Source organism: Ligilactobacillus hohenheimensis, assembly GCF_947381805.1.
GTDB classification, from domain to species: domain Bacteria; phylum Bacillota; class Bacilli; order Lactobacillales; family Lactobacillaceae; genus Ligilactobacillus; species Ligilactobacillus hohenheimensis.
Map to the genome: position 1 here is coordinate 1 of NZ_CANCXC010000002.1, position 115,343 is coordinate 115,343.

General features: G+C 52.0%; 126 protein-coding genes and 1 other annotated feature (1 of these 127 running past the window's edge). Of the genes, 109 read left to right on the top strand and 17 right to left on the bottom strand.

Annotated features, from left to right (window positions below):
- The 3 genes from QOR60_RS03705 to QOR60_RS03715 form a co-directional block, all read left to right on the top strand.
- On the top strand, positions 1–3,404 hold a 3,404-nt coding region (locus QOR60_RS03705; protein WP_408612550.1), incomplete at its 5' end, for a mucin-binding protein.
- Positions 3,405–3,716: 312 nt separating this feature from the next.
- Positions 3,717–5,369, top strand: coding sequence for an LPXTG cell wall anchor domain-containing protein (locus tag QOR60_RS03710; RefSeq protein ID WP_283582017.1), 1,653 nt, complete (start codon positions 3,717–3,719; stop codon positions 5,367–5,369).
- A gap of 200 nt (positions 5,370–5,569) precedes the next feature.
- Positions 5,570–7,531 (top strand): LPXTG cell wall anchor domain-containing protein, encoded by a 1,962-nt coding sequence (locus tag QOR60_RS03715; RefSeq protein WP_283582018.1) that lies wholly within the window; start codon positions 5,570–5,572, stop codon positions 7,529–7,531.
- Positions 7,532–7,612: 81 nt separating this feature from the next.
- Here QOR60_RS03715 and QOR60_RS03720 read toward each other — a convergent pair whose 3' ends face one another.
- The gene (locus QOR60_RS03720; RefSeq protein ID WP_283582019.1) at positions 7,613–8,305 is read right to left on the bottom strand and encodes a prepilin peptidase; all 693 of its coding nucleotides are present in this window, start codon (positions 8,303–8,305) and stop codon (positions 7,613–7,615) included.
- Between the two features lie 274 nt (positions 8,306–8,579).
- Between QOR60_RS03720 and rpsL the strand changes: the two genes are divergently transcribed.
- The 48 genes from rpsL (at position 8,580) to QOR60_RS03960 (ending at position 38,686) form a co-directional block, all read left to right on the top strand.
- Positions 8,580–8,993, top strand: coding sequence for a 30S ribosomal protein S12 (gene rpsL / locus QOR60_RS03725; protein ID WP_283582020.1), 414 nt, complete (start codon positions 8,580–8,582; stop codon positions 8,991–8,993).
- A 35-nt stretch (positions 8,994–9,028) separates the two neighbouring features.
- Positions 9,029–9,499, top strand: coding sequence for a 30S ribosomal protein S7 (gene rpsG, locus QOR60_RS03730; RefSeq protein ID WP_283582021.1), 471 nt, complete (start codon positions 9,029–9,031; stop codon positions 9,497–9,499).
- A 96-nt stretch (positions 9,500–9,595) separates the two neighbouring features.
- The gene (gene fusA, locus QOR60_RS03735; protein ID WP_283582022.1) at positions 9,596–11,689 is read left to right on the top strand and encodes an elongation factor G; all 2,094 of its coding nucleotides are present in this window, start codon (positions 9,596–9,598) and stop codon (positions 11,687–11,689) included.
- 222 nt (positions 11,690–11,911) lie between these two features.
- Positions 11,912–13,189, top strand: coding sequence for a UDP-N-acetylglucosamine 1-carboxyvinyltransferase (locus QOR60_RS03740; RefSeq protein ID WP_283582023.1), 1,278 nt, complete (start codon positions 11,912–11,914; stop codon positions 13,187–13,189).
- Positions 13,190–13,191: 2 nt separating this feature from the next.
- The gene (gene rho, locus QOR60_RS03745) at positions 13,192–14,481 is read left to right on the top strand and encodes a transcription termination factor Rho (protein ID WP_283582024.1); all 1,290 of its coding nucleotides are present in this window, start codon (positions 13,192–13,194) and stop codon (positions 14,479–14,481) included.
- Between the two features lie 100 nt (positions 14,482–14,581).
- Positions 14,582–14,830 carry a type B 50S ribosomal protein L31 gene (locus tag QOR60_RS03750; protein WP_283582025.1) on the top strand — a complete coding sequence of 83 codons (249 nt, stop codon included), beginning with the start codon at positions 14,582–14,584 and terminating at the stop codon, positions 14,828–14,830.
- 308 nt (positions 14,831–15,138) lie between these two features.
- Positions 15,139–15,447: a 30S ribosomal protein S10 gene (gene rpsJ / locus QOR60_RS03755; protein ID WP_283582026.1), complete on the top strand. Its 309-nt coding sequence runs from the start codon at positions 15,139–15,141 to the stop codon at positions 15,445–15,447.
- 31 nt (positions 15,448–15,478) lie between these two features.
- Entirely contained in the window at positions 15,479–16,102 is a 624-nt protein-coding gene (rplC, locus tag QOR60_RS03760; RefSeq protein ID WP_283582027.1) for a 50S ribosomal protein L3, read from the top strand.
- A gap of 23 nt (positions 16,103–16,125) precedes the next feature.
- Positions 16,126–16,749 (top strand): 50S ribosomal protein L4, encoded by a 624-nt coding sequence (gene rplD, locus QOR60_RS03765; RefSeq protein ID WP_283582028.1) that lies wholly within the window; start codon positions 16,126–16,128, stop codon positions 16,747–16,749.
- The gene (gene rplW, locus QOR60_RS03770) at positions 16,749–17,036 is read left to right on the top strand and encodes a 50S ribosomal protein L23 (RefSeq protein ID WP_283582029.1); all 288 of its coding nucleotides are present in this window, start codon (positions 16,749–16,751) and stop codon (positions 17,034–17,036) included. Before rplD ends, rplW begins: the two co-directional genes overlap by 1 nt.
- A 23-nt stretch (positions 17,037–17,059) precedes the next feature.
- Complete coding sequence (rplB, locus tag QOR60_RS03775; protein ID WP_283582030.1) at positions 17,060–17,893, top strand: 50S ribosomal protein L2; 834 nt, start codon at positions 17,060–17,062, stop codon at positions 17,891–17,893.
- Between the two features lie 35 nt (positions 17,894–17,928).
- Positions 17,929–18,210, top strand: a complete 282-nt coding sequence (gene rpsS / locus QOR60_RS03780) for a 30S ribosomal protein S19 (protein ID WP_283582031.1) — start codon at positions 17,929–17,931, stop codon at positions 18,208–18,210.
- 18 nt (positions 18,211–18,228) lie between these two features.
- Complete coding sequence (rplV, locus tag QOR60_RS03785) at positions 18,229–18,576, top strand: 50S ribosomal protein L22 (RefSeq protein WP_283582032.1); 348 nt, start codon at positions 18,229–18,231, stop codon at positions 18,574–18,576.
- 12 nt (positions 18,577–18,588) lie between these two features.
- Complete coding sequence (rpsC, locus tag QOR60_RS03790; protein ID WP_283582033.1) at positions 18,589–19,236, top strand: 30S ribosomal protein S3; 648 nt, start codon at positions 18,589–18,591, stop codon at positions 19,234–19,236.
- 15 nt (positions 19,237–19,251) lie between these two features.
- On the top strand, positions 19,252–19,686 hold the full coding sequence (rplP, locus tag QOR60_RS03795; RefSeq protein WP_283582034.1) for a 50S ribosomal protein L16: 435 nt from the start codon (positions 19,252–19,254) through the stop codon (positions 19,684–19,686).
- Positions 19,676–19,870, top strand: coding sequence for a 50S ribosomal protein L29 (gene rpmC, locus QOR60_RS03800; protein ID WP_283582035.1), 195 nt, complete (start codon positions 19,676–19,678; stop codon positions 19,868–19,870). The genes rplP and rpmC overlap by 11 nt, the downstream gene beginning before the upstream one ends.
- A gap of 26 nt (positions 19,871–19,896) precedes the next feature.
- The gene (gene rpsQ, locus QOR60_RS03805) at positions 19,897–20,163 is read left to right on the top strand and encodes a 30S ribosomal protein S17 (protein ID WP_283582036.1); all 267 of its coding nucleotides are present in this window, start codon (positions 19,897–19,899) and stop codon (positions 20,161–20,163) included.
- Positions 20,164–20,219: 56 nt separating this feature from the next.
- A complete protein-coding gene (gene rplN / locus QOR60_RS03810; RefSeq protein WP_283582037.1) occupies positions 20,220–20,588 on the top strand; it encodes a 50S ribosomal protein L14 in 369 nt (122 codons plus the stop codon).
- A 32-nt stretch (positions 20,589–20,620) separates the two neighbouring features.
- Positions 20,621–20,929, top strand: a complete 309-nt coding sequence (gene rplX, locus QOR60_RS03815) for a 50S ribosomal protein L24 (RefSeq protein WP_283582038.1) — start codon at positions 20,621–20,623, stop codon at positions 20,927–20,929.
- A gap of 28 nt (positions 20,930–20,957) precedes the next feature.
- Positions 20,958–21,500: a 50S ribosomal protein L5 gene (rplE, locus tag QOR60_RS03820; protein WP_283582039.1), complete on the top strand. Its 543-nt coding sequence runs from the start codon at positions 20,958–20,960 to the stop codon at positions 21,498–21,500.
- Positions 21,501–21,515: 15 nt separating this feature from the next.
- On the top strand, positions 21,516–21,701 hold the full coding sequence (locus QOR60_RS03825; protein ID WP_283582040.1) for a type Z 30S ribosomal protein S14: 186 nt from the start codon (positions 21,516–21,518) through the stop codon (positions 21,699–21,701).
- A 36-nt stretch (positions 21,702–21,737) separates the two neighbouring features.
- Complete coding sequence (gene rpsH / locus QOR60_RS03830; RefSeq protein WP_283582041.1) at positions 21,738–22,136, top strand: 30S ribosomal protein S8; 399 nt, start codon at positions 21,738–21,740, stop codon at positions 22,134–22,136.
- A gap of 30 nt (positions 22,137–22,166) precedes the next feature.
- Complete coding sequence (gene rplF / locus QOR60_RS03835; RefSeq protein WP_283582042.1) at positions 22,167–22,703, top strand: 50S ribosomal protein L6; 537 nt, start codon at positions 22,167–22,169, stop codon at positions 22,701–22,703.
- 37 nt (positions 22,704–22,740) lie between these two features.
- The gene (gene rplR / locus QOR60_RS03840; protein ID WP_283582043.1) at positions 22,741–23,106 is read left to right on the top strand and encodes a 50S ribosomal protein L18; all 366 of its coding nucleotides are present in this window, start codon (positions 22,741–22,743) and stop codon (positions 23,104–23,106) included.
- A gap of 20 nt (positions 23,107–23,126) precedes the next feature.
- A complete protein-coding gene (rpsE, locus tag QOR60_RS03845) occupies positions 23,127–23,627 on the top strand; it encodes a 30S ribosomal protein S5 (protein WP_283582044.1) in 501 nt (166 codons plus the stop codon).
- 16 nt (positions 23,628–23,643) lie between these two features.
- Complete coding sequence (rpmD, locus tag QOR60_RS03850; protein WP_283582045.1) at positions 23,644–23,826, top strand: 50S ribosomal protein L30; 183 nt, start codon at positions 23,644–23,646, stop codon at positions 23,824–23,826.
- Positions 23,827–23,858: 32 nt separating this feature from the next.
- The gene (gene rplO / locus QOR60_RS03855; RefSeq protein WP_283582046.1) at positions 23,859–24,296 is read left to right on the top strand and encodes a 50S ribosomal protein L15; all 438 of its coding nucleotides are present in this window, start codon (positions 23,859–23,861) and stop codon (positions 24,294–24,296) included.
- Positions 24,296–25,591 (top strand): preprotein translocase subunit SecY, encoded by a 1,296-nt coding sequence (gene secY / locus QOR60_RS03860; RefSeq protein WP_283582047.1) that lies wholly within the window; start codon positions 24,296–24,298, stop codon positions 25,589–25,591. Before rplO ends, secY begins: the two co-directional genes overlap by 1 nt.
- Before the next feature lie 177 nt (positions 25,592–25,768).
- A complete protein-coding gene (locus tag QOR60_RS03865; RefSeq protein WP_283582048.1) occupies positions 25,769–26,020 on the top strand; it encodes a TIGR04197 family type VII secretion effector in 252 nt (83 codons plus the stop codon).
- A 7-nt stretch (positions 26,021–26,027) separates the two neighbouring features.
- On the top strand, positions 26,028–26,384 hold the full coding sequence (locus QOR60_RS03870) for a hypothetical protein (RefSeq protein WP_283582049.1): 357 nt from the start codon (positions 26,028–26,030) through the stop codon (positions 26,382–26,384).
- Positions 26,384–27,898, top strand: a complete 1,515-nt coding sequence (locus QOR60_RS03875; protein ID WP_283582050.1) for a T7SS effector LXG polymorphic toxin — start codon at positions 26,384–26,386, stop codon at positions 27,896–27,898. The genes QOR60_RS03870 and QOR60_RS03875 overlap by 1 nt, the downstream gene beginning before the upstream one ends.
- On the top strand, positions 27,898–28,410 hold the full coding sequence (locus QOR60_RS03880; protein ID WP_283582051.1) for a hypothetical protein: 513 nt from the start codon (positions 27,898–27,900) through the stop codon (positions 28,408–28,410). The genes QOR60_RS03875 and QOR60_RS03880 overlap by 1 nt, the downstream gene beginning before the upstream one ends.
- A gap of 15 nt (positions 28,411–28,425) precedes the next feature.
- On the top strand, positions 28,426–28,953 hold the full coding sequence (locus QOR60_RS03885; RefSeq protein WP_283582052.1) for a hypothetical protein: 528 nt from the start codon (positions 28,426–28,428) through the stop codon (positions 28,951–28,953).
- 11 nt (positions 28,954–28,964) lie between these two features.
- Positions 28,965–29,108, top strand: a complete 144-nt coding sequence (locus QOR60_RS03890) for a hypothetical protein (protein WP_283582053.1) — start codon at positions 28,965–28,967, stop codon at positions 29,106–29,108.
- Positions 29,109–29,178: 70 nt separating this feature from the next.
- The gene (locus tag QOR60_RS03895) at positions 29,179–29,838 is read left to right on the top strand and encodes an adenylate kinase (protein ID WP_283582054.1); all 660 of its coding nucleotides are present in this window, start codon (positions 29,179–29,181) and stop codon (positions 29,836–29,838) included.
- Positions 29,839–30,070: 232 nt separating this feature from the next.
- Complete coding sequence (gene infA, locus QOR60_RS03900; protein ID WP_283582055.1) at positions 30,071–30,289, top strand: translation initiation factor IF-1; 219 nt, start codon at positions 30,071–30,073, stop codon at positions 30,287–30,289.
- A 38-nt stretch (positions 30,290–30,327) separates the two neighbouring features.
- Positions 30,328–30,444: a 50S ribosomal protein L36 gene (gene rpmJ, locus QOR60_RS03905; protein ID WP_283582056.1), complete on the top strand. Its 117-nt coding sequence runs from the start codon at positions 30,328–30,330 to the stop codon at positions 30,442–30,444.
- Between the two features lie 20 nt (positions 30,445–30,464).
- Complete coding sequence (gene rpsM, locus QOR60_RS03910) at positions 30,465–30,830, top strand: 30S ribosomal protein S13 (RefSeq protein ID WP_283582057.1); 366 nt, start codon at positions 30,465–30,467, stop codon at positions 30,828–30,830.
- A gap of 31 nt (positions 30,831–30,861) precedes the next feature.
- Positions 30,862–31,248, top strand: coding sequence for a 30S ribosomal protein S11 (gene rpsK / locus QOR60_RS03915; protein WP_283582058.1), 387 nt, complete (start codon positions 30,862–30,864; stop codon positions 31,246–31,248).
- An 81-nt stretch (positions 31,249–31,329) separates the two neighbouring features.
- The gene (locus QOR60_RS03920) at positions 31,330–32,274 is read left to right on the top strand and encodes a DNA-directed RNA polymerase subunit alpha (RefSeq protein ID WP_283582059.1); all 945 of its coding nucleotides are present in this window, start codon (positions 31,330–31,332) and stop codon (positions 32,272–32,274) included.
- A gap of 25 nt (positions 32,275–32,299) precedes the next feature.
- On the top strand, positions 32,300–32,677 hold the full coding sequence (gene rplQ, locus QOR60_RS03925; protein WP_283582060.1) for a 50S ribosomal protein L17: 378 nt from the start codon (positions 32,300–32,302) through the stop codon (positions 32,675–32,677).
- Positions 32,678–32,912: 235 nt separating this feature from the next.
- A complete protein-coding gene (locus QOR60_RS03930) occupies positions 32,913–33,743 on the top strand; it encodes an energy-coupling factor transporter ATPase (RefSeq protein WP_283582061.1) in 831 nt (276 codons plus the stop codon).
- A complete protein-coding gene (locus QOR60_RS03935; protein WP_283582209.1) occupies positions 33,719–34,588 on the top strand; it encodes an energy-coupling factor ABC transporter ATP-binding protein in 870 nt (289 codons plus the stop codon). The genes QOR60_RS03930 and QOR60_RS03935 overlap by 25 nt, the downstream gene beginning before the upstream one ends.
- A complete protein-coding gene (locus tag QOR60_RS03940) occupies positions 34,581–35,375 on the top strand; it encodes an energy-coupling factor transporter transmembrane component T family protein (protein ID WP_283582062.1) in 795 nt (264 codons plus the stop codon). The genes QOR60_RS03935 and QOR60_RS03940 overlap by 8 nt, the downstream gene beginning before the upstream one ends.
- 31 nt (positions 35,376–35,406) lie before the next feature.
- Positions 35,407–36,198 (top strand): tRNA pseudouridine(38-40) synthase TruA, encoded by a 792-nt coding sequence (truA, locus tag QOR60_RS03945; protein ID WP_283582063.1) that lies wholly within the window; start codon positions 35,407–35,409, stop codon positions 36,196–36,198.
- A 106-nt stretch (positions 36,199–36,304) separates the two neighbouring features.
- Positions 36,305–36,748 carry a 50S ribosomal protein L13 gene (rplM, locus tag QOR60_RS03950; RefSeq protein WP_283582064.1) on the top strand — a complete coding sequence of 148 codons (444 nt, stop codon included), beginning with the start codon at positions 36,305–36,307 and terminating at the stop codon, positions 36,746–36,748.
- 18 nt (positions 36,749–36,766) lie between these two features.
- Positions 36,767–37,159, top strand: coding sequence for a 30S ribosomal protein S9 (gene rpsI / locus QOR60_RS03955; RefSeq protein WP_283582065.1), 393 nt, complete (start codon positions 36,767–36,769; stop codon positions 37,157–37,159).
- A 153-nt stretch (positions 37,160–37,312) separates the two neighbouring features.
- Positions 37,313–38,686, top strand: a complete 1,374-nt coding sequence (locus QOR60_RS03960; RefSeq protein WP_283582066.1) for an MFS transporter — start codon at positions 37,313–37,315, stop codon at positions 38,684–38,686.
- An 87-nt stretch (positions 38,687–38,773) separates the two neighbouring features.
- On the opposite strand, the gene QOR60_RS03965 is transcribed toward QOR60_RS03960, so the two are convergent.
- Genes QOR60_RS03965 through QOR60_RS03975 form a run of 3 tightly spaced genes read right to left on the bottom strand, consistent with a single transcriptional unit; the run spans position 38,774 to position 41,017 of the window.
- On the bottom strand, positions 38,774–39,457 hold the full coding sequence (locus QOR60_RS03965) for an ABC transporter ATP-binding protein (protein WP_283582067.1): 684 nt from the start codon (positions 39,455–39,457) through the stop codon (positions 38,774–38,776).
- A gap of 4 nt (positions 39,458–39,461) precedes the next feature.
- On the bottom strand, positions 39,462–40,523 hold the full coding sequence (locus tag QOR60_RS03970) for an ABC transporter permease (protein ID WP_283582068.1): 1,062 nt from the start codon (positions 40,521–40,523) through the stop codon (positions 39,462–39,464).
- 2 nt (positions 40,524–40,525) lie between these two features.
- Positions 40,526–41,017 carry a TetR/AcrR family transcriptional regulator gene (locus QOR60_RS03975; protein WP_283582069.1) on the bottom strand — a complete coding sequence of 164 codons (492 nt, stop codon included), beginning with the start codon at positions 41,015–41,017 and terminating at the stop codon, positions 40,526–40,528.
- Between the two features lie 141 nt (positions 41,018–41,158).
- Between QOR60_RS03975 and QOR60_RS03980 the strand changes: the two genes are divergently transcribed.
- The 15 genes from QOR60_RS03980 (at position 41,159) to rlmD (ending at position 59,097) form a co-directional block, all read left to right on the top strand.
- Positions 41,159–41,593 (top strand): CopY/TcrY family copper transport repressor, encoded by a 435-nt coding sequence (locus tag QOR60_RS03980; protein ID WP_283582070.1) that lies wholly within the window; start codon positions 41,159–41,161, stop codon positions 41,591–41,593.
- Between the two features lie 82 nt (positions 41,594–41,675).
- Positions 41,676–42,155, top strand: coding sequence for a MarR family winged helix-turn-helix transcriptional regulator (locus tag QOR60_RS03985; RefSeq protein ID WP_283582071.1), 480 nt, complete (start codon positions 41,676–41,678; stop codon positions 42,153–42,155).
- 256 nt (positions 42,156–42,411) lie between these two features.
- On the top strand, positions 42,412–43,800 hold the full coding sequence (locus tag QOR60_RS03990) for a class II fumarate hydratase (protein ID WP_283582072.1): 1,389 nt from the start codon (positions 42,412–42,414) through the stop codon (positions 43,798–43,800).
- 14 nt (positions 43,801–43,814) lie between these two features.
- Positions 43,815–45,221, top strand: coding sequence for a flavocytochrome c (locus tag QOR60_RS03995; protein WP_283582073.1), 1,407 nt, complete (start codon positions 43,815–43,817; stop codon positions 45,219–45,221).
- A 137-nt stretch (positions 45,222–45,358) separates the two neighbouring features.
- Complete coding sequence (locus QOR60_RS04000) at positions 45,359–45,952, top strand: ECF transporter S component (protein WP_283582074.1); 594 nt, start codon at positions 45,359–45,361, stop codon at positions 45,950–45,952.
- A complete protein-coding gene (locus QOR60_RS04005) occupies positions 45,953–46,546 on the top strand; it encodes a glycoside hydrolase family 73 protein (RefSeq protein WP_283582075.1) in 594 nt (197 codons plus the stop codon).
- Between the two features lie 84 nt (positions 46,547–46,630).
- The gene (locus QOR60_RS04010) at positions 46,631–47,782 is read left to right on the top strand and encodes an ATP-grasp domain-containing protein (protein ID WP_283582210.1); all 1,152 of its coding nucleotides are present in this window, start codon (positions 46,631–46,633) and stop codon (positions 47,780–47,782) included.
- Between the two features lie 102 nt (positions 47,783–47,884).
- Positions 47,885–50,134 carry a DNA helicase PcrA gene (pcrA, locus tag QOR60_RS04015; protein WP_283582211.1) on the top strand — a complete coding sequence of 750 codons (2,250 nt, stop codon included), beginning with the start codon at positions 47,885–47,887 and terminating at the stop codon, positions 50,132–50,134.
- A gap of 11 nt (positions 50,135–50,145) precedes the next feature.
- Positions 50,146–52,155 (top strand): NAD-dependent DNA ligase LigA, encoded by a 2,010-nt coding sequence (ligA, locus tag QOR60_RS04020; protein WP_283582076.1) that lies wholly within the window; start codon positions 50,146–50,148, stop codon positions 52,153–52,155.
- Positions 52,152–53,282, top strand: a complete 1,131-nt coding sequence (locus tag QOR60_RS04025) for a CamS family sex pheromone protein (protein WP_283582077.1) — start codon at positions 52,152–52,154, stop codon at positions 53,280–53,282. The genes ligA and QOR60_RS04025 overlap by 4 nt, the downstream gene beginning before the upstream one ends.
- A gap of 24 nt (positions 53,283–53,306) precedes the next feature.
- On the top strand, positions 53,307–53,609 hold the full coding sequence (gene gatC / locus QOR60_RS04030) for an Asp-tRNA(Asn)/Glu-tRNA(Gln) amidotransferase subunit GatC (protein ID WP_283582078.1): 303 nt from the start codon (positions 53,307–53,309) through the stop codon (positions 53,607–53,609).
- On the top strand, positions 53,610–55,073 hold the full coding sequence (gene gatA / locus QOR60_RS04035) for an Asp-tRNA(Asn)/Glu-tRNA(Gln) amidotransferase subunit GatA (protein WP_283582079.1): 1,464 nt from the start codon (positions 53,610–53,612) through the stop codon (positions 55,071–55,073).
- Positions 55,073–56,506: an Asp-tRNA(Asn)/Glu-tRNA(Gln) amidotransferase subunit GatB gene (gene gatB, locus QOR60_RS04040; protein ID WP_283582080.1), complete on the top strand. Its 1,434-nt coding sequence runs from the start codon at positions 55,073–55,075 to the stop codon at positions 56,504–56,506. The genes gatA and gatB overlap by 1 nt, the downstream gene beginning before the upstream one ends.
- Before the next feature lie 25 nt (positions 56,507–56,531).
- Entirely contained in the window at positions 56,532–57,587 is a 1,056-nt protein-coding gene (locus tag QOR60_RS04045; RefSeq protein WP_283582081.1) for a diacylglycerol kinase, read from the top strand.
- 142 nt (positions 57,588–57,729) lie between these two features.
- Positions 57,730–59,097 (top strand): 23S rRNA (uracil(1939)-C(5))-methyltransferase RlmD, encoded by a 1,368-nt coding sequence (gene rlmD, locus QOR60_RS04050; RefSeq protein WP_283582082.1) that lies wholly within the window; start codon positions 57,730–57,732, stop codon positions 59,095–59,097.
- 74 nt (positions 59,098–59,171) lie between these two features.
- On the opposite strand, the gene QOR60_RS04055 is transcribed toward rlmD, so the two are convergent.
- From QOR60_RS04055 to QOR60_RS04065, 3 genes are all read right to left on the bottom strand, one after another.
- Positions 59,172–59,483, bottom strand: a complete 312-nt coding sequence (locus QOR60_RS04055) for a type II toxin-antitoxin system YafQ family toxin (protein ID WP_283582083.1) — start codon at positions 59,481–59,483, stop codon at positions 59,172–59,174.
- A 2-nt stretch (positions 59,484–59,485) separates the two neighbouring features.
- Complete coding sequence (locus QOR60_RS04060; RefSeq protein ID WP_283582084.1) at positions 59,486–59,812, bottom strand: type II toxin-antitoxin system RelB/DinJ family antitoxin; 327 nt, start codon at positions 59,810–59,812, stop codon at positions 59,486–59,488.
- An 87-nt stretch (positions 59,813–59,899) separates the two neighbouring features.
- The gene (locus tag QOR60_RS04065; RefSeq protein ID WP_283582085.1) at positions 59,900–60,871 is read right to left on the bottom strand and encodes a LacI family DNA-binding transcriptional regulator; all 972 of its coding nucleotides are present in this window, start codon (positions 60,869–60,871) and stop codon (positions 59,900–59,902) included.
- Positions 60,872–61,040: 169 nt separating this feature from the next.
- On the opposite strand from QOR60_RS04065, the gene QOR60_RS04070 reads away from it, so the two are divergent.
- The 4 genes from QOR60_RS04070 to QOR60_RS04085 all read left to right on the top strand — a co-directional run bounded on the left by QOR60_RS04070 (position 61,041) and on the right by QOR60_RS04085 (position 67,469).
- Positions 61,041–63,344 (top strand): glycoside hydrolase family 31 protein, encoded by a 2,304-nt coding sequence (locus tag QOR60_RS04070; RefSeq protein ID WP_283582086.1) that lies wholly within the window; start codon positions 61,041–61,043, stop codon positions 63,342–63,344.
- Positions 63,334–65,010, top strand: a complete 1,677-nt coding sequence (locus tag QOR60_RS04075; RefSeq protein WP_283582087.1) for an alpha-glucosidase — start codon at positions 63,334–63,336, stop codon at positions 65,008–65,010. Before QOR60_RS04070 ends, QOR60_RS04075 begins: the two co-directional genes overlap by 11 nt.
- A gap of 19 nt (positions 65,011–65,029) precedes the next feature.
- Positions 65,030–66,418 carry an SLC45 family MFS transporter gene (locus QOR60_RS04080; RefSeq protein ID WP_283582088.1) on the top strand — a complete coding sequence of 463 codons (1,389 nt, stop codon included), beginning with the start codon at positions 65,030–65,032 and terminating at the stop codon, positions 66,416–66,418.
- Between the two features lie 493 nt (positions 66,419–66,911).
- Positions 66,912–67,469: a cysteine hydrolase family protein gene (locus tag QOR60_RS04085; RefSeq protein WP_283582089.1), complete on the top strand. Its 558-nt coding sequence runs from the start codon at positions 66,912–66,914 to the stop codon at positions 67,467–67,469.
- 94 nt (positions 67,470–67,563) lie between these two features.
- Here QOR60_RS04085 and QOR60_RS04090 read toward each other — a convergent pair whose 3' ends face one another.
- The 3 genes from QOR60_RS04090 to QOR60_RS04100 form a co-directional block, all read right to left on the bottom strand.
- Positions 67,564–67,833, bottom strand: a complete 270-nt coding sequence (locus tag QOR60_RS04090) for a type II toxin-antitoxin system Phd/YefM family antitoxin (RefSeq protein WP_283582090.1) — start codon at positions 67,831–67,833, stop codon at positions 67,564–67,566.
- A gap of 129 nt (positions 67,834–67,962) precedes the next feature.
- Positions 67,963–68,235: a type II toxin-antitoxin system RelE family toxin gene (locus tag QOR60_RS04095; protein WP_283582091.1), complete on the bottom strand. Its 273-nt coding sequence runs from the start codon at positions 68,233–68,235 to the stop codon at positions 67,963–67,965.
- Positions 68,236–68,237: 2 nt separating this feature from the next.
- Positions 68,238–68,465: a DUF6290 family protein gene (locus tag QOR60_RS04100; protein ID WP_283582092.1), complete on the bottom strand. Its 228-nt coding sequence runs from the start codon at positions 68,463–68,465 to the stop codon at positions 68,238–68,240.
- A 270-nt stretch (positions 68,466–68,735) separates the two neighbouring features.
- Here QOR60_RS04100 and QOR60_RS04105 point away from each other — a divergent pair, with 270 nt between their 5' ends.
- The 5 genes from QOR60_RS04105 to QOR60_RS04125 are packed head-to-tail and all read left to right on the top strand — an operon-like array spanning position 68,736 to position 71,414.
- Positions 68,736–69,140, top strand: coding sequence for a DUF1310 family protein (locus QOR60_RS04105; RefSeq protein WP_283582093.1), 405 nt, complete (start codon positions 68,736–68,738; stop codon positions 69,138–69,140).
- Between the two features lie 13 nt (positions 69,141–69,153).
- Positions 69,154–69,561: a DUF1310 family protein gene (locus QOR60_RS04110; RefSeq protein WP_283582094.1), complete on the top strand. Its 408-nt coding sequence runs from the start codon at positions 69,154–69,156 to the stop codon at positions 69,559–69,561.
- 16 nt (positions 69,562–69,577) lie between these two features.
- Positions 69,578–70,777: a hypothetical protein gene (locus QOR60_RS04115; protein WP_283582095.1), complete on the top strand. Its 1,200-nt coding sequence runs from the start codon at positions 69,578–69,580 to the stop codon at positions 70,775–70,777.
- 2 nt (positions 70,778–70,779) lie between these two features.
- Entirely contained in the window at positions 70,780–71,112 is a 333-nt protein-coding gene (locus QOR60_RS04120) for a hypothetical protein (protein ID WP_283582096.1), read from the top strand.
- Entirely contained in the window at positions 71,109–71,414 is a 306-nt protein-coding gene (locus QOR60_RS04125) for a hypothetical protein (RefSeq protein ID WP_283582097.1), read from the top strand. The genes QOR60_RS04120 and QOR60_RS04125 overlap by 4 nt, the downstream gene beginning before the upstream one ends.
- A gap of 61 nt (positions 71,415–71,475) precedes the next feature.
- Here QOR60_RS04125 and QOR60_RS04130 read toward each other — a convergent pair whose 3' ends face one another.
- From QOR60_RS04130 to QOR60_RS04140, 3 genes are read right to left on the bottom strand one after another with little or no spacing between them, the layout of a single operon-like run.
- Entirely contained in the window at positions 71,476–72,810 is a 1,335-nt protein-coding gene (locus tag QOR60_RS04130; protein WP_283582098.1) for a C1 family peptidase, read from the bottom strand.
- 44 nt (positions 72,811–72,854) lie between these two features.
- Positions 72,855–73,541: a ribose-5-phosphate isomerase RpiA gene (rpiA, locus tag QOR60_RS04135; RefSeq protein WP_283582099.1), complete on the bottom strand. Its 687-nt coding sequence runs from the start codon at positions 73,539–73,541 to the stop codon at positions 72,855–72,857.
- On the bottom strand, positions 73,542–73,904 hold the full coding sequence (locus QOR60_RS04140) for a GNAT family N-acetyltransferase (protein WP_326520559.1): 363 nt from the start codon (positions 73,902–73,904) through the stop codon (positions 73,542–73,544).
- Between the two features lie 61 nt (positions 73,905–73,965).
- Between QOR60_RS04140 and QOR60_RS04145 the strand changes: the two genes are divergently transcribed.
- The 14 genes from QOR60_RS04145 to rplA all read left to right on the top strand — a co-directional run bounded on the left by QOR60_RS04145 (position 73,966) and on the right by rplA (position 85,925).
- Positions 73,966–74,502, top strand: coding sequence for a dCTP deaminase/dUTPase family protein (locus QOR60_RS04145; protein WP_283582101.1), 537 nt, complete (start codon positions 73,966–73,968; stop codon positions 74,500–74,502).
- A 33-nt stretch (positions 74,503–74,535) separates the two neighbouring features.
- On the top strand, positions 74,536–75,912 hold the full coding sequence (gene radA, locus QOR60_RS04150) for a DNA repair protein RadA (RefSeq protein ID WP_283582102.1): 1,377 nt from the start codon (positions 74,536–74,538) through the stop codon (positions 75,910–75,912).
- A gap of 18 nt (positions 75,913–75,930) precedes the next feature.
- Positions 75,931–77,040 carry a PIN/TRAM domain-containing protein gene (locus QOR60_RS04155; protein WP_283582103.1) on the top strand — a complete coding sequence of 370 codons (1,110 nt, stop codon included), beginning with the start codon at positions 75,931–75,933 and terminating at the stop codon, positions 77,038–77,040.
- A 10-nt stretch (positions 77,041–77,050) separates the two neighbouring features.
- Positions 77,051–78,340 (top strand): DUF1002 domain-containing protein, encoded by a 1,290-nt coding sequence (locus QOR60_RS04160; RefSeq protein WP_283582104.1) that lies wholly within the window; start codon positions 77,051–77,053, stop codon positions 78,338–78,340.
- Between the two features lie 95 nt (positions 78,341–78,435).
- Complete coding sequence (gltX, locus tag QOR60_RS04165) at positions 78,436–79,935, top strand: glutamate--tRNA ligase (protein WP_283582105.1); 1,500 nt, start codon at positions 78,436–78,438, stop codon at positions 79,933–79,935.
- Between the two features lie 194 nt (positions 79,936–80,129).
- Entirely contained in the window at positions 80,130–81,545 is a 1,416-nt protein-coding gene (gene cysS / locus QOR60_RS04170) for a cysteine--tRNA ligase (protein ID WP_283582106.1), read from the top strand.
- The gene (locus QOR60_RS04175) at positions 81,542–81,943 is read left to right on the top strand and encodes a Mini-ribonuclease 3 (protein ID WP_283582107.1); all 402 of its coding nucleotides are present in this window, start codon (positions 81,542–81,544) and stop codon (positions 81,941–81,943) included. Before cysS ends, QOR60_RS04175 begins: the two co-directional genes overlap by 4 nt.
- Positions 81,943–82,674 (top strand): 23S rRNA (guanosine(2251)-2'-O)-methyltransferase RlmB, encoded by a 732-nt coding sequence (gene rlmB / locus QOR60_RS04180; protein ID WP_283582108.1) that lies wholly within the window; start codon positions 81,943–81,945, stop codon positions 82,672–82,674. The genes QOR60_RS04175 and rlmB overlap by 1 nt, the downstream gene beginning before the upstream one ends.
- Before the next feature lie 70 nt (positions 82,675–82,744).
- Positions 82,745–82,894 carry a 50S ribosomal protein L33 gene (gene rpmG / locus QOR60_RS04185; RefSeq protein WP_283582109.1) on the top strand — a complete coding sequence of 50 codons (150 nt, stop codon included), beginning with the start codon at positions 82,745–82,747 and terminating at the stop codon, positions 82,892–82,894.
- Positions 82,895–82,910: 16 nt separating this feature from the next.
- Positions 82,911–83,075 carry a preprotein translocase subunit SecE gene (gene secE / locus QOR60_RS04190; protein ID WP_283582110.1) on the top strand — a complete coding sequence of 55 codons (165 nt, stop codon included), beginning with the start codon at positions 82,911–82,913 and terminating at the stop codon, positions 83,073–83,075.
- Between the two features lie 111 nt (positions 83,076–83,186).
- Complete coding sequence (gene nusG / locus QOR60_RS04195) at positions 83,187–83,741, top strand: transcription termination/antitermination protein NusG (RefSeq protein WP_283582111.1); 555 nt, start codon at positions 83,187–83,189, stop codon at positions 83,739–83,741.
- 30 nt (positions 83,742–83,771) lie between these two features.
- Entirely contained in the window at positions 83,772–84,608 is an 837-nt protein-coding gene (locus tag QOR60_RS04200; protein ID WP_283582112.1) for an alpha/beta hydrolase, read from the top strand.
- Between the two features lie 103 nt (positions 84,609–84,711).
- Positions 84,712–85,137: a 50S ribosomal protein L11 gene (gene rplK / locus QOR60_RS04205; protein ID WP_283582113.1), complete on the top strand. Its 426-nt coding sequence runs from the start codon at positions 84,712–84,714 to the stop codon at positions 85,135–85,137.
- Between the two features lie 95 nt (positions 85,138–85,232).
- Positions 85,233–85,925: a 50S ribosomal protein L1 gene (gene rplA, locus QOR60_RS04210; protein WP_283582114.1), complete on the top strand. Its 693-nt coding sequence runs from the start codon at positions 85,233–85,235 to the stop codon at positions 85,923–85,925.
- 384 nt (positions 85,926–86,309) lie between these two features.
- On the opposite strand, the gene QOR60_RS04215 is transcribed toward rplA, so the two are convergent.
- The 3 genes from QOR60_RS04215 to QOR60_RS04225 are packed head-to-tail and all read right to left on the bottom strand — an operon-like array spanning position 86,310 to position 88,214.
- Positions 86,310–86,978: a hypothetical protein gene (locus QOR60_RS04215; protein WP_283582115.1), complete on the bottom strand. Its 669-nt coding sequence runs from the start codon at positions 86,976–86,978 to the stop codon at positions 86,310–86,312.
- Between the two features lie 2 nt (positions 86,979–86,980).
- Positions 86,981–87,850 carry an ATP-binding cassette domain-containing protein gene (locus tag QOR60_RS04220; RefSeq protein WP_283582116.1) on the bottom strand — a complete coding sequence of 290 codons (870 nt, stop codon included), beginning with the start codon at positions 87,848–87,850 and terminating at the stop codon, positions 86,981–86,983.
- On the bottom strand, positions 87,828–88,214 hold the full coding sequence (locus QOR60_RS04225) for a GntR family transcriptional regulator (protein ID WP_283582117.1): 387 nt from the start codon (positions 88,212–88,214) through the stop codon (positions 87,828–87,830). Before QOR60_RS04225 ends, QOR60_RS04220 begins: the two co-directional genes overlap by 23 nt.
- Before the next feature lie 173 nt (positions 88,215–88,387).
- Positions 88,388–88,507 (top strand) — a sequence feature (ribosomal protein L10 leader region).
- 27 nt (positions 88,508–88,534) lie between these two features.
- Between QOR60_RS04225 and rplJ the strand changes: the two genes are divergently transcribed.
- The 5 genes from rplJ to QOR60_RS04250 all read left to right on the top strand — a co-directional run bounded on the left by rplJ (position 88,535) and on the right by QOR60_RS04250 (position 94,017).
- Positions 88,535–89,038: a 50S ribosomal protein L10 gene (gene rplJ / locus QOR60_RS04230; RefSeq protein WP_283582118.1), complete on the top strand. Its 504-nt coding sequence runs from the start codon at positions 88,535–88,537 to the stop codon at positions 89,036–89,038.
- A gap of 48 nt (positions 89,039–89,086) precedes the next feature.
- Entirely contained in the window at positions 89,087–89,455 is a 369-nt protein-coding gene (gene rplL, locus QOR60_RS04235) for a 50S ribosomal protein L7/L12 (RefSeq protein ID WP_283582119.1), read from the top strand.
- Positions 89,456–89,598: 143 nt separating this feature from the next.
- Positions 89,599–89,865 carry a type II toxin-antitoxin system Phd/YefM family antitoxin gene (locus tag QOR60_RS04240; RefSeq protein ID WP_283582120.1) on the top strand — a complete coding sequence of 89 codons (267 nt, stop codon included), beginning with the start codon at positions 89,599–89,601 and terminating at the stop codon, positions 89,863–89,865.
- A gap of 632 nt (positions 89,866–90,497) precedes the next feature.
- Positions 90,498–93,104: a bifunctional lysylphosphatidylglycerol flippase/synthetase MprF gene (gene mprF, locus QOR60_RS04245; protein ID WP_283582212.1), complete on the top strand. Its 2,607-nt coding sequence runs from the start codon at positions 90,498–90,500 to the stop codon at positions 93,102–93,104.
- A 106-nt stretch (positions 93,105–93,210) separates the two neighbouring features.
- Positions 93,211–94,017 carry a Cof-type HAD-IIB family hydrolase gene (locus tag QOR60_RS04250; RefSeq protein ID WP_283582121.1) on the top strand — a complete coding sequence of 269 codons (807 nt, stop codon included), beginning with the start codon at positions 93,211–93,213 and terminating at the stop codon, positions 94,015–94,017.
- 58 nt (positions 94,018–94,075) lie between these two features.
- Here QOR60_RS04250 and QOR60_RS04255 read toward each other — a convergent pair whose 3' ends face one another.
- On the bottom strand, positions 94,076–94,957 hold the full coding sequence (locus tag QOR60_RS04255; protein WP_283582122.1) for a cation diffusion facilitator family transporter: 882 nt from the start codon (positions 94,955–94,957) through the stop codon (positions 94,076–94,078).
- 259 nt (positions 94,958–95,216) lie between these two features.
- On the opposite strand from QOR60_RS04255, the gene QOR60_RS04260 reads away from it, so the two are divergent.
- The 15 genes from QOR60_RS04260 to essC form a co-directional block, all read left to right on the top strand.
- Positions 95,217–96,854: a phosphoenolpyruvate carboxykinase (ATP) gene (locus tag QOR60_RS04260; RefSeq protein WP_283582123.1), complete on the top strand. Its 1,638-nt coding sequence runs from the start codon at positions 95,217–95,219 to the stop codon at positions 96,852–96,854.
- A 171-nt stretch (positions 96,855–97,025) separates the two neighbouring features.
- On the top strand, positions 97,026–97,424 hold the full coding sequence (spxA, locus tag QOR60_RS04265; RefSeq protein WP_283582124.1) for a transcriptional regulator SpxA: 399 nt from the start codon (positions 97,026–97,028) through the stop codon (positions 97,422–97,424).
- Between the two features lie 150 nt (positions 97,425–97,574).
- Complete coding sequence (locus QOR60_RS04270) at positions 97,575–98,267, top strand: adaptor protein MecA (protein ID WP_283582125.1); 693 nt, start codon at positions 97,575–97,577, stop codon at positions 98,265–98,267.
- Positions 98,268–98,324: 57 nt separating this feature from the next.
- Positions 98,325–99,314 carry a competence protein CoiA gene (locus tag QOR60_RS04275; RefSeq protein WP_283582126.1) on the top strand — a complete coding sequence of 330 codons (990 nt, stop codon included), beginning with the start codon at positions 98,325–98,327 and terminating at the stop codon, positions 99,312–99,314.
- A gap of 12 nt (positions 99,315–99,326) precedes the next feature.
- Positions 99,327–101,132: an oligoendopeptidase F gene (pepF, locus tag QOR60_RS04280; RefSeq protein ID WP_283582127.1), complete on the top strand. Its 1,806-nt coding sequence runs from the start codon at positions 99,327–99,329 to the stop codon at positions 101,130–101,132.
- A 90-nt stretch (positions 101,133–101,222) separates the two neighbouring features.
- Positions 101,223–102,170 carry an HPr(Ser) kinase/phosphatase gene (gene hprK, locus QOR60_RS04285; protein WP_283582128.1) on the top strand — a complete coding sequence of 316 codons (948 nt, stop codon included), beginning with the start codon at positions 101,223–101,225 and terminating at the stop codon, positions 102,168–102,170.
- A 15-nt stretch (positions 102,171–102,185) separates the two neighbouring features.
- Positions 102,186–103,022, top strand: a complete 837-nt coding sequence (gene lgt, locus QOR60_RS04290; protein WP_283582129.1) for a prolipoprotein diacylglyceryl transferase — start codon at positions 102,186–102,188, stop codon at positions 103,020–103,022.
- Between the two features lie 60 nt (positions 103,023–103,082).
- Positions 103,083–104,006, top strand: coding sequence for a thioredoxin-disulfide reductase (trxB, locus tag QOR60_RS04295; RefSeq protein WP_283582130.1), 924 nt, complete (start codon positions 103,083–103,085; stop codon positions 104,004–104,006).
- A gap of 135 nt (positions 104,007–104,141) precedes the next feature.
- Positions 104,142–105,866, top strand: a complete 1,725-nt coding sequence (locus QOR60_RS04300; protein WP_283582131.1) for a phospho-sugar mutase — start codon at positions 104,142–104,144, stop codon at positions 105,864–105,866.
- 313 nt (positions 105,867–106,179) lie between these two features.
- Positions 106,180–106,467 (top strand): WXG100 family type VII secretion target, encoded by a 288-nt coding sequence (locus QOR60_RS04305; RefSeq protein ID WP_283582132.1) that lies wholly within the window; start codon positions 106,180–106,182, stop codon positions 106,465–106,467.
- 54 nt (positions 106,468–106,521) lie between these two features.
- Positions 106,522–109,698: a type VII secretion protein EsaA gene (gene esaA, locus QOR60_RS04310; RefSeq protein ID WP_283582133.1), complete on the top strand. Its 3,177-nt coding sequence runs from the start codon at positions 106,522–106,524 to the stop codon at positions 109,696–109,698.
- Complete coding sequence (locus tag QOR60_RS04315; protein WP_283582134.1) at positions 109,682–110,155, top strand: hypothetical protein; 474 nt, start codon at positions 109,682–109,684, stop codon at positions 110,153–110,155. Before esaA ends, QOR60_RS04315 begins: the two co-directional genes overlap by 17 nt.
- Positions 110,133–110,384 (top strand): EsaB/YukD family protein, encoded by a 252-nt coding sequence (locus tag QOR60_RS04320; RefSeq protein ID WP_283582135.1) that lies wholly within the window; start codon positions 110,133–110,135, stop codon positions 110,382–110,384. The genes QOR60_RS04315 and QOR60_RS04320 overlap by 23 nt, the downstream gene beginning before the upstream one ends.
- The gene (gene essB, locus QOR60_RS04325; protein WP_283582136.1) at positions 110,371–111,534 is read left to right on the top strand and encodes a type VII secretion protein EssB; all 1,164 of its coding nucleotides are present in this window, start codon (positions 110,371–110,373) and stop codon (positions 111,532–111,534) included. Before QOR60_RS04320 ends, essB begins: the two co-directional genes overlap by 14 nt.
- Before the next feature lie 15 nt (positions 111,535–111,549).
- Positions 111,550–115,343 carry the 5' portion of a type VII secretion protein EssC gene (gene essC / locus QOR60_RS04330; protein WP_283582137.1) on the top strand. 376 nt of this gene lie beyond the right edge of the window, so 3,794 of the gene's 4,170 nt are visible here — the first part of the coding sequence; the start codon lies at positions 111,550–111,552; its stop codon lies off the right edge, out of view.

The window sequence follows — 115,343 nt, forward strand, 5'->3', positions numbered from 1 at the left end:
CGTTCAACAAGGACGGGAACGGCCCGACGTACACGTACACGATCAAGCTGGTGCACAACATTACGACGGACAGTCCGGAGAGCAACCCGGACAACGTGGCTAACCTGACGAAGACGGTCACGCAGACGATCCATTACGTTTACGGCAGCAACACGGGGAAGGCCGGCCAGACGGCCGCCAAGGATGCGACGGCATCGATTACGTTTGACCGGACGGCTACGTACGACCACGTTACCAAGCAGGTGACGTACGGCGCATGGAGTCCGGCAAGCGGGGACTTCCCGGCAGTGAAGAGTCCGGCAATTACGGGATACACGCCAAGTGCCGCAACATCAACGGAAGTTGATGACGTGACGCCGACGAGTGATAACAACGTGCAAACAATTACGTACAACGCTAACGCAGAAAGCGTTCAGGTACAGTATGTTGACCAGACCGAAGGTGGTAAGGTGATGTCCACCGCCACGGTTGACGGGACATACGGCGCCACGGTTAAGTACGACCCAAGTGCAGTGATTAAGCAGTACGAAGCGAAGGGTTACAAGCTGGTGAAGAACGGGGTTCCGGCCAACGGGATTGTGTTCAACCAGGATGGCAACTACACGCCGTACCAGGTAGTCTTTGTACACGGGACGACAACGGAAACACCGGAAAGCAACCCGGACAAGTTAACGTTGACGAAGACGGTCACGCGGACGATTACGTACACGTACGCGGGGACGGACAAGCAAGCCGCTAAGCCAGTGACCCAGACGGTCACGTTCACGCGGACGGCGACGAAGGATAACGTCACGGGTGATATTACGTACAGTGACTGGACACCAAGTGGCAGCACGACGGATGCGGCAGTACCAAGCCCGAAGATTACGGGTTACACGCCAAGTGAGGCGGAGGTACCGGCAGCCACGATTAGTGCCACGGACAGTAACAGTACGGTCAACGTGACGTACACGGCGAATAAGGAAAGTGCGATTGTCAACTACGTTGACGCCACCACGGGGAAGGTCTTACATTCTGACACCATCACGGGGACGTATGGTTCCGCCAGCGATTACAACCCGAACACGCTGATTAAGCAGTATGAAGGGGAAGGATACCAGCTGGAGAGCAACAACTACCCGACGAACGGGGAAGTGTTCAACGATGATGGGCACCAGAACGTTTACACGATCAAGCTGGTGGAAGGAACGACGCAGTACACGCCAAGTGACAACCCGAAGGGGTTAGAGCTGACGCATACGGTCACGCAGACGATCCACTACAAGTACGCTGATGGAACGCAAGCTAAGCCGGATCATACGGCATCAATCACGTTTGACCGGACGGCCACGGAAAACAACGTCACGCACGTGATTACGTACAGTCCGTGGACGAACACGGGAACAACGGACGAGTTTGAGCCGGTGACGACGCCAGCAATCACGGGGTACACGCCGAGTGCCGCCGCGAGTGCGGCGGTGGACGATGTCACGGCCACAACGCCGGACAACGTCCAGACGATCACGTACACGCCGAACCAGGAAAAGATCACGGTCACCTACGTTGACGAAACGACGGGGAAGCAGTTGCATGTTGATACGCTGAACGGCGCATACAACACGACCAGCAGCTACAGCCCGGACACGGAGATTGCGGCGTTAGAAAAGGAAGGTTACGTCTTAGATAAGAACGGCTACCCGCAAGGGGGCGCAAAGTTCGATGTTGACGGGAAGGTGTTGAACTACACCATCACGTTCAAGCACGGGACGACGACCGAGACGCCGGAAAGCAACCCGGACAAGTTAACGTTGACGAAGACGGTCACGCGGACGATTACGTACACGTATGCGGGGACGGACAAGCAGGCCGCTAAGCCAGTGACCCAGACGGTCACGTTCACGCGGACGGCGACGAAGGATAACGTCACGGGAGACATTACGTACAGTGACTGGACGCCAAGTGGTAGCACGACGGATGCGGCAGTGCCAAGCCCGAAGATTACGGGTTACACGCCAAGTGAGGCGGAGGTACCGGCAGCCACGATTAGTGCCACGGACAGTGACAGTACGGTGAATGTCACGTACACGGCGAATAAGGAAAGCGCCACGGTGACATACGTGGACGCGACAACGGGGAAGACGTTACAGACGGACGACGTCACGGGGACGTATGGTTCCACGAGTGATTACAGTCCGAATGCGACGATCCAGAAGTACGAAGACGAAGGTTACAAGCTGGAGTCGAGTGACTTCCCGAGCGGGGGCATCACGTTCAACAAGGACGGGAACGGCCCGACGTACACGTACACGATCAAGCTGGTGCACAACATTACGACGGACAGTCCGACAAGTAATGCTGATAAGGTCAAGAACCTGACCGATACGGTTATCCGGAAGATCATTTACCAGTACGCGAACGGGAAGAAGGCGGCTAACGCCGAGACCGAAACGATTAAATTCACGCGGACGGCATCCTTCGACCACGTAACGGGGAAGGTCACGTACAGTCCGTGGAAGGCGGTTGGTAAGGACGACTTCGCACCGGTTAAGTCGCCGAAGATTTCCGGGTACAACCCGAACGTCAGCGTTGTGCCGGAGGTTGATAACGTCGCCGCGGGGACGGCTGATAAAACGGTCACGGTCATCTACGGGGCTGATACCGAACGGGCAACGGTCACGTACGTTGATGACACAACCGGCAAGCCGTTGAAGACGGTCACGTTACACGGCAAGTTTGGGACGACGAGCGCTTACGACCCAGAAAAGCAGGTTAAGCAGTACGAAGCGCAGGGTTACAAGCTGGTTAACAGCAACTACCCAACTGATGGTGTGCGGTTCGACCAACCGAACACGGTTCAGCACTTCGTAGTGCACCTGAAAGAGGGGACGACAACGTACACGGCAACGGATAACCCGCAGCACCTTGACCTAACGCATACGGTTAAGCGGGTCATCACCTTCGTTGGACCAAACGGCCAACAGCTTGCTCCAACGGTGACCCAAACAGTTACGTTCCACCGGACGGCCACAAAGAACGACGTCACGGGCAAGGTTACGTACAGTCCGTGGACTGCCGACGGGAGCGCAACGTTTGCTTCGGTAACGGTGCCAACGGTTGCTGGGTACACGCCAGCCGAACTCACCGTTCCGGCAATGGCCGTAACGGCAACAACGGGTGACACGACGGTAACTGTCAAGTACAGTGCAGCGCCTGTTGCCGCTGAAACGCACCCGCAGGGACTGGCTGCTGAAGAGAATGATTCACACGCCGCAAGTCAGGGCGCTAACAAGGGCGCCACGCAGTTGCCGGATACCGGTGACAGCCAGACAAACGGGCTGTGGGGACTGATTCTCCTGGCGGTTGCGGGGGTTCTCAGTTCACTGGGAATTAAGTCCAACAAGCGAAACGACGGAAAGAACCGGTAAAACCGGGGAAACGGGGAGGCCGTGCCATTAGGGCGCAGCCTCCCTGTTGCTTTCGCGCCAAAGTAAGCGGACGGGGTGGGACCGTTCCCGCGAATCGATGACTCTCAGTTCGTTCAGGGGGCGTCCACCCCGTTCGTTTTCTGTGGTTCAGCATTTTTCCTTGTCCGAAAGAGAAGCCGGACGATTTCTGAAAAGCAACCAGTTAAAGTTAGGGAAAAACATAAGCATTCATCTATCTTTTTAGCTGTTAATGTGGTACAGTGCTCCTTGAATGGGAGTACTGGTACCCTAGTGAAAGGAGTGCACACTATAATGAAGAAAACAATGATGGCAAGTAGTATTGTTGGCTTACTGGCACCACTTCTAGTGGGACCGACCGTGTTCGCAGCTCAATCGACGTCAACGCAGGGAAGTAGCAGTGTAGCAGCTAGTCGCCAAGTAGCGGCTTCCTCGAGTTCTGTGGCGGGGCCGGTTAGTTCCTCATCCCAGGCAACGAGCAGCGCGTCCACTGATAACCAGCCAGTCCAGGCGCAGTATTTTGGGCGGAATACCGCAGTTCAACCGGGAAATTCTGAGATAATCGATGCGACAACGGGTGATACAACCCATGCCTGGGGTTTTGACCAGGATGTCGTAAACATCCTTTCGCCGGTATACGTGAACGATAACGGCGCCGGAACGAGTGCGTCCGGGCAGGTGCCACTCCCGGTCTATCAGAACGCCGGCGAACTGGTGGCTGCTTTAGAACAGCGCGGCCTTAGTCAGCAGCAGATTAGTGAAATGGTGGCGGTGATGATGTTGACGGCGCAGGGAACGTATAAGGGGGACTACACCCCGATTAAGAACGTTTCCAGCAGTGAACAGGCGGCCATCTATAACTATCAGGTGCAGTCGGTTCTGGATCTTATTGCCGGGCAGAAGGACCCGCACCAGGCGGCGTTTATTAAGAGTAACTTTACCCCGTTCCAGCAAAAGCTGTACGATGCAGCACTGGCGAACGCGAACGTGGACGTCTCGGCGATGACGACGGCGTCCCTCGTAACACCGGGGACCAACCAGCCAATCACGAAGTTGCAACTTAACCTGAAAACAAACGAAACTCCTCAGTTTGCGTTAAATTCAAGTTATCTGGGAGCACCGGTGAAGGTGAGTCAGATTCTTCCGGCGGGTTACCAGGTGATTGATGCGGCCACTAACCAACCGGTCAGCGAGTTAACCACCGGGAAGACCTATTACGTGAAGACGAATAAGGCGGTTGCCAAGGCAACGGTTGCGATGAATTACGTTCAGGACACCTTCCACCTCTTCACCTCAAACTGCAAGCCGATCATGCTTGACGAGTGGGAGATTAGCGCAACGATTACGCCGCGGGCAGCCAGCCAGATTCCGGTATACTACAACAGTAACGGCGGGTACATCGGTAGTTTGCCGACCTACAACGGCTACCCGGTGATTCGGATTACGGGAATGGAAGGATACCGGAACGTTAGTGCATCGCGGCACATGTACGACCGCAACAACTACCACGCATCGCGGCAGAAGACGTACGAAGGGTTAATGACGCAAACGTCAATGCTTGCGAACCTGACCCTGGATGTGTTTGCTGACGTGCCGACCCCAACCCCGGCGCCAGAATCATCCAGTTCATCCAGTGCGGGGAGTAGTTCCCAGCAGGCAGTTTCAAGTAGTAGTAAGCGGTCAGCAACCGGTTCAACTACGGCATCGTCCCGGACGAGCAGCGTACGGGTAGCAACTGCACAACGGAAAGAACCGTTAGCCGGTCAGTCGACAACCAGCCGGTCCCAGCAGCAAGTGGTGCCGGCCAGTGCATCATCAAAACAGCAGCGGGTTCTTCCGGAAACGGGGAACCAGCACAGCACCGTTTTAGCGGTCATTGGAGGATTGCTTGTTGCGGTGGGGGCAGTAGTCCTTGCTGGCTGGACGAAGCAGAAGAAGGTCAAGTAGTTCATTAGGTAACCGGGACGGGGCAGTTGGATGCTTCGTCCCGGTTTTATGGTGGCCTGCTGAAATAGTAATTTGATTTTTATTAAAAACTACTAAATATCCGGCAAACCGATTGTGTTCAGCCAGAAAAGGGTGCATCATTACTACGTGAAGGTCTCTACATAGACCGGGAAAAGTCTCTAAATTAAGGAGTGTTAGGAATGCGAAAGAATGTTATTAAGTTAACGTGCCTGGCAAGTGCTGCGTTGCTTGCGCAGGGGGTGACCGCCCCAATCATGGCGGACACCGTTGCCGGGTTAAACGCCGAAACGGGGGTTACCAGTCAGCACAGTAACGGGACGCGGAACGCGCGAACGCCGCTACGGTTTGCGACGAGCACCTCAGTAGCTGCGTTGAGTAGTAGTTCAAGCAGCAGTAGTTCGTCCAGTGCGGTGAACTGGTCATCAAAGGACACGTACACCGTGATGGGAACCCTTCCGTTAGCGCAGCCGAACGACGTATGGCAGGCAACGGGTCCGAACAACGCTACCGAAATTGTTTACAGTTACAACCCGGGTTACGCGACCCCGGCGGAAAACGATGACGGCATGGGGGATTCGGTGGTTGACGGTGAACCGGACGCGACGGTGAACTACCAGCGGATTTCCGCGTGGGACGCAACGTCACAGGATGGCTTTAACGGCCAGAACGTTAACGAGATTGCCGCTGTTCTGTATGCCGGCTACCCGAACTGTCTGGGGAACACGCAGAATATTTACTCTGCCCCGATTAGCAACAGCCAGGTGAACCAGTGGTACCAGGCGTACCTGCAAAAGACTGGGCAAAATTCTGCAGAGTATTCCCTTGATCAATACGAATATGATATGACACAGTACGCTATCTGGGGTGTCGAGGGGAACGTTGCCGGTGGCAGCAACGCAGGAACGGCCCAATCGCAGTACAAGAACGACCCGCTTTCCCTGGCTCTGTACAACTACGGGGTGCAGCACCCGTTGAACGCTAAGCAGGTGGCCCAAAACGGGGTGCAGTTGCTGAACGCCAACGGCCAGCCGATTGGTGCAAAGCAGGTCTACACGATTGACCGGTCCACCGGCCGTTCCAAGGACTTCCAGGTGGTTAACGGGGATATGACCGTACCATCATCAAAGGACTACTACGTGGCCGACGCTAACGGCAACAAGGTAAGTGTGCTGGTGCCGGGCGTTAAGTACCACGTTGTGTTATCGGCTAACGGAACTAATCCAAAGTCCATTAACATGCTGTGCAACTACGTGCAAACGGAGTCGGTGGACTTCTACCACTCGGATGTCCCGGCGGCCACTTCGCTGTCTGGCCAGCCGAACACGGCCAAGCTGCCGTGGGCTAACATGATTGGGATGGGCGTTACTACCGGGAACGTTACGCTGAACTTTGCGGTGGTGTCATCCTCCTCGTCAAGTTCATCAGCGGTTAGCTCCTCATCGAGTTCGTCCGCCAGTTCGTCATCAAGCTCAGTAAGTTCGTCGAGTTCCTCATCAGCTTCGTCAAGCTCGTCCTCGTCTTCTAGCTCATTGAGCTCATCGTCAAGTTCGGCCGTTGACTCGAGCTCATCAAGCTCTTCATCAAAGTCGTCTTCATCGAGCTCTTCTAAGTCAAGCTCATCAACGAAGACAGTCGCCAAGACGAGCTCATCATCAAAAGCAACGAATGCTAAGTCGAGCTCATCTTCAAAGGTAGCGGATAACAAGACCAGTTCGTCTTCAGTGGCGCCGGTCGACCAGTCAAGTTCATCCGTCGCAGCCGACCCGAACGCTAGCTCCTCATCGAGTGCGGTGCAGCCGGCAACGAACACGTCAGTGGCAAGCAGTAGCCAGAAGCCGGCCACAGCTGATAACAAGGTTCCAGCGGCTTCGGCAGGAGCACCAACAACGGCTAAGCACGCCGCAACCAGTGCGCAGCGGACAAGCACGAACCGGCACGTGGCCCCAGCGGCCAACAAGGCGGTACTGGCCCACGGAGCAACGGACAAGCAGGCGGCTGACGCCCAGTCAGTTGCAACGCAGCGGCACGACAAGCGTGCTTTACCAGACACCGGTGATGCGGTTGCTGCCGGGTTAACCCTGACGGGAATGGCTGCCCTGCTCGGTGGTGCTGCCCTGGTCTTAAAGAAGCGGAAAGACTAAGATAACTAAACGCGCTAGTCTTCTTGGCTAGTAAAGTGAACGAAAGGTTGGGACAAATGAGTCCCGGCCTTTTTGTTATGCCTATTGGAAAACCGCTAAGCCAATCAGCAGAGCGCCCGCAAGGAAGGGGATGAAGGGGAGCGAACGGCCGGAGCGGCGGAGAAGAAACGCAAGCAGGGCCGCTCCGGCCGCACCAAATAGAACCGCACAGGCAAAGCGGGGACCGTAAAGGAGGGCCACTGCTCCGGTTAAAACGACATCGGCACTTCCCAGTTGGCGCCGCCAGGCAAGCGCGAGCAACGGTCCCAAAATAAGGAGGATGAAGCCCGGGTGGAGCCTGATGGTGGTGAGAACAACCGGAAGGGTGAGTGTTCCCAGAAGAAGGGTTCCGCCCCAGAGCATTCCGGGACAGACCGTCTGGGTCGCCGCATCCTCGCCGGTCAGGATTGCCAGCCACGTAACCAGGATGATGAGGTGGACGGGCGGAAGCTTTGTGCACCACCATTCCGCAAGGATAATCCCAGTACAGGCTAGTTCACTTCCGGTGGACTGCCAGCTAATGGGCTGGCGACACCACGCGCACCGCCCCCGCTGGATTAAAACGCCAACCACGGGAATTAGTTGCCACCATGTCAGCTGGTGGTGACAGTGCTCGCAGACTGACCGGCCCCACGGTGACTGGTGGTGAACGTACCGGGTAACCATACAGGCGGCAAATGATCCGCCCGCAAGCCCGCCAACGGTAAGGATGATGAGGTTAAGAATGTTGTTCATGTCATGCGCTCCCTTCTAGTTTTTAATTAGGGCGGAATTGAGGGGATTTGGCATGCAAAATTAATTTAACCGGGGAATTGACACCCTTTCGGTTCGCATGGTATCCTAGTCGAGGTGCTGATGTGAACAGTTCTCCCGCTTTGCCGGGATCATGCTGACTGGGAGCAGGTTAGCATACATTGCTCACACGCCGTTGTTTTTTAGCCCTTAAAAAGAAACTCCTGGATGTGTGTGCTTGAATTTTGATTTAATAACAGGAAGGAGGAAGCTTTAGATGCCTACAATTAACCAATTAGTTCGGAAAGGGCGTAAGTCTAAAGGTTCAAAGTCAAAGTCCCCGGCATTAAACTACGGGTACAACAGTTACAAGAAGGTTCAGGTTGCCAACCCGTCCCCACAGAAGCGGGGCGTTGCAACGCGTGTTGGTACGATGACGCCGAAGAAGCCTAACTCAGCTTTACGGAAGTACGCACGTGTGCGGCTGTCAAACCTGATGGAAGTGACTGCCTACATTCCAGGAATCGGCCACAACCTCCAGGAACACAGTGTTGTGTTAGTTCGTGGTGGTCGTGTAAAGGACCTTCCTGGGGTTCGTTACCACATCGTTCGTGGGGCGCTCGATACTGCTGGTGTTGAAGACCGGCGTCAGGGTCGTTCCAAGTACGGTACGAAGAAGCCGAAGAAGTAAGGCGAACGAATTTAGAACTCGAGGAGGTTTTTTAAATGCCAAGAAAAGGTGGCGTACAGAAGCGTGAAGTGCTGCCAGATCCAATTTACAACTCCAAGTTGGTTACGCGGTTAATCAACCGGTTAATGTTGGACGGGAAGCGCGGTAAGGCTTCAAAGATTTTATACGAAGCATTTGACATGATTAAGGAACAGACCGGGAACGATCCGATCGAAGTGTTCGAAGAAGCCATGAAGAACGTTATGCCTGTTCTTGAAGTTAAGGCGCGGCGGATCGGTGGATCAAACTACCAGGTTCCGATTGAAGTGCGGCCAGAACGGCGGACAACGCTTGGCTTACGGTGGATTGTAAGCTACGCCCGGCTGCGTGGCGAACACACAATGTCAGAGCGGCTGGCGAAGGAAATCATCGATGCATCTAACAACACCGGTGCTTCCGTTAAGAAGCGTGAAGATACGCACCGGATGGCTGAAGCTAACCGGGCATTCGCACACTACCGCTGGTAATTATTTAAGTGGCTATTATGGCTGTGACTATAATGGCCATTTTTTTGAAACTAAGCAAACGCAACGCATACATTTTGTGGAAGGAGAAGATTCTCAATGGCTAACAAACGTGAATTCCCATTGGAAAAGACGCGGAACATCGGGATCGTTGCCCACATCGATGCTGGGAAGACGACGACGACCGAACGGATTCTGTACTACACGGGAAAGATTCATAAAATTGGTGAAACGCATGATGGTGCTTCCCAAATGGACTGGATGGAGCAGGAACAGGAACGGGGGATTACGATTACGTCTGCCGCAACGACTGCTCAGTGGAAGGATCACCGGATTAATATCATTGACACGCCAGGGCACGTGGACTTTACGGCCGAAGTTGAACGGTCACTCCGTGTTCTTGACGGGGCCATCGTTGTCCTTGATGGTCAGTCTGGGGTAGAACCGCAGACCGAAAACGTATGGCGGCAGGCAACGGAATACGGGGTTCCGCGGATCGTGTTCGTTAACAAGATGGACAAGATCGGGGCAAACTTCGACTACTCCGTTGACACGATTCGGGACCGGCTGCAGGCTAACCCAGTGCCGGTTCAGATGCCAATCGGGGCCGAAGATAACTTCCAGGGGGTTATTGACCTGATTGAAATGAAGGCCGACCTCTACGATGAAGACGAACTTGGGTCAGAATGGGACGTTGTTGACATTCCGGACGACTACAAGGAAGAAGCTCAGGCCAAGCGGGACGCCATGATTGAAGCCGTTGCTGACGTTGACGACGACATCATGGAAAAGTACCTTGAAGGGGACGAAATCAGCTCTGAGGAACTGAAGAAGGCCATCCGGAAGGCAACGTTGAACCTTGACCTTTACCCGGTCTTTGCTGGTTCTGCCTTCAAGAACAAGGGTGTTCAGATGATGCTTGATGGGGTGAATGACTACCTGCCATCACCACTGGACGTTAAGCCGTACACCGCTACGAACCCGGAGACGGATGAAGAAGTTGACCTGATTGCTGATGACACTAAGCCGTTCGCCGGGTTAGCCTTCAAGATTGCAACGGACCCATTTGTTGGGCGGTTAACGTACCTGCGGGTTTACACCGGAACACTGGAATCAGGGTCATACGTCCTGAACGCAACCAAGAACAAACGTGAACGGGTTGGGCGGCTGCTTCAGATGCACTCCAACCAGCGAAAGGAAATCCCAGAAGTCTTCTCCGGGGACATTGCTGCCGCTATCGGATTGAAGAACACGACAACTGGGGACTCCCTGACTGATCCGGATCACCCACTGCTGCTTGAATCAATGGAATTCCCGGACCCAGTTATCCAGGTTTCCGTTGAGCCAAGTTCAAAGGCTGACCAGGACAAGATGGACATTGCCCTCCAGAAGCTGGCCGAAGAAGACCCGACCTTCAAGGCTGAAACCAACCCAGAAACGGGTGAAACGCTGATCGCCGGAATGGGTGAGCTGCACCTGGACATCATCGTTGACCGGATGAAGCGTGAATTCCACGTGGAAGCTAAGATCGGTGAACCACAGGTTGCTTACCGTGAAACATTCACCAAGCAGGTTTCCGCCCAGGGTAAGTTTGTGCGGCAGTCTGGTGGTAAAGGGCAGTACGGGGATGTTTGGATTGAATTCACCCCGAACGAAGAAGGTAAGGGCTTCGAGTTCGAAGACGCCATCGTCGGTGGGGTTGTTCCGCGTGAATACATCCCGTCAGTTGAACAGGGGTTGAAGGAAGCCATGGCCAACGGTGTGCTGGCTGGATACCCACTGATCGACGTTAAGGCTAAGCTCTACGATGGTAGTTACCACGAAGTTGACTCAAGTGAAGCGGCCTTCAAGGTGGCTGCATCCCTGGCATTAAAGAATGCCGCTAAGGATGCCGGTGCCGTAATCCTTGAACCAATCATGAAGGTTGACATTGTTACGCCAGAAGACAACCTTGGGGACGTCATGGGACACGTTACTGCCCGGCGTGGTCGGGTTGACGGAATGGAAGCACGGGGGAACGCTCAGTTAGTCCACGCTTACGTTCCGTTGGCTGAAATGTTCGGTTACGCTACGACGCTGCGGTCCGCTACCCAGGGACGGGGGACGTTTACGATGTCCATGGACCACTACGAGGCTGTACCGAAGTCTATCCAAGAAGAGATTATCAAGAAGAACGGCGGCAACGCTGGCTAGTTCAGCGGAAGCCGTTAATAAAGCCCGGTTGGCAGGTTGCCAGCCGGGCTTTGTTTACGTTTTAAACCACGGGGAGTCCCAGCGTGAAGTGACCCTAGCAATTCTTTAAAAGCCCGTTAATTGTGCTTGCGTCGGGTAGGGCTGTTCGCTAGAATTATAGGAGGTACACGGGTTCAAGTTTTGAACTATTGTGAATGATACGATAGATGGAGATAACGCGGAATGAAGAAGATGATTGTCAGGGGTGGCCAGCGGTTATCCGGTGAGGTAACGATTGGCGGGGCCAAGAATAGTACCGTTGCGTTAATTCCGGCGACGGTGTTGGCAGAAACGCCCGTTAAGCTTGATAGCGTTCCGGATATTCTGGACGTGCATAACTTAATGTTGATTTTAAAGTCGATGAACGTAAAATCGCAGTTTAATCACGGTGAGCTGCTGATTGACCCCACGGCGATTGTTCAGGCGCCACTTCCGGGGGATGTTATCCGGAGTCTGCGGGCGTCCTACTACTTTATGGGGGCGCTTTTGGGGCGGTTTGGCCAGGCGACGGTGAGCTTCCCGGGAGGCGACAACATCGGCCCGCGCCCGATCGACCAGCACATTAAGGGCTTCCGGGCCCTGGGCGCAACGGTGGTTGAGCAGGGCGATACTGTCCGCATTACGACCGGGCCGGAGGGACTCCACGGGGCCCACATCTTCTTTGATTTGGTATCCGTCGGGGCCACGATTAACGTGCTCCTTGCAGCCGTTAAGGCGCACGGAACGACCATCATTGAAAACGCCGCGAAGGAACCAGAAATCATTGACCTGGCAACCTTTTTGAACAACATGGGAGCTCGGATTCGGGGCGCCGGAACGGGGGTCATCCGGATTGAAGGGGTGGCTCACCTGCGGGCGCAGAACACCCACACGATTATTCCGGACCGGATTGAAGCGGGCACCTACCTTGCGTTTGCGGCGGCGAACGGTGACGGGGTGCTGGTGCGTAACGTGATTAAGGAACATCTTGATCCGTTTATCGCTAAGCTGACCGAGATGGGGGTTAACCTTGAAATTGATGACGATAAGATTTACGTTCCGGGAAACGACCATCTCCGGCCGATTATCGTGACGACGGCGCCGTTCCCGGGGTTTGCAACCGACCTGCAGCAGCCGATTACGCCGTTGCTGATGTGTGCGCAGGGGACCTCGACGGTGATTGATACGCTCTACCCTAAGCGGATTCAGCACGTGAAGCCCATGCAAATGCTGGGCGGGAAGATTACAACCCATGACGGGATTATTCGGATTGACCACTCGGCCGAACTTCACGGGGCCACGATTACGGCCAATGATATTCGTGCCGGGGTGGCCCTGTTGGGGTTGGCGTTGATGGCGGACGGGACAACCGTGATCGAACACGCCGACAACATTCTTCGCGGGTATGACCGGATTATCACGAAGTTCCGCGGATTACACGTTCATATTGATGTGGTTAACGATACGACCGGGGAGGAGTAGTCGTGGGAAAGAGTCCGAAGAAGAACGGGGTAACGTTACGCGAGCTGGAGCAAAAAACGCTCCGGGAACTGTACGAGGATGCCAAACGGTATGAAATCCCGTATTACAGCAAAATGAATAAGAAGGAGCTGGCCCTTGCGGTTGTCCGGGCGGCGGCCCAGGAAGCCGGCTATTACTACATGCAGGGAATTCTCGACATCATTCCGAGTGAAGGGTACGGTTTTTTGCGCCCGTTAAACTACGGCCCGTCCCAGGAGGACATTTACGTCTCGATTTCCCAGATTCGGCGGTTTGGCCTTCGCAACGGGGATGAGGTTGCGGGGGTGGTCCGGCCGCCCCGGCATAACGACAAGTACCACGGATTGATGCGGGTGGATACGGTCAACGGCAAGGATCCGGAGCAGGCGAAGAACCGGCCGCATTTTCCGGGATTAACGCCCGTTTATCCGACCCAGCAAATGAAACTGGCGACCGGGAAAAGTCCGTTGGCTCCGCGGCTGGTGGATCTCTTTGCGCCGGTGGGGTTCGGTCAGCGGGGGTTGATCGTGGCTCCGCCTAAGGCCGGAAAGACCAGTCTTTTAAAGCGGATGGCTAAGGGAATCACCGCCAACTATCCGGATGCGCACGTAATTATTCTGCTAATTGATGAGCGGCCCGAGGAAGTAACGGACCTTGAACGGAGTGTGAGTGGCGAGGTCGTTTACTCGACGTTTGACCAGCGGCCGGAAAACCACGTTCGGGTGGCCGAGCTGGTTCTTGAACGGGCGATGCGCCTAGTGGAAGACAAGCAGGACGTTGTGATTTTGCTGGACTCCCTTACCCGCCTTGCCCGGGCATACAACCTGGTCGTGCCGCCAAGTGGCCGGACGCTTTCCGGGGGATTGGATCCGACAGCTCTCTTCAAGCCGAAACGGTTCTTTGGGGCGGCCCGGAATATTGAGGATGGCGGGAGTCTGACAATTCTTGCCACGGCACTGGTTGATACCGGAAGCCGGATGGACGACGTTATTTTTGAAGAGTTTAAGGGAACCGGTAACCAGGAACTGCAACTTTCGCGGGAACTGGCGGAAAGGCGGATTTTCCCGGCGGTGGACATTAAACGCTCGGGAACGCGCAAGGAGGAGTTACTGCTGGACAAAACAACCCTTGATGCGGCCTGGAAGGTCCGGAAGATGGTTGGAAATAACCCGGTTCAGGACACCAGTCGGGTATTAAGGATGATGCGGCAAACGAAGGACAATGTCGATTTTTGCCGCCAGATCGAAAAGGTCGATTTTCCGGGGAAAAGGTAATTGCGGTTCGCTAACATTCATGGTATGATGACTGGCGTACTATTAATTATTAATTTAACTCTGGCTCAGCAAATGACCCAGGGCAAAGGAGCGAAATACAATGAAGCAGGGGATTCATCCAGATTACCATCAGGTAGTATTCATGGACTCATCAACGGGTTACAAGTTCCTGTCAGGTTCAACGGCAACGTCAGACGAAACCGTTGAATGGGAAGACGGCAACACGTACCCACTGATTCGGGTTGAAATTTCATGTGACTCACACCCATTCTTCACCGGGAAGCAGAAGTCAGCTAAGGCTGATGGTGCGGTTGACCGGTTCAACAAGAAGTACGGGTTTACCAAGTAACCATCAAAGTGGTTATTACGGGGTTGCGGCACAGACCGCGGCCCCGTTTTTGCGTATTTGGAGCATGTTCCCCAAATAATGAGGAAAAGAATCCAAAAAAGAGAGTGAAACCGCATAAAATCAATGGTTACCCCTTGTATTCGCGGGTTAAAAGTAATATGATAGTAAACGTGCTTGTCATGGGACAAGTATGCACATTTGAGCGATGATGTGAAAGGTTGCGACACGCCCGGATGCTTTGCCATGAGCGTGGCGGTAATTTTCACGGAGCGAGTCTTATTTTTAAAATGGACGAAGGAGGGAACTAAATGGCTAAGCAAAAGATTCGGATCCGGCTTAAGGCTTACGAGCACCGGATTCTCGACCAGTCAGCGGACAAGATCGTTGAGACTGCTAAGCGGACGGGAGCAATGATTTCAGGCCCAATTCCGCTGCCGACAGAACGAACACTGTACACGGTTATCCGTTCACCACACAAGTACAAGTATTCACGGGAACAGTTCGAAATTCGGACGCACAAGCGGTTAATTGACATCGTGAACCCAACGCCGAAGACGGTTGATTCATTAATGAAGCTTGATCTACCGTCCGGGGTTGACATTGAAATCAAGTTATAATTAAGCATTACAAAAAATTGGAGGTGTACTCATGGCCACAAAAGGAATCTTAGGAAAGAAAGTCGGGATGACACAGGTCTTCACCGAAAAGGGTGAGCTGGTTCCGGTTACCGTTGTTGCCGTTAACCCAAACATTGTTATGCAGGTTAAGACAATGGAAAACGACGGCTACGAAGCAATCCAGCTTGGGTTTGATGACCAGAAGGCTGTTCGTGCCACAAAGCCGGCTGAAGGTCATGCAGCAAAAGCAAAAACTGCTCCTAAGCGCTTCGTTCGTGAAATCAGGGATGTTGAGCTGGGAGACTACAACGTCGGTGATGAATTAAACGCTGACGTATTCGAAGCAGGCGACATCGTTGACGTAACGGGTACGTCCAAGGGGAAAGGCTTCCAGGGTAACATCAAGCGTTGGAACCAGCACCGCGGACCAATGGCCCACGGGTCACGTTACCACCGGCGTCCAGGTTCAATGGGGGTTATCATCAACCGGGTATTTAAGGGTAAGATGCTCCCAGGCCGGATGGGTGGTAAGCAGGTTACGATCCAACACCTTGAAATCGTTAAGGCTGATACAGAAAACGGCGTACTGTTAATTAAGGGTAACGTTCCTGGCGCAAACAAGTCATACGTTATCGTTAAGAGTACGGTTAAATAAACTGAGGAAGGGAGGATCAGTCGATGCCTAAAGTTGCATTATTTAAACAGGATGGTAGCAAGAATGGCGAAGTTGAATTAAACGACAGCATTTTTGGTATCGAACCAAACGACAACGTAATCTTTGACGCGGTAATCATGCAGCAGGCTTCCCGCCGGCAGGGAACACACGCGGTTAAGAACCGGCGTGCCGTTTCAGGTGGGGGCAAGAAGCCGTGGCGGCAAAAGGGTACCGGTCGTGCCCGGCAAGGTTCCATCCGTGCTCCACAGTGGGTTGGCGGTGGAACGGTCTTTGGCCCGCAACCACGGTCATACAGCTACAAGTTACCACGGAAGGTGCGGCGCTTAGCAATCAAGTCAGTGCTGTCACAGAAGGTTATTGACAACAGCCTCGTTGTTGTTGATTCACTTCAGTTTGACGCACCAAAGACAAAGGAATTTGCACAGGTGCTGGCTAACCTAGATGTGAAGACAAAGGTTTTAGTAGTTCTTGAAAACGATAATGAGAAAGCTGCTTTAGCTGCACGGAACCTTGCAAATGTCACGGTAATTCCGGCTAAAGGTCTGAACGTCTTAGACGTGGCTAAGAATGACAAGATGGTCATTACCAAAGAAGCTCTTTCTCAGGTAGAGGAGGTTCTTGCATAATGGATGTACGCGATGTAATTTTACGCCCGGTTGTTACGGAAGCCTCCATGGCTGAAATGGACAACAAGCGTTACCAGTTTGACGTCGATGTTCGCGCCACAAAGACCCAGGTGAAGAACGCTGTTGAAAAAGTGTTCAACGTCAAGGTTGCTAAGGTCAACATCATGAACATTAAGGGCAAGAAGAAGCGGATGGGCCGTTACGAAGGCTACACAAAGAAGCGTCGTAAGGCAATCGTTACTTTAACTGCCGATTCAGACGAAATTAAGTTATTCGCCGAAGAATAATTCTAGAGTAGGAGGGAAACAAAGTGGGAATCAAGAAATACAAACCAACCACTAACGGTCGTCGTAACATGACCAGTTCCGACTTTGCTGAAATCACAAAGACGAAGCCAGAAAAGTCACTGCTTGTATCACAAAGCAAGACCGCTGGCCGGAACTCATACGGTCACATTACTGTCCGGCACCGTGGCGGTGGCCACAAGCGCCAATACCGGCTGGTTGACTTTAAGCGGACTAAGGATAACGTTCCTGCAACGGTTAAGGCAATTGAATACGACCCGAACCGGTCAGCAAACATTGCCTTAATTGTTTACGAAGACGGGACGAAGTCATACATCTTAGCGCCAAAGGGCTTAAAGGTTGGCATGAAGGTTGAATCAGGTGCGGATGCCGACATCAAGGTCGGGAACACCTTACCGTTAGCTAACATCCCAGTTGGAACCGTTATTCACAACATTGAATTAAAGCCGGGTAAGGGTGGCCAGTTAGTTCGGTCAGCCGGAGCATCAGCTCAGTTACTTGGTAAGGAAGGCAAGTACGCCATTGTTCGGCTGACATCTGGTGAAACCCGGATGATCCTGTTAACATGCCGGGCAACCATCGGAACGGTCGGAAACGAAGAGCATTCACTTATCAACATTGGTAAGGCTGGCCGGAACCGTTGGGCAGGTAAGCGGCCAACGGTCCGTGGTTCTGTTATGAACCCGAACGACCACCCGCATGGTGGTGGTGAAGGTAAGGCCCCAATCGGACGTCCAAGCCCGTTATCACCATGGGGTAAGAAGACAATTGGTAAGAAGACGCGTTCAACGAAGGCGCGGTCAAACAAGTTCATTATTCGTGGCCGGAAGCGGCGTTAATTAACGGCTAGCGGTCAAGCGAAAGGAGGAAAAACATGAGTCGGAGTTTAAAGAAGGGCCCATTTGCTGATGCGCACTTATTAAAGAAGATTGAGGCGCAGGCGGACCAGGAAAAGAAGTCTGTCATCAAGACTTGGTCACGGCGGTCAACGATTTTCCCAAGTTTCATTGGTTACACGATTGCTGTTTATGATGGTCGGAAGCACGTCCCGGTTTACATTCAGGAAGACATGGTTGGCCACAAGCTCGGTGAGTTTGTCCCAACACGGACGTTCCACGGTCACAGTGGTGACGACAAGGCAACAGGCGTTAAGTAATCGAGGGAGGATTAGGACATGGCTGAAGAAATTACATCAGCAAAGGCAACTGCTCGGATGGTTCGGATTCCGGCACGGAAGGCGCGTCTGGTCCTCGATTTGATTCGCGGCAAGAGCGTTGCTGAAGCACTTGGAATTTTAAAGTTCACACCAACAGCTGGTGCTGAAATCGTTGAAAAGGTTTTGAATTCCGCAATCGCAAATGCGGAAAACAACTTTGATCTGGATGCTGAGGACTTATACGTTAGCGAAACGTTTGCTAACGAGGGACCGACACTCAAGCGGTTCCGTCCCCGTGCTAAGGGTTCCGCTTCACCGATTAACAAGCGGACAAGCCACATCACAGTTGTTGTATCTGTTAAATAAGGAGGGATAAGCGTGGGTCAAAAAGTAAATCCAACGGGATTACGTGTCGGCATCATCCGTGACTGGGATGCAAAGTGGTACGCTGAAAAAGATTACGCTGCCAACTTACACGAAGATTTACGTATCCGGAAGTTCATTCTGAATAAGTTAGCCAACGCTTCAATCTCACAGATTGAGATTGAACGGGCTGCTAAGCGCGTTAACATTTCAATCCACACCGCTAAGCCAGGAATGGTAATCGGTAAGGGTGGTTCCGAAGTTGAAAAGCTGCGGAAGGAATTAAACAACCTGACCGGCAAGCGTGTACACATCAACATTGTTGAAATCAAGAAGCCTGACTTAGATGCTAAGCTGGTCGGCGAAGACATCGCCCAGCAGCTTGAAAACCGGATTGCTTTCCGGCGGGCAATGAAGCAGGCCATTCAACGGACAATGCGGGCTGGTGCTAAGGGAATCAAGGTTCAGGTTGCCGGCCGGCTGAACGGGGCTGACATGTCTCGGATTGAACACTTCTCAGACGGAACGGTTCCGCTGCACACATTGCGGGCTGACATTGACTACGCCTGGGTTGAAGCGCACACGACATACGGTAAGTTAGGTGTTAAGGTTTGGATTTACCGTGGTGAAATCCTGCCTACTAAGAAATCAGATCGTAAGTAAGGAGGGGAATAATCAATGTTAGTACCAAAGCGGACAAAGCATCGGCGTGAGTTCCGTGGTCACATGCGTGGCGAAGCCAAGGGTGGCAAGACCGTTACGTTTGGTGAGTTCGGGTTAAAGGCGCTCGATTCACATTGGATTACCAACCGGCAGATTGAAGCTGCCCGTGTTGCCATGACGCGTTACATGAAGCGTGGTGGGAAGGTTTGGATCAAGATTTTCCCTCACAAGTCATACACGGCTAAGGCTATTGGTGTCCGGATGGGTTCCGGGAAAGGGACGCCAGAAGGATGGGTTGCACCGGTTAAGCGCGGTAAGGTAATGTTTGAAGTTGGCGGGGTTCCTGAAGAGGTTGCCCGTGAAGCATTACGGTTAGCATCGCACAAGCTCCCGGTTAAGACAAAGATCGTAGCACGCGAGGAAGTAGGTGGCGAATCTAATGAAGGCTAAGGAAATTAAAGAATTAACCACTGACGAAATGCTTGAAAAGGAAAAACAGTACAAGGAAGAGCTCTTCAACCTTCGTTTCCAGCTGGCAACGGGTCAGTTAGAGAACACCGCCCGGCTTAAGGAAGTTCGGAAGACGATTGCTCGGATTAAGACGGCACTCCGTCAACAAGAATTAAACAACTAAGAATACGAAAAGGAGGTTAACCACGCATGAGCGAAGAACGTAACCAGCGTAAGGTATACAAGGGCCGCGTTGTTTCAGACAAGATGGACAAGACGATTACCGTTGTTGTTGAGACGTACAAGAACCACAAGACGTACGGTAAGCGGGTTAAGTACTCAAAGAAGTTCATGGCCCACGATGAAAACAACGAAGCTAAGATTGGCGACATCGTCACCATCATGGAAACACGGCCGCTCTCAGCTAAGAAGCGGTTCCGCTTAGTTGAAATCAACGAAAAGGCTGTTATCATCTAACAGTTTAATTACTTTGATTCGTATTCTGACCTAATAACGAAAGGAGGACACATACTGTGATCCAACAAGAAAGTCGTTTGAAAGTCGCTGATAACTCTGGGGCGCGCGAACTCTTAGTAATTAAGATCCTTGGTGGTTCCCGCGTTAAGACCGCTAACATCGGCGATATTATTGTTGCTACTGTTAAACAAGCAACACCAGGTGGCGTTGTCAAAAAGGGTGACGTTGTCAAGGCGGTTGTTGTTCGGACGAAATCTGGTGCACACCGGGCAGACGGTTCATACATCAAGTTTGATGAGAACGCTGCTGTTATCATCGGTGATGACAAGTCACCTAAGGGTACGCGGATCTTCGGACCAGTTGCCCGTGAACTCCGTGACGGGGACTTCATGAAGATCGTCTCCTTAGCACCGGAAGTATTGTAATATGACCGACTGGCAAGGAGGTGCGAGTAAGAATGTTCGTTAAGAAGAATGATAAGGTTAAGGTTATCGCGGGGAAGGACAAGGGCACGGAAGGTGTCGTTGAGCAGGTTATCCCGGCTGCTAACCGGGTGGTTGTTAAGGGTGTTAACATCGTTAAGAAGCACCAGAAGCCAAGTAACGCTAACCCAAACGGTGGGATCATTGAAGTCGAGGCTCCCATTGATGCATCAAACGTAATGCTCATCGACCCGAAGGACGGCAAACCAACCCGCGTCGGGTACAAGGTTGTCGATGGCAAGAAGGTCCGGGTTTCAAAGAAGTCCGGCGAGACGTTAGATTAGTTTGACAGGAAAGGAGGACATCGTCTTCATGGCAAATCGTTTAAAGGAAAAGTATGAAAATGAGATCGTGCCGTCAATGATGGAGAAGTTTAACTACACTTCAATCATGCAGGCACCTAAAGTTGACAAGATCGTGATCAACATGGGGGTTGGTGACGCCGTAAGCAACGCCAAGAACCTGGACGAAGCGGTTGACGAATTAACCCTGATTGCTGGGCAGAAGCCAGTGATTACGCGGGCCAAGAAGTCCATTGCCGGTTTCCGTCTGCGTGAAGGGATGCCGATTGGTTGTAAGGTAACCCTGCGGGGCCAGCGGATGTACGAATTCTTAGACAAGTTAGTTTCCGTTTCACTTCCGCGTGTGCGGGACTTCCACGGTGTTAGCAAGCGGGCCTTTGATGGCCGGGGAAACTACACCCTGGGGATTCGTGAACAGCTGATCTTCCCAGAAATTGATTTTGATAAGGTTAACAAGGTTCGTGGGATGGACATTGTCATTGTTACGACGGCCAACACCGACGAAGAATCAAAGGAACTGTTAACCCAGCTCGGAATGCCATTCGCTAAATAAGAGGAGGTTTAAACATTGGCTAAAAAGTCACAAATTGCTAAGAACAAGCGGCCAGCAAAGTTCTCAACGCAGGAATACACCCGTTGCCAACGTTGTGGCCGGCCACATTCTGTTTACCGGAAGTTTAAGTTATGCCGTGTTTGCCTGCGCGAACTTGCTCATAAGGGACAAATTCCTGGCATGAAGAAGGCTAGCTGGTAATTCAGCGACTACAAGGACGAAGGAGGCAAAAATAACATGGCTATGAGTGATCCAATTGCAGATTTCTTAACCCGGATTCGGAACGCTAACATGGCGCACCACGAATCAGTTGAAATTCCTGCATCAAAAATCAAGCATGCCATCGCTGATATCCTGAAGGACGAAGGATTTATCCGCGATGTTGAATACATTGATGATGACAAGCAGGGTATCATCCGTGTATTCCTGAAGTATGGTAAGAACAAGGAACGCGTTATTTCTGGTATTAAGCGGATTTCAAAGCCAGGATTACGTTCATACGTTAAGGCTGACGCTGTGCCGAAGGTGTTAAACGGGTTAGGGATTGCCATCCTGTCAACCTCAGAAGGGGTTATGACTGATAAGGACGCCCGTGCTAAGAACATCGGTGGCGAAGTATTAGCCTACGTTTGGTAAGATCTAATAACGACAGGAGGTGGCATACTCGTGAGTCGGATTGGTTATAAAGTAGTTGAGTTACCAGAAGGCGTTGAGGTTAAGCGCGACGGTAACATGGTAACCGTAAAGGGACCAAAAGGTGAATTAACCCGGGAATTCCCTGAAAAGATTACGATGAAGATTGATGGTTCAACGGTGTCCTTCGACCGGCCATCAGATGACAACAAGATGAAGTCACTGCACGGGACAACCCGGGCCAACTTCAACAACATGGTTGAAGGGGTAACAAACGGCTTCAAGAAGGAACTCGAGTTACGCGGGGTTGGGTACCGTGCTCAGATGAAGGGGAAGACCCTTGTATTAAACGTTGGGTACTCCCACCCAGTTAACTTTGAAGAAGAAGAGGGTATCAAGTTTGAATGCCCGTCTCAAACCCAGATTACCGTTTCCGGAATTGACAAGGAAAAGGTCGGCGACTGCGCTGCCCGGATTCGTGAGACCCGGAAGCCGGAACCATACAAGGGGAAGGGAATTCGTTACGTTGGCGAGTACGTACGGCGTAAGGAAGGTAAGACTGGTAAGTAATAAATATGCAGCATAACCGCTGTAACTAAATTAAGAGGTGAAAATTGTGATTTCGAAACCAGACAAGAACAAGACGCGGCAACGGCGTCACGCCCGTGTTCGGGGAAAGATTTCTGGTACTGCTGAGTGCCCACGCTTAAATGTTTATCGTTCAAACAAAAACATCTACGCTCAAGTAATTGATGACGTAGCGGGTGTGACGCTGGTTAGTGCCTCTACATTAGATATTGAAATTAGCGCCGGCACCAAGACTGAACAGGCGAGTGCAGTTGGTGCGCTGGTTGCTAAGCGTGCTGCAGACAAGGGTATCAAGGAAGTTGTATTTGACCGTGGTGGATACCTGTACCATGGACGCGTTCAGGCTTTAGCTGAAGCTGCACGTGAAAATGGCTTAGACTTTTAGGAAAAGGAGGAATACCGTTTATGACTTTTATCGATCCAGCACAATTAGATTTAGAAGATCGCGTTGTAGCAATCAACCGAATTACGAAGGTTGTTAAGGGTGGCCGGCGCTTACGGTTTGCTGCGCTGGTTATCGTTGGCGACCACAACGGTCACGTTGGGTTCGGGACCGGTAAGGCGCAGGAAGTTCCTGAAGCCATCCGGAAAGCCGTTGATGCTGCACGGAAGAGCTTAATTGAAGTGCCAATCGTTGGAACAACGCTTCCTCACGAAATCATCGGTCAATACAGCGGAAGCCGGATTATGTTGAAGCCAGCAACGGCCGGTTCTGGGGTTGCTGCTGGTGGCGCCGTTCGTGCCGTTATGGAACTTGCCGGGGTTGACGATGTGACAAGTAAGTCAATCGGCTCAAACACGCCGGTTAATGTTGTACGGGCAACCTTTGATGGGTTGACCCGGATGAAGAGTGCTGAACACGTTGCCGAATTACGGGGCGTTTCAGTTCAGCACCTGGCTGAATAAGAAGGAGGACTGAATTATGGCTCAGATTAAGGTTACGTTAAAGCACTCTGTCATTGGACGTCCTCAGTCTCAGCGGAAAATCGTTAAGGGACTCGGGTTAGGCCGGATTAACAGTTCAGCCATCGTTCCGGACAATGCCGCAATGCGTGGTGCTATTCGGAAGATTAACCACTTAGTCGACGTCGAACTGGTTAAATAATTACCATAATGATATAAGGAGGTGCCAACCCAATGAAATTAAATGAATTAAAGCCGAGCGAAGGTTCACGGAAAGCACGGATGCGTGTTGGTCGTGGGACTTCAGCAGGTAAGGGGAAGACCGCTGGCCGTGGCCAGAAGGGGCAAAAAGCTCGTAACACGATCCGGCTTGGTTTTGAAGGGGGCCAAATGCCATTCTTTCGGCGGATGCCAAAGCGGGGCTTCAACAACATTAACCGGAAGGAATACGCGGTTGTTAACTTATCAACGCTGAACGACCGGTTTGAAGATGGTGCCGAGGTTTCACCAGTTATCCTGGTTGAAAAGGGCATCGTTAAGAACGAAAAGGATGGAATCAAGATCCTTGGGAACGGCGAACTGAACAAGAAGTTGACCGTTAAGGCGCACAAGTTCTCCGCTTCAGCTAAGGAAGCCATTGAAGCCGCTGGTGGGAACGCTGAGGTGATTTAATGCTTAAAACAATGAAGAATGCCCTGAAGGTGAAGGAGATTCGCAAGAAGTTGCTCTTTACCCTGGGTATCTTGATTGTCTTTCGTCTAGGCACTTATATCACCGTCCCCGGGATTAACGCAAAGGCGCTAGAAACCGTTGCGTCAACGGGGTTAGTCAGTATCCTGAATACTTTCAGTGGTGGTGGGCTGACGAACTACTCCATCCTTGCAATGGGGGTTTCCCCGTACATCACCGCCCAAATTGTGGTGCAATTACTCCAGATGGACATTGTGCCGCGGTTTGTGGAGTGGAGTAAGCAGGGGGAAGTCGGTCGGCGGAAATTAAATCAGGTAACGCGTTACCTGACGATTGTGCTTGCGTTTGTACAATCAATTGGAATTACCGCTGGGTTTAACGCACTGAGTGGACTGCACTTAATTGAGCGGCCGAGCCTCTCAACGTACCTGATGATCGGGATTATCCTGACTGCCGGAACAATGTTTACGACGTGGTTGGGGGACATGATTACCGATCGTGGAATCGGAAACGGGGTATCCATTATCATTATGGCCGGGATTCTTGCCCGGACCCCGAGTGCAATCCATGAGGTTGTCAAGGAATGGTTCGGTTCAGCACCTGGAAACATCTGGGTGCCGGTGGCCGAGGTTGTTGCCCTCGTGGTAGCAGTCTTAATCATCGTGGTCTTTGTGACCTACGTTGAGGAAGCCAAGTACCGGGTGCCAATCCAGTATACCCGGCGGATGGCGGGAACGAGTGATAATTCGTTTCTCCCGTTGAAGGTGAACGTCGCTGGGGTGATCCCCGTGATCTTCGCTAGTTCGTTTATCGCAACGCCGCAGACGATTTTAATGGCCTTTACGTCGAAGTTCCAGGGCGCTACGTGGTTTAAGGTCGCAACAGACGTCTTTAACATGCAGACGGTTCCAGGAATGACGTTATACACCATCCTAATCATTGTCTTCACGTTCTTCTACGCGTTTGTTCAGGTGAACCCTGAAAAACTCGCGGAGAACCTACAAAAACAAGGAAGTTACATTCCGTCAGTTTGGCCGGGGAAGGAAACGCAGAAGTATGTTTCCCGGCTGCTGATGCGGTTGAGCTCAGTTGGGGCCCTCTTCCTTGGGTTTGTTTCACTGATCCCGCTGGTTGCATCGGCAATCTTCGGGTTGAACCAGTCAATCGGACTGGGAGGAACAAGTTTGCTGATCGTGGTCGGGGTTACGCTTGACACGGTCCGCCAGATGGAAGGCATGATGATGAAGCGGAAGTACGTCGGCTTCATCCGGGAATAGTTAACGCGAATAACAATGATTACAAGGACTATGACCAGTATGGTTGTAGTCCTTTTTTGGTGCTTGCCAATCATTAATATTAGCAACTACTCCATTTGTTTATTTTAAAAAGTAATTGACTTTAGAAAAAGCTAATTATATACTAGCGATAATCTTGTGAGAATATGGGGGATGCTCATGACAACGATTAAAAGTACTAGTTCTGCATCAACGGTAGCGACGACACTGAGACAGGTTAATGGGAAAATAAGGATATCCGTTGACCGGGATGGTGCATCTAATTATCAGGGAAATACGAAATTAGCTAGTATTATTGCTGAATTAAAGGGTGAAGTTTCGAATCTTCAGGAAGCAACGGAGCGGTATGCTAGTGCAATTCAACGGGCTCATGAAGCATACAAGGCGACTGATCGTAATTCATACAGGTGATTAAATGATGGACTTAGATGAAGAATACCGGGAGATAAACCGCCAACTAGTTGCTGCAGAAACGGAGGAAGCGTCCCTTCGTGAATTAAACCGGGAAACGAAGGAGATTTTGGATAATACCGAGGGACTTTTACGAACAATTGCTAATGTGAACGACCAGGTATCAAACGGCGCATATCACAGCCGATATGCGCAAGAATTGTCTGCAATAGGGCGAAATTGGGTAGGTTATCGCAATCGAATTTTAGGTGGCATAAGTACACAGGTTCAAAACTGTGAACGGGATCTCCAAAGCAATAAAAGGGAACAGGATGAACTGTATCAGTTAAAAAAGCAGGTTATTCATCGAATGGAGGAAGAATAATGGTACGAATGAAATTAACGGCCGCTAAGGAACAGGTTAACTCATTGCGGAGGGTGAGTAATCAGCTAAATGACCAGGTAGATAGTATTCAGAACGTGATTACCATGTTTTCTGATAATAGTAAGTTATCCGGGCGGGGGTATACCCAAGCGAAGGATTTTGGAATGGCTGTTGTAGTAAATGCCTGGCGGGCGCTACGGGTGGCTTGTGAGGCAATTGCTAGGTCCGCTAATAAGATGGTCACACAGTACGAGTCAATGGTTGACACGAAAAGCTGGTCAGATGAAGAGCTTGACATGAAGATTCAGCGCCTAGTTCAAATGAAAAGACAGCTGATGGGAACCATTCAGCAATTATCACACCTTAAGCAAAAAGCAAGTGATGCCGGGCAGGATACCACGGGATTTGCGGATAGTATCCGGGGATGTAATGAACTGGTGGGTAATATTGAGCAAGCAATCCAGCGGTTACGTCAGATTAAGAATCACCTACATGAGTTTGATGGGCAATCTGCGAGTCTGATTCAGGATGCTCAGCGCCTGTTGGCTGCTGCCCGGAACGGAATTGCTGAAATGAATAATGGAATCCATAACAATGGAACTATCAGCATGCCAAGTAAGTCAGCGTTAAATTGGATTGATGAAGTTAATGCTTTGGCAGAAAAGTATGATACTCGCCGGCAACGTTTTATTGACGTCATGAGTGAAGCCTTTGGGATTGATAAGCCTACTGCTGTAGATTTGTATAAGCTTCAACAAGGGGTCGAACATTATGCTGAGAAACATCATAAAGGGAAAAAGTGGGCGATATATGAGTACAGCAGGCTTGTTGCTAACCTAGGTGGATATGGGAAAGGTATGTTTAAAAAGTTTGTGTGGGCACAGGCAGGGTGCGATATACCTAAAGATCAGTTTTCCATGCTTTTAGAAAAATACGGAGCAGCGTCAATTGGACGGAAATTAGTAAATGCGCAACATAGGTACTTTTCAAGTAAGGTTGATATGGCACATGAGATGGTTATTATAGCTTCACTAACTGGTGAAGCTAAGACTAACTATGCTTCTAATTACGGAACAGTAGCTCTTTCCTACTGCTTTTCGAGAGGATTGGGGATGTCGTTTAGCGATCATGGTGTCAAGAATGAATTTAAAGATAACGTTTCCTATCGGGGAGATATTGTATCCGGAAGTTATAGTAATGCTGATTTTTCTGCCGATGTTGATGCGGAAAATATATATCGGCGGATGATGAAGGCACAAAGCATAAAACAGGCCTTTAATGTCCCAGTAAACTATTACGAGGGAATTGCAGATGGGACAATCAATAGAAAAACGGAGTTTATAAAGAATAATGGTGGTTGGAAAAATATAAACGTAAAAATTAACGCGTGGACGCCTGAGGATGATGTATTAACCTTTTATAAAGTTAATGGGTCTCAAATTAGCAGGGCGAAAAAGAGTTTCAAGCAGTATTTAGATAGTAAATCAACTGGAATCGAGGCGCTTTTTAACTAATGGATAATCGTTTATTTCATGGGATTGACCGGACCTTGATGATTATTGTTGTAGTCATATTATGCGGGATAGTCGCTGCGGTGGCAATTAGTTCCGAGCGGATAGTTAGGTTTAACCACGTCGAAACGGCTCCGCAGCGAACGGAATACTTAGCTAATCATTTATTAACCGGTTACCCCAAAACGAACGAGCAGTTGATGGAGGAGAACGGGCACTTTAAGCACGCCAAAATGAAGGGGTTAGACGTTATTTGTCCCACTTTGGCTAGTTGCCCGGGATTAATCATCAAAACGAAGGATTATACAATCCTATATATGTTAAATGACTATTGTACAGTAACAGATTCAGAAGGAACAAGGTACACATTTAATGATCAAATGACTGAGCTGGGTGGTTGTAGTAAGAAAACGCAGCGAAAGGTTATGCGCGAATGGAATGCTCGTCTTGATCAAATCGGACACCGAATGAATTTTCAATTTAACCTTATGCCGTGGAAGGACTTTGGACTGTGATCAGAGGGCCAGAAAATGAAAAAGGGTGGCATCGTCAAATATATGACAATAACCGTAACTGTTTTATACCTCCTGATAGGAAGCATCGGTTGTTTTAGAATTTTCTTCTTCAATCACGTTGAGACCGCCCAGCAACGAACTATGTACTTGGCCAATCATTTACAAACGGGGTTTCCGGAAACTAACGAGCAGTTGATGAAGAAGAATGGTAACTATAAGGAGTGGATTCTGCGGGGGCTACAGGTAGTTGATATTAGTCGTGCCCGTTGGGGAGGCATAATCATTAAAACTAAGGACTTCACGATTAAGGATCAGGGAGAAGATGCGTGTCTTGTAATAACCAAAGATGGATCAACGTACATTTTCACCGATCACATGAAGCGGTTGGAATCGTATGACGTTTCATATGATAATTCTACAAGTTATGCTAGTCAGAAAATGGTGCGGAAGGTTAAACGGGAGTGGAACGCGCAACTTGATCAAATTGGGCACCGCATGAACTTTCAGTTTAACTTTACTCCGTGGATGGACTTTATATGGTGAGGAGCTGACTAATGGACAATCGTTTATTTCATGGCATCGACCGAGCTTTAATGATTATCGTTGACTGGCCGGATTGCGTTGGCGGATTCCGGGTGATGGAACAGCCGAAGAAGACCCGCCAGCCAATGGACGAGATTCTGACGGTCATTCACTAGCCCTTAAAATTCCGGGCGGCCTGCGGTATACTGGGCAGGTAGACTTATATAGTGGAAGGAATGGTACGAAATGGCATTGAACTTAATGCTGATGGGGTTACCGGGCGCCGGTAAGGGGACCCAGGCTGAGCGGATTGTTGACGAATACAAGATCCCGCACATTTCAACGGGTGATATTTTCCGCGCTGCCATGAAGAACGGAACGGAAATGGGCAAGGAAGCCAAGAAGTACATCGACAAGGGTGAACTGGTTCCGGATGAAGTCACCAACGGAATCGTCAAGGACCGGTTGGCCGAAGATGACGTCAACGACGGCTACATGCTGGACGGTTTCCCGCGGAACATGGTCCAGGCCGAAGCGCTCGACCACTTTGGCGCAGAATTAGGTAAGCCGTTGAACTGCGTGATTAACATTGATGTTGATCCGGAGTCACTGATGGAGCGGTTAACTGGCCGGTTTGTTTGCCGCGACTGTGGGGCAACATACCACAAGGTCTTCAACCCGACAAAGGTTGAGGGAACGTGTGACCGGTGTGGTGGCCACAACTTCTTCCAGCGGGATGACGACAAGCCGGAAACGGTTAAGAACCGGCTGGACGTCAACATGAAGATGAACACGCCTCTGCTGGACTTCTACAAGCAGAAGGGAATTCTTCATAACGTGGACGGAAACCAGGACATTGATGCTGTTTTTGCGGCAATCAAGCAGGTTTTGGATTCCATTAAGTAGCGGTCAGGCCGCTAATTAGCATTAACTTTAGATAACCTGGATTATTATGGTGCGGATGCTTGTCGAAAGCTATTTCGTGTGCTATGATAATTCAGGTTTACTTTTTCAATGGGCTTAGTTTGCACTTTTTGCGCTAGCTCGCGGAAAATGGTGGGACTCTCCCGGATGGGAAACTACTCACGTGTTCGACGACGGGTAAAGTTTCACAACCAATTTAAGGAGGTACTTTTACGTGGCGAAAGATGATGTGATTGAGATTCAAGGGACAATCAAAGAAACGTTGCCCAATGCGATGTTTAAAGTTGAACTTGAGAACGGGCACGAAATCCTTGCCCACGTTTCCGGAAAGATTCGGATGCACTACATTCGGATTCTGCCGGGTGACCGGGTAACGGTTGAAATGTCCCCTTACGATTTGACTAAGGGTCGCATTACCTATCGCTTTAAATAGATTGTCCTTCGAAAAAAATTTTTTAGGAGGTATGATTCATGAAAGTAAGACCATCAGTTAAACCAATGTGCGAACACTGCAAAGTAATCAAGCGCAAGGGTCGCGTTATGGTTATTTGCGATAACCCGAAGCACAAGCAACGTCAAGGATCATAAGATAAGGAGGTGTAATTGTAATGGCTCGTATTGCAGGGATTGACTTACCAAGTGACAAGCGGATTGTCATTGGGTTAACCTACATTTATGGAATCGGTAACTCACGTGCTAAGAAGATCTTAGCAGACGCAGGCGTTTCAGAAGACGTTCGCGTTCGTGACCTGACAGCCGAACAGGAAGACAAGATCCGGGTGGAAGTTAACAAGTACGACGTCGAAGGGGACCTTCGGCGGGAAGTTTCCATGAACATCAAACGTCTTTCTGAAATTGGCTCTTACCGAGGCCTTCGTCACCGGCGGCACTTACCAGTTCGTGGTCAGAACACCAAGAACAACGCCCGCACGCGGAAAGGCCCAGCGGTTTCAATTGCAGGGAAGAAGAAATAATAAATTAAAATAAAAGGAGGTTAGATCGTTCATGGCAGTTAAGAAGTCACGGAAGCGCCGGGCAAAGAAGCACATTGAGTCCGGTGTGGCACACATTCACTCAACCTTTAACAACACCCTCGTGATGATTACGGACGTTCATGGGAACGCCGTTGCATGGTCATCAGCCGGTGCACTTGGCTTTAAGGGGAGCCGGAAGTCAACGCCGTTTGCTGCACAGATGGCTGCGGAAGCCGCTGCTAAGAGTGCAATGGATCACGGAATGAAGACCGTTGAAGTATCCGTTAAGGGCCCTGGTTCAGGGCGTGAAGCTGCTATTCGGGCACTTCAGGCTGCAGGACTTGAAGTTACATCCATCAAGGACGTAACGCCGGTTCCGCATAACGGATGCCGTCCGCCAAAGCGTCGTCGTGTTTAATAGCGACATTACCGTTGGGGACGGTCCCGAAACGGTTTTGTTGGCTGACACGATGCGTTTTGAAAGGGGTATGCATTACTAATGATCGAATTTGAAAAACCAAAAATTCATAAGATTGAAGAGACGAAGGACTACGGCCGGTTTATCGTTGAACCATTAGAGCGGGGCTACGGTACGACGCTTGGGAATTCGTTACGCCGGATTCTGCTTTCTTCGTTACCGGGGGCAGCGATCACTGACGTTCAGATTGATGGTGTTCTGCACGAATTTTCAACCGTTGACGGGGTGTTAGAGGATGTCACCAAGATTATCCTGAACCTCAAGAAGGTTGCCTTGAAGATCAACGGTGAAGACAAGCAGGACCTTGAGATTGACGTGACCGGGCCGCTTGAAGTAACGGCTGGTGACATCCAGGGGTCAAGTGATGTTGAGATTTTGAACCCCGACCAGTACATTTGTACGGTTGCTGATGGTGCCACGTTCCACGCCCGGCTGTCTGCTAACACGGGGCGGGGATACGTTTCGGCTGATGAAAACAAGGCCAAGGCAGATGACATGCCAATTGGTGTTTTACCGATTGACTCACTTTATACCCCAATCGAGCGCGTCAATTACCAGGTTGAAAAGACGCGTGTTGGTCAAAAGGATGATTACGACAAATTAACCCTTGACGTGTGGACAAACGGTTCACTGACGCCAAGTGAGGCAATTAGCTTATCCGCTAAGATTTTAACGGAGCACCTAACCCTGTTCGTCGACCTGACAGATGAGGCAAAGAACGCCGAAATCATGGTTGAAAAGGAAGAGACGGCCAAGGAAAAGATGCTGGAAATGACCATCGAAGAGCTTGATCTTTCCGTTCGGTCATACAACTGCTTGAAGCGGGCCGGCATCAACACGGTTCAGGAACTGACCGACAAATCAGAAGCTGACATGATGAAGGTGCGGAACCTCGGACGGAAGTCCCTCGATGAGGTTGAAGGTAAGTTAGCTGAACTTGGGTTAAGTCTTCGTCAAGACGACTAATAACAACATAAAGGAGGGACTATTGATGGCTTATCGTAAATTAGGACGGACCAGCGAACACCGGAAGGCAATGCTGCGGAACCTGACTACTGATCTGATCGTTAACGGCAAGATCGTAACGACGGTTCAGAAGGCCAAGGAAGTACGGAAGATGGCTGAAAAGATGATTACCCTTGGGAAGAAGGGTGATTTATCCGCCCGGCGGAAGGCTGCTGGTTACATCATGGACGTTGTTGTTGACAACGACAACGACGAAGATGCAAGCGTTAAGACGGCACTCCAGATGCTGTTTGATGACGTTGCTCCCCGTTACGCAGAGCGGAACGGTGGGTACACGCGGATTTTAAAGATGGACCGGCGGCGTGGTGATGCTGCTCAGATGGCAATCATCGAACTGGTTTAATTGAATCTGCGAATTAAATACGTAAAGGGTCACTTTTACGGTGATGGAAGGATGCTATGATGATGGCGAATGCCAAGTCTAGTCCTAAGTAGTCCGGGAGGATGAAAATTCACCGTAAAAAGTGATTTTTTATTTTATACGGAACTCTTTATGGGCGGATTCCCAGGAAATCATGGTGCTGGTTCCGGGTTCTCTGATATAATGTGGGGGAATTACACGGTTAGGGGGGATTAGTATGCCGGTCATTGATGTTCGGGACGTAACGGTGCAGTACCGCGATGAGGATCGTCCTGCGCTGCAGCACGTTTCGTTGCAGGTTACGCGGGGGGAATGGATTGCCTTAATTGGGCACAACGGTAGCGGGAAGAGTACCCTTGCCCGGGCGCTTGATGGGCTGGTGCCCCTGACAGCGGGAGCTATTTACGTTGCGGGAATTCCCGTCGACGAAGAGCATATCTGGGATGTCCGGCGCCGGGTTGGAATGGTTTTTCAAAACCCTGATAACCAGTTTGTCGGGGCGGACGTTGCGGGTGACGTGGCGTTCAGCCTTGAAAATCAAGAAGTCCCCCGTGAAGAGATGCACCAGCGCGTGGCGGCCGCGCTGAAGGCGGTGGGAATGGCAGAGTATGCCAACCACGCTCCGAGTCGTCTTTCGGGAGGGCAAAAGCAGCGGGTCGCAATTGCCGGTGTGTTGGCACTGCGTCCTGAAATTGTGATTTTTGATGAGGCGACGAGTATGCTTGATCCGGCCGGACGGGACGATGTTGTTGCGCTGATGCGGACCCTTCATGAGCAGGGATTAACGATTATTACCATTACGCATGATATTGACGAAGCCGGATTGGCGGACCGGGTAATTATGCTGGATAACGGGCAGGTGGTGACGGCAGCTCCCCCGGCCACCGTTTTTGCGCAGGAGGATACGCTAGTCGCCCGGGGATTGGATGTCCCGTATTCCGCCCGGTTAAAGCAGGCGCTTGCTGCCCGCGGAGTTCGGGTACCTAAGGAGTATCTCACAAACGAAGGGATGGTGAACTGGTTATCGCAATTGAAGTTAACCATTTAAGTTACACCTACCAGGCGGGGACGCCCATGGCAGTGCCGGCCCTGCAGGATGTTTCCCTTCGGATTGAGGATGGTAGTTATACGGCCATTATTGGGCACACGGGAAGCGGGAAATCGACGCTCCTCCAGCATTTCAACGGGTTGCTTAAGCCGACATCTGGGCAACTGACGGTGAATGGGGTGACGATTACCCCCGCAACGAAAAACAAGGAACTGAGTGACCTCCGTCATCAGGTTGGATTTGTGTTCCAGTTCTCGGAGGCGCAGTTGTTTGAGGAAACGGTCCTCAAGGATATTGCCTTTGCACCCCGGAACTTTGGAAAGAGTGCGGCCGAGGCGGAGCAGATTGCCCGCAAAGTGGCGGCCATGGTGGGGTTAAGTGAGACAACGCTCACCCAGTCACCGTTTGACCTCTCTGGTGGACAGATGCGGCGGGCGGCCATTGCCGGCATCCTGGCAATGGAGCCCCATACGCTGATTTTGGATGAACCGACGGCCGGATTGGATCCGCAGGGGCGGCGAAGCATGATGAACTTGTTTGCCCGCCTTCACCGGGAGTATCACCTCACGATTATTCTGGTGACCCACCAGATGGATGACGTGGCGGATTATGCCGATCACGTGATTGTGATGGAACACGGTCAGGTGCTGCAGACGGGGACGCCGCGGCAGGTGTTTGCGGACGCTAAGTGGCTGCGAGAGCACCACCTGCGGTTACCGCAGACAGCAGCAATGGCGGAACAACTGGCAGCACGGGGCTTCTCGTTTGATCCGCTCCCGTTAACCGAACACGAACTTGCTGATCAGCTTGTTCCTCAACTACAAGGAGGTGGCCGGCATGACTAAACTGCTGTTAGGGCGGTACGTCCCCGGCAATTCGGTTCTCCACCGGATGGACGCCCGGGCTAAGTTAGCCCTTAGTTTTGCGTTTATTGCCATTATTTTCTTGGCCAATAATTGGGCCACGTACCTGATACTAAGTGCGTTTACGCTGGGGTGTGTGTTCCTTTCCCGGGTATCTGTGCGCTTCTTTATCGCTGGGGTCAGACCCCTTATTTGGCTGATTCTGCTAACGGTGACGCTTCAGATTTTTTTTGCGCGGGGAGGCACCGTTTACTGGCACTGGGGAATCTTCTCCCTGACGGCGGGAGGGATTATTAACGGGATTTTCGTGTTTTGCCGGTTTATGCTGATTATCTGCATGTCGACCCTCCTGACCCTCACCACGCCGCCACTGGCAATTGCGGATGCGATGGAGTCGCTGATGGCCCCGCTGAAGCTTTTAAAGGTCCCGGTTGCGGAAATTGCGTTGATGCTATCAATTGCATTGCGGTTTGTGCCGACACTGATGGACGAAACCCAAAAGATTATGAATGCGCAGCGGGCGCGCGGGGTCAGCTTTAGTACCGGGAAGATTCGCGACCGGATTAAGGCGATTATTCCACTCCTAGTGCCGCTCTTTGTCAGCTCGTTTGAGCGGGCGGAAGATCTTGCCACCGCGATGGAGGCCCGGGGCTACCGGGATGGCGCCCACCGGACAAAGTACCGGGTTCAGCAGTGGCACTTGATGGATACCATTGCAGTGGTGGTGTTCGTGTTTCTGACGGGTGCGCTGGTATGGCTGCGTGCTTAAAATCAATTCTACGAAGAAGGGATGATGGCGGATGCCACGGTATAAGGTAACGCTGGCCTACGATGGAACTAACTTTGCGGGCTACCAGGTGCAGCCCCATAAACGGACGGTCCAGGGCGTTTTAGAACGGGCCCTCAATAAGATGAGTAAACGGGACGATTACGTTCACGTGGTGGGGTCGGGCCGGACCGACGCGGGGGTGCACGCCCTCGGCCAGGTAATCCACTTTGATTTTCCCCACGACATTCCGGCGCAGGGGATGCTTCGCGGGTTGAACAGCATGCTGCCGTTAGACTGTGAAGTGGTGGCCTGTGAAGTGGTCCCGCAAAGTTTCCATGCCCGTTATACGGCCCACGCGAAAACCTACGTTTACCGGGTGAGCCGCGGGGAGTTTGTTAACCCGTTTAAACGAAACTACACCGGCCACTATAAGTTTAAGTTGGACCTTGATAAAATTAGGGCGGCCCTCCCGGACGTGGAGGGGACCCACGACTATTCGAGTTTTGTGGCCGCGGGCAGCCAAGCGACCAACCACGTGCGAACGGTGTACCGGGCCACTGTGCGGGAGGATCAGGCAAATGACGAAGTGGTTTTCTCGTTTACCGGGAATGGTTTTTTGTATAATCAGGTGCGGATTATGGTGGCCACCCTGCTTGAGATTGGGGCGGGCCGGCGACCAGTGCATGATTTTCAACGGCTCTACGTGGTTAAGGACCGGAATGAATGCCGCGAAACGGCCCCGGCAAGCGGGCTCTACTTAAAGGCCGTTTACTATGATCAGCCGGGATCAGAATTAACCCGAAAAAGCGGGGAAGACGATTGACGCGTGCGGGGCAAAAGAGTATCATATTAGCTGGTATTGTTTGCCCCACAGTAAGCCCCGTTAACCTTATTGTTTGTCAAACATACAGAAATTGGAGGATATAATCGTGCGTACAACATATATTGCAAAGCCAGGCGAAGTTGAGCGGAAATGGTATGTCGTTGACGCCACTGATGTTCCTTTGGGACGGTTATCAGCGGTTGTTGCATCTGTTCTGCGTGGTAAGAACAAGCCAACGTTTACGCCACACGTTGATACTGGTGACTTTGTCATCGTAATCAACGCCGAAAAGGTTGCGTTGACCGGGAAGAAGGCCAAGAACAAGGTCTACTACCACCACTCCAACCATCCGGGTGGATTAAAGGAACGGACAGCCGGTGATTACCGTGAAAAGGATCCCGAGAAGCTCATTGCCCTTTCAGTTAAGGGAATGCTGCCGAAGGGTACTCTTGGTCGCCAGCAGCTGAAGAAGCTCCACGTTTACCGTGGTGCTGACCACAAGCACGCTGCACAGCAGCCAGAAGTATTAGATATTACGAACTTAATCTAGATCTAGGAGGAAATCGAATTGGCTCAAGTACAATACTACGGTACAGGTCGCCGGAAGAACTCAGTTGCCCGGGTCCGGTTAGTTCCGGGAACTGGTAAGATCACGATGAACGGCAAGCCTGCAGAAGAATACATTCCATTTGCAAACTTACGTGAAGTCATGGTTCAGCCGTTTGACGTTACGGAAACGAAGGGCTCATACGACGTCCTCGTTAACGTAAACGGTGGTGGCTTCTCAGGACAGGCTGGTGCTACACGGCACGGAATTGCCCGCGCACTGCTTGAAGTTGACCCGGACTTCCGGGGCGCACTGAAGCGTGCAGGTCTCTTAACACGGGACCCACGGATGAAGGAACGGAAGAAGCCAGGTCTCAAGAAGGCCCGGAAGGCTTCCCAGTTCTCAAAGCGTTAATCGGATTTCGGTTAATGGCGATGAAAAAAGAATCCAGGTTTTTCCTGGGTTCTTTTTTGTTTGCAAAAATAGTGTTCTCCTAATAAAACGCTTACATTTTTGTTATAATAGCTATGGAGCATTTATTCCAATTATTTTTTAGGGGGAGATACTATGAATTGGGTAAAGCAGTTATTGGCGCCGCCACCAGCGCAACCGCTCCGGGATGATGCGACGGTGCGGCGGCTCTACCCGCGGTACCGGATGCGCGTTTTCATCGGGATTTTCGTCGGGTACATGGGGTACTACTTTGTGCGGAATACCACGGCGGTTCTTTCCGGAATCCTGCAGATGTCGGCCACCCAAATCGGAATTATTTCGTGTGCGTCGTACGTGGCGTACGGGATTTCCAAGTTTGTGTCCGGCCACATTGCGGACAGTTCTAACGCCAAGATTTTCTTGCCGTTGGGCTTGGTTTTATCAGGGGTTGTTAATATCCTAATCGGGGTGATTCCGGGAATCATTTCCACCGTTTGGATTTTTACTGTCATGTACCTGATTAACGGCTGGCTCCAAGGAATGGGGTACGGCCCGTGTTCCCGGTCACTGGTGTACTGGTTTGACGATGAAGAACGGACGTTGTGGGGTTCGATCTGGAACCTTGCCCATAATTTTGGGGGTGCCCTTGCGCCTGCTTTGGCTGGATTAGGACTGGCAATTGCGGGGAATAACGCGATGGCGCGGGCCCACGCAGCGTACTGGCTTCCAGGGATTGTTGTTATTATCATCGCGGTGTTCGTGTACTTTATCCAGGAAGACACCCCAGAATCAGTTGGGATGCCGTCCGTGGAACAGTACCATCACCTGCCGGCCAAGAAGCAGCCGGCAGCGGTACCGCCGATGAAAGTGGTTATCCGCGAGTACATTTTGCCAAATAAGAAACTACTGTGGGCGTGCATGTACGGGGCATTCGTTTACGTTCTCCGGTACGGGATTGTTGTATGGGCGCCCCGGTTCTTAGCGGCGCCCCAGAGCGTTGGTGGCAAGGCCGTGAACGCCGCCGCGGGAATGGGCGGTTTTTCGTTCTTCGAAATTGGCGGTGTGCTGGGCATGCTGTGCGCCATGATGATTTGCCGGAAGGTCTTTAACAACTCGATGCCACTAACCAACGTTGCCTTTCTGGTATTAACCATGGTTTTAGTTGTGATTTACTGGTTCATTCCGGCGGGAAACCAGTACCTGCTCGCTGATTACGCGGTCCTCATTGGTCTGGGATTTGGAATTTACGGCCCGGTAATGACAATTGGGTTGTACGCCATGGGAATTGTGCCCAAGATTGCGGCTGGGGCAGCTGCAGGGCTGTCAGGAACGTTTAGTTACGTGTTGGGGGCGGTTATTGCGACCCTGGTAATCGGAATTATCGCTGATCACATGGGCTGGCTGGCCGTCTTTGGCCTGTTTATCATTGCGGCGATTGGGGCGATTATCTGTACGTTGTTGTCCCGGGATAAGCGACTAGAAGGGTTTCACCAGTCCCAGGAAAGTTAAAATTAAGAAGCCGAAGAATTAACAAATAAAAACGTGGGGGAAGGTTGTGACTTCCACCACGTTTTTTGCGTTTTACCGGGGATTAGGTTATTGGGGCATTTCTTCTTTGGTCAACCGCCCGTCTTCCAGGTGATAAATTTCGTCGGCAAAGTCGCGGAGCCGCAGGTCGTGGGTAACCACAATAACGGCCTTATGGTATTCGCGGGCGAGGGTGGCGAGCAGCTGCCCCACCTTAACCACCCGCGGACTGTCCAGGGCAGCAGTGGGTTCGTCGGCAAGCACGATTGCCGGGTCGGGATACAGGGCGCGGGCGATGGCAACGCGTTGCTGCTGGCCACCGGAGAGTTCCACCGGGTACTTGTGCTGTAGTTCAGCAATCCCTAAATCCGCCAGGAGCTGGGTAAGCTGGGCGGAATTAAGGTTGCCGGTGCGTTTAACGCGGTCCACCAGGGCAAACTGTTCGGCCACTGTGAGATAAGGAACCAGGTTGTATGCCTGAAGAATAAACCCAATCTGGGTGAGCCGTAGCTGATCGCGTTGCTTTTTAGTCATCGTCGTCAGGGCCTTACCGGCCACGGTGACGGTTCCGCTTGTGGGCGTTTGTAAGCCCCCCGCAATGGTGAGAAGTGTGCTTTTTCCCGAACCGGACGGGCCGAGGATGAGGACCATTTTCCCCGCCGAGGCCGTGAAGTTAATCTCGGAGAGAACGTGGACACGGGCGGCGTCATGGCCGAAAAACTTATTAACGTTTGTAAGTTGAATTGCTGGCATGGAATTAACCTCCAATCACTGTTACGGGATCAACTTTGAGGATGGTGCGAACCGGAATTAGGGCTCCAAGGAGGGCCATTCCGATCAGCGCAACGCTTACGCCGCTAAGCAGGGGCAGGTTGACGGCTAACGGGACGGCGGCGGGAACGACCAGGAACGTGCCGGCCGTTAGTGCGGCGCCGAGGATGAGTCCGATGACCGTTAGGAGCACCGCCTGGATGAGGACGGCGCTGACCAAAACCCGGGTGGGGATTCCCTGGGCCCGCAGGACGGCATACTGGGGAAGTTTTTGCATGGTGATGATGTACAGGAAAACCGCAATCACGATCAGGGAAATCACCATTAAAAAGCCAATCATAAACTCAAAGGTCATGTTTTGGGCGGCGTATCCGGGGAGTTGCTGGATGAACTTAGCAACCGGCACCGTTGTAAGATTCCCCATTGAACCGTTAAAGGTTGCCCGCTTTGACACCACGGCGCTCGCCTTGAACCCGGCAGGAATGTTTTTCAGCTGTGGCCAGCTTGCTAACCGGCCGTAAATAACCGGGGCAATGCTAAGCTTGGCGTTTTTGGTAAATCCAACGACGGTGAAACGGTGGGCGACCGTATTTAACCGAACGTGGTCGCCAAGCTTGTAGCCCGCATTTTTCAATGATGTATCCAGAACGATTTCGTGGTCTGTTTTGGGCATGTGACCCGCCACCAGTTGGAGGTGCTGGGCGATGTACTGGTGGGGCTCCAGGCCAATGAACTGGGCGGACTGCTTGGCTCGGTGGGTACCCTTTAAGACTACCGGGGCCTGCCCCACGTACGCTTCGTTGGCGCCGAGGCGGAGCTTAGCGGCGTCCTGGGTGGTGATTAATGACTGGGCGAGGTTGGTATTGGCATCCTTATTAAGGACGATCTGGCGGGTGTGCCACGAATTAATTGCGGCCGTGTTTTGGCTGGCAAGTCCCTGGGCCAGGCTGGTTAAGATGAAAATCAAGAAACTTACCAGCGTTACCAGGGCAATGATGAGCCCGTACCGGAGCTTTTCGTGGGCGATTTCTTTAAGTGCAAGAAACATTGTTAATCCTCCTTCAGGTGCTTGATTACGGTGGCGTAACGGTGGATTAGCGCTTTTTGGGCGGCGGGGGTAATCAGGATTGCCCGCACTGTTTCGTGGGCAAGGACGGTGGCCGCCCATGCGACTGGCGTCAGGTCCGTTAAGGCGGGGTGGACGGCGATAATCCCTTCATCGACCGTGAAGTACAACCGTAAAAACGCAGCGTACGGGGAGTGCAGGATGGCCGTTACGAACTGGTCGAGATCATCCGGAGCGGTCACCGCGTGCTTAACGGGGGCGTGGACGGCAGTCATGGCAGCCTGAAACACGCTTTGGTAGGCGTCTTTGAGGCCGGTAAAGTACTTATAAAACGCACCGCGTGAAATCTGGGCGTCCTTGATGATCCGGGCGACCTGCGCTTCGGCAAGACTGTAGTGGGAAAATTCGGTCCGCGCCGCTGCGAGGATTCGTTCCCGTTTAGCGGCGGGTAAGTGATGAAACGTTGGTGTTGCCATTATAATGTTCCTCTCTGGTGACACCGTGTCACCGATTGATATTCACAGCCTACCACGGTGGGTGACACTGTGTCAACATTAACGGATTTGGCGGGGAATGGTAGAATAACGGTAACTATCGGAGTGTCAGGAGGGAAGAAAATGACGCAGCGTGAAATCAGTAATGCGGAGTGGGAGGTCATGCGCTTGTTGTGGTCGCTTGGCGAAGCTTCTAGTAAGCAGTTAGCGGATTTACTGGTCAAGAAACAGGGCTGGAAGGATGCCACCGTTAAAACGCTGCTGGGGCGGTTGGTAAATAAGGAATACGTTACGGCTAAAAAGAGTGGCCGGCGGTACTTGTACCGGGCAGCGGTAGGAGAACAGGCGACAATTGATGCTCAATTAAAGATGAGTTTCGATAAAATTTGTCAACGTCATGTTGGCCGGGCGTTGGCCCACGTGGTGCAGGAGGTTCCCCTTACAACGACGGATATTGACCGGCTCGTCGCCCTCCTAAAGGCTAAACGAACAACTGCGCCGGTGACATTATCATGTGATTGTCTGTTTCCACCCCAGGAATGTCAGCGCGAGAAATAAAAATTTGTAAAATAGTTTTGTAGTTAGAACTAAAATGTAATATACTAAGAAACAGTTAAGAGGTTATTGGAGGTTATTGATAATGGCAGCATTTGAAAAGTTAATGTTGGACTTAAGTCAGCAATTACATTTACACCAGGTAATTAGTGGCAACGATGATAGTGAAATGGAGCGTCTTGGAGCGTTCGATATTTGTTACCTTGAGGCCATTAACCAACTGGGAAAGCCAACGATTGGGACGGTTTCTCACCTGTTGAACCAGTCGACCCCGAACACCAACTACCACGTTAAGAAGTTGATTAGCCTGGGGTTAATCGATCGGGTAATGGACAAGAAGGACCGGCGGGTTGCCCACCTGTTTGTTACGGACAAGTACCGCTCAATGATGCGGGCTGGGGGCGATGATTTCTGGAAGAATCTTCAAGAAGATCTGGGAGAAAAGGTTTCGTCCGATGACATCGCTACTTTCCAGCGGGTGTTGAAGGAGACGATCGCACTTTTGCGGAAGTCTGGTCTTGATAAGAAGGTTGAGGAAAACAAGAACAAGAAGCGGAAGGAGTAATGCGTCTTCCGGTTTGTTAGGCGGCGGCCCGGATGATTTCGGGTCGCCGTTTTTCTAGGAACTAAATTCAAAATAATAAATGTATATTTTCACAATCTAGGAATTGTAGAATGTAAATCCCGTCCTCTTTTTAAAAGAACTTTGCGCTAAAAATGGCGGTGTTAAGCTAATGTAAGGGTTGACACAAATCTGGCAATTCTGTATTATTTTTGATGTAGGATAGGTAACAATTAACTCACTTTAAGGAGGAAGTACAATGACTGAATACCGAATTGAAGAGGACACACTAGGTCCAGTTAAGATTCCCGCCGAAGCACTGTGGGGGCCACAGACCGAGCGGAGCCGGAACAATTTCCCAACGGGCGAGTTGATGCCAATTGTCATTATTCGGGCAATGTTAAACATCAAGAAGGCCGCCGCTGAGTCCAACCTGGAACTAAAGAACATCGACCAGGCAAAGGGTGAGCTCATTATTCGGGCAGTCGACAGTCTGCTTGCCCTTAGTGATGATGAGTTACGGGCAGATTTCCCGCTGCACGTTTACCAGACAGGTTCGGGAACGCAAACAAACATGAACGTGAACGAAGTGGTGGCAAACAAGGCGATGCAGCTGGATCCGTCCATCGAGATTCTGCCAAACGACGACGTTAACCGGGGGCAGAGTTCTAACGATACCTTCCCGACGGCGATGAACGTGGCCGCGGTTGAGGCGGTTGCTCAGCTGGAAGAGGCTGCGCAACACCTGATTGACGAGCTGACCAAGAAGCAGAAGCAGTACTGGAAGACCGTTAAGATTGGCCGGACCCACTTACAGGACGCGACACCGCTGACGTTTGGGCAGGAAGTGAGTGGCTGGGTCAGCATGGTTCAGCACGACCTGGACTACTTAAAGGAACTAGACGATACGTTGCTTGAACTGGCAATCGGGGGAACGGCCGTTGGGACCGGGTTAAACGCCGTACCAGGCTTTGCCGACATGATTGCCGCTAAGTTTAAGGAATACTACGGGTTTGACTTTACCGCGAAGAGCAACAAGTTCTATGGGTTAGCCGCTCATTCCGGAATTAACGTGGTTCACGGGGCCATTAAGTCCCTGGCTGCCGACCTGATGAAGATTGCAAACGACGTGCGGTTCCTAGCATCTGGTCCGCGGGCCGCATACAACGAATTAAACATTCCGGCGAACGAACCAGGTTCTTCCATCATGCCTGGGAAGGTTAACCCGACGCAGGCGGAAGCCATTACGATGGCGGCCACCCGTGTAATGGGGAACGACGTAACGATTGACGTGGCTTGCTCCCAGGGGAACTTTGAAATGAACGTTTACAAGCCGGTGATGATTGCGGCCTTCCTGGAATCAGCTGACCTGTTACGGGGAACGATGATGGGCTTTGCTGACAAGATGATTGCCGGAATGACGGTTAACGAGGAACGGATGAAGGAACTCGTTGATAATTCCCTGATGACCGTAACGGCCCTGTCACCGCACATCGGCTACCACGACAGCGCAAAGATTGCCCAGCAGGCCGACAAGGAAGGGACGACCCTGCGGGAAGCAGCCCTGAAGTCCGGGAAGCTGACGGCCGAACAGTTTGACGAGTGGGTTGATCCGCTGAAGATGACAAACATTGATCAGGATAACTAACGGAGGTAAGTGAAATGGCGAAGTTTTGGTACCAACCATGGGGCGCAAACATGCTGAAAGACCAATACGACGTGGTAATTGTCGGGTCCGGGGCAACTGGGCTGGTGGCCGCAATTCAGGCTAAGGAACTCGGGCTGAAGCCGGCGGTCTTTGAAAAGATGGAGAAGTTAGGGGGGAACTCCAACCGGGCTTCTTCAGGAATGAACGCGGCGGAAACGAACGTGCAGTTACGCCACGGCATCGTCGACAGTATCGACGACTTCTACAACGAAACGTACCAGGGCGGCGGTAAGCTCAACGACCAGGACCTGTTACACTACTTCACATCACACGCCGCCCTTGCGGTTGACTGGCTCTTTGACCACGGAATTAAGCTCGAAGACGTCACGATTACCGGGGGGATGAGTCGGAAGCGGGCTCACCGGCCAGCCAGCACGGCGCCAATCGGGGCGTTCCTTATCAAGCACCTGTTGCAGGTAGTGCAAGAAGATAACGTGCCGGTCTTTAACAACACGAAGGTTACGCAGCTGTTACACGATGATGTCAACCGGGTCACTGGGGTAAAGCTTACCGACGAAAACGGGCAGGAACGGACTATCAAATCCCGGGCAGTGCTCCTCGCTACTGGTGGTTTCGGGGCGGCGAAGGACCTCATTAAGAAGTACCGGCCGGACCTGGTTAACTACAAGACGACCAACCAGGAAGGGGCTACTGGAGACGGTTTGAAACTGGCAGAAGAGGTTGACGGCCAGCTCGTTGACATGAACTTCATCCAGATTCACCCGACCGTTCAGCAGGATAACCCGCACGTATACCTGATTGGGGAAGCCGTTCGGGGCGAAGGGGCCATCCTGGTTAACGGCCAAGGCGAGCGGTTCATTAACGAACTGGAAACGCGGAAGGTGGTTTCCGCGGCGATTACGGCCCTGCCGGAAAAGAGCGCCTACCTGATCTTCAACCAGGACGTGCGGGACCACGCGAAGGCCATCGACTTCTACGACAGCGTGGGGTTAGTTGAACACGGGGAAACCCTTGAAGCCTTGGCTAAGAAAATTGGTGTTCCGGCTGATAAGCTGACGGCCACGGTTGACCGGTGGAACACGGTGGTGGCCGACCAGCACGACGCGGACTTTGGCCGGACAACCGGGTTGAATCACCAGTTCACGGCCGGCCCGTTCTTTGCCATCCACATTGCTCCGGCCATCCATTACTCCATGGGAGGCCTGCACATCGATCCGCAAACCCGCGTGTACGACACGAATGGGCGGATTATTTCGGGACTATACGCCGCTGGGGAAGTAGCCGGTGGATTGCACGGGAACAATCGGATTGGGGGGAACTCCATTGCCGACACCGTAATCTTCGGCCAGCAGGCTGGTAAGCAGATTACCCGGTTTGTTCGGGAGCACCAGGGTAAATAGGCGCTTAGCGGAATTAACCAACAAAAACTAGTAGTCATTAACGGGGATGACCGCACGGGGTTTAAGGGACCCTAGCGGTGATCCCCGTTTTGGGGTATAAATGTAGTACAATAGGGGCCAATGAGGAGGGTGAATTGATGAAGCCAAAGAAGCGGTTGCGTCGGATGGTTGTGTTGACACTGTTGGCGGCAATTATTGTCATTCAAAACGTTGTGCCTTTTTTGGGGTACATTCCAATTGGCCCTTTAAGTATTACGGTCATTCCCGTCACGGTGGCCGTGGCGGCAGTGATTCTTGGCCCCCGGGCTGGCGCGTTAATCGGGGGGATTTGGGGAGTAATTGACTGGATCCGGGCGTTTTGCTGGCCAACAAGTCCGTTGGCAGCCCTGGTAATGGTTAATCCGCTCGTTTCGGTGCTCCCGCGGATCTTAGTTGGGGTGGTTGCAGGACTAGTATTTCGGCGGTTCCGTAACCAGCACCGCCAGCTTGGTGCGGCCATCGCGGCGGGCTGCGGTTCTTTGACGAACACCGTGCTTGTGCTGGGGTTGATTTACCTGCTCTACCGGGGGCACGCGCATGCATTGTATGGGGTGACCGTTCATGCGTTGTTACCGTATCTATTAACGGTGGTGGCAACCAACGGGATTCCTGAGATGGTTCTGGCAATGGTGGTCGTTCCTCCGATTACCTGGGCGTTGGCCCGGCGGGGATTTGAAAACGGGAGTGATTAAATGCGCCGGTGGTGGCGAAAAGTAAAGCGAATAGTCCGGCGGCATCGGCGGGGCGTGAGCGTGACGGCAATCGTGTTCCTGCTTCTGTGCGGTTTGGTCGGTTGGGGCGTTCACCGCGCAACCCCACCCACGCCGGTTACGCCAGCTGACCGGCAACGGCAGGTGTTTATCAAACAGGTAGCGCCCGTTGCCCAGCGCGCTCAGCGGGTTACCGGAGTTCCGGCTAGCATTACCCTGGCCCAAGCGGCGTTGGAGTCGGACTGGGGCCAGAGTGAGCTTGCGCGAAAGTATAATAACTTATTTGGTGTTAAGGGGACCGGAACGGACTCGGCGATGATGTTAACTAAGGAATACGTTAACGGTCAGTGGATTACGGTGCGGGCCAGTTTTGTGGTGTATCCTACGTGGCAGGCGGCCGTGATGGCGCACGACGAGTTACTTGCGGGAAATCAGCGGTATGCGGGGGTCCTGCGGGCACCGAGTTACGTTGCGGCGGCGCGTGCCCTGCAAAACGGGGGGTATGCGAGTGATCCGGACTATGCGGCGAAACTAATCCGGTTGATTCGGCAGTACCACCTTGACCGGTATGATTAATAGGATGAACACTTTTTTGTAGGATGTTTGTGGTAAAATAACGTGAAACAAGCACGTTTTGCGGATGAAAGGATCGTTGTGTGGATGGCGGATGAGGTTTTATTTCCGGGCAGCACGGTCGGGATTATTGGTGATAGCCCGAACGGAATCATGCTGGCCCGGGCAGCAAAGAAATTAGGGTTTAAGGTCGTCGTGTACTGTACGCAGGAGGGCAATCCCGCCCTTGCGGAAGCGGACGTTCCAATGGTGGGGCGGATGGATGACCAGCAACGCATACAAGACTTCGCCCAGCGGTGTGATGCGGTTACCTACGAATCAGAGAAGGTCCCGCTGGAAGCCGTTGAGGTGGTCAGCAAGTACACGCAGGTTCCCCAGGGGACGGAGTTACTGGAAATCACCCAGGACCGGTTGCTTGAGCGGGCCTTTTACGACCAGTTGAACGTCAACATTGCGCCGTATGCGACGATTATCACGTTGGATGATGTGTACCAGGCGGTTACTTCGATTGGGTACCCGTGCGTGCTGAAACCCGTCCAAAAGCGGCCGGGAGACGACCGGTTTATGATAATTAAGCGGCAGACGGACATCACCAAGTGTGCGGGTCTCCTGGAACAGGGCGGCACGTTTATCCTGGAAACCTGGGTGCCGTTTGCGAAGGAATTGTCCGTCATTGTTACCCGCGATGGGAAAAAGGCGCAGAACTACTTCCCGATTGTCGAAAACATCTACCACGACGGCCGACTGCACGAGACCCTTGTGCCCGCGCAGATCGACCGTGACGTTGAAAAGGAAATTCAGCGGTTATCAATGCAGATTGTTCAGCAGTTTAAGGCCCGCGGGACGTTTGAGATTAGCTACTTTATGACGGCGGACGGAATGCTGTACGTCAAGCGGATTGTGCCGGCCCCGTCTATGCCGGGATACGTTTTTGATGCGGCAATGAACATCAGTATGTTTGCCCAGCATATCCGGGCGATTGCGAACATGCCACTGGCGCGGACGGAAATTCTCGAGCCAACGGCCATGGTAATCGTGGAGCAGGAGGACATGCCTGCATTGCGGACGCAGTGGGTGTTGAAGAGTAACTGGCGGTATAACTTCTTCCGTTACCCGCAATCACTGCAGGGACACCGGCCCCTCGGATACCTGTTGGTAATGGCACCAACCATTAAGGATGCCCGGGATCAGATTGATTCAACGGCAATCTGGGATGCAATGACAAAACAAGCTGAATAAGAACGTGGGTTGGCAGGAGCCATCATGAGGTGATGAGCGGCTGCCAGCCCGCTTTTTTGTTATAATGGGGGTTAGCTAATTAAGGAGAAAGAAGTGGAACTTGTGGCAGTAAACGACCTGTTAGCGGGATTGAACCCGCAGCAACGCCAAGCGGTCCAGACGACGGAGGGACCACTCTTAGTAATTGCCGGAGCGGGAAGTGGGAAAACCCGGGTCCTCACGCACCGGGTGGCGTACTTGATTGCTGAAAAAAACGTTAATCCGTGGAATATTTTGGCCATTACGTTCACCAACAAGGCCGCAACGGAAATGCGGACGCGGGTAAACCAGATTGTCGGGGAAGATGCTGCCGAGATCTGGGTATCGACGTTCCATGCCCTGTGCATGCGGATTTTACGGCGGAATGCCGGGGAGATTGGGTACGACCGGTCCTTCACGGTTGCGGGGGCCAGTGAACAACGCACCCTTATTAAGCACATAATGAGTGACCTTAACATTGACCCTAAGCGGTACGATCCGCGGGGGGTCCTGGGGGCCATTTCAAACGCCAAAAATGACATGCTAACGCCGGAAGAATATGCGGCTAAGGCGGTCGGCCCGTTCCAGGACGTGGTTGCCAAGGTTTACCGCGAGTACCAGGAGGGGTTACGTACCAACCAGGCGATGGATTTTGACGACTTAATTATGAAGACCATCCAGCTGTTTAAGCAGTCGCCTGATACCCTGGCTTACTACCAGCGGAAGTTCCAGTACATTCACGTCGACGAATACCAGGATACCAACCAGGCCCAGTACGAGCTGGTTGCCATGTTAGCGAAGGCCAACCGGAACCTGTGCGTTGTTGGGGATGCTGACCAGAGTATTTACGGCTGGCGGGGAGCCAACATGCAAAACATCCTGGACTTTGAAGCCGATTACCCGGACGCCACCACCATTAAGCTGGAGCAAAACTACCGCTCAACCAAGACCATTCTTGCGGCGGCGAACGCGGTGATTAAGAATAACACCAACCGGAAAGAGAAGGCGCTGTGGACGGACAATGCTTCCGGGGACAAGATTAAGTACTACCGGGCAGATAACGCCAACGATGAAGCGTACTATGTTATCAAAAACATTAACCGTGAACGGCAGGAGCACGGGCGGCACTACCGGGATTTTGCCGTGCTGTACCGAACAAACGCCCAGTCCCGGACGATGGAAGAAGCGCTGATGAAGGCGAACGTCCCGTACAAGATCGTTGGGGCGCACAAGTTCTATGAACGGAAAGAAATTGCGGACGTCTTGGCGTACCTCCGGTTGGCGACCAACCCGGACGATTCCCTCAGCTTTGAACGGGTGGTTAACGAGCCTAAACGGGGGATTGGGGCCGGTACCCTCGATAAGTTACAGGCTTTTGCGGAAACCAACCAGCTGTCGTTGTTGGCAGCGGCTGAAAGTGCGCCGTTAATTGAAGGGATTACATCGCGGATTGCCAACCGGCTGTTGGCCTTTGCCCGGATGATGCGGGCGTTTAAGGACGCGGAGCAAACCACCACCGTTACGGAACTGACAAAGCGGATTCTTGATGAAACGGGCTACATGGATGCTCTGCGGGCCAACAAGGAATTAAATGAAAGCCGGATTGAAAACGTCAATGAATTTCTAACCGTAACGCAGGACTTTGACCGCCAGTGGCAACCGGAAGACGAGGACGCCGACCGGTTCGTGGACTTCCTGGCCGGCCTGGCGTTGGTTTCAGCCCAGGATGAAATTGAGGACGCCGACGAGGTCACGCTGATGACGCTCCATGCGGCCAAGGGACTGGAATACCCGGTGGTCTTCATGATTGGGATGGAAGAGGGCCTCTTCCCGTTATCCCGGGCAGCCGAGGACCACGATGAGTTGGAAGAAGAACGCCGGTTAGCCTACGTGGGAATTACCCGGGCGCAGGAAGAACTTTTCCTCACCAACGCTTTTTCCCGGATGCTCTACGGGCGGCGGCAAGCCAACATCCCGTCCCGCTTCATTGAAGAGATTGATGACGATCTGGTACAACCGGCTAACCCGACCCTTACCCAGCGGAGCCAGCAACTGGATGAAGCCCACCTGCCGTTTGGCAACCGGCCGCACCCGGCCCCGTACAAGAAACCGGCATATAAACAGCCGGCCGGAACGGTGGAACGGCCCCAGGGTACTGGGGCGGACAAGCAGACCTGGAAGGTTGGCGACCTCGTGATGCATAAGAAGTGGGGTCAGGGGGCCGTTGTAAAGGTTAACGGCAGCGGTGAAGACCTTGAGCTCGACATTGCGTTTAAGGAACAGGGGATTAAGCGGCTGTTAGCTGCGTTTGCCCCGATTACCAAGCTTTCCTAGGAGGAATTGAAATGACAGTTCCAGCAGAAATCCAACAGCATGCTGCCCAGCTTCGGAAGCAGCTCAATCAGTGGGGCCGAGAATACTACGGGGCTGACCAACCGAGTGTTCCGGACCACGTGTACGACGCGGCGTACCGGGAATTACAGGATATTGAAAAACAGTACCCGGAACTGGTAGTGCCCACCTCACCAACGCAGCGGGTTGGGGGCGCGGTGCTCGACCAGTTTACCAAGGTGACCCACGCTATCCCGATGCTGTCTTTGGGAGACGTGTTTTCCAAGGATGAACTGGCCGCCTTTATCACTAACTTAAATGAAACGGTGGGCCAGGAGCTGGCGTATAACTGTGAGTTGAAAATTGACGGGTTGGCCATCTCCGTAACCTATGAAAACGGACATTTTGTGAAGGGATCAACCCGGGGCAACGGAACGATTGGGGAAGACATTACCGCTAACTTGAAGACGATCAAGGCTATTCCGATGGAACTGACCGAACCAGTTTCAATCGAGGTGCGCGGGGAGTGTTACATGCCCAAGAAGGCGTTCGTTGCCCTTAATCAGGAACGGGAGACTGCCGGCGAGCCGGTGTTTGCCAACCCGCGGAATGCGGCAGCAGGGTCGCTCCGCCAGCTTGACTCACGCGTCACGGCTGCCCGGCAGCTCAGCGCGTTCATGTACTACCTAATGGAGCCGGAAAAACTGGGGGTTACCACTCAGAGTGGGGCACTGGCAAAGTTGCGGGAACTCGGCTTCAAGGTTAACCCCGACTACCGGACCGTGACGACCCGGGCGGAGTTTGACGAGTATATCGACGAGTACACCGCTAAGCGGGCAAGCCTGCCGTATGAGATTGACGGGATTGTGTTAAAGGCCGACCAGTTAGCGGTGCACGCCGAGGTGGGGAACACGGTAAAGGTCCCGAAGTGGGCGATTGCCTATAAGTTCCCGCCGGACGAGCAGGAAACCGTCGTGCGGGCCATCGAGTGGACGGTGGGCCGGACCGGGGTAGTGACCCCAACGGCTGTCATGGATCCCGTGCAGCTTGCCGGGACCACCGTTTCCCGGGCCTCCCTGCATAACCCCGCCTACCTTCAGGCCAAGGACATCCGGGTAGGCGATACCGTGACGCTGCATAAGGCCGGGGATATTATTCCCGAGGTCAACCGGGTGCTGGTTGCTAAACGCCCGGCGGATAGTCACCCGTACGTTATTCCGCCGACCTGTCCGGAGTGTGGCGCGCCGTTGGTTCACCTCGATGATGAGGTGGCCCTGCGGTGTGTGAACCCAGCGTGTCCGGCACTTGTGAAGGAGAGCTTGACCCATTTTTGTTCCCGGAACGCGATGGATATTACGGGCGTTGGTCCCCGGATTATTAACCAGCTCTTTGCGCGGGGATTAGTGCATGACGTAGCGGACCTATACACCCTGACGTTTGATCAGCTGGTGCAATTGGATAAAATTAAGGACAAATCAGCAACAAACCTATTGACAGCAATTGATAAAAGCCGCAATAATTCTATTGAACGTCTATTATTTGGCCTGGGAATCCGGCACGTTGGCGCGAAGGCGGCCCAGCTAATTGCGGCGCACTTTAAGACGATGACGGTCATTCAGGATGCCCAGGTGGAGACGGTTGCGGCCATCCCGACAATCGGGCCGACAATTGCGGATAGCGTGGTGAAATACTTCGCCAACCCAGCAGTGGCAACGTTGCTTGACAAGCTTGCCGCTGCGGGGGTGAACATGACGTACCATGAGCCCCAGCAGGCGCCGGTTACGACTGGTTTCTTTAGTGGAAAGCGGGTCGTGTTGACCGGGACGCTCACGGCAATGAAACGGGCAGATGCCAAAAAATGGCTTGAAGCCCACGGTGCGACCGTGACGGGCAGCGTTTCCGGGAAGACCGACCTGTTGATTGCGGGAACGGCCGCCGGAAGCAAGTTGACGCGGGCCCAGCAACTGGGAGTCACTGTAATGGACGAAGATGCGTTTCGCGCACAAATGGAGGAAGAACGGTGAAGAAGAGAGTAGTAGTCGTGGGAACGATTCTTGCGAGTGCATTACTGTTTGCAGCCTGCGGGCGGGATAGCAGCTCGCGGGGTTCAAACGATAAGATTCAGGTCACTGGGCAGGCGAATGACCACCAGTACCAGGGGGTTATTCAAAACGGGCGCTATAAGACCGCTAAGGCCCGGGGCGTTGACCTTAGTCAGGATTCCGGGAACCAGCTCAACCTCAAGAGTTTTGAGGACGGAATGACGGAGCTGTCACAGCAGCAGTTTTCACCAAAGAGTTACGTTTTTCAGGAGGGCCAGTACCTAACTAAGAAAACCGTAACGAAGTGGCTGGGCCGGAAGTCCAAGGATAATCCGGATGGGTTAAACCCAGCGGATAACGGTCAAAAGGATGCTAACAAGCGGAATCCAATGTACGTTCAGCAGATTGGTGAGCAGGACTACATGAAACAGGATGGCAACAAGCTAACCCTGCGCGGGATGACGATTGGGATTGGCATGAACCAGAAGGATTACTACGAAAAGGAGCAGTACGGGCCGACGTTTACGACGAACATCCCGACATCAACAATGGAAGCCAAGGGGCGGGAAGCGGCGCAAACCGTGCTTGCCCGGGTGCGGAAACTGCCCGGGGTCGGCAACGACGTTCCAATTCTGATTGGAATGTACAAGCAGGCACCCAACGATAGCTTAGTTGGTGGGGTGTTTTACGAGTACGCGGTTAGCTACCACGGAACAGACCTCGGTGACTGGAAGCAAACCGACTTCCAAAACGTGGTTTTCCCGGCAACCGCGAACCACTCGGTGCCAAATTCTAACGATGAGCAGTCGTTCGAGAACTTTAAGAATAAGATCCAGAACTTCTTCCCGAACCTGGCGGGGGTTACCGCTCAGGCTCGGTACAAGGGAAAGCAAATTCAGGGAATGAAGGTTACCATTACGACCCAGTTCTACAGTGAAACGGAAATCACCCACTTTAGCCAGTACGTTGCGCAGGCAGCGAAGACGTACTTGCCGGCGCAGATTCCGATTGACATTACGGTGAACGGCGCCAACGGGCAAACACAGAGCGTGATTACCCGGCCGGCTGATGGTGGAAAGTTCACCGCACAGGTATTGAATAGTTACTAAGATTACAAGACGGGGGACGATAGCATGGCAATTTCGGCAGAAGAAGTGCGCCACGTGGCAGCACTAGCAAAGATGGCCGTCACTGACGAAGAATTAACGAAGTTTACCGCTCAGATGGATGACATTCTGGGAATGGTCGAACAGTTACAGGAAGTCGATACGACCGATGTTCCGATGACGTATAACGTTACGGATGCCCGTAACGTGATGCGGCCGGATGAAGCGGTTCCGGGAACGGACCGGGCGGAACTTATGAAGAACGTTCCGGAAAGCGAAGACGGCTACATTAAGGTGCCAGCGATTATTGATGAAAGCGAGGAAGGCTAGATGAACTACTTTGAAAACGACCTGACAACCCTCCACGCGGGGCTTGTTAACAAGCAGTTTAGCGTGGTTGAGCTGGTCAAAGAAACGTTTGCGACGATTAAACAACGCGAACCGCAGTTTGAGGCCTTCCTGGCCCTCAACGAAGAAGCGGCCTTAAAGCAGGCGGCGACGTTAGACGAACAGGGAATTGCCCCGGATCAGCTCCTTGCGGGGATTCCCGTAGGCATTAAGGATAACATCGTAACGAAGGGACTGACGACCACGGCTGCCAGCAAGATTCTGGAAAACTTTAACCCGATTTACGATGCGACGGTCATGGAAAAACTGGCTGAAGCCGGGATGATCAACGTCGGGAAGTTAAACCTGGACGAGTTTGCGATGGGAAGCTCTACAGAAACCTCCGCGTTTAAGCAGACCAAGAATGCCTGGGACCAAACAAAGGTGCCGGGCGGATCATCTGGTGGCCCGGCCGTGGCGGTCGCTGCCGGTGAAATCCCGGTGGCCCTCGGGTCAGATACCGGTGGTTCGGTGCGGCAACCAGCAACGTTTAACGGCGTTGTCGGGACCAAGCCAACGTATGGGCGGGTTTCCCGTTACGGGCTGATTGCCTTTTCTTCTAGCCTGGATGAAATTGGGCCGATTACCCGGACGGTTAAGGATAACGCCCTGGTACTGGGGGCAATTGCCGGGCACGATGACCACGACCTGACAACTTCCAGCAAGGAAGTCCCAGACTTTACGGCCGGAATTGAGGATGGTGTTAAGGGCCTCCGGATTGCGGTGCCGAAGGAATACTTCGCTGCGGGCGTTGCTGATGGGGTCAAGGACGCGATTAAGCAGGCCCTTGCCGAAATGGAAAAACTGGGAGCAGTTGTGGACGAGGTTTCCCTGCCGTACAGCAAGTACGGGGTGCCGATTTACTACGTTCAGGCGTGTGCTGAGGCATCGTCTAACCTGCAGCGGTACGACGGTATTCGGTACGGTTTTCGGGCAAAGGACGTTAAGAACCTGGAGGATGTATACGTCCGGACGCGGACGGAAGGCTTTGGGCCGGAAGTTAAGCGGCGGATTATGCTCGGGACCTACGTTCTTGCGGCGGGTTCGTACGATAAGTTCTTTAAGAAGGCTGCGCAGGTCCGGACGCTGGTTTGTCGTGACTTTGCGCGGGTCTTTAAGGATCACGACGTTATCATGGCACCAACGACGGCTACCCCGGCCTTCTCATTCGGGGCAAAGGTCGATGATCCGGTTGCGATGTACATGAATGACGTGCTGACGATTCCAAGTAACCTGGCTGGGTTACCAGGGATGTCGGTTCCGGCCGGCTTCGTGGATGGCATGCCGGTGGGACTCCACATTATCGCCAACTCCTTTGATGAACAGACCATGTACCGGGCGGCATACGCCTACGAACAGGCGACCCGGTTCTTTGAGAACGTACCAGCGATTGGGGGGCAGAACTAATGAACTTTGAAACAACGATTGGACTCGAAGTCCACATTGAAATGAAGACGAAGTCAAAGGCTTTCTCACCGGCGCCAGTGCGGTTTGGTCAACCCCAAAACACGGATACGAACGTCATCGACTGGGGTTACCCGGGGGTTCTTCCCCAATTGAATCGCGGAATCCTTGAGTACGGAATGCGGGCAGCACTGGCCCTCAACTGTGAGATCACTAAGGACATCCACTTTGACCGGAAGAACTACTTCTACCCGGACAACCCGAAGGCGTACCAGATTACCCAATCGGATACGCCACTTGGTCGGAACGGGTGGCTGGAAATTACCGCTGAAGACGGCAGTAAGAAACGGATTGGAATCCACGAAATGCACGTGGAAGAAGATGCCGGGAAAAACACCCACAACCCGAATGGTTACTCGTACGTTGACTTAAACCGGCAGGGGACGCCACTGATTGAAATCGTGTCGGAGCCGGACATTGCTTCACCAGAGGAAGCCTACCGTTACCTAACCCGGTTACGGCAGATTATCATGTTCTCCGGGGTTTCTGACGTGAAGCTTGAACAGGGATCCATGCGGACGGACGTAAACATCTCAATCCGGCCGTATGGGGCCACTGAGTATGGTACCAAGACCGAAATGAAGAACTTAAACTCGTTTGACCATGTTCGTAAAGGGCTTGAATACGAGGCCAACCGGCAGGCGCAGGTGCTGATGAGCGGGGGCACCATTCAGTCCGAAACGCGGCGGTACGATGTGCCAACCGGGAAGACAATCCTGATGCGGGTGAAGGAGGGTAAGGACGATTACCGTTACTTCCCTGAACCGGATATTCCCCCGGTGCACATTTCTGACGAGTGGATTGAAGAGGTGCGCAACTCAATTCCGGAAATGCCGGATGAGCGGCGGAAGCGGTACGAAAACGAGTTCGGCCTGTCCGAGTACGATACGGACGTTCTGACACAAACGAAGGAAATGTCCGACTTCTTCGACGCCACGGTTGCGCACGGGGCGGACCCGAAGTTAGCGGCCAACTGGCTGATGGTGGAGGTGAACTCCTACCTAAACGCCCAGCAGGTTGAGCTGGCTGATACGGCGCTGACACCGGAGCACCTGGCAACGATGATCAAGATGATTCAGGACGAAACGATTTCCGGGAAGATTGGGAAGAAGGTCTTCAAGGAAATCATCAAGAGCGATACGGAACCACAGGCTTGGGTTGAGCAAAAGGGCATGGTTCAGCTATCAGACCCGGTTAAGCTGCAGCCGATTATCGACGATGTACTCGATAATAACGAACAGTCCATCACCGACTTTAAGAACGGGAAGGACCGGGCTGTTGGTTTCTTAGTGGGCCAGATTATGAAGCAAACGCGCGGCCAAGCCAACCCGAAGGTGGTTAATAAGCTGTTGATGAAGAACTTAAATGCGCGGTAAGAGTGATTAGGAAGGACCGAGGAAGATGCAAAAACGGTGTCGCATTATCTATAACCCTACATCTGGGCGGGAGGCAATGAGGAACGACCTCGTTGATATTCTGACCATCATGGAACGGTCGGGATATGAGACGAGCGCGTACGCAACGACCCCGGAGCCCGATTCGGCAAAGAACGAAGCAATTCGGGCGGCGAAGAGCGGGTTTGCGTTGATTATTGCGGCCGGCGGGGACGGAACAATTAACGAGGTTGTCAACGGCTTAGCTCCCCTGAAAAAGCGGCCGAAGCTGGGAATTATCCCGGCCGGAACGACGAACGACTATGCTCGGGCACTCCACATCCCGTTGGAGAGTCCGGTCGAAGCGGCGCGGGTAATTGCGCGCGGAAAAACGATTAAGATTGACATCGGCCAAGCGGGTGATCACTACTTCGCCAACATTGCGGCGGGGGGGCTGCTGACCGAACTAACGTACAGTGTCCCGTCTGAGTTGAAGTCGATGTTTGGGTACATGGCATACCTGGTGAAGGGCGCAGAACTTCTGCCGAAGATTAAGCCGGTTGACATGCACCTGGAATACGACGGCGGCACGTACGACGGGAAGGCGTCAATGTTCTTCCTGGCGCTGACCAATTCAGTTGGTGGGTTTGAACAGATTGCGCCCGATGCGTCGCTTGACGACGGGAAGTTCACCCTGATTGTGGTTAAGACGGGCAACCTGTTGGACCTGATGAAGCTGGCGGTTAAGGTATTTGCTGGCGGGAATCATATTGATGACCCGTCCATTCTGTACGTAAAGACGTCGAAGCTGGTCGCTAAGACCGCAAGCGAGCGGATGATGATCAACATTGACGGTGAGTATGGTGGCGATGCGCCGATGACGTTCAGGAACCTCAAGCAGCACCTGGAAATCTGTGCAAATACGGACCAGTTACCGGAAACGGCGGTAACGACCCGCACGGAGGTTGAACAGGCCACCCGGGATGAACTAATGCACGAGATTGCCGACCTGGATCAGGATGAAGCCACCCGCCTGCAGCAGGAACTTGACGCCAAGGAGCAGGCGCAAGAAAAGAAGAATTAAGCAGGGATAACTAACCCTAATGAACGAGCTAGAAGTCAGCCAGTTGCCTTATCAATGCTTCGTGTAATTGGTTCGGCTTGGGACTTCCACGATGCTCGTTTTCTTTGTTTTGTCACACCTGTACTTTTAGGAGGAAAAAACGGTGAAGCAGCACGCGCCAGTAAAGAAAAACGATGAACTTACCGTGACCATTACCGACCTGACGTACCAGGGGCTGGGGGTTGCTAAGGTGGATGGTTACCCGCTCTTTGTGACGGGGGCGCTTCCCGCAGAACGGGTGGTCATCCACGTCACGAAGGTGCAAAAAAACTTTGGGTACGCCCGGGTGGTCCGGTGGGAAACCACCAGCCCAGACCGGACGGCTGCGCCTAATAAGGTCCTTACCCAGACTGGAATTGCGCCGTTAGCTCATCTTAGTTATGCTGCGCAGCTCCGGTTTAAGCGGAAACTCATCACGGACCTGTTGCAAAAGGCCCACCTGGAGATTGAGGTGGCCCCCGTGATGGGGATGGATGACCCGTGGCACTACCGCAACAAGGCCCAGGTTCCGGTGCGGGAGGTGGACGGCCATCTCCGGACGGGCTTTTACCGCCAACGAAGTCATCAGTTTGTGCCGGTCACGGACTACGGCATTCAGGATGAGCGGATTGATGCGATTTTGCAGGTGGTATGTACGGTGTGTGACCTGTACAAGGTCTCAGCGTACGACGAAGAGCACCACCGCGGGGTTCTGCGGCACATCATGGTGCGGCGGGGATACTACTCGCACGAAGTAATGGTAGTGCTGGTGACGCGTACCCGGAAATTGCCCCACGCCCAGGAGATTGCCGCCCAGATTATGCAGCGATGTTCGGACGTTGTGGGGGTCATGCACAACGTTAACCCAAAGCGCACAAACGTCATTATGGGCGAAACGACGACGGTGCTGGCTGGGCAACCAACGATTACCGATGAGTTAAACGGGGTCCGGTTTGCGGTGTCCGCCCAGTCGTTTTACCAGGTTAATCCGCAACAAACCGAACGCCTTTACGCAACGGCCGTTGAACGGGCGCACCTTACGCCGGAAATGACGGCGGTCGATGCCTACTGCGGTATCGGGACGATTACTTTGACGGTGGCCCGTCACGTCAAGCACGTCTACGGGGTGGAGGTTGTCCCGGAAGCGATTAAGGATGCCCGGCAGAATGCAGCGTTAAACGGAGTTACCAACGCGACGTTTGCCGTGGGAACCGCCCAGGAGTGGATGGCGAAGTGGGCGGACCAGGGAATTCATCCGGACGTGGTCTTTGTTGACCCGCCGCGGAAGGGCCTGACACCGGACCTGATTGCAAGCATTGCCCAAATGGCCCCGCAGCGGGTGGTGTACGTCAGCTGTAACCCGGCGACGCTGGTGCGTGACTTACAGCAGTTCATGCAGGCAGGGTACCGGGTGAGTGCACCAATTCAGCCGGTCGACCAGTTCCCGCAAACGGTGCACGTGGAAAGCGTGACGGTGTTAGAGCGGAACTAAAACTGATATGAGAGAATCCCCCTAAGTCTGGGATGAGAGGTCCGAGACTTAGGGGTATTATCAGTTATAATGATTTATTCACTTTTTTTACTGAGCGTTTCATGATCAATTACCTCAACGAAGCGGAGATAGAGTTTTTTATCGTGACGGTAATAGATGATTAAAACGTCGTCATCGTAGACGTGGTATTCGTTATAGTTAACATAGGGGCTTCTTCTTAGGAGGTGATCATTGTACTCTGGTGGGAGCGTTCCGCTTTCCGCAAGGATTACAATCGATTCCCTAATATCTTCGATAATTTCCACGAATTCATCATGGGTGTATTTTTGTTTTAATCTTTTTGCAGAGCGCCAGAATTCTTCGGGAATATTAACAGTGTACTTCATAGTTAAATTCCTAGATTCTGCTTAAAGGCCCTCTTTAAGCTTTCTTCATCAGAGTAGTTTTTAGAGTCATCGGGAAGGTAGCCTAACACTTCTAACTCATCTTTGCGTAAATGGTTCTTAATTTTGTCACTAACCGGTTCCGTATACTCTTCGTAGTGCATTGTAGTAAATGGGGAATGACCGTTATTGGCAATCTGGGTGGCAATCATCTTAAGGCCCTGGGGCGTAGTGGTTCCGTCTTCGGCAAAGATTCGATCCAGTTTATTTTTAACGTCAACGGGAAGTTTTAGTTGAACCAGTTTAGTAGGTAATTTAGCTGGTGTTCCCATAATGAATCCCACCTTTCCTATAATTGGTATGGTAATTATATGCTATTACATACTACTATTCAACCGACAGCGATCGTCGTTGTGCAGTTACTTAATCCGTTTAACGCTTTCCCTGGGAGTAATCACCGTTGGAATATCAGTAACCGCGGTGTGGTTGAGAACCCGATCTACGGCGGCTGCCCCAATTTGTGCAAAGTTTTGGGTTACGCTCGTGAGTTGGGGGAGAGTTAACTCGCAAATGTAGGTTCCGTCAATGCAGACGATGGACAGGTCATCGGGGAGGTGCAGACCTTCGTGATGGGCTGCCTGGATGAGTCCCGCACCAACCATGTCACTTCCGGCCACAACGGCAGAAACACTCTTCTTTTTAAGGGTTGATAGGGCGGTAATTCCCGCTTTTCGCCCATAATCACCGTTTATGATTACCGGAGGGGTATCAATACCTGCATTAGTAAGTGCACTTTGAAAGCCAGCTTGACGGCGGGTTCCCGTTGGCCCCTGGTCGATTCCTACAAGGGCTAAGTGTTGGTGACCGTGCTCAATAAGGTAGTTGGCTGCCTGGTAGGCGATCCAGTAGTCATCAGAACTTACGAATGGGTATTCAGGCATCCTGGTGGCTGCAAAGCACAGCGGAACGTGGGCAGCCGTGAGAAGTGCCGTACTTTGATTATCTGGAAACACACCGACGAGAATAATGGCGGCGACGGTGCGCTGCAGTGCGGTTTGAATTGCCTGGTGCTGCAGACGGGCGTCGTTATCGCCGGCCGAGAGCATGATAATTCGCTTTCCGGCGGCGTTTGCCTGCTGCTGGATACCGTGAATAACCTGGGCTGCAAACGGAGTGGGGGTGTTATTGATGATAACGGCAATTACGTTTGATTGCTGGCGTACTAGGGTCGCAGCTGTTTCGTTTCGTTGGTAGCCCATTTCTTGGGCAATTTTCCGGACACGTTCGCCTGTTTTAGCGTTAAATGAACCGGTTTTATTGGCAAGAATACGGGATACTGATGCGATCGAAACGCCTGCCCGGGCGGCGATGTCTTTAATTGTCGGTTTCATAACCATGTTCCTCCGTGGTAAGTCTAAGGGTTATTATAACGCGAAAACCGCCGACTTCGTCCCCAAAATGAGTAAACGTTTACTTTTTTGTAAAAACAATATTGTAAACGTTTACGAAAAGAGTTATATTAAGGGCGAAGCGGACGTAGTTAGTAGGAGGGTGATGAACATGTTAGATTGGCAACAACAGCAAACCTTTTCTATTAATGGAATGACCATTACGGTGATTTCACCCGGAATAATCCGTGTTTTTCAGGACCGGGGATATTCCGTTCGTTCCAAGGCGATCGCGGCCTTGCCGTGGGAGAAAACGACGGTGAACGTAACTCGCGGTAAGGAAGTAACGGAATTACGGACGGATACGTTGGTGCTTAAGCTGGACGAAGAAGGACATGTTGATGTGTACGATGTTGCGGGGAATCCCCTTGCCGTTGATTACCGGGGCAAACGGGCGCCGCAGGGGTTGGATAAGGTCGATCAGGAACACCGGAAACTTGTTGCCGGTGAGGGCCATTCACTCGGTGCCCAGGCTCCGCAGGAAGCAGCGATTACCGTCATCAAGCAATTAACTCCCACAGCTCATTTTTACGGACTTGGTGATAAAACGGGTTACCTAGACAAACGGGGGTACGCATATGATAACTGGAACGTTGATTTTTCCGCCCCTCAACTGGAAATCCAACCTAACCTGTACAAGTCTATTCCAGTGATGTTTAGCCTGGATCACGGGCATCCGGTAGGCCTCTTCTTTGATAATCCGAGTCGAAGCCACTTTGACTTTGGGCGGGAAAACCCGGCGTACTACTATTACTCCGCGGACGAAGGTAACCTCGACTATTACATCTTAGGGGGAGCAACGTTAAAGGAAGTCGTCGCAAACTACACCCGGCTAACCGGGTATACCCCACTTCCCCAAAAGTGGACGTTGGGGTATCAGCAATCTCGGTGGGGATATAGCCGGAGCGCAACGGAAATGATGGCTGTTGCGGACGGGTTAACCAAACATAAAATTCCGTGTGACGCCATTCATCTTGATATTGATTACATGGACGGGTACAGGGACTTTACGTGGGATCAAGAAAAGTACCCTGAAGGTCCCAGGAAATTTGTGGCGGCTATGAAACGGAAGGGATACCGGCTTGTTACGATTATTGACGCGGGCGTTAAGAAGGATGAACAGTATTCGGTCTATAAAGAAGGGGAGGAACACCACTACTTTATCCGGAATCATGACGGTAGTCCGTACGTAAACACCGTTTGGCCGGGAGATGCGGTCTTTCCGGACTTTGGGAACCCCGTTGTTCGTCAGTGGTGGGGGCGGAAACAGCGGTTTCTTACGGACCTGGGAATTGCCGGAACATGGAACGACATGAACGAACCTGCATCGTTTAATGGCCCCCTACCACTTGATCTGGAATGTACGGATGAAGATACGACTGTCCCACAACGGCAGGTGCATAACGTGTACGGTCACAATATGTCACGGGCAACCTATGAAGGGATAAAGGATGCCACTGGACTCCGACCGTTTGTCATCACGCGGGCAGCCTACGCTGGAACCCAGAAATATTCAACGGTGTGGACTGGTGATAACCGGAGTATCTGGCCGCACCTGCAGTGGGCAATTCCGCAGTTATGCAATTTGGGGCTCAGTGGTTTTCCGTTTTGTGGAACGGATATTGGGGGCTTTGCTTCTGATACGACGCCTGAACTTTTGGTGCGGTGGATTGAAGCTGCGTTGTTTAGCCCGTTATACCGCAATCACAGTGAATTAGGAACGCGTCACCAGGAGCCGTGGGCGTTTGATGACCAAACGCTTCGGATATACCGGCAGTATGTTCGGTTACGGTACCGGTTTATTCCGTACCTGTACGACCTCTTTGCGCAGCACCAGAAAACCGGGTTACCGGTAATGCGGCCGGTGATTTTAAACTATCCGGATGATGAGCGGGCGGCCAACCTTAATGATGAGTACATGGTTGGTGACGACCTGTTGGTTGCGCCGGTTGTAGTTAAGGCGCAGCGCCGCCGGTTAGTTTACTTGCCAGCGGGGGAGTGGGTTGATTTTTGGAATAACCGCGAATATGCCGGTAACCAGGACATCGTGGTGGATGCACCGCTGGAGCGGTTACCATTATTTGTCCGGAAGAACGCTGTTATTCCGTGGGGGCGGGTCACGATGCACGTTGCCGCTACTCCTGATAAGCAAATGAGGTTCAGGGTTTTTGGAAATAATGGAACGACGGTTCATTATCAGGATAATGGCCGTGATTTCAAGTACCAGAAGGGTGAATATAACCTGTATCAGGTTACGGTAACGGCCGGCCAGGCAACGGTTAAACTTAAGCACCACGGGTATGCGCCGTGTTATCAGGAAGTCGCCGTTGAAACGATGATGGGTGTCCAGCGGTTCCGGTACGCCGGGCAGGAACAGTACGTTGCCGTAAAGGAGGAAGTTGAAAATGAAGAATAATCATTGGTGGAAAAATGCGGTCGTTTACCAGATTTACCCGAAGAGTTTTCAGGATAGTAACGGGGATGGAATCGGGGATCTTCAGGGAATTATCCACCGGTTGGATTACCTCCAGAAACTGGGGGTAGATATTGTGTGGCTTAACCCAATATATCCGTCCCCGCAGGTTGATAACGGGTACGATATTAGCGATTACCAGGCAATCAACCCTGATTTTGGGACGATGGCTGATTTTGAAGAATTAGTAACCGCACTTCACGCGCGGGGAATGAAGCTGGTAATGGACCTGGTGGTTAACCACACGTCCGACCAGCATGAATGGTTTAAGCAGGCCCGGCAGAGTAAAACCAATAAGTACCGGGATTACTATGTGTGGCGGCCCGGGAAAAACGGACACGCCCCGAATAATTGGGGATCGTATTTCTCGGGTTCAGCATGGAAGTACGATCAGCAGACCGATGAATATTACCTCCACCTGTTTGCCCCGGAACAGCCAGACTTGAACTGGGAAAATCCGGCCGTGCGGCATTCGGTTTATGACATGATGAACTGGTGGGCTGCTAAGGGAGTTGATGGGTTTCGCATGGACGTGATTAACCTCATTTCTAAGCCGAACGGACTTCCAGACGGTCCGCGGAGTGCAAATGCACTGTACGGAGATTCTAGCGTGGCAAACGGTCCGCGGGTGCACGAATTTCTTCAGGAAATGCACGCAAACGTAATGGGAAAGCACCGGATGGTTACGGTCGGAGAGACGCCTGATGTGACGCCGGATGACGCACGGGGGTACGCCAACCTTGATGACCGGGAACTTAACATGGTATTTCAGTTTGAACACATGGGGTTGGATGCGAATGAGGATCCCGCCTTAGGAAAATGGAGTCTCCGAAAGGTCCCGCTTAGTGCGCTCCGGGACAACCTAAGTAAGTGGCAGACTGAGTTGATGGGGACGGCGTGGAATTCACTGTACTGGAACAATCATGACCAACCACGGGTAGTTTCGCGGTTTGGAAATGACCAGACCGAAGAGTTTCGGGTACGGTCAGCAAAAATGCTGGCAACCATGCTTCACATGATGCAGGGAACCCCGTACATTTTTGAAGGGGAAGAACTGGGAATGACAAATGTTCGGTTTAATAGGTTGGAGGAGTACAACGATCTGGAATCGGTTAACGCTTATCACCAACTGGTTGACGAACAGCATCTCGTTGATGGTGCCACGATGATGCGGTACCTGCAGGAACATTCACGGGATAATGCCCGGACACCGATGCAGTGGAATGATGGACCAAATGCTGGTTTTAGTTCGCATACGCCGTGGTTAGCAGTTAACCCTAATTACCCGCAGATTAATGCGGAGGCGGCCCTTGCCGATCAAGATTCAATTTTCTACTACTACCAGCGGTTAATAAAGTTGCGACACACCCTTCCGGTTATTACGGATGGTGATTATGCGTTGGTTGCGGGAAACGAAGCGGACGAGGAGGTCTTTGCCTATACCCGGGATGACGGGCACACACGGTTACTGGTGGTTACGAACTACACATCAAAGGAGGTGACCCGTAGTTACGCTGGCCCGCAGGGAGCGGAACTACTGATTAGTAATTATAACGATGATCAGGGGGAAGTTCTGCGGCCGTACGAAGCAAAGGTTTACCGGTTATAAAAAAAGGAGGCTGGGGATAATGAGTAGTAAGGGAACAAAAACGGTAAATGTTGATACGAACATGCCGGATTTACCGAAGCGGACAATTTTGGCGATGACGTTTGGCTTTATGGGAATTAACATGGCGTTTTCGCTGCAAAGCTCTCAAATGAGTCGAATTTGTCAAACAATCGGGGCAAACCCGAATAATTTGGGGTTCTTCTTTATTTTTCCACCCCTGATGGGGATGATTGTGCAACCGTTACTCGGGAAGTATTCTGACCGGACGTGGAACCGGTTTGGGCGGCGGATGCCGTACCTTCTGTTTGGGGCACCACTGGCTGCGTTGGTACTAATCATGTTGCCATTTTCAGGGTCGTTTGGCTTTGGCTATGGCTCATTACTGGCAATGATTTATGCAATGTTTGCGATTTGCTTTATGGATTTATTCTCAAATGTTTGCATGCAGCCATTCCGGATGATCGTCGGTGACATGGTTAATAATAAGCAGAAGAACTTTGCGTGGTCGTGGCAGCAGGTGTTTTCAAATGCCGGGGGAATTTTAGCGACGCTGTTGCCGTTCATCTTTACAATGTTTGGGATGTCTAATACAGCCAAAAAAGGGGTTGTTCCTAATTCGGTTATTTGGGCGTACCTGGTATCAGCGGCGCTTTTACTGGTAACGTGCTTTGCAACGGTCTTTAGCGTGCACGAGTATGACCCGGCTACGTACGCTAAGTACCATGGCATTGATATTCAGAAGAAACAAAACAGTGTTAGTTTATGGCACCTGGTAAAGACGGCGCCAAAGGCTTTTTGGACGATTAACCTGGTTCAGCTGTTTTCGTGGTTCGCGACGATGTATACCTGGACCTACACAACGGGAACGATTGCCCGGCGGGTATGGCATACGGCTAACCCCGTAACGGCTTCCTACCAGGCCGCTGGGAACTGGTACGGGGTAATGACTGCCGTATCCAGCATTGCCGGCGTAGTTTACGGGATTTTCTATGCGAAGACCAAACCAAACCACCGGAAACAGTGGTATGCGTTTGGAACAATTTTAGGCGCAATTGCTTTGATTGCCGAAGCGGTGGTAACCAACAAGTGGCTCGATATTGGAGCGGCGGTCTTGTCAGGAATATGGGGCTTTACGCTAAGCACTGTTCCATTTACCCTCTTAACATCATCGCTAAACGGTGAGAACGAGGGGGCATACTTAGGATTATTTAATGTTGGAATTTGTGTACCGCAAATTTTAGCCTCAGTACTGAGTTTCGCTATTTTCCCACTAGTGCGGCATTACCAGCCGGCGATGTTAATAATTGGGGGAGTTGCCCTGATCATCGGCGCTGCCTGCGTGTTCCTGATTCACGAAGGGGTCGACGTACAGAAAGCGGAACGGAATTCGGTTGGAACGGCTAAGTAGGATAATACGATCCTAATAGCAGAATGGTTTGATTAAAAGTAGAGACCTAGGTGTGAATTACACTTAGGCCTCTTTATGATGTAATTGAAATAGTGGTTATTGTTTTTCTGTTCCATCCGGATTAAATAGTGGTTGGAAAAACCGCAAATCCCAATCCCATTGCCATAATCCCTTGGGGAATTCCGTTAAGGACAACACCAATGGCAGCCATTAAGTCAGTTAACCAGTGCATGAGCAATCCTCCATAAACATTCTACGCTGAATACAAACTATACCGGACATTTTATTCTCCAATTCAATCTTAATCAATGTAAATACGTATATTTTATGGTATTTTGTTGTCTAAATCACTGATTTTTAAAACTAACCACGAACAATATGGGGATATTGAATTCGACAGGCATTAAGTGTTAGAGTTGAGTATCATTGAGTATCAAATACCGTAAAGAAACACTAATAATACTTTCTTTACGTTTAAGAAGGAGCAAATAATATGACAAAGGCATTGTTGATTATTGATTATACAAACGATTTTGTAGCATCCAACGGGGCGTTAACGTGCGGGACGTCCGCTCAAAAAATTGAATCGACGATTGTTCGGTTGGCGGACCAGTTCTTAGAGGCGGATGACTATGTTTTACTTCCGACGGACACGCACCAGCCAAACGACCAGTTTCACCCTGAACATAAGCTGTTTCCTGAGCATAATCTCGTAGGAAGTTGGGGGCATGAATTATACGGAAAACTGGCATCATGGTATACGACGCATCAAGAAAGCAAACGGGTGTGGCAGTTTGCGAAGAACCGCTATTCAGCCTTTCAAAATACAAACCTCGATAATTACTTACGAGAACGGGGTATCACGGAACTATGGTTGACGGGTGTTTGTACGGATATTTGTGTACTGCACACTGCAATTTATGCGTATAATCTAAACTACAAGCTAACTGTTCCCGAAGTGGGCGTAGCAACCTTTACACCGCAAGGCCAGGAATGGGCGCTGGCACATTTTAAGGATTGTTTGGGAGCAACGGTGATTCCGGTAAATTAGGTGAAAAGTGTATTAATCTCCATTTTGGATGGTAGGGCTCAGGTTTCAAGGATTTTATTAACTGCAGCCTTAACTTCATTAACAATGGTGGGGTCTAACCGGCCAAGTCGTTGTCGGTCGTAATAATCGGATCATCAGGTAAAACATGACGCCGAATTAGCTGGTCCCGCGCTACTGCATAGTTCAACGAATCCTCCTTTGCTTGAAGGGCCTTTTCCATCCAGTACATTTTTTCCTGAGAGATTACCACAACGCTGCGGCTATTTGCCCGTGCAATATATATGGTTTCGTCCTCATTGTTAACTCGATCTAAATATTTTTTTATGTGCGCTCTAAAATCGCTTTGGGTTAATGCCACTACCATGTTATTCGCCCCCGTGTACTTTATTTCGTTATCGTTAGCAATTACTGCACAGGAACTTTGCTGATGTCCCATAGTTGATTCCTTGGGTTTTACATGTTCAAGTGATAAGGATTACTCATAATTAACAGATTAGCGCTTATAAACATCATTCCGTTTTCCTGCTTTGACTACGACGACGGTAAAGACGTTATCCCGAATATCCGCAATAATCCGGTAGCTTCCTACCCAATAGCGCCACAGTGTTCCGAGTTTGCCCGCTAATGCTTTCCCCCAGAGGTGGGGATTATCGCTTCCTTCAATGTGTGAATCAAGCCACGCAATAATTCGCCGTTGAACGGGTTTATCTAGTTCCTTCTGGAAGTCTTTAAGGGCTTTTCGGTCAAATTCCCATGTGAATTTCATTGTTACAATCCTAGTTGTTTTTTCACGTCATCCCGGGAAACAGTTTCTCCGTGGGATGCCTGCATATTACGGACAGCGTCCTGATAGTCCAAACCATCCGCAAGTTTTTCTAAAACTGCATCCCGCATGTATTCGGTGGGTGATTCACCGTCTAAAGCGGCTTGTTTATGAATCAGATTCAAAACGCTTTTATCAAAACGGATGGTCGTAGATTTGGTAGAAGTTGTCATTTAGCGCCTCCTTGAAGTTACTAACAGTATTCTATCATATTAGAATGCAAGTGCGTTCTTTCATCATGTTTTCTATGTCAATGATAGGGGGAGGTGCTGGCATGTTTCAAGGATTGTTTGAAAATGGTGGGGGATTATTGTTCGTATGTAGCTAATGTATTGTTTCTTATCAATAATAGCTAATATGTATTAATGGCAAATGTTATATTGATAAATCTATTTATCGAGGGTACAATGAGCATAACTATTGTTGGTTGGAAGGGCTATTCTATGAAAAAGAAATACAAATGGATTTTCATCGCGTTAATTATCGCATGTGGCGTGTTGATAGTCGGTGATTTGGGGGTTAAACATATGGAACGAGTAAATGAACAAGCAAATTTAGAAGATAATCCACCGGTGACTCACGAAAATATGGTGCGGATTGTTAAGGTGCATAAGGATGTGGTTGATAAATGGCTATTAAAGGACGATAAAAAGAAGCAAGTAAAGACGATTACCATTGAGTACGACCAGTTAGACCATAATCCAATGGGCGGAATTGATATTTATGGTTATGTTAATGGCAACAAAAAATTAGAATTTAATGCGACTCTAGATAAAGAAGGCTCGAAATATGTTATTGATGGTGGCGGAATAACGAAGCCCTTAGGAATTTTAATGGGTAGCTACTGAGAAAAACATTATTATGAAAAAGAAATACAAATGGATTTTCATTGCATTAATTATCACGTGTGGCGTGTTAATAGTCGGTGATTTGGGGATTAAACATATGAAACGAGTAAATGAACAAGCGAATTTAGAAGAGAATCCACCAGTAACTCACGAAAATATGGTGCGGATTGTTAAAAAACATAGGCAAGATATCTATCAGGCAGTTAAAGCTGATGACAAATATCATCGTATTCAAAAGATAACATTACGTTATGATACTGTTCAACATAACCCGATGGGTGGAATTATGATTCAAGGATATGTGAACGATAATAAGAAATTTGATTTCCAGGTTTCTCTTGAGAAAGACAATGGGAAAATTGAGTGTTATGAAAACATGGAAGACGAAGGATTGTCCGATTTTCTTTGCCATAAAAATTGAAAAAGGGTGAAATACTATGTGGGGGCATTTAACGGATAAAGAACGTATGGAATTTGCACGTAACGAATATGGAAATTACAGTGTAGGAAAAAGGTGGAAGATACATGGTAAATCCGTTGGCTACGTCCAACAACGGATTGGTTTCAACAAAGACGGTTCACCCAATATTAACCATGCAGGAGAACAGGCCTATGTTGTAACGAATACAAGGAATCCGCACAAAGCAACGGAGGTTGCCGTGGTATACCGTGGGTCAGATACCGATTTTAAGCATAGTCCTAAGGATGTATGTGCCGATTGGGGAAATGATATTGTTGCTGGTATCAGAATTTTCTTTGGCTCACACAATAAAACAGTTTTGCCACAGTTTAAAGCAGCTGCTAAAACGTTGGACAATGTATGTCGCAAATATCCTCACGCATCGGTTTATGTTTTTGGTCAATCCTTGGGTTCAATGGATGGTCAGTACGGGGTATGCAGGACAAAGTATCCTCAACGGATTAAGGGAGGATACTTTTATGAAGGACCAAATATTTACGATGCGTTAACTTTTTCTGAAAAGTTACAGGCGTTTAAACTTCGTCATCGGATACACAATTACCAAGATGGGAAAGACATTGTTTCGATGGGTTACGGTCTTTTAAAGCCTAGTATCGGTCAGGTCATTTATATTGACAGTACGGAAACTGGTAATGTTCCTGATCAACATATGTGGGGCGGATACCGGTTTAATCGTAATGATAGCCTGAAAACATTATCAGTTGAACAGGAACAATTACTTTATGCCGAAAATGACTACGACAGATTAATTAATTTAACGAATTTTATTTTTGGCAATAAGGAGGTTAAAGTTGACCCCGGTGATGTCGTTTCAATTGCGAACGTATTGACCGCCGCTGTTGAAGAAGCACTTACCATGGCAACAAGTGAAGTTAAACGTGAGAAGTCGTTCTTTGAGGAAAATTGGCAGCACGTCCAGCAGATGGCTCGTGCTATCGGGACTGATTTGAGCATGGGTGAAATTATGGATGCTTTAGTAGCTGGTGGGGCGACGCAGGCCAGCATGGTTGCCCAACCACAGGAAATCTGTGAACAAGAGCTTCATCAACTGACATCAGCTGCAGAACGCCTTACTTCTCTGGGGACTGGGATGCGTTCCGCGGCGGGGAATTTTGAAGCTACGGACAGTAAGATTAGCCAAATGATTGGGGAATAACGATGGATGAACGAACATGCGAAAGAATGCTTGATGATTTACGGCAGGAATACCAGTATCAGGAGCGGCAGTTTGACCGGCAATTAGACCAACTTCAGCAACAACGGGCAATGATGCGACGCTCTTTAACTACTATCCAGCAGACGACCTACCAGCTTGTGGGCCGGTACAGCGATGATCGGCGCTATTTAATGGGGGCAATGGGTGCACTTGATCGTGGAATTGACGAAGCGGATAACTTTTTTCGGCGGCAGATGCAAAGGATTGAAGATGCACGGGAAGATAATACCGTTGAATATCAGCGTCAGCGGAGAAGGGTGGTTGATGCACAGTGAGTGATTTAGCAGGAATGATTAGTCAGGCGTTATCGTCTTGTGGCCACGAACTAGATCCGGCGACCATGCAAAAAATTAAGAAAACCGTGGAAAAAGAAATGATTACCACGGCGGTCGCGATGACTGGACGGGCGAAGGTTGAAGCTCGCGTTAATGCGTTTCGTGGGAAAATGAAGCAGCAGGCTAGTCAGTTAGGCGGGAAGGTTGAAGGTGTTGGTAAGCAGGTCAGCGCCGTTAGTTTAGGAAACTGGGCTGACGCTCTCACCGAAAAGATTCATACTGAGGCATCTCGGTTAAAATAAGAAAACAACGCAGCGAACCATCACGTCCGCTGCGTTGTTTAGTATCGTATTAATCAGGCTGCTATGCCAATGAGCCCATCGGGTCCCACGGCTTCAGCATCGTTGGTTCTTCGTTGAGAACCTGCTTGAGTTCATCCGGCAGGTACTTCTTGTTAACAACCACCTGGTAGCAGTATTCTTCCATCCAGTCGTTGCTCATGACGAAGAAGCCTTTTGTGCCGACCTTATCACCCCAGGAGTTTTCAACCTTCCACTTGGTTGGCTCGCCGTCGACCAGGTCCACGCCGGTCAGCACCATGGCGTGGGTCATGAGGCTCTGGCAGTAGTCCAGCCGGTCCGCCTTGGACATGGAGAAGTCCACGTCGAAGAGTTCGTCCTGGTGGTAGAGGTTGGTGTCCATGATTCCCTTCTTGCGGTCGGATTCCTTACCAACGTCACAACCGAACCAAACACTTTCGCCGGCTTCGAGCTGCTTGATGGCCACTTTCCGGAATTCGTTCATGTCCACGTTGAGGTGCCGCACTTCCCGGCCGCCAACCACGTTACCGAGCATTTCAACCGTGTACATGTGGTTGTACGGCTTGTCCTTGGTTGGCCCGTTAATGATGGAAACGTAGTCGCTCAGGTTCCAGCCGACGTACTTGTCAAAGAACTTCTTTGGCGTCAGGTTGGTGTCGCGGTGGAAGTTATTATCCTTGTCGCGGTATTCGAAGTCAAACGTTGTCGGTGGTTCGCCGAAGCTGTATGCCAGCATCCGGTAAACTTCCGTTAACATCTTTTCCTTGCGGGTGGCAATGTCGTCATCCGTGGCGTTAGCGGCAACCATTTCCCGCAGTTCAACGGCGTCCTTCCGTAACTTCAGGTTCAACATGTCGTTGATTTCCGTTGAGTTGGATGAGTTGACCGTTTCCGGCATTACGCTCTGCGGTACAACCCCGTACTTTTCGATGATGGCCATAATCATGTCCCACTGGCCACCGTCCTGCTGGGGCGTGGTCATCAGCCAAGCGACTTTCCGGTCGCTGGTCGGCAGGTCCGCCGTCTTCAGCACGTTTTCGTAGAAGTAGTTGGCCTTTTCCAGCTTGTCCCAGAAGAACGTGTAGTTCTGGGAAAGTTCAAAGTCATCAGCCACCTTGTATTCTTCGCGGATGGCGTGCCGCATCGTGTTGAGGCAGGCAAACATCCAGCACCGGCCAGAACGCTTCTGGTCCGCTACCTTTCCGGTATCCAGGTCAATGGAAAAGACTGGCTCCATCTTAGTGGCAGCCTCGTAGTCCGTTGCGGAAGCGAGGATCCCGTTCTTTGCTACGCTACGGGCGATTACCGCAGCGTCTTTCCGGCCCTGGAGGTTATCCCGGAACCGGCCTAATTCATCAGCACTAATCGATTTACTCATGAGAATTCTACTCCTTTTCTAAGGATATTCTCATTATACTCCTTTTACTTCCGGGCGTGAATAATTTCTGGTCCGTCCGGGTGGCCCACAATAACCGTGTTTACAACGTCCAGGAAGAGTCCCTGTTCAACCACCCCGACCTGATTAATCAGGTAGTCCTGCAGGCCGTACGGGTCGGTGATTGGGTCAACGTGCAGGTCAATAATCCAGTTGTTTGAATCGGTCTGGGCAAAATCGCCGGCTTCATTCCGCCGGAAAACAGGGTTTAATCCCCGGGCGCTAAACTTATCAAAGAGCTGCTGGCTTCCGTATGGAATTACCTCAATTGCCAGCGGGAAGCTACCTAGTTGTTCGTGCATCTTGCCCTCGTCGACAATCCAGATGTTGCGGTCTGAATTGGTAGCCACAATCTTTTCGAAGAGGAGGGAGGCGCCGCCGCCCTTAATCCCCTGGAAATCCTTGTCAATCTCATCGGCCCCGTCAATGGTGAGATCGATGTGGTCAACGTCATTGATGGACTTTAGCGGAATCCCGAGCTGCTTGGCCTGGTCCGCCGTCCGCTTTGATGTTGTGACCCCCGTAATGTGGAGGCCTTCTTCGGCCAGCCGTTTGCCGAGGGCATCCACCATGTATGTAGAGGTCGTTCCGGTTCCCAACCCGACAATCATCCCGTCCTCAATGAATTCGACGGACTTTTGCCCGACCATCTGCTTTAACTCATCCTGCGTCATCTAAAATTCCTCCTCGTCGTGTGGATAATAGGCCGCTTTCCGATACTGCGGTTCCTTATCCAAGAAGTGCTCCGTAAAACTGCACAGCGGAATAAACTTTTTGTTTTCCGTGGTAATTTTGTCAAGCAGCTTCTTGGTCATTTCAGCGGCGATGGCCGTTCCCCGGTGGTTGGGGTCGACCCACGTTCGTTCAATCACGTAGGTCTGGTCATCATCAATCATGTGCCAGCCGATTTCGCCGATCCGCTGTCCCTGGTCGTCCAGGCACCGCACCCGCGTACTGCGCCATTCGTACTTCAAATTTACCGCCTCCGTTTCATGCGTTATTATACCATTTTTTACGGGGATTCCCCCGCAAGGAATACTATTCGGAACCGGGACTTAGTGGTAAGATGAATGTACTTATATAAAACGGAGGGAAACCATGAAACGAGGATTTGAACGGGTCAGTTCGTACGACCCAGAAGACGTTCATTTACCGGTGCGGGCAACGCAGCACGCAGCGGGGTATGATCTGTTTGCGGCCCGGGACTTTACGCTGCCAAGTATTTGGCGCGGGCCCTTCTTAAAGGTGCTCCGCGCATTGCGACGGGAAGAGAATGTGACGGATGCCGCCTTGGATGACGCGTGGGCGGTTCTCAAACCGTACCTGGTGCCCACTGGCGTAAAGGCGTACATGCAGGAGGATGAGTTCGTTCTTATTGCTGACCGGTCAAGTGGCCCGTTAAAGCGGGGGCTGATTCTCCCCAACGGAATTGGGGTCGTGGATGCGGACTACTACAATAACCCGAATAACGAGGGGGAGTTGTTTGTCCAGCTATTAAACTTTGGGATTCGTGACTATCACGTGAAGCAGGGGGAGCGGATTGCCCAGGCAATCTTCATGCCATACCTCCGGGCGGATAACGAACAAACGCCGTTAGCTAAGCGAACGGGCGGTTTTGGAAGTAGTGGAAAGTAGTTAAGTTGTAAAGCCTAGAGGGGAGGCGGTCTGGTGGCCAAGGCAAAAACGAAGTATGTTTGTCAAAAGTGCGGGTACGTGTCGCCGCGGTATCTTGGGCGGTGTCCGAACTGTGGCGAGTGGAATACCCTGGTTGAAGAGGTGGATCACCCGGCAGCCCACCAGGCAGCGGCACCGCACCGGACGATGGCGGGGCGGACGATCAAACCCGAACTGATTGGGCAGGTGACAACGGAAGAAACCCCGCGGATTGAAACGCAGTTGGCAGAACTTAACCGGGTGCTCGGGGGCGGGATCGTTCCGGGGTCCCTCGTCCTCATTGGGGGCGATCCCGGCATCGGGAAGTCCACTCTCCTGTTGCAGGTGTCCGGCCAACTTGCGGAAACCGGCCAGAAGGTGCTGTATGTTTCCGGGGAAGAGAGTGCCGTGCAGATTAAAATGCGTGCTGACCGCTTGGGGGTTGGCGGTGACCAGTTTTACCTGTACCCTGAAACGGACATGGGCGCGATCAAGGAAAACATCGCCAGCCTGCACCCGGACTTTGTGGTAATTGACTCCGTGCAAACAATGCAGGAGCCGGATATGACCGCAGCGGTCGGGAGCGTCTCCCAGATTCGGGAAGTTACCGCTGACCTGATGCGGATTGCGAAGGAAAACGGGATTACAATTTTCATCGTCGGCCACGTGACCAAGGAAGGCGCACTTGCCGGACCCAAGATTCTAGAACACATGGTTGACACCGTTCTGTACTTTGAGGGCGACCTGCACCGGAGTTACCGGATCTTGCGGGCCGTAAAAAACCGGTTCGGGTCGACCAACGAGATTGGTATTTTTGAGATGCGCACCGGTGGCCTGCGGGAGGTGGCCAACCCCTCCGAAATCTTCCTGGAGGAACGTTTGCGCGGAGCGACCGGTTCGGCCGTGGTGGTTTCCTTAGAGGGGACCCGGCCAATCCTGGTTGAACTGCAGGCACTGGTAACCCCGACGGCTTTTGGCAATGCCAAGCGAACCACAACGGGGCTCAACCACAACCGGGTCGCCCTTATTATGGCTGTTCTGGAGAAACGGGCGGGAATGCTGCTCCAAAACCAGGACGCTTACCTGAAAGCGGCCGGTGGGGTGAAGCTGGACGAACCAGCGATTGACTTGGCCCTTGCTGTCAGCATCGCGTCAAGTTACCGCGACGTTGAAACGGCGCCGACCGACTGTTTTATCGGGGAGGTCGGGTTAACCGGGGAGATCCGCCGGGTTAACCGGATTGAGGAGCGGGTCAACGAGGCAGCCAAGCTCGGCTTTAAGCGGGTAATTCTCCCGCAAAATAACCTGCGGGACTGGACGCCCCCCACAAAAATTGAGTGTGTTGGGGTAGCAACAATTAACGATGCGCTCCGGATTGTTTTTAATAAGTAGGAATTGAGGTGCGTTAACGTGCGCAAGAAAATCATTATGATTGTATTTGCCCTCCTTGGTTTGGGCGGCGGGTACACGTTTTTACCATATTTATGGCAACTTGGGGGGATTTACCAGCCCGTGCTTAATAACCCCCTGACGGACATGCTGATTGGGTTGGTTGTGATGGGGTTGATGATGCTGGTATTTGGTAATCTGGTTGACCGGATGCTGGCGCGGATTGAAAAACGGCTTACCCAGCAGAACCCAGCAGCCATTGCGGCCATTTCCCTGTCCGTGATTGTGGGGATGCTGATTGCAGCGTTGGTTTCCAGCTTATTTTCCCACTCCCACCTGTTCTTCTTGAACACGGTGCTGCCGGTGATTCTGATGCTTTTGTTCGGGTATGCCGGGTACGTGTTTGGCCGGAATAAGTTTGGCGACCTTGACCCGACCTTCTTCAAGCGGCTAATGCACCGTGACCGGCCGGCAGGGGATGTCCTCGAACGGAAGGTAGATGACCACTTCCACAAGTATAAGCTCTTAGATACCAACATTCTGATTGACGGGCGCATTTACGACCTCGTGAAGACCGGTTTTATCGAGGGTGTTCTCGTGGTGCCAAACTTTGTGCTGTACGAGTTGCAGTACATTGCGGATGCGGGCGATAGTATCAAGCGGGTTCGGGGCCGGCGCGGACTGGATATTTTAAACAAGCTCCGGAAGGAAAACGATGTCCCGGTAAAGATGTACGAGGGTGATTTTCCGGATATTCAGGAAGTTGATAGCAAATTAATCAAATTAGCGAAGATGATGGATGCAGTGATCGTCACAAACGACTATAATCTCAATAAGGTCTGTGAGTTCCAAAACGTTGAGGTGCTTAACATTAACGCCCTGGCCAAGGCGCTCAAGCCGCGGGTAATTCCGGGGGAGAAGTTAAACGTGATGGTCATTAAGAACGGAACCGAGCGCCATCAGGGAGTTGCGTACCTGGATGACGGAACGATGATCGTGGTCGAAGACGGCCGGTACTACATGAACAAGACCATTGAAGTGGAGGTCACGAGTGCCTTGCAGACCGATGCCGGCCGGATGATTTTTGCTAAACCAACGCACTCGAAGCGGGAACTCCGGGAGAAGAACTAGGAGGATTAACATGAAATTAAACAAGTTAATGACAACAAGCATGGTGGGGCTGGCGCTCCTAGCCGCAACGCCGGTGGCATGTGCTGACGACGTGGCGGGGGACAACGCCAACACTCCAGCTACGACACAGCAGTCAAGCCAGAGTACGCCAACCTTTAATAACGGGGGCCAATCCGTTCAAACTAAGCAGCTTAGCAAGCCGTACATGGTCTTTGGCGCGGGTTTATCCGACAGTGAACGGCAGCAGGTCGCCCAGGTGCTGGCGGGTAACAGTAGCGCCGCCAACTTCACGAACCTAACGGCAACGGGCCAGGACTACGGCCAGTACGTGGGCAACGGGCAGGCGACAACCGACTCAGCTATGATTAGCTCGGTGGCCCTGCAACCAGCCGACCCGGGAACGGGGATTAACGTTTCCATCAAGGACTTTGATGGCAAGGACAACATCACCCAGGTTACCCCGCAGCAGTACGCCATGGCAGCAGCCTGTGCTGGGGTAAAGGACATGAACATCGTGGTAACGGCCAACACGCCGGTTTCCGGGACGTCTGCCCTGACCGGGGTGTACAAGGCCCTTGCAGTTGACGGAATTCAACTGAACAGTAAGAACACGGCGGCCGCCAACGGGCTGTTACAGGCTACCCAGCCGGCCGTTCAGGCTAACCAGGGTGACTCCCAGTACGCCGGGAAATTAGTTCAAGCGGTCTTAGCCGTTGCCCAGCAGGTCGCCCAGGACCGGCAGAACGGCAAAATGGATTCTGCTTCCGAGATTCAAAGTATGTTGATGAAGCAGTTACAAAAGCAGGGGATTGCCAGCGAAACGCCGCAGTCAGCCATCAACCAGATTGTCCAAGCGCTGGTTAACTTCGAACACGCTCCGGTTGCCAAGACCAGCACGGTAGTTAATACGATTAAGAACGTGCAGCACAACGTGGCCAACAATAAGAACGGCAACATGATTAACGCCAACGACTGGAAGGATGCTCACATGAACTTCTTCGAACGGCTCTGGAAGATGATTGTGCACGCCGTGAACGTCTACATTCTGCGGCACGACCCGACGAAGGACGCTTCCGCCGAAAAGAGTCAGGAAGCCCAAAACAGCGGCGTGAGCGCAGCAAGTTCAGCGTCAGGTTCATCCGCAACGCAGAGCTCATCGGCGGCAAAGGATCAGTCGGCGGCCGGTGACGAACAGTCCAGTGAAGTTACTCCGAAGCAGCCGGCCCAAAAGCAGGACGAAAAGGCGCCCGCAGCGCAGAATAACGGTCAGCAGGCAAGCGACGCTGCTGATCAGCAGTAGTTGCGGAACGTAGGGGAGCATTGTAGAATTGAGAAGACTGGTGGGCGGGGCTTACCGCCCACTGTGAGATTATTACGAAGAAAGAGGCGCTCATTTTGGCAGAAGCGGAACAACCACAAAAGATTCGGGTGCGGTACGCACCAAGTCCGACGGGGCATCTTCACATCGGGAATGCCCGAACGGCCCTGTTTAACTACCTGTTTGCCCGGCACAACAACGGGACGTTTGTGATTCGGATCGAGGATACTGATACGAAGCGGAACGTGCAGGATGGGGAAAAGAGCCAGCTGGATAACTTAAAGTGGCTGGGAATTGACTGGGACGAAGGTCCGGATAAGCCGGGCGATTTTGGCCCGTACCGGCAGTCCGAACGGCGGGAGATTTACCAGCCGCTGATTCAGGAACTACTGGACAAGGGGATTGCCTACAAGTCATACATGACCGAAGAAGAGCTACAGGCCCAGCGGGAACAGCAGAAGGCCAACGGCGAAGCCCCGCGCTACGTGTACGAGTATGCTGGGATGAGTGATGACGAAATTAAGGCTAAGCAGGAAGAGTGCGAGGCCAAGGGATTGAAGCCGGTTGTTCGGATTCACGTTCCGGCCAACAAGGTCTACGAGTGGGACGACATGGTGAAGGGCCACGTTAGCTTTAAGTCTGAAACCATCGGGGGTGACTTTGTCATCCAGAAGCGTGATGGCATGCCGACGTACAACTTCGCCGTTGTTGTTGACGATCACATGATGGAGATTACCCACGTGCTGCGGGGCGACGACCACGTTGCCAACACCCCCAAGCAGTTGGTAGTTTACGAGGCCTTCGGGTGGCAGCCACCGCAGTTCGGCCACATGTCCCTGATTATTAACGCTGAAACGGGCAAGAAGCTCAGTAAGCGGGACGAAACGGTGCTTCAGTTTATCGAACAGTACCGTTCCCTCGGATACATGCCAGACGCGATGTTTAACTTCATCACGCTGCTGGGTTGGTCACCAAAGGGTGAGTCAGAAATCTTTACGCGCAAGCAGTTCATTAAGATGTTTGACTACAAGCGGCTGAGTAAGTCACCAGCAGCCTTTGACATCAAGAAGCTTGAGTGGGTTAACAACCGCTACGTTAAGCTTGGAAACGAGGATACGGTGGTTGACCTGGCCCTCAAGCAATTGATTAAGGCTGGGTTAATCAAGGAAGATCCGGACGTTGCAACGGTTGAGTGGGCGCGGAAGCTCATCAACCTGTACAAGCGGCAGATGTCCTACATGGGCCAGATTGTGGAAATGGCGGATATCTTCTTCAATATTCCGGGTGAGTTAAGCGCTGATGATCGGGCAGAACTGGCGGACGAAAACGCGGTGCCGGTCATCGAGGCGTTCAAGAAGCGCGCTGAGACGATGCCGCTGTTTGACGCAACGGAGATTCAAAACGCTATCTGGGACGTTCAGCATGAAACCGGTGTGCGGGGGCGGAAGCTCTACATGCCGATTCGGATTGCGGCGACCCGGTCCATGCACGGCCCGGAAATCGGCCCAACCATTGAGTTGTTCGGTCGGGATAACGTCTTAAAGTACATTGACCAGACGCTTGCTGAAATTAACTAGGCGTGGCGCGGAACCACGGAGAGGGTATGGCAAAAATCCCGGTTAATTCCGGTTAACCGGATTCCCAATTAAACGAGCTGAATGGAAGTGCGCAAGCCTCCGAATTGCTGCTGCGTGATTCGTTTGCCTTCCTGCTTTCACTCCGCTCGTTTTCTTGGTTTTGCCACGCCTTCTTTTTGTTAGGGGGAATTCCAGTGATTCAAATTTATAACACGCTCACAAATGAGAAGGAGCCGTTTACACCGCAAAAGCCCAATGAGGTCCTAATGTACGTCTGCGGACCGACGGTGTACAACTACATTCATATTGGGAACGCCCGGAGCGTTGTGGCGTTTGATACGATTCGGCGCTACCTGGAATATCGCGGGTACACCGTTAAGTTCGTTTCCAACTTTACCGACGTTGACGATAAGATTATTAAGGCCAGCCAGGAAACGGGAATGGCGGTTGATGAGTTGACGGACAAGTATATTAACGCTTTTTATGAGGACACGGCTGCCCTCAACGTCAAGCGGGCCACGGTTAACCCACGGGTCCGGGAAAACATTCCCGCCATCATTGACTTTATCCAGCAGCTCATTGATAAGGGGTACGCCTATGTCAGTGCGGGCGATGTCTACTACCGCACCCGCAAGTTTGCCCACTACGGGGAACTTTCCGGGCAAACAATCGATGACCTTGAGCAGGGGGCAAGTGCCCGGACGGATGCGCGCGATCAAGATAAGAAGGAAGATCCGCTCGACTTTGCTCTCTGGAAGGCGGCCAAGCCCGGTGAAATCAGCTGGGATGCTCCGTGGGGGAGTGGCCGTCCGGGATGGCACATCGAGTGTTCGGTGATGGCGACCAAGTATCTGGAAGCGACGGTCGACATTCACGGCGGCGGCCAGGACCTTGAATTTCCGCATCACGAGAATGAAATTGCGCAGAGTGAAGCGGTCACCGGCCAGCCGTTTGCGCGCTACTGGATGCACAACGGGTTTGTGACGGTCGGGATGGAAAACGAGAAGATGAGTAAGTCGGCCGGCAACTTCGTGACGGTGCACGAACTGCTTAATCAGGTGGACCCGCAGGTGCTGCGGTTCCTCATTGCCACCGTTCAGTACCGGCACCCAATCCAGTACAGCGACACCAGTCTCCAGGAAGCAGAAGCTAACCTGACAAAGTTGCGCACGGCGGTGGCAAACGCCCGCTTTCGGTTAGCGGATGCCCGTTCAGGCCACGATGCGGCGGTTGAGAAGCAATTCGCCACCCTGGAAGCGCAGTTTAAGGACGCGATGGACGATGATTTCAACGCGCAAAACGGGATTGCGGTTGCGTATGAGATGGCGAAGGTGCTGAACACATACAGCGCCCAGAACACCGTTTCCTGTGAGACACTGACGCAGTTATTGGATCGGTTTACTACGGTGATGGCAATTTTTGGGATTATTTTCCCGGCGGAAACAAAGGAAACGGATGATGATGCCTGGATTGACGCCCTGATTGCCAAGCGGGAAGCGGCCCGGGAACAGCGTGACTTTGCAACAAGCGATCAGATTCGGGATGAGTTGAAGGAACAGGGGATTATTCTCGAAGATACCCCCCAAGGAACGAGGTGGAAACGCGCATGAGTGACGTTGATTATCAGCAGCTAAACGGAATTGCCCTGGCCTACATTGGGGACGCCATCTACGAGGTGTACATCCGGCGGCACTTACTAGCCAGCGGGATTAGTAAACCAACGAAGCTTCACCACCGGGCAACCCACTATGTTTCGGCTAAGGCGCAGGCGTTTTTAATCGATAAGATGGAAGAAGAAAACCTCATGACGCCAACCGAGCAGGAGTTTTATAAGCGGGGGCGGAACGCTAAGAGCCACACCTCCGCGAAGAACACGAACGTGGTGACTTACCGGATTTCAACCGGGTTTGAGGCGTTATTCGGGTACCTCTTTTTGAGCGGCCAGCAGGACCGGCTAACCGAACTGGCAAACTGGTGCATCCAAACGGTTGAACGGGAGGGAAAGTAATGGCAGCAGACTTTATTATCGGACGGCATCCCGTCATGGCAGCGCTGAAAGCCCACCAGGAAGCCAACAAGCTGTTTGTCCAGGCGGACCTAAAGGCGGATGCGGTGCACACGATGGTGCAGCTAGCTAAGCAGCAGCACATCATTGTTAGTTCCGTGCCGAAGCAGAAGCTCGACCGGTTAGTCGCGGGGCAAAACCACCAGGGCGTGGTGCTGGCGATTGCGGCGTACGAGTACGCCACGGTCGATGACTTGTTTGCCCGGGCAGAGGAGCAGGGCGAAGCACCGTACTTGTTGATGCTGGATGGAATCGTTGACCCGCATAACCTGGGATCGATTCTGCGGACGGCCGATGCAACCGGGGTGCACGGAATCATCATTCCTAAGCGGCGGGCTGTTCAACTCACGGCGACGGTTGCCAAAACGTCTACCGGAGCCATCGAACACGTTCCGGTTGCCCGGGTTACTAACATGGTGCAGACGGCCAAGGAGCTTAAGAAGCGGGGATGTTGGTTGTTTGGGACTGACATGGAAGGAACTGATTTTCGCCAGTGGCAGGCTACGGGACCAACGGTTGTGGTAATCGGGAACGAAGGCCGGGGAATTACCCCCCTCCTTAAAAAGACGTGTGATGAAATGCTCACCATCCCGATGACCGGGCATGTCCAAAGCCTTAACGCCAGCGTGGCGGCAAGCCTCATTATGTACCAGGGCTTTACGTCCCGCGGCTAGCAGCGGAAATTGACACGCTTCCCGCGTTTATGATAGGGTAGCTAAGGATAACGTGTAAGGAGTGATCAGCATGGCACAAAAGCGCGTGGCACTTGCATGTTCCGTGTGTGGTTCACGGAATTATACGATTGCAGCGAACCCCCAGCGGGTGGAGCGGCTTGAAGTTAAGAAATTTTGCCGGTACTGCGGAAAGCACACGCTGCACCGGGAAACCAAGTAACGGAGGAACGGCAGGAATGAAGTTTATTAAGGGTGTTATTCAGACCATGAAGGACACGACATGGCTGAACTTCCGGCAGACGATGCACTCAACCGACATCGTGGTAATGTCATCGATTCTGTTTATCATTTTCTTTGCGCTCGTTGACTGGGCGGCCCAGATGATCATCGGTGCGCTTTAAGTAGCGCTGGTTGCGGGGACCTGGAAGGTTTTGTATAATACAACCGAAGCGAAAAATCTTGTTGCGGCAAGGTTTTTTTATTTTACCCTAATGACAAAGAGGAGTTTACTTATGACGACGACAGAAAGCGAAAAGAAATGGTATGTGCTGCACACGTACTCTGGTTACGAAAACAAAGTGAAAAATAACTTGGAGTCCCGGACGACCTCAATGGGTATGCAGGACTACATCTTCCGGGTAATCGTGCCGGAAGAAGAGGAGCACCATCAGCTGAAAGACGGGAAGGATAAGGTGGAAATGGAGAAGACCTTCCCGGGCTACGTTTTAGTAGAAATGGTTATGACGGACCAGTCCTGGTACGTTGTGCGGAACACCCCGGGGGTAACCGGATTTGTTGGGTCGCACGGCTCCGGAAGCAAGCCGGCCCCGCTGTTGGATGATGAAATTCAGCTGATTCTGCGGCGGCTCGGAATGTCAACGCGGCACGTTGACTTCAAGGCGGACGTTGGTGACACCGTGCGGATCATCAACGGAGCGTTCAGTGGCCTGGAAGGTAAGATTACGGCCATCGACCACGAAAAGATGAAGTTGAAGGTTAACATCGACATGTTTGGCCGGGAAACAGCCACGGAGCTTGACTTCGACCAGGTAGATAAGGTCAACTAATTTAATGTACGGGAAAAAGAGGTGGTTACCATGACACGACGGAAATGGGGTCAGGTACTAATCGGCGCGGGCATTCTTGCCGGCGGGGGTTACTGGCTCGCCCACCATTCTTCCCACCATCCGGGGACAAGCAATTGGCGGGTCCCCGTTTTATTTATTCCGGGGTATAACGGCAACCGGTTTTCGCTAGGTCCGATGATTAGGCGGTTTGTAAGGCACGGTTGGGGCGCACAGGTTGCGACGGTGTGGCTCGATCAGGGGCGAATCACGCGGGTGCAGGGTGAGCTGGCAACCAGCGACCTGATTCAGGTCCTGTTTGTTCAAAACCGGGGGCCCGTGGAGGTGAAGGTCCCGGGATTGCGGATGTTGTTACGGACCCTCTACCAGCTTGGGCGGAAGGAAGTCAAGGTGGTTGCGCATTCAATGGGGGGAGTTGCCCTGTTGCATTACCTGGTAACCTACGATGTTCACCAGGAGCCGGCAATCAAGCAAGCGGTAACGATTGCCGCCCCGTTTAACGATACCGACCCGGGGAAGACGGACTGGGCGCATATCGAGGATTACGCGCTGACCTCAACGGGTCCCACGCACCAGACCCCCCGGTACCGCCACCTGCACCGCAATCAGGTGGCGATTCCGGCGACTACCCGCTTTTTGAATGTTTACGGCGAGCTGCATGCGCATACTGATGGCTCGGTGGGGGTTAACTCCGCCCGGGCCCTCCGGCACCTGGTTGCGGCTTCCCGGTACCAGGAACACCGGTTTACTGGCGTGGGCGCCCAGCACAGTTTATTGCACCAGAATGCGGCAGTTGACCGGTTAGTTGCCACGTTTCTCGGCCGCAGGGGCTTGTCGGACAAGGACTAACATGGTAGACTATTCAAGTATGCATGGCGTTGCCGTGCATTCAGTGGGAGGCTGAATTCGACGCAGCCATCCGACCACACACGGATTTTAAGGAGGTATTACCGTGGCTAAAAAAGTAGTTAACGTTGTTAAATTACAAATTCCTGCTGGTAAAGCAACTCCAGCTCCGCCAGTAGGTCCTGCCCTTGGACAGGCCGGAATCAACATCATGGGCTTCACGAAGGAGTTCAACGCCCGGACACAGGATCAGGCGGGCATGCTGATTCCAGTTGTTATTAGTGTTTATGAAGACCGGTCATTCGACTTCATTACTAAGACTCCGCCGGCATCCGTCTTACTCAAGAAGGCTGCTGGTGTTCAGAAGGGTTCCGGTGAACCAAACACCAAGAAGGTCGCTACGGTGACGAAGGACCAGGTGAAGGAAATCGCCGAAACAAAGATGCAAGATCTAAACGCTGCGGATGTCGAAGCCGCAATGCGCATGATTGAAGGTACTGCACGGAGCATGGGCTTCACCGTCGAAGGCTAATCCCATACTTCTCAGTCGGATTTCGGGACGAAAGCCCGAAAATCAGGTGGGAGGTATATCCGATTGACCACAGATTGCAAGGAGGATAATCACTAATGGCTAAGAAAAAGAGTAAGAAGTACTTAGAAGCTGCTAAGCAGGTCGAAGCAGGTAAGTCATACACGGCTGCTGAAGCGATCGAACTGGTTAAGAAGATTGACTTTGCTGGCTTTGATGCCACCATGGAAGTTGCTTTCAAGCTGAACTTGGACACCAAGCAGGCTGACCAACAGCTCCGGGGCGCCGTTGTGCTGCCAAACGGAACTGGGAAAGACCAGAAGGTTGTTGTGTTTGCTAAGGGGCCAAAGGCCAAGGAAGCTGAAGAAGCCGGCGCCGACTTTGTTGGTGACGACGACTTAGTTAAGAAGATCCAGGATGGCTGGCTTGATTTCGACGTTGCCATTGCCACCCCAGACATGATGGCCCAGGTTGGTCGTCTTGGACGGGTCTTAGGGCCAAAGGGCTTAATGCCAAACCCGAAGACTGGTACGGTGACGATGGACGTTAAGAAGGCCGTTGAGGAATCCAAGGCCGGGAAGGTAACGTACCGGACAGACCGTGACGGGAACGTGCACGTTCCATTTGGGAAGGTTTCATTCGATGCTAAGGCCCTGGAAGAAAACTTCCAGACGATTTACGACATCATTCTGAAGCTGCGGCCGGCAAGTGTTAAGGGGACGTACGTTCAGCACCTGTCAGTTGCTTCAACGTTTGGCCCGAGTGTCACGATTGATACGGCCACGATGTAAGCGGCAGCGAATTAGCGATTAAGAGTCCGGGCGACCGGGCTCTTTTTTTGCTCTTTGTCAAACCTGTTGATGCACCTATTTATTGCACGAAATTAGACTTTGGCTGTGCAAAGAATGTATGTTGTTATGATGCCGTGTAACTGCGTGCCAACTTCTGCTGTGAAGCCAAGTATAGTTGTTTATGTTTGGTGTAAACAACCATTAAACTTGCATCGCCTTACTCGTGGTATTGTATTCACTCTGAAAAAATAGGAGTGGTTGCTACCACTCCGTATTCTTTAACGTTATCAAAATACACCATTGACAGTAACCAATGTGTGTCCTGTAAATATATATTGATTGTTTTGTAAGTATCCTTTCAATGTATTGTTGTCATTTCCTTTATTAGTCACGACGAACTTGCATTAACCGTGTACATCCATATGAAATTACAAACATTAACGCTATCCATGACACACACCCAACGTAAAAAGAAACATACAAATTTAGACTAAGTACTTGCTGAATTACCTTAGTTATTACCGGAAGACTATTTACAACCTTAAATAGACCATACATTAGCAAATATATAATAACTAGCATTACTGCCTTTCCCAATCGTTTAAATAACGCTAGAAAACTACTCAATGCAAAGAATGTAGCTGTGACAACAAAGCAACTCACTACGATACTACTACTGATTAGGAGCATTAAGATTCGTGTATTACCATGTTGAACGTGTAAGTTAACTACTCCGAAAATAGCAATTAACAAAGTAATTGACACTACTTCAATTACCTTCATCCACCAAAATATTGTTCTTGAAAATCCTAGCTGTATCGCAACCAAGTAATCTTTATATTGCGTAAAGAATCCATATAAAAGAGCTGCTACTAAGATGAAAAGAATCAACCCATTTATCACACTTATCCAAAACCGCGCTTCAATAATCGCTTTAAAACCATTAACAATATTTCCTAAAAGTAGCACACCAACAAAAATTGCCGTTGCGATAAAAACCTGGCGTGTTCGGTTATGATACGTACACTTTAATAGTCTAAATACCTGTTTCACGTCTATTCCTCCTCATTTGCTGTTAAAGTAATAAATGCCGTCTGCAAATCAACCGGCTGTGCTGTAACCGTCTTAGGAATGTCTTTTCCCTGTAGTAATTCTGTTTTAACATTAACCGTTACTTGCTGTCCGACTGTTATTGGATTAAATGAGTTAACTGGTGATTCAAGTAAATTTTCAATCTCTTGGCGTGGCCCACGAATCTGTATAACTTTCTCACATAGGCTCTCAGCCGATTGGTTAAATTGTAATCGCCCGTCATCTAAAACCAATACATCTTCTACAAGGTTCTGTACTTCGTTAATTAAATGGGTTGATAACACAAAGATACGTGGCCGTTCATTGTAGGTTTTAATTAATTCCCTGTAAAACGTATTGCGCAGTGCAGCATCCAACCCTAACGTTGGTTCATCAAGCAAAATAATCTGTGCATCAGTACAAAAAGCTAGGATTAATTTAGTTGCCGTCCGCAATCCCGTTGACAAATTTTTAAATTGCTTATGCTCGTCAATTCGGAAACTATCTGCTAATCGGTGTGCTTCTTCATAATTAAAGTTCCCGTATGCGATATCATTATATCGGTATAAATTCGAGACAGTTTCCCATCCATAATACATTAACGAATCATCATTCATCAAATAAATTTGATGTAGTAGATGAGTATTATTATGCAGTGGTTTATCGTCAAGTAAAATAGATCCACAATGATATAGCACTCGATCACAAATGCAATTTAATAATGTACTTTTTCCAACGCCATTTCGGCCTAGTAAACCATATATTTTGTTGTCTGTTAACTCAAACGAAATATCCTCTAAAAATGGCTGCTGGTTAAATGCTTTTGTAAGGTTATTTACTGCTAGTCTCGTCATTACAATCCCCCCGCTCAATCATATCCAGGAGACTTTTTTTGGATATATGTAATTGCTTAGCCTCCCACAGCATTTCTTTAACGTAATCCTGATAAAAACTTTTTTGGCGTTGAGCCACAATCTTTTTATAGGCTCCAACACAAACAAACATTCCCATTCCGCGACGCTTTTCAATTAACCCCGCATTAACTAATAAATTCATCCCCTTTAACACTGTCGCTGGGTTGATACTTAATTCCTGCGAAAGCTGTGTTGTGGAGGGAACTTGTTCTCCTTCAGCCAGTTCTTGCACAAAAATCATTTCTTCTAATTGCTGTGCAATTTGGCGATACAGTGGCTCTTTCGTATTAAATTTAAAATCCATTACCACACCTTCCGACTCAATGACTTAATTACTCATGTAACTAAGTATATAACGACGACTAGGTTTGTCAAATTAAAAAACGGTGATCGCTCATGAGGTGCTGAATATTATAGAACTCGATTTCCGCGTTGCCCGTTGACGCTTTAACCAAAACATGGTAACCTTGGGAAGGTCAATTTAATATGATTCTACCTAAGACTCAGGTGGCATGCGCCTTAATATCCTGCCGAGGAGATAATTATTTATCGGAACTCTCTATGTCTTAGTGGATGGAGGGCTTTTTTATTGCCCGTTGACACACTGACTGGGAGGTGAATCAATTGAGTAAGGAAGTTATCGCAAAGAAGGCCGCAGTCGTCGACGAAGTTGCTAAGAAGTTCGAGGATTGCGTTGCAAACGTTGTTGTGGACTACCGGGGCTTAACCGTTGAGGAAGTCACGGATCTGCGGAAGCAGCTGCGGGAAGCCGGCGTTGAGATGCGCGTTATCAAGAACACGTACCTGAAGCGGGCCGTTAAGCAGGCCGGCATCGAAGGCTTAGACGACATGTTCGTTGGCCCGACAGCCGTTGCTTTCGCTAACGACGACGTTACGGCACCAGCACGGATTCTGGCTAAGTTTGCTGAGGATCATGAAAACCTTGAATTACGGGGTGGCATGATCGAAGGGAAGGTTGCTTCACTCGAAGAAATCCAGGCCCTCTCCAAGCTGCCGAACCGCGAAGGGCTGCTTTCAATGTTACTGTCTGTTCTGCAGGCACCAGTCCGGAACGTCGCATACGCCGTCAAGGCCGTTGCCGACAGCAAGGACGAAGATGCTGCATAATTGTGCGGCTTAAGCCACGACATTTCATAATAAACGGAGGTAAATAAAATGGCTTTAGATACAGATAAGATCATTGCTGACTTAAAGGAAGCCAGCATCCTTGAATTAAACGACTTAGTTAAGGCAATCGAAGACGAATTCGGCGTTTCAGCTGCTGCTCCGGTTGCAGCTGCAGGTGCTGCAGGTGCTGACGGCGCTGCTGAGAAGTCAGAGTTTGACATCGAACTGACGGCTGCCGGCGACGCTAAGGTTAAGACGATCAAGGTGGTTAAGGAAATCACTGGTCTTGGTCTTAAGGACGCTAAGGGTCTTGTTGACAACGCTCCTTCAGTTATCAAGGAAGGCGTTGCTAAGGACGAAGCCGAAGACATCAAGAGCAAGATCGAAGAAACGGGTGCTACGGTTACGCTTAAGTAATCACCCGGAGAAACGGTCAATGCAAACAGCGGTGGTTTTCCACCGCTGTTTTTTTTATTAGTCCCAGATAGCGGAGTTATGGCTATGAAACCAGTGTAATTTTATTTTATTGCATACGTTATAATATAAATAAGGTGATTAAAATGATTGAAACGTATACATTAGCTCGTGCTCAGGAGAATTTCTACTCCATTATCAAAAATGTTAATGAACAAAGAAAACCGGTAATGATAGATGCAACTGTTGGTAACGAGAAAAAGTCCGCGGTTGTTGTTAGTAAACAGGATTGGGAATCAATCGAAGAGACGTTATATTTAGTACAGGTTGGGACATTGGGAAAAGTGCAAAAAAGAGAGAAGGATAATTCTGAGTTCACAGACATTGATGAGATTGGTTGGGATGAGTTGTAGCTTTGTGCAAGGTAAGGATTAAAGACAGCTAAAAGGGAAGTTTTAGACTGTAGTGGTAAGGAGTTGCTTTATACATAGTGTATGTATAAGAAACAAGGTTGCCGTGCTTGCCCGGGCGTTGCTTCTTATGCTGTATGTCTAGTGCCTATGCTTGTGGATAATGTCAAGCACTATACCAGCAATAATAGACCCTAGGGCACAGCTTAAAAGGTTAATGAGGAACATGTTGCCACCTCCTTTCATAGAGGTGTCCGCTGGGCTACCAGCGGTAAGATGATTATAGCACGGCGCGTGGTAGGATTTAGCATTTTGTTAAGCGAAGCCATTGAACTTTATGTGGTGTTAGTATATGATGATGTTGTTAATGAGGAACATGTTAGCAGGATAGCTACCTGCAATTGCGTCTGCGTTGTGCTCGTCACAACGCGCGTACATAAAATGACCTCTTGTCGTAGTGGCAAGGGGTCGTTTTTGCTATAATAATGCGGGTAATATAAAAAATGTAAAGAGCAGTTGAAAAGGCTGTTTTTGTCCATTAATGGTCGGAAAAAAGTTATGTTTCCCGCAAATGCCTACATAACAAGGTTATTGGTGATAATTGAAAGGACATAACACGAGGAGGAACACGCGTGATTAAGCAAGCGTACGAACGAATTAAGAACTTTATCGGGCGAAACTTTACGGTGATTAAGGTCCTGTTTGCCTTTTCGGTTTTCACCTTTGTTGCGTATGAAATCGGCCAGATTTTCAAAAAACTTGACTGGGCCCACGTTGGCGCCAGTTTGATGGCCAGAACGCCCCTGGAAATTATCATTATGTTGGTGGGCGGACTAATTGCGGTCGCTCCAATGTTGGGGTACGATTTCATGATTGTCAAGTTTTTGCCGGAGAACTATACCGTTCCGTACGTTGTGCGGAGTGGGTGGATTACCAACACCTTCACTAACATTGCGGGGTTTGGCGGGGTGCTTGGCGCCACGCTGCGGGCTAATTTCTACAACAAAAACGCCACGAAGAAGCAGGTACTCTACGCCATCTCAAAGATTGCGTTGTTCTTACTGGCGGGGTTATCAATTTACTGTTGGGTGGCCCTCCTGATGATGTTTGGGCTGGGCATTGGGCACCACTTCCACAACTACGCCGTGTGGTTGTTAGGCGGGGGGCTGTACTTCCCCGTCCTATTTTGCGTGACGAAGTTCAAGGATAACGCCTTTTTCGGGGACCTCACCCTCAAGCGGGAAGTGGGGTTGATTGCCACGTCAACGTGTGAGTGGGGGCTAGCGGCCCTGTTTTTCCTGTTAATCGGGGCAATTTTACACCCGCACGTCCACTTGGCAGCGGTTTTTCCGCTGTACGTAATTGCCGAGGTCGTGGGAATTATCTCGTTAGTTCCGGGGGGCTTGGGTTCGTTTGACGTGTTCATGCTGATTGGGTTGACGGCCCTCCACGTTCCGAGCGCCGTGGCCGTGGCGTGGTTGCTTCTGTTCCGGTTGTTCTACTACATTGTGCCGTTCCTGGTCGGGTTGGTCTTCTTTGCCCATGATCTGGGCCACCGGGTCAACGAACACTTTAACGGGTTACCGCGGGCGCTACTGCACAAGGGGGCGCACTTCTTGGTGACGGCCTTCATGTACTTCTCAGCAATTTTCATGCTGCTGGAAGCGGCGGTGCCCAACTTTACGTTGAGTAACGGGTTACTGATGAAGCTGGACACGTATACGTTCCTCTTCCTCAACCAGATTTCCAGCATTATCTTTGCGTTCATGCTGTTGGGGATGGCGCGCGGAATTCAAAACAAGGTGAAGAAGGCGTTTTGGCCGACGCTGGTGATTCTGGCGGTCGGGATTATAAACACGCTCATTCATGCGTACACGCTGAGTTTAGCGATTTTCTTGGCGGTTGTTTTCCTGGCGGTGGTGCTGTCCCGGCACGAACTGTACCGTGAACAGCTGCAGTACTCACTCGCTGAGGTGGTTGTTGACACCGCCATTGTGGTCGGGATTGCGCTCCTGTACGTGGTCGTGGGGATTATCAATGCGCCAAGCACGTTGATTCACCACCACCATCCGCACCACGTCCCGCCGCTGCTCCTCTTCCCGGCGCAGCGCGTATGGTTGTACGGGTTCATCGGGATTATTATTGCTACGGTCATTCTGGTGGCCATCATGAACTATCTGGCATCGGGGACAAACCCGTTCCAGCGGTTTGAATACGACGAAGCACGGATTAAACGCGTAATCAGTACGTACGGGGGCAACGAGGTCAGTCACCTGGCGTTCCTGCAGGATAAGCACCTGTACTATTACACGGTTGACGGGGAAGATAAGCTCTTCTTCATGTACCAGCTCAAGGCGGATAAACTCATGATTATGGGCGAGCCGGTCGGGGATCAATCTTACCTGGAAGACGCGATTAGTGCGTTAATTACGGCGGCCGACCGCTACGGTTACCAACTGGTCTTTTACGAAATCAACGCGCAGTTGACGTTACTGCTGCATGAGTACGGCTATGACTTTATCAAGACGGGCGAAGAGGGGACGGTGGACTTACCATCCTTTACCCTTGCCGGCAAAAAACAACGGGCGCAGCGGGCGCTCATGCACAAGTTTGAACGGGAGGGTTACACGTTCACGATGGAACCCGCACCTGTTTCCGACCAGTTGATGGCTGAAATGCGGGCGGTTTCTGATAGTTGGCTGGACGGTCAGGTCGAAAAGGGCTTTTCGCTGGGCTTCTTTGATCCGCACTATATAAACGAGGCGCCGGTTGCGCTTGTCCGGGCACAGGACGGCACGCTGGTGGCCTTTGCGACGTTGATGCCGATGGATGACGGGACGTTATCCGTTGACCTGATGCGTCACAGTAAGGATGCGCCGTCAGGCATTATGGACATGATTTTTATCAGTCTGTTCCAGTACGGGCAGGAACACGATTACCAGCGGTTCAACATGGGGATGGCCCCCCTCTCCAACGTCGGGGAATCGAAGTTTAGTTTCCTTGAAGAAAAGGCGGCCCACTTCATTTATGAGTACGGCTACAAGCTGTACGGGTTCCAGGGGCTGCGGGCTTACAAGAATAAGTACGTTACCCAGTGGCGGCCGAAGTACACGTCGTACCGGAAACGGAGCTCGGTGGCGATCACGATGCTGCAGTTAATTGCGGTGGTTAACCGCAAGCGGCTTCAGCAGGGGGACCGTACGCCGCGGACGATTCTGGTGCCAAAGTTCTTACAACGCTAACCAGTGATTTAACAACCACGTAACCGATTACATTTATCCGGTAAATCGGGCGTGGTTTTTGTTATAATCAAGAAAAGGGTTACAGCTTAATACGGGGGTGTAAGGAATGCAATCAGTTCCGTTTCGGGCGGTCGCCGTTGATATGGACGGGACCTTTCTTGATGATTACAAGCAGTTCGATGAGGACCGGTTTGCCCGGGTCCTTGCGGCATTGCAAGAACATGATATCCAGTTTATTGTTGCGAGTGGGAACCAGTACGAGCGGCTGGTGAAGTACTTTGAGGCGTTTCCGGCGGTCAGTTATGTTGCGGAAAACGGGGCGCACATTACCAGTCCTGGGATGGCGCCTGTTCGGCACTTTGTTCCCGCAGACGTGGCGACCACCATTATCACCCGGTGCCTGGGGCTGGGGCTGGCACCGATGGTATGCGGGGTGCGGCACGCTTATGTTGCCCAGGACGCTCCGGCGGCTCTCCGGGAGCGGGCGCACTACTACTGTCCGAATTTGGTGGAGGTGGCTGCCCTCGTGCCCCTTCCGGAAAAAACCATTTATCAGGTAACCGTCAACGTTGCCCAGAAAGACGAGCAGCGGGTGGTTGCCACCCTCACAAAGGGGCTGAAACGGCGGGTAACGGCCCGTCCCAGTGGGAATGGCAGCATTGACCTAATTGCCCCAACGGCAACCAAGGCGCAGGGGTTGGCGACGTTATTGGCACACAGTGGCCGGCAACTGGCGGATCTGATTGCGTTTGGCGATGGGGAGAATGATTTGGAAATGTTACGGGCGGCCGGGATTAGTTATGCGATGGCCAACGGCAGTCCGGTGGTTCGGCGGACGGCGCAGCTAATCGCCCCGAGTAACAATGAAGCGGGCGTTCTTCAGGTGTTGGAACGGTATTTAGAATTAGACTAACAAGTAAATGGACTGTGACGAAAAGTCGCAGTCCATTTATTTTGGTCCGTCCTGAAAATTAATGATCAATGTTAAACATCCGCTCGTTTTGTCCGCGGTGGCACTCCGCCTGAATGGTGACGTGGCTGATATGGTACTTCCGGCGCAATAGCGCGCCGATTTCCTGGTACAACTGTTCGGCTTCGCTGAGTTTAATATCGTCGCAGTTGACGTGGGCCGAAAAAATGATGCGGTGCTCGTCAACGGACCAGGCGTGGACGTGGTGGACGGCGTTAACCTGGGGCAGGGCGGTAATGTCACGAATGATGGCCTGATAATCAAGCTGTGGTGCCCGCTGCATGAGAATGCTGGTGGTTTTTTTGATAATCGGCAGGGCCTCATACGCAATGTAGAGCGCTACGGCTGCCGAAACCAGCGGGTCCAGCCAGTGAACGGGCCACACCATGAGGATTAACCCCGTCACGGTAACCCCAATCGAACTCAGCCCGTCCGCTAAGACGTGCAGGTAAGTGGCCTTAATGTTCAGGTTGGTGGCACTGCCCGCATGAAGAAGCGCCGCTGACAGCAAGTTTGCAACCGTACTAATGACGGCCACCCCCGTCATCACTTCACCGTTAACGGTCGTAGGATGAAGCAGGCGTTGCAGGGCAGCCCCGATAATAAACAGTGCCATGACGACAAGTAATCCTGCGTTAAGAAACGCCGAAATAATTTCCGCTCGGCGGTAACCAAAGGTCTGTTCGGCAGTGCCGGGGCGCCGGGCTAAGCGGTGTGCCCCGTAGCTAATGACGACGGTGACCGTATCACTCAGGTTGTGGCCGGCGTCAGCAAGGAGTGCTAAACTGCCGGCAAACAGTCCCCCTAAAAATTCAAAAACGGTAATGAGGGCGTTAAGCAGGGTCACCCAGAAAAAGCGGGCAGGATGAACATCCTGGTGCATGGTAAAACCTCCCTTCGTGTAAGTTTGTTCCATAGATTATGATACGGGGCATTAAGAGAAAGTTCAACGGTAGGATAAATGGGGTTATATGTGATGATTGTCATTAATTTATATAGTGGCCAAACGCCTTGATCATTAAGACTTAAACGTCATTTATTCGACATTAATTAAAATATTCACAGACACAAATAAGCATGCTATACTAAACACATGGAAGCGGTTTCTTGCGTCCAAATTTATAAAAGGGATAGTGGTTAATATGAGTACACGCGGAAGTTTCGCCGAGAAGGATATCACGAAGAAGAATCCGGTTTTCTCCCGGATGCGGACGACGGTGGAGAGTGCGTTTTATGAAAACAACATGCACCACGTGACCGACGTTGCCTCGGCGTACTACTTAGCGAAGAAGGCGCCCAACACGATTGTGACGGATATTCCGATTAAGCATACGGATGACCTGGGGTTACCGTCTGACGCCGTGCAGCTGGTTGATAATCACGGGGGCGTTGTCGGCCGGACGGCGGCAGCCCGGCGGCTATTAAACGACCCAACGGTGGATGAAGACGAAATGATGAGTGTGCTGCGGGAGGCCATTTATAGCGGTCATGAGCACAACTTCTATAAGACCGACGTTTACGTGGGGTTGGATGAAGACTTTATGGTCGGCGCCCACCTAGCTGTGCCGGAAGGGTTTGAAATGAACCTGCTGTCATACATGCTTAACTTCCAGCCGGTGACTGAGGAATACCGCAAACGCTACGCCAACTCGCGGCAGTACGATGAGGGGGACATCTACATCTACGCTAACCCGTACTGGCACGACGAGCGCTTCCCGCAGGGGTTAGCTCTGTTTGACCCGGAGCATAATGTGGCTGCTATCCTGGGACTGCGGTACTTCGGTGAACTCAAGAAATCGACCCTAACCTTAACGTGGGCGACGGCGCACCGCCACGGCTACACCGCCTGCCACGGGGGTGAGAAGGCGTTCCATTTCAAGGACAAGGACGACCGTGTCTTTGCCGTTTACGGCCTGTCTGGTTCCGGAAAGTCTACGCTGACGCACGCAAAGCACGATGGGAAGTACGACATTACCGTGCTGCATGACGACGCCTTTGTCATTTCCCGGGAAAACGGGTCGTCCGTTGCCCTCGAACCATCGTACTTCGATAAGACCAACGACTACCTGCCAGGAACGCGGGAAACAACCTACTTCACCACGGTCATGAACTGTGGGGTAACGACGGACGCGGCCGGTAAGCGGGTACTGGTTACGGAAGATTTGCGGAACGGGAACGGCCGGACGATTAAGACGCGTTACGCTTCCCTGAACCGGGTGGACAAGGAACCCGCTCCGATTGACTCCATCTTCTGGATCATGAAGGACAACAGTTTACCACCGGTTGTCCGGCTGGAGGACCCGGCACTGGCCGCCACGTTTGGTGCTACGCTCGCCACTAAGCGGTCCACGGCCGAAAACGTGGCTGACCACAATGCCCTTGTGATCGAGCCGTTTGCGGACCCGTTCCGGGCATACCCACTGGCTGAAGATTACCACGACTTCAAGGAGCTGTTCGCAAAGCAGCACGTCAACTGCTACATCATCAACACGGATAACTTCATGGGCGAAGACATCAAGAAGGAAACAACGCTGGGAATTCTTGAAACCTTGGTGGATGATAAGGACCAGTGGCAGGCGTTTGGTCCGCTGCCGCACATGAGTTACATGCCACTGGAAGGTTACAACGTTGACTTTAATGATAAGGACTACGTTGAAACGCTGAAGGCTCGCCTTGAGGTGCGGTTAAACTGGCTTAAGCAGTACGAGCAGAACCACGCTGGCGAACAGCTGCCGGACGAACTACTGACGAGTTTAACGACGCTGATTGACAAGCTATAGTTTAGCGCACCGGTGCCCGTGGGGGTTAATTTGACGATTAAAACGTTACTTGGAAAAAATAACGGTTAAGTTTGTAATAAGTTCGTTACAAAGTGTGCGGTTGCTTCCAGAATGGACTATAATAGAGACAGTCGATGACGGATAACGGTTTGAAAAGTAAGGAGCGGTCGTATGGTAACGTTATATGTTTCGCCAAGTTGTACGTCATGTCGGAAAGCACGGGCCTGGTTACAGGAACATGAGATTCCGTTCACTGAACGGAACATCTTCTCAGAACCGCTCACTGTTGATGAGATTAAGCAGATCCTTCAGATGACTGAAGACGGGACGGAGGAAATTATTTCGACCCGTTCAAAGGCATACAAGCAGTTGCACGTTGATTTGGACGACCTTCCAATGGGTGAGTTGTTCGATATGATTCAGAAGAATCCGGGGCTTCTGCGGCGGCCAATTATTATGGACGAAAAGCGGCTCCAGGTTGGCTACAATGAGGATGAGATTCGGCGGTTCCTGCCGCGGGAAGTGCGGGCGCTTGAATTACGGCAGGCTCAGGAACTGGCAGAATACTAGTCGATCAACGGTGATCTACCGTTCGAATGACGGGCGGACATGCAGTGATGCGTGTCTGCCCGTTTTTTAGCACTGAGTGGGGGACTTTCACCCCGACACGAAAACGGGTATGATGGTTACTAAGGAGATTGCGGACGGAAGGTGAGTTAGATGGAAGTCGAACGGGTCAATGAGCGGACGATTCGGGTGCTTTTGGGGATGGACGACCTCGAAGCGCATGACGTTACCGTGCTCGACCTTTTGGGAAACCAGAAGGAAGTCGAACGGTTCTTCTACCAGATTTTGGCTGAGGTTGACACCAACCACGAATTTCAGGATGATGATGCGGTTACGTTCCAGATTATGCCTAACCGGCACGGATTGGAACTGTTTATTACCAAGGTGGACGTTGACGAGGATGGCAAACCGAAAGATATGCCGTTGTTAGGGGTGCCCATGGCAGCAAATGATGATCCTCATAAGGAGAATGCCACTAAGCACCCTGATGTGCGCCGAACCACAATCGCGGCCGATGAGGAAGACGAACCTTCTTCCTTAACCCATGAGCCGCATCATCTGGTATATTCCTTCGCATCGTTTGCAGTACTTCAAGCCCTTGCCCAGGCCGTGGATGCAAGTGCGGTGGTGTCGCACTTGTATGCCCTGGATGACCAGTATTACCTAGACGTGGTCGTTTATGATGACGTTTTAGGAACGACCGGATTGGCAACCCTGCGTGGAATGCTAACTGAGTACGGGGAACGGACTGTGCGGATGACCGGGGCCATGCTTCGGGAACGTGGCCGACTGCTCTTACAGGATTCAGCTCTTCAGCTAATTCGGCATTACTTTCCCGCCGACTAACAAAAAACGCGAAATTAACCGCCTTTCCACCTATTTATATGGTGAGGAGGCGGTTTTATGTACTGGGCATATAACGATCACCGGCAACTCGTTGCGGCTGTCCAAGCGCATCCGGATCAAAATTACTGGTGTCCGCAGTGCGGGGCCGTTGTGCAAGTTCGCCGGGGAAGGGTTAACCGGGCATACTTTGCCCATGAATCCACAGCAATTAGTGTTGACCCGAAAGAAACGGCTCAGCATGCTACTGGTAAACGGCAGCTGGTTACTTTAGTACGGCAAGCGGGGTATTCTGCGGACCTTGAACGTTCCCTGCCGACTAGTCGGCAACGGCCGGATATTTTGGCGGGCCGGTGGGCACTGGAATACCAGTGTGCGCCGCTTTCTGCAGCAACGTACCGCCATAGGATGCACGGGTACCGGCGAGCCGGCGTAGCCGTATTATGGTTACTGGGTTCCCGGTACGCTCTCAAGCGGACCCTCTCCCGGCAAACGGCCCAGTTTTTGCGGTGGCGGCCCCAGCTGGGGTGGCACCTGACGTATTACGATGTTTTCCAACAACGGTTGGGGGTGGCGTATGATCTGTGGCAGGCGCCGTTTTTGCCACTTCGGGTCCGGTGGTTTTGGACCACACGGTGGGAGGAGTTTGTTACGTTTCTGCGCACCCCGCGGACGCTCCCGGTCCCAACTATTTCAGCGGCCGTAATTCCCCACCAGCAGCGCCAACTCAACTGGCGGTGTCAGCAGCCGGTATGGTGGCTCCGGCATCTCCAGGAGCAGTGTTATCGGGCGGGTGTCCCGCTGACAATGCTGGGAGATTTGGTTGGCCGAACCTATGCTGCGCCGGTGTACCAGCACTGGGGACTGGAATGGCGGGTGGCGGTGGTTCTCAGGTGGCTTGGACGAGCACGGTTGCCGGTCCAATCCCGAATATGGCCGGGGATTGTGGTGGACCAGCACGTTAGTAGTGCTGACTACCATCGTCTGGTGTTGGCACTTTCCCGGTGTACAAACCACCCGCTAATCAGTAGAATAAAAACAAAAAAGTAAGGACGTGGTTTGATGGTTGTTGAGTTACCTTCGCGGGCGGACGTCGCCCCGGAATTAAAGTGGGATTTAACGTTAATTTACGCAACGGATAGTGAGGCCCAGCAGGCGCTTACGGCAATTAAGCAGCAGGCTGGGGAGTTTAAGCGGTATCAGGGAACCCTCAAGCAGGGCGGTGAAGATCTTCTGAAGGCTCTTCAGGCCCTCCTTGCACTTAATCGCCAGGCGGAGAAGCTGTACGTGTACGCTGAAATGAAAAATGATCAGGATACCACCAACGCCCAGTATCAGGGCCTGTTTGCCCAGGCGGAGCAACTGTTGACCACGGTGGCTCAGCAAACGGCGTGGTTTCAACCAGAACTGGTTCAGCTTACGGATGAGCAGCTTGAGCAAGCGCTGGCGGATGAACCGGGCTTGCAGGAGTACCGCCACTTGTTGGAACAATGGACGAGTGAACGGGATCATGTGTTACCGGAAGAACAGGAGCACCTCTTAGCCGGAGCGCAGTCCGTTTTTGGCGGTCCCGAACGGATTTTTGGCACGTTAAGTAACTCCGACCTTGACCTGGGAACGGTGACGGATGCGGACGGGGTAAAACGGCACCTGTCAGATGGGGTGTACGGCCAGCTGTTAGAGGCGACCGACCCGCGGGTGCGGAAAGAGGCGTTTACGCAGCTTTACCGGGTATACAAGCAGTTTGCAGCAACGTTTGCGACGACCCTGGCGACCCACGTGCAGATGCACAACTATACTGCGCAGGTCCACCACTATCCAGATGCCCGGACGGCTGCCCTGGCAGAAAACCACATTCCGGTTAGTGTATACGACCAGCTGGTTGATCAGGTAACGGCCCACCTGGACCTGTTGCACCGGTATGTGCGGTTGCGGAAGCGGGTATTGGGCCAGCCCGTTCACATGTATGACATGTACGTGCCGCTAACGGGCGAACCATCCCTGAAATTTACTTACGATGAGGCTAAGGAGATGGCCCTCAAGGCATTAGCGGTCCTTGGCGACGACTACTGCCAGCACGTTCAGGAAGCGTTTGATCAGCGCTGGATTGACGTGGTGGAGAATAAGGGAAAACGGAGTGGCGCATACTCCAGCGGGACGTATGATACTGCACCGTACATCCTGTTAAACTGGCAGGATACGTTAGAAAACCTCTTTACGCTGGTGCATGAGATGGGCCACAGCATGCACAGCTACTACACGACCCATACCCAGCCGTACCAGTACGGCGACTACGCTATTTTTGTGGCCGAAATTGCTTCGACGACCAACGAAAACCTGCTGACCCAGTACCTGCTGAAGACCCAGAAGGATCCGGCCGTGCGGGCGTATGTCCTCAACCACTACCTGGACGGATTTAAGGGGACGGTCTTCCGGCAAACCCAGTTCGCCCAGTTTGAACAGTGGCTGCATGAACAGGATGCGGCCGGCCAGCCCCTCACCGCGCAACGGATGGCCGAATACTACGGCCAGTTGAACCAAAAGTACTACGGGGATGCCGTCGAAAACGACCCGCAGATTGCCTACGAGTGGGCGCGGATTCCGCACTTCTACTACGACTTTTACGTGTACCAGTACGCTACCGGGTTTGCGGCGGCCACCACGTTAGCCCAAAACATTCTGGACGATGATCCGCAGCACACCGCCGCGTACTTGGACTACCTCAAGGCCGGGAGCAGCGATTACCCACTGAACGTAATGCGGCGGGCGGGGGTCGACATGACCCAGCCGGCCTACCTGGAGCGGGCGTTTGCCGTTTTTGAGAAGCGGCTTACCACCCTTGAACAGTTGCTTGGGGTGAACGCCTAGTTTGGGGATGTTCTAAATTCCGCTTTTTGTTATGATTAGGATAACGGTATTTGAGAGGAAGGATCCGTTAACTTGTAGGGAGGCAAACCAATGGACCAGGTAAGTGTTGCGGAACTTGTTGAAGCAAACAACCTCATTGTGTACTATGGCAAAAAGTTCTTGAAGGAGCGCTTTGTCACAACAAGCGATATTTCCCGGCCAGGGCTCGAACTGACCGGCTACTTCGACTACTATCCGGAGGAGCGGATTCAACTCTTAGGAATGAAGGAAATTTCCTACGTGCAAAAGAAACCAGCATCCGAGCGGGCGCGTGATATCGAGCGGTTGTGTGGCCCCCACACGCCGTGCTTCGTCGTTTCCCGGATGCTGCCGGTGCCCGCGGAGCTGGAGGATACGGCCCGGCGGCACCAGATTCCAATCCTGCGGACCAAACTGGGAACGTCCCGGGTGTCATCAAAAATGTCCAACTACCTCGAAGGCTGTTTGGCCGAGCGGAAGTCGATGCACGGGGTGCTGATGGACATTTACGGCCTGGGTGTGCTTATCACGGGTGATTCGGGGATTGGAAAATCTGAAACCGCCCTCGAACTAATCAAACGGGGCCACCGGCTGATTGCCGATGACCGTGTTGACGTGCACCAGCAGGATGAACAGACAATCATCGGGGAGGCGCCGAAGGTTCTCCAGCACCTCCTTGAGATTCGGGGAATCGGGATCATCGACGTGATGAACCTGTTTGGGGCCGGTGCAGTGCGGCAGTCCACGGATATTTCACTAATCGTCCACCTGGAAAACTGGTCCAAGGATCAGCAGTATGACCGGTTGGGCATCGGCGAAAAGATGGTGCCGATTTTTGAAGTGGAAATCCCACAGATTACCATTCCGGTCAAGATTGGACGGAACGTGGGGATCATCATTGAAGCGGCGGCGATGAATTACCGCGCTAAAATGATGGGCTATGATTCCAGTAAGACGTTTGAACGAAACTTGCGGGAATTAATCGCGCAGAATACGGCGGCTGAGAATCAGGACAACTAGCTTTATAGAAGAGAGATGGAGAAAATGTTAGCTGCACTAAACCCGAACGCTGTTCAGTTCGGGCCGTTTCGGATCCGCTGGTACGGGATTATCATTGCGTCTGCGGTTCTGTTGGCGGTCTTTCTGTCGGTGCGGGAAGGCCGGCGTCGGGGGATTGCGGAGGACGATATCTACGACTGCCTGTTGTGGGCCCTTCCGGTTGCCTTGGTGTGCGCCCGGGCGTATTACGTAATTTTCCAGTGGAAGTATTACTCCCAGAATCCGGCGATGATTCCGTGTATCTGGGACGGCGGAATTGCAATCTATGGCGGGCTAATCGGGGCGCTTATTACGTTAGTGGTGCTCTGTCACCGACGACACATTAACTTCTGGCTACTGCTGGACGTGGTGGCCCCGACCGTCATCCTGGCGCAGGGAATTGGTCGCTGGGGTAATTTCATGAACCAGGAGGCCCACGGGTATGCCACGACCTTAGCGTTTTTACAAAACACCCTGCACCTGCCGCACTTCATCGTGAGTCAGATGTGTATTCATGGGGTGTACTACCAGCCCACCTTTCTGTACGAATCGGTGTGGGATGTTTTGGGATTCATCGTGTTGATCTCCCTGCGGCACCGCAAGCATCTTTTTAAGTGCGGCGAGGTCGTCTTAAGCTACGTGATGTGGTACTCGTTTGGCCGGTTCTTTATTGAAGGAATGCGCACGGATAGCCTAATGTTAGGCCCCATCCGGGTATCCCAGTGGTTGTCAGTGCTACTCTTTGTAGGGGCGCTAGCGTTAATTGTTTACCGGCGGTGGCGCAATCCAGACAATCCCTGGTACCTTGATCAGGGTGAGCAAAGGGCTTCCTAAAAGTAAACCTAGCCCGTATAATAAATAAGCGACTTAACAGGTAATGAGGAGGGGTTCGTAGTGACTAAGGAATATGATGTTGTAATTATTGGCGCTGGCCCAGGTGGGATGACCGCTGCCCTGTACGCATCACGCGCAAATTTAAAGGTTTTAATGCTTGACCGGGGAGCGTACGGTGGCCAGATGAATAATACCGCCGCCGTTGAAAATTACCCGGGCTTTAAGTCTATCCTGGGACCAGATTTGGCCGAAGAAATGTACCAGAGTGCTACCCAATTTGGGGCGGAATACGCGTACGGAACGGTAACGGCGGTTAAACTGGACGGGACTGACCGGATTGTTGTAACGGACGACGGGGAGTACCGGGCCAAGGCTGTGATTGTTGCTACCGGGTCCGAAAACCGGAAACTGGGCGTTCCTGGTGAAGAAAAGTACAGCGGCCGGGGAGTTTCCTACTGTGCCGTTTGTGACGGGGCCTTCTTCCGCGATCGGGACGTAACCGTTATCGGGGGTGGTGATTCTGCCGTTGAAGAGTCGATTTACCTGACGCAGATGGTCAAGCACGTCAACATCGTTCACCGGCGTGACCAACTGCGGGCGCAGAAGGTGGCGCAGGAGCGGGCTTTCAAGAACGACAAGATTGACTTTACGTGGAATTCCAACGTGATTGCCATTAATGGTGACGATCAGAAGGTTACCAGCGTCACGGTGAAGAATAACCAGACCGGCGCGGAGGAGGAGGTGCCAACGGCGGGCGTCTTCATCTACGTCGGCAACGTGCCGATGACCGCCCCGTTCAAGGACCTTGGCATTACCGACGAGCACGGCTGGATGGTGACCGACAACTGGATGCGGACGAAGGTGCCGGGGATCTTTGCGATTGGTGATGTCCGGCAGCACCAGCTGCAGCAAATTACCACGGCGGTTGGCGACGGCGGGATTGCCGGCCAGGAGGTCTTCAGCTACCTGCAAGAACTAAATTAGGATGAAATTAATTAGTTAACGGCAGCTTGTCGTTAACTAATTTTTTACTAAACGATTGTGTATCCGCTTAACTGTGGTAAAATAGGGGCGATGAATCGTACACCAGTATGATTTGAAAGCGAGGAGCTGAGATCTATGAGTTGGAAAGAAACATACGAAGAATGGAATAACCAAACGCTCGTGCCCGATTTACGGCAGGAGTTGGATCAGATGAAGGGTAACGATGAAGCGTTAGAAGATGCCTTCTACGCTCCGTTAGAGTTTGGGACGGCCGGCATGCGCGGGGTCCTCGGTGTGGGGATTAACCGGATGAACGTGTACACCGTGCGGCAGGCTACGGAAGGATTAGCGACCTTCATGGATACCTTAGATGAGGAAACCAAGCAACGCGGGGTGGCAATCAGCTACGATTCTCGTCATCACTCCCAGGAGTTTGCGTTTGAATCTGCGCGGGTGCTCGGCGCTCACGGGATTCCAACGTACGTGTTCGAGAGTCTCCGGCCGACCCCGGAACTGTCGTTTACCGTCCGGCACCTTCACACGTACGCCGGCATCATGATTACGGCTAGCCACAACCCGAAGCAGTACAACGGGTACAAGATTTATGGTGAGGACGGCGCCCAGATGCCACCGAAGGAATCGGACATGATTACCAAGTACATCCGTGAGGTGACGGATCTGTTCGCCATCAAACTGGCTGACCAGGACGCCCTGATTGAGGATGGCGTGCTGAAGGTGATTGGCGATGAGGTTGACCAGGCCTACCTGGCAGAGGTTAAGCAGGTCACGATTGATCCCGAACTGGTTGCCGAAGAGGGCAAGACGATGAAGCTCATCTTCACGCCACTCCACGGGACGGGGGCCATGATCGGGGAAAAGGCACTTCGTCAGGCCGGCTTTGAAAACTTCACGATGGTGCCGCAACAGGCCCAGCCGGACGGGGACTTCCCGACGGTGGTTAAACCCAATCCGGAGGACCCGGAGGCCTTTAACCTGGCAATTGAATTAGGCAAGAAGGAGCAGGCTGACCTGTTGATCGGGGTTGACCCGGACGCTGACCGGCTTGGTGCGGCGGTTCGGCAGCCAAACGGCGAGTACCAGCTGCTGACGGGGAACCAGATTGCGGCGGTTATGCTGAACTACATCCTGAAGGCCCGCAAGAACGCTGGCACGCTGCCAGCGAACGCGGTGGCCGTAAAGTCGGTGGTTTCCAGTGAGTTCGCGACGAAGGTAGCGGCCAACTACGGGGTCGGTATGATTAACGTACTGACCGGGTTTAAGTTCATTGCCGAACAGATCCATAACTTTGAACTGCACCACGACCACACGTTCATGTTTGGGTTCGAGGAAAGCTATGGTTACCTCGAGCGGCCGTTCGTCCGGGACAAGGACGCCATCCAGTCGCTGGTCATGCTGGCGGAGGTGGCGGCCCACTATAAGAAGGAGGGCAAGAACCTCTACGACGGCTTGCAGGAGCTCTTCGCTGAGTACGGCTACTTCGCTGAAAAGACGATTGCCAAGACGTTTGACGGAATTGAAGGCGCCGCAGAAATTAAGAACCTGATGACGAAGTTCCGGGAAGAAAGTCCGGTTGACTTTGCCGGGGTGAAGGTTGAGGCCATCGAAGACATCCAAGCCGGGACCAAGAAGTACGCCGATGGCCGGGTTGAAAACATTGACCTGCCAAAGTCCAACGTCCTGAAGTACTACCTGGAGGATGAAACGTGGATTGCGGTGCGGCCGTCTGGAACGGAACCGAAGATCAAGTTCTACATCGGCACGCAGGCGGACACGCAGGCGCGGGCGCTGGAGAAACGGGATGAGTTTGAGAGTGCCATTAACGCCTTCATTGCCGGCTAGAAACAGCTGAATAGTTGAATTCGATTAAAACCTCAAAGGAGGACTTTTGGCGCCTTCTTTGGGATTTTGTTTATTATAGGCGAAAATTAATGCTGTTTGGCAAAATAACCCGGAAAAACACGAATGTTCTGGGTTATTTTGTGGCAATCGTCAGTTCGTTCTTCATATATGGTAGCTAAAACAAATACCGTATTAAGCAATGATTGCATATCAAAGTAAATGAATTTAATGCAGCATATTGACATGGAAACTATCAAAGAATACACTGCTAATAAAGTGTTGTTTTTTTATATAGATTAAGGAGGATGAAATCATGGCAATGATTAAGATGACACCTGAGCAAATGCAGCAGTACGCTACAAAGTATGGGCAGAGCTCCCAGCAGATTTCTGACATGCTGGGCCAGTTAAAGTCCCTCCAGTCACAGATCTCCGCTGACTGGCAAGGACAAGGGTTCCAGCGGTTTGACCAGGAGTTCAACCAGCTGTGCCCGAAGATCCAGCAGTTCGCTCAGCTTCTGCAGGAAATTGACCAGAAGCTGAAGCAGTCCGCACAGGCAATGAGTGATACCGACCAGCAGATTGCTTCGCAGTTTAACTAAAACGCGGGGTTATCAGTCACGCTGACTGGTAACCCTTTTTGGTGAGGTGGAAACATGAAAAAGCAGCAACAACATAATTGGCACGTGTTGATTGGGGCGGTGGCATGCCTCGCACTAATCCTCGGGATCGTCTTTGTTGGCGGCCGGGCGCTGAAGCGGAATAATAATCCCCGGACAGCGCGCGGAAGCCACCCCATCCGGATTGCGTTCGTCAACGAAGATAACGGCGTGACGTACCGGCATGTTCACTACAACTTAGGGAAGGCCTACATCCAGGGGATTGGCCACCCGCGTGGTGAACGGATTGTGGCGGTGCCGCGGGACGTTGCTGAAAGTGGCTTAAAAAATAATAGTTTCCAGCTCGCCGTTTTCGTACCGACGAACTTTTCGGCGCGGATTGTTGACGTTGACAACCCTAACCCGCATAAAGTGAAGGTACAGTACATAATTAACGCCAAGTCGGCGGGGGAGAAGGTCCGGTGTAAGGAAGTCGCCCAGCAAATCGTCACCGGGTTGAACCAGAAATTGGTCACGATTTATGACATGGGGATTTTGAGCAACCTGTACGACGCCCAGCAGCGGGTCGCCGGGATTTATTCCCGGCAAGGGCGGTTGGCTCGAAACTACGACAGCCAGCTCGCTGCGCCAATTGCGGCCTTTAGCCAGGAGTTTCCAGACATTAGCGGCGGGCTCCGGCAACTTGCCCAAACCAACCAGGCGACCCAGTCCCAGTTTGCCCAGTTAGAACGGGCCCAAACCGCGGCCCAGGCCAACCAGATGCAGGCGATGCAGTCGCAGCTGGGAAAGGTCATGCAACAGCAGCAGGCCGACCAGCAAAACGCGGCGAAGCTTGCCCAGCAGGCGCTCCAATCGAATAACCAGCAAATCAAACAGCAGCTCCTGCCAATGATGCAGCAGATGACTGCCCAGGATCAGCAACTGCAGCAGACCCTCCAGCAGCCATCCAATGCGGGCCAGTTGCTGACGACGTTTGACCGCTACACGCAGGCGTACGATCAGTTATGCCAGCAACTCATCACCAACATTAATAACCAAAAGAAACAGGACGATATGATGGGCAAGCAGCTCCAAAACGAGGTGCAACAGCACTACGCGCCGGGGTTGACGGTCGGGAATTTCCTGAAGAAGGAGGACCCCACGCTCTACAAGCAGTTAATGGCGCAGGCCCAGGATGTCAGCACGGTCCAATCCTTAGAAGACCAGCTCCCGTACACAAGCCTGCCGAAGAGCGTTACCCAGCACCTGCCGGCTGGTGACGTCCAGCAGATGCAAACAGCCATCCAGCAGATTAAGACGGCTAACTCCCAGATGAAGGACGCCGGGTTAACGGTGAAGTTCAATGGAAATGAGGGTGCCCAGCAGGCCTTTAGTCGCGCAGTGGCGGACAGCAAACACCAGCACCCGCAACAGCAAGCCGTCACGACGACCCTCGCGGTGACGGGTACCAAGAACATGAAAAACTCTGAACTGGCGGTTCAGGTTCCAACCCAGTGTCAGGTCGTGGGGACGCAGGGACTCCAAGCCCGGGGTGGAAACCACTACCAGGTCACGGATCCGCAAAACGTTCACCTGAAGTTGCGCTACAATCCGGCCAAGGTTGATGGCAGCGACCAGGTTAAGCTGACGTACCGCCACATGCAGGATGATCCGGCTAAAGTCACGGTGCTAGACGGTACGCAGGTGACGGGTGGGACCCAGCCGAATACGGATAATAAGCAGAATAACCAGCAGTCAAGTGGCTCATCACACTCCCAGCAAAACAATGACCACGCAAACAACCAGCCGGCTAGTGTGCAGGTAAAAACGCACACGCAGACGGTGTCAAACGACCAGGACCGCGCCATGACGGTCAGCTTTAACCTGGCACAGCTCCCGCAGGTGGCAAGCACCAAGCAACTTGCTAAGATTGACGGCCAGTGGTTAAGTGCTTACCAGGACGCGGCGACGGTTGCGCAAGCCCGGGCTAAGCAGGCGGACCAGGGCGCAATCCATAAGATGATGAACGAGAACATGGGGAAGGACCTCCAACAGTTCTTACAGAAGGAAAGCCAACAAAACGATCAGCTGCTCGACCAGGAACTCACAACGCTCCAGCAGCGCGATCAGACGGTTAAGAAGAACCAGCGGAAATACGAAAAGCGGCTTGGCGGCATGGGGAAGAACTCCCAGCAACTGCTGGAACAGGTTGACCAACAGCTCCAGCAGTTACAGCAGATGCAGGATAACCTCAATAAGAAGGCGGATACGACCGTGCCGGCTGCATCCACCCAGGCACCGGCAGGTGATGACGGTGGCGCTGGGGCAAGCGCCCCAAAGCAGGCCGCCGACCTCGCCCAGGCAACGGACAATACTGCCAATCAAGCGGGTAACGACGCCCAGGCATTTAACGGCGCTTACGACGGTCTAAACGGACTCAGCCAGGAAATTGCCCTTGTGCAGGCCAACGGGAAGGGACTCAAGGGCCGGTCGATGAACCTCCAGCAGGCCTTCCGGCACGACCTGGCCCGGAGCGGCAACTTTGAACAGGCATTCATGCAGGTGCTGAACGCGGCCTACCAAAACGGGGTCCCGAACAGCAAACTGATGCACTTTATTGCTAACCCGGTTGCCGGTGACGGCGACGTCGAATTATCCGGTCACACCCAGCGGTACAACATGGGGCTCTGGACGATTATCATGGCCGTGGTGGCATGGTTTATCGCGTACGCCGGCGAAACGCTCCGTTTCCTAGCGGCCGGCAAGTACTTCTCGGCATGGCAAACCCGTCTCAGCGAACGCAGCCGGAAGTTAATCTTTATTACGGGCGCCAGTCTGATTAGCGGTGGTGTCATCGCCCTCGTGGCCGGCCCGCAGTTCCCGTTAGTGGGCGCCAACCGGCTGCCGTGGCTGCTGTCAGGGGTCATGCTAGTGGTAACACTCGCCCTGATTGCGGACGCCCTGTTACGTTACGGCGGCATGGGCGGAACTGCCTTAGGAATTGCTGCGTTGATTAACCTGATTATCAACCAGGCCCAGCTAGTGCACGGCGGCCTCCTAGCCCACCTCAACTGCCTGGCGTTAGTGGGGCACCAGCTCTTAAACGTCGTGCTGATGAATACCAGTGACGTGGTCCTTGGGCTGCTGTGTATGGTCATGGTCAGCATCGGTCTCGGCTGCGTGCTCCTGTGGGGGCCAGAAAGTGGGTGGCACCGGCGTGCGGTTACCAAGTAAACAGTTAATCATTATTCTTTGCGGGCTGGGAATGGTCGGCGGTGGTGTTCCGGTGCGAGCCGCCGCCACTAACCAGGCGCTTAACCTCCCCCTAAACCAGGTGGGGCAAAACCATCAGCGCCAGCAGACCCGCAACGAAAACACCCAGTTATTTCAGACCGATCAGGTTGGGGACCTGGCCAAAACCAGACGGGGGTTACTGCGCCAGGGACGCCGGGTAGTCTTCACGAAAAACGGCCGGCTCCCCGATCCGGTTAACCAGGCGAACCTGTTTTGCCGGCCGGGGAAGAAGACAGCTGCGCCGCACTACGCCCCGACCAGTAACCAAGCAACGCCCGCGCACCGGCACCAACTGCCGTGGTTGTGGTTTGCAGCTGGCGCTGTCGTGTGTGGCGCCGCCGGAATTTCGGGACACATGATTTGGAGGGAGCAGCGTGAACAACACAGTCGCAATTAGCGTTGAATTACCAGACCAGCGCCGGGTGGACGTGCAGGTTAACCCGCACATTCCACTCAGTCAACTAGTGGATCAGTTGGTCGCCATTTACCAACTCCCGCCGCGGCCCTACACCATACAGGTTGCCACCCAGCAACGGTGGTTACGCGGAGACCACACACTGCAGGATGCTCAGATTACGGCGGGGGATGCCTTACGACTACGGGAGGACGAACATGCAAGCAATTAAGTACCACTTTGATCATCAGGAATACGCGTATGAGTACGACGACCACCAGATTATCCAAAGTATTAGCCGCGCCGAAGTGACGGCGAAGGACGCCGACGAGTTGTTGGCAGTGGCGCCGGCCCACGACCTCTTCTTACCAGTTGAGATTGGCTGGGAGAGCGACCGGGTGACACTCACCAGCACGCGCATTCCAGGCCGTTTCGTGCAGGACGTCCCGGCGTGGACGAACGCCATGAAGTTGCGCCTCCTGGTCAGCCTCTTACCGGTCCGGGACCTGCTGTTAACCGGTGAACTAACCACAAACCTGCACCCGCATAACATCTACCTGGACGCGAACAACGTCCCGCACCTGCTGTACCGCGGGATTCCGGGGATGATGCCGGGGGCGGCCCTCACGGATGCCGAACTGGTACGGCAGTTCCAGTGCTTAGCCGGAGCGCTCTTTACCGGGCGGTCGTTTGACGACCTGTATAGCGGGTTGTTAGCGGAGGGGGCCAAGCAAAGCCAGTTTATGACGGACCTCCTTCAGATCACGACGATGACGGACATGGCTGCCTTCCTGAAAGAGCAGGCGGCCCAGGCAGCAACGAACGAAGAAGAGACGATGGTGCGGGTGCCGCGGAAGCGCTACATGGTAACGCGCCAGCTGGCATTGTGGCTGGGAGTGGCGTGCGTGTTACTCCTGATTCCGCTGGGCTACCTGTTACTGAGCAAGGTGCCAACGGATAATGCGTGCCTGGCGGCCGACCACGATTTCCAGGCGGAGAACTACGACCAGACGATCAAGGACCTCCAGCACGTAAAGCTGAAGCACCTGCCGCAAGCCCAAAAGTATGAACTAGCCCGCGCTTACATCGCAGATAAGGGGTTTAACCACACCCAGCGGACGAACATCTTAAAGAACGTAACGTTAAACGCCGCGCCAACCTACCTCAACTACTGGATTGAGGACGGGCGCGGACAACTAGATGACGCCCTGGCCACGGCCAAGCAGCTGCAGGATACCAACCTGATTATGTACGCGCTGCTCGGAAAGATTGACGCGGTCAAGCAAAACAAGCACCTGTCCGCCCAGAAGCGTGAGCAGCAGCTTGAGAGTCTCCAGAAGCAGTACACGCACTACCAGCGGTTACAGAAGAAACACCACTAAGGAGGAAAATGGCTGATGGACATCCGGGATTTCTTTACCACCACCCACATTATCATCGCAAACCGGCCCGGCGCCGACGTGCAGGTGGCCGATGAGGTCGAACTGCAGCTAACTAAGCCGGCAGTGCAGGCGAACTGGACCCTGCACATTCTGCGCGGCGACGTGGTGGTGAATTACTTCGTTCCCCAGGAGCGCGCCTTTGAGTTGGCCGCCGGGAGTGTGCTGGAGTTGGGGACCACCACGCTGGTGGTGTACCCGGACGAACTCCAGGTGACGGGAGGCCAAGTTAAGAGTCACCTGACCCGAATCAAGACGTCCCACCACGCCTTACCGGCGAACTTTCCGGAGTACCACCGGTCCCCGCGGCTGATTAAGCGGCCGCCGACGGCGAAGATTACGGTGGATAACCCGCCTGCCCCGGTGACGAAGAATAATCAGGGGTTACTGCGGTCGGTGGTCCCGGCCCTGGTCATGGTCGGCGTCAGCATCGTCATGGCGTTGATGCGGGCGAACGGGATGTTCATGATGTTCTCGGTGGCCACCACCGGGGTAACGGTGATCTTCTCGATCGTGGACTACTTCCGGAACCGCAAGGACTACAAGAAAAAGCGCCGGACCCGCAAAGCTAAGTACCTGGCGTACTATGACGGAATGGTGAAGCAGATTTACGGGGCCCAACGCGCGCAGCGGGCTGCGTTGGAATACCACTACCCGGATCCAGCCACCGTTCACCAGATGGCGGTCAAGTACAGCCCGCGAATCTACGAGAAGCGGCCGCAGGACTTTGACTTTTTGACGTACCGGTTAGGCTCGGGGACGGTGGCGCCGTCCGCTCCGGTTGAACTGGGGAATAGCGGCACGCTCAATCTGGACGATGAACTAACGGCCAAGGCATACCAGCTGGTCCAACGCAGCCAGCACCTAACCCAGATGCCGATTACCACGGATTTGGTGCACGGCCCCGTCGGGTACGTGGGTCCCAAGAAGATCGTGGTGGAACAGCTGCAGTGGATGTTGACGCAGATTGCCACCTTCCACAGCTACCATGACGTGCGCTTCATCGTGGTCTTTAACGAAGAAGACTATGACCAGTGGGCGCCGTTGCGGTGGTTGCGGCAACTCCGGATTCCAGAACTAAACATGTGGGGGTTCGTCTTTAACCGGCAAAGCCGGGACCAACTCATGAACTTCCTGCACCAGGTGATGAAGGAACGGCAAAACGAAGTGAATACAACGGCGGAGGGCGAAAGTGCCCCGACGTTTGGCCCGCACTACGTGCTGGTCGTGGTGGACGAAGACCTCATCTTAGACCACGCCATCATGGAGTTCGTGGGTGGTGAACCCGAAAAGTACGGGGTGAGCCTGGTTTACGTTAAGGACGTTCTCAGTCAGTTACCGGAAAACATTACGACCGTCGTGGACATGCGCGACCGCCAGACCGGGGAGCTGGTGATGGAACGGGGCGAACTGAAGCAGCAACGCTTCCACCTCGACCACCTTACTCCCGCCATGCGGGACCTCATTCCACGGAAGCTGGGTGGCCTGGAACATCAGGAAACCCTGCATAGTTCGGTGCCAGACCAGGTGACCTTTTTAGGACTGTACGGGGTAACGACCACTGACGAACTGCACATTCCGCAGCGGTGGCAGAAACACTCGCCGTATAAATCACTGGCAGTCCCATTGGGAGTGAGCGGGCCGGACGAACAGGTTGCCTTAGACTTGCATGAACGGGCGCACGGACCCCACGGGCTAATCGCCGGAACGACCGGGTCTGGAAAGTCCGAACTGATTCAGAGTTATATTCTGAGTCTAGCGGTTAACTTCCACCCGTATGACGTCGCCTTCCTGCTGATTGACTACAAGGGTGGGGGAATGGCCAACCTGTTCCGGGACCTCCCGCACCTGGTGGGAACAATTACCAACCTGGATAAGGCGCAGAGTATGCGGGCGCTGGAATCGATCAACGCCGAACTCCGGCACCGTCAGGAACTCTTCGCCAAGTACGACGTCAACCACATTAACCAGTATCAGAAACTCTTTAAGGACGGCACGGCCACCGAGCCAATGCCGCACCTGTTCATGATTTCCGATGAGTTCGCCGAACTCAAGGCCGAACAACCCGAATTCATGGACGAACTAATTTCAACGGCCCGGATTGGGCGGTCTTTGGGAGTCCACCTAATCCTGGCAACGCAGAAGCCGGCCGGGGTGGTGAACGACCAAATCTGGTCAAACTCCAACTTCAAGATTTCATTGAAGGTGTCGGATAAGGCCGATTCGCAGGAAGTCCTGCATACGCCGGATGCCGCAATGATTACACAACCCGGACGGGCTTACCTGGAAGTCGGGAATAATGAGCTGTACGAGCTCTTCCAGAGTGCCTGGAGCGGGGCCGACTACCGGCCAGAACAGGCGGGTCAGCAGACCGAACAGTACGTCATTAAACGCTTGGATAAGATGGGCCAGCCGCACATTATCAGTAACGACCTGAGTGGCCTGGACCAGCAAGAAGACGTCAGCGCAGCGCCGACCCAGCTTGAGGCAGTGGTGGCCGATGTGGCCGCCACCTTTAAGGCGACGGGCGATGCGCCACTGAAGCAACCGTGGTTGCCGCCGCTGGCAACGACGATGCACATTGGCGACATTGCCCCGTTAGATTACCACGACGAGTGGCAGGAGAATAAGCAAACGTTGGCGGCGGTGCTGGGAATGGTTGATATTCCGAGCCAGCAGGCGCAAGAGCCGATTGAGATGGACCTGATTGAAGACGGGAATGTCGCAGTCTTCTCCAGCGCAGGGAACGGGAAATCGACGTTCCTGCAGACTTTGACAATGCAGTTGGCTCGGAAGTACAACCCGGAAGACTTCAATGTCTACCTGTTAGACTTTGGAACTAACGGGCTGCAGGCACTCCGTTCGCTGCCACACGTGGTAGACCTGATTACCACTGATGAAGAAGAGAAGATTGGAAAGTTCATTCAACGAATGAATGCCCTGATTAAGAAACGGAAGCGGCTCTTCAGTGAGGCCGCCGTGGCAAACGTTGCCATGTATGAACAGAAGACGGGTGAGAAGTTACCACAAATCGTTGTTGTCGTTGATAACTTTGAAGGCTTTGAGGGTATGGGCTACGCCGAAACCCTGTATAACGAGTTCGTAGCACTTACGCGGGACGGAAGCAGTATCGGACTGCATGTTGTGTTGAGTTCCGGCTCAACCCGGGGTGTTCGGTCCCGTTTATTGAACAACATCAAGCGGCGAATTCCACTCAAGCAGAACAACGAAGATGAGTTAATCGAAATCATCGGGAAGACCCGTCTCAGCATTGGCGATACGCCGGGTCGGGGACTATTTAAGGATGATGACGATGTCCGGCTAATTCAGGTGGCAATGCCGGCAGCGGGTAAAACGAGTCTAGAGGTCATTAACAGCGTACAGGCAGAAGCCGAAGCGATGGATCACGCCTGGGACGGGGCCCGGCCAAAGCCGATTCCGATGGTGCCGGATGAACTCTTTGAGGATGATGTTAAGCAGTATGGCAATGTTGAGAAATTCGACCAGAATGGGATATTGCCAATTGGGCTTGACTACGACGAAGTGCAACTGGTTGGTTACGATCCCGTTGAAGATGGCAACCTAGCGGTCTTTGGTAACGGTGATCGTCTTTACCGGGCACTTCAGGTTGGATTAGCGCATGCACTGGATCTCTTTAAGCAAACCCGTGTAATTATCTTTGATACTGATCGTCGTTTGAACGGTTCCGAATACCCAAATGTTAACCGAATTGTTCAGGATGATCAGGAAAT

Bases quoted from the DNA above. Each gene is read 5' to 3' on its own strand.
- QOR60_RS03710 (WP_283582017.1), top strand. From the start codon at position 3,717: ATGAAGAAAACAATGATGGCAAGTAGTATTGTTGGCTTACTGGCACCA.
- QOR60_RS03715 (WP_283582018.1), top strand. From the start codon at position 5,570: ATGCGAAAGAATGTTATTAAGTTAACGTGCCTGGCAAGTGCTGCGTTG.
- QOR60_RS03720 (WP_283582019.1), bottom strand. From the start codon at position 8,305: ATGAACAACATTCTTAACCTCATCATCCTTACCGTTGGCGGGCTTGCG.
- rpsL (WP_283582020.1), top strand. From the start codon at position 8,580: ATGCCTACAATTAACCAATTAGTTCGGAAAGGGCGTAAGTCTAAAGGT.
- rpsG (WP_283582021.1), top strand. From the start codon at position 9,029: ATGCCAAGAAAAGGTGGCGTACAGAAGCGTGAAGTGCTGCCAGATCCA.
- fusA (WP_283582022.1), top strand. From the start codon at position 9,596: ATGGCTAACAAACGTGAATTCCCATTGGAAAAGACGCGGAACATCGGG.
- QOR60_RS03740 (WP_283582023.1), top strand. From the start codon at position 11,912: ATGAAGAAGATGATTGTCAGGGGTGGCCAGCGGTTATCCGGTGAGGTA.
- QOR60_RS03750 (WP_283582025.1), top strand. From the start codon at position 14,582: ATGAAGCAGGGGATTCATCCAGATTACCATCAGGTAGTATTCATGGAC.
- rpsJ (WP_283582026.1), top strand. From the start codon at position 15,139: ATGGCTAAGCAAAAGATTCGGATCCGGCTTAAGGCTTACGAGCACCGG.
- rplC (WP_283582027.1), top strand. From the start codon at position 15,479: ATGGCCACAAAAGGAATCTTAGGAAAGAAAGTCGGGATGACACAGGTC.
- rplD (WP_283582028.1), top strand. From the start codon at position 16,126: ATGCCTAAAGTTGCATTATTTAAACAGGATGGTAGCAAGAATGGCGAA.
- rplW (WP_283582029.1), top strand. From the start codon at position 16,749: ATGGATGTACGCGATGTAATTTTACGCCCGGTTGTTACGGAAGCCTCC.
- rpsS (WP_283582031.1), top strand. From the start codon at position 17,929: ATGAGTCGGAGTTTAAAGAAGGGCCCATTTGCTGATGCGCACTTATTA.
- rplV (WP_283582032.1), top strand. From the start codon at position 18,229: ATGGCTGAAGAAATTACATCAGCAAAGGCAACTGCTCGGATGGTTCGG.
- rplP (WP_283582034.1), top strand. From the start codon at position 19,252: ATGTTAGTACCAAAGCGGACAAAGCATCGGCGTGAGTTCCGTGGTCAC.
- rpmC (WP_283582035.1), top strand. From the start codon at position 19,676: ATGAAGGCTAAGGAAATTAAAGAATTAACCACTGACGAAATGCTTGAA.
- rpsQ (WP_283582036.1), top strand. From the start codon at position 19,897: ATGAGCGAAGAACGTAACCAGCGTAAGGTATACAAGGGCCGCGTTGTT.
- rplX (WP_283582038.1), top strand. From the start codon at position 20,621: ATGTTCGTTAAGAAGAATGATAAGGTTAAGGTTATCGCGGGGAAGGAC.
- rplE (WP_283582039.1), top strand. From the start codon at position 20,958: ATGGCAAATCGTTTAAAGGAAAAGTATGAAAATGAGATCGTGCCGTCA.
- rpsH (WP_283582041.1), top strand. From the start codon at position 21,738: ATGGCTATGAGTGATCCAATTGCAGATTTCTTAACCCGGATTCGGAAC.
- rpsE (WP_283582044.1), top strand. From the start codon at position 23,127: ATGACTTTTATCGATCCAGCACAATTAGATTTAGAAGATCGCGTTGTA.
- rpmD (WP_283582045.1), top strand. From the start codon at position 23,644: ATGGCTCAGATTAAGGTTACGTTAAAGCACTCTGTCATTGGACGTCCT.
- rplO (WP_283582046.1), top strand. From the start codon at position 23,859: ATGAAATTAAATGAATTAAAGCCGAGCGAAGGTTCACGGAAAGCACGG.
- secY (WP_283582047.1), top strand. From the start codon at position 24,296: ATGCTTAAAACAATGAAGAATGCCCTGAAGGTGAAGGAGATTCGCAAG.
- QOR60_RS03865 (WP_283582048.1), top strand. From the start codon at position 25,769: ATGACAACGATTAAAAGTACTAGTTCTGCATCAACGGTAGCGACGACA.
- QOR60_RS03870 (WP_283582049.1), top strand. From the start codon at position 26,028: ATGGACTTAGATGAAGAATACCGGGAGATAAACCGCCAACTAGTTGCT.
- QOR60_RS03875 (WP_283582050.1), top strand. From the start codon at position 26,384: ATGGTACGAATGAAATTAACGGCCGCTAAGGAACAGGTTAACTCATTG.
- QOR60_RS03880 (WP_283582051.1), top strand. From the start codon at position 27,898: ATGGATAATCGTTTATTTCATGGGATTGACCGGACCTTGATGATTATT.
- QOR60_RS03885 (WP_283582052.1), top strand. From the start codon at position 28,426: ATGAAAAAGGGTGGCATCGTCAAATATATGACAATAACCGTAACTGTT.
- QOR60_RS03890 (WP_283582053.1), top strand. From the start codon at position 28,965: ATGGACAATCGTTTATTTCATGGCATCGACCGAGCTTTAATGATTATC.
- QOR60_RS03895 (WP_283582054.1), top strand. From the start codon at position 29,179: ATGGCATTGAACTTAATGCTGATGGGGTTACCGGGCGCCGGTAAGGGG.
- rpmJ (WP_283582056.1), top strand. From the start codon at position 30,328: ATGAAAGTAAGACCATCAGTTAAACCAATGTGCGAACACTGCAAAGTA.
- rpsM (WP_283582057.1), top strand. From the start codon at position 30,465: ATGGCTCGTATTGCAGGGATTGACTTACCAAGTGACAAGCGGATTGTC.
- rpsK (WP_283582058.1), top strand. From the start codon at position 30,862: ATGGCAGTTAAGAAGTCACGGAAGCGCCGGGCAAAGAAGCACATTGAG.
- QOR60_RS03920 (WP_283582059.1), top strand. From the start codon at position 31,330: ATGATCGAATTTGAAAAACCAAAAATTCATAAGATTGAAGAGACGAAG.
- rplQ (WP_283582060.1), top strand. From the start codon at position 32,300: ATGGCTTATCGTAAATTAGGACGGACCAGCGAACACCGGAAGGCAATG.
- QOR60_RS03930 (WP_283582061.1), top strand. From the start codon at position 32,913: ATGCCGGTCATTGATGTTCGGGACGTAACGGTGCAGTACCGCGATGAG.
- QOR60_RS03940 (WP_283582062.1), top strand. From the start codon at position 34,581: ATGACTAAACTGCTGTTAGGGCGGTACGTCCCCGGCAATTCGGTTCTC.
- truA (WP_283582063.1), top strand. From the start codon at position 35,407: ATGCCACGGTATAAGGTAACGCTGGCCTACGATGGAACTAACTTTGCG.
- QOR60_RS03960 (WP_283582066.1), top strand. From the start codon at position 37,313: ATGAATTGGGTAAAGCAGTTATTGGCGCCGCCACCAGCGCAACCGCTC.
- QOR60_RS03965 (WP_283582067.1), bottom strand. From the start codon at position 39,457: ATGCCAGCAATTCAACTTACAAACGTTAATAAGTTTTTCGGCCATGAC.
- QOR60_RS03970 (WP_283582068.1), bottom strand. From the start codon at position 40,523: ATGTTTCTTGCACTTAAAGAAATCGCCCACGAAAAGCTCCGGTACGGG.
- QOR60_RS03975 (WP_283582069.1), bottom strand. From the start codon at position 41,017: ATGGCAACACCAACGTTTCATCACTTACCCGCCGCTAAACGGGAACGA.
- QOR60_RS03980 (WP_283582070.1), top strand. From the start codon at position 41,159: ATGACGCAGCGTGAAATCAGTAATGCGGAGTGGGAGGTCATGCGCTTG.
- QOR60_RS03985 (WP_283582071.1), top strand. From the start codon at position 41,676: ATGGCAGCATTTGAAAAGTTAATGTTGGACTTAAGTCAGCAATTACAT.
- QOR60_RS03990 (WP_283582072.1), top strand. From the start codon at position 42,412: ATGACTGAATACCGAATTGAAGAGGACACACTAGGTCCAGTTAAGATT.
- QOR60_RS03995 (WP_283582073.1), top strand. From the start codon at position 43,815: ATGGCGAAGTTTTGGTACCAACCATGGGGCGCAAACATGCTGAAAGAC.
- QOR60_RS04000 (WP_283582074.1), top strand. From the start codon at position 45,359: ATGAAGCCAAAGAAGCGGTTGCGTCGGATGGTTGTGTTGACACTGTTG.
- QOR60_RS04005 (WP_283582075.1), top strand. From the start codon at position 45,953: ATGCGCCGGTGGTGGCGAAAAGTAAAGCGAATAGTCCGGCGGCATCGG.
- QOR60_RS04010 (WP_283582210.1), top strand. From the start codon at position 46,631: ATGGCGGATGAGGTTTTATTTCCGGGCAGCACGGTCGGGATTATTGGT.
- ligA (WP_283582076.1), top strand. From the start codon at position 50,146: ATGACAGTTCCAGCAGAAATCCAACAGCATGCTGCCCAGCTTCGGAAG.
- gatC (WP_283582078.1), top strand. From the start codon at position 53,307: ATGGCAATTTCGGCAGAAGAAGTGCGCCACGTGGCAGCACTAGCAAAG.
- gatA (WP_283582079.1), top strand. From the start codon at position 53,610: ATGAACTACTTTGAAAACGACCTGACAACCCTCCACGCGGGGCTTGTT.
- gatB (WP_283582080.1), top strand. From the start codon at position 55,073: ATGAACTTTGAAACAACGATTGGACTCGAAGTCCACATTGAAATGAAG.
- QOR60_RS04045 (WP_283582081.1), top strand. From the start codon at position 56,532: ATGCAAAAACGGTGTCGCATTATCTATAACCCTACATCTGGGCGGGAG.
- QOR60_RS04055 (WP_283582083.1), bottom strand. From the start codon at position 59,483: ATGAAGTACACTGTTAATATTCCCGAAGAATTCTGGCGCTCTGCAAAA.
- QOR60_RS04060 (WP_283582084.1), bottom strand. From the start codon at position 59,812: ATGGGAACACCAGCTAAATTACCTACTAAACTGGTTCAACTAAAACTT.
- QOR60_RS04065 (WP_283582085.1), bottom strand. From the start codon at position 60,871: ATGAAACCGACAATTAAAGACATCGCCGCCCGGGCAGGCGTTTCGATC.
- QOR60_RS04070 (WP_283582086.1), top strand. From the start codon at position 61,041: ATGTTAGATTGGCAACAACAGCAAACCTTTTCTATTAATGGAATGACC.
- QOR60_RS04075 (WP_283582087.1), top strand. From the start codon at position 63,334: ATGAAGAATAATCATTGGTGGAAAAATGCGGTCGTTTACCAGATTTAC.
- QOR60_RS04080 (WP_283582088.1), top strand. From the start codon at position 65,030: ATGAGTAGTAAGGGAACAAAAACGGTAAATGTTGATACGAACATGCCG.
- QOR60_RS04085 (WP_283582089.1), top strand. From the start codon at position 66,912: ATGACAAAGGCATTGTTGATTATTGATTATACAAACGATTTTGTAGCA.
- QOR60_RS04090 (WP_283582090.1), bottom strand. From the start codon at position 67,833: ATGGTAGTGGCATTAACCCAAAGCGATTTTAGAGCGCACATAAAAAAA.
- QOR60_RS04095 (WP_283582091.1), bottom strand. From the start codon at position 68,235: ATGAAATTCACATGGGAATTTGACCGAAAAGCCCTTAAAGACTTCCAG.
- QOR60_RS04100 (WP_283582092.1), bottom strand. From the start codon at position 68,465: ATGACAACTTCTACCAAATCTACGACCATCCGTTTTGATAAAAGCGTT.
- QOR60_RS04105 (WP_283582093.1), top strand. From the start codon at position 68,736: ATGAAAAAGAAATACAAATGGATTTTCATCGCGTTAATTATCGCATGT.
- QOR60_RS04110 (WP_283582094.1), top strand. From the start codon at position 69,154: ATGAAAAAGAAATACAAATGGATTTTCATTGCATTAATTATCACGTGT.
- QOR60_RS04115 (WP_283582095.1), top strand. From the start codon at position 69,578: ATGTGGGGGCATTTAACGGATAAAGAACGTATGGAATTTGCACGTAAC.
- QOR60_RS04120 (WP_283582096.1), top strand. From the start codon at position 70,780: ATGGATGAACGAACATGCGAAAGAATGCTTGATGATTTACGGCAGGAA.
- QOR60_RS04130 (WP_283582098.1), bottom strand. From the start codon at position 72,810: ATGAGTAAATCGATTAGTGCTGATGAATTAGGCCGGTTCCGGGATAAC.
- rpiA (WP_283582099.1), bottom strand. From the start codon at position 73,541: ATGACGCAGGATGAGTTAAAGCAGATGGTCGGGCAAAAGTCCGTCGAA.
- QOR60_RS04145 (WP_283582101.1), top strand. From the start codon at position 73,966: ATGAAACGAGGATTTGAACGGGTCAGTTCGTACGACCCAGAAGACGTT.
- QOR60_RS04160 (WP_283582104.1), top strand. From the start codon at position 77,051: ATGAAATTAAACAAGTTAATGACAACAAGCATGGTGGGGCTGGCGCTC.
- QOR60_RS04175 (WP_283582107.1), top strand. From the start codon at position 81,542: ATGAGTGACGTTGATTATCAGCAGCTAAACGGAATTGCCCTGGCCTAC.
- rlmB (WP_283582108.1), top strand. From the start codon at position 81,943: ATGGCAGCAGACTTTATTATCGGACGGCATCCCGTCATGGCAGCGCTG.
- rpmG (WP_283582109.1), top strand. From the start codon at position 82,745: ATGGCACAAAAGCGCGTGGCACTTGCATGTTCCGTGTGTGGTTCACGG.
- secE (WP_283582110.1), top strand. From the start codon at position 82,911: ATGAAGTTTATTAAGGGTGTTATTCAGACCATGAAGGACACGACATGG.
- nusG (WP_283582111.1), top strand. From the start codon at position 83,187: ATGACGACGACAGAAAGCGAAAAGAAATGGTATGTGCTGCACACGTAC.
- QOR60_RS04200 (WP_283582112.1), top strand. From the start codon at position 83,772: ATGACACGACGGAAATGGGGTCAGGTACTAATCGGCGCGGGCATTCTT.
- rplA (WP_283582114.1), top strand. From the start codon at position 85,233: ATGGCTAAGAAAAAGAGTAAGAAGTACTTAGAAGCTGCTAAGCAGGTC.
- QOR60_RS04220 (WP_283582116.1), bottom strand. From the start codon at position 87,850: ATGACGAGACTAGCAGTAAATAACCTTACAAAAGCATTTAACCAGCAG.
- QOR60_RS04225 (WP_283582117.1), bottom strand. From the start codon at position 88,214: ATGGATTTTAAATTTAATACGAAAGAGCCACTGTATCGCCAAATTGCA.
- rplL (WP_283582119.1), top strand. From the start codon at position 89,087: ATGGCTTTAGATACAGATAAGATCATTGCTGACTTAAAGGAAGCCAGC.
- QOR60_RS04240 (WP_283582120.1), top strand. From the start codon at position 89,599: ATGATTGAAACGTATACATTAGCTCGTGCTCAGGAGAATTTCTACTCC.
- QOR60_RS04250 (WP_283582121.1), top strand. From the start codon at position 93,211: ATGCAATCAGTTCCGTTTCGGGCGGTCGCCGTTGATATGGACGGGACC.
- QOR60_RS04255 (WP_283582122.1), bottom strand. From the start codon at position 94,957: ATGCACCAGGATGTTCATCCTGCCCGCTTTTTCTGGGTGACCCTGCTT.
- QOR60_RS04260 (WP_283582123.1), top strand. From the start codon at position 95,217: ATGAGTACACGCGGAAGTTTCGCCGAGAAGGATATCACGAAGAAGAAT.
- spxA (WP_283582124.1), top strand. From the start codon at position 97,026: ATGGTAACGTTATATGTTTCGCCAAGTTGTACGTCATGTCGGAAAGCA.
- QOR60_RS04270 (WP_283582125.1), top strand. From the start codon at position 97,575: ATGGAAGTCGAACGGGTCAATGAGCGGACGATTCGGGTGCTTTTGGGG.
- QOR60_RS04275 (WP_283582126.1), top strand. From the start codon at position 98,325: ATGTACTGGGCATATAACGATCACCGGCAACTCGTTGCGGCTGTCCAA.
- pepF (WP_283582127.1), top strand. From the start codon at position 99,327: ATGGTTGTTGAGTTACCTTCGCGGGCGGACGTCGCCCCGGAATTAAAG.
- hprK (WP_283582128.1), top strand. From the start codon at position 101,223: ATGGACCAGGTAAGTGTTGCGGAACTTGTTGAAGCAAACAACCTCATT.
- lgt (WP_283582129.1), top strand. From the start codon at position 102,186: ATGGAGAAAATGTTAGCTGCACTAAACCCGAACGCTGTTCAGTTCGGG.
- QOR60_RS04300 (WP_283582131.1), top strand. From the start codon at position 104,142: ATGAGTTGGAAAGAAACATACGAAGAATGGAATAACCAAACGCTCGTG.
- QOR60_RS04305 (WP_283582132.1), top strand. From the start codon at position 106,180: ATGGCAATGATTAAGATGACACCTGAGCAAATGCAGCAGTACGCTACA.
- esaA (WP_283582133.1), top strand. From the start codon at position 106,522: ATGAAAAAGCAGCAACAACATAATTGGCACGTGTTGATTGGGGCGGTG.
- essB (WP_283582136.1), top strand. From the start codon at position 110,371: ATGCAAGCAATTAAGTACCACTTTGATCATCAGGAATACGCGTATGAG.